Here is a 114133-nt window from a genome sequence, read left to right as displayed (position 1 = left end):
CGTCGACGTCAGCGGTGCCCAGGTGATCGACCTCAAGGCCGGTGACGCGGGCGACGGCAACGGCAACGACCACGCGGACTGGGGGATGCCGACACTGACGTGCGAGTGATCGGGCGTCGCTTCGTCGCCGGTTCCTACGCGGGGCTCGCATCGTCGAGGGAGTGAAGCAACACGGCGGCCTCGGCAGGGAGCCGTGCGGCTCGGTGCGCATGCGGGCGCGGTCAACTGTGCCGCGGCCTCCAGACACTTGACGGCTTCGGCTTGCACGATCTCGACCACACGGTGCTCGCTCAGCTCACGCCGAGCCGTCTCCGTGGCGCCGACACCGAGCGGCGATCGCTCAAGCGCCGAGCCACGAAGCTCGGTTTCCGGCACGGGCACCGCCTCGGCGTTGTCCAGCGCGCCGGGTTGCCCGAAGGGCGCTCACCGCGACCTTGTCACCCGCGCGCATCGCTTCCGGGAGCGCTCGACGCATGCGAATACGTAGAGACATGCCGGCGAGCCTTTCGAAGAACAGGGCAACCGGGACCGTCCCTCACGGGTCTAGCCACCGATGACACACCATCAGGTCTCGTCGTGCGGGGAGGCGGCGACCCAGTGTCCCGAGGGGGGACCTCATGCGCATGTGCCCGACCGTGGCCGTCACTTTCCTGACGGCCGCCCTTTCAGCATCGGTGCTTCCGGCAACCGCCCGGGCGGTGGACACGGCCGCGGCCGGCGACACCACGTTCTCGAACGTCGTGGTCGACGGAGGCAAGGACATCGTGCTCGGCCCGACCACCGGAAAGACCGTCACGATCACGTGGACGGCCCGTGACCCGGAGGGCGTTGCCGCGTCATGGGCCTACCTGTGGCACGGTCCCAACACCGACGACGCAGACGGCAGGCTGCCGTTGTACCCGCCGGCGGGTACATGCGTGGTGTCACCGGCCGACCCGACGACCTCCACCTGCAAGGTGAGCATCGCTGTGAGCGCCGCGCGGGACTTCGAGCACAACGGCCTCGCCGGCGCCTGGAAGGTGCTCGCCGGGGCGCAGGACACCGGCGACAACTGGACGGAGATCGACGTTGCCGGTACGGCGAACGTCAAGCGGTACGCCAGGGTGACGGTCAACGCCTCGCCCGAGCCGGTGAAGAAGGGCAGGACGATCACGGTCACCGGGAAGTTGACCCGCGCGAACTGGGAGAGCGGCACCTACACCGGCTACCAGGGGCGGCCGGTCCAGCTCCAGTTCCGTAAGAAAGGCAGCTCCGTCTACACCGCGCTGAAAACCGTCACCACCGGCGTCGGCGGCACGCTGAAGACCACCACCAAGGCCAGGACCGACGGCTACTACCGCTTCGTCTTCACCGGTACCCCCACCACCGGACCGTCCACGGCGGCAGGCGACTTCGTCGACGTCAGATGACGGACCGCGCGGATTCCCGCCTGTCGGCGCGGTGCCGCAGCCGCTCGGGGAAGGCCGGCGTCCATCCGGGGTGAACGCCGGCCTGCCTGAACGGCCGGTGAGCGTAGCGCGGTCGTCCGAGTGCTCGACCCGGTTGCCTGCCGCCGGGTCCACGAGCAGACGTCGTGAGGCGACCCGGCCGCTGCGCTGCGATCGACCGCCGTGCCGAGTGTCCATCGCGGGGACTTCGCCAGGCAGAGGACGTGTGACGTGGCGGCGGCCGTTTCGGACCCGCTTGGACCAGGCGAGTCCGAGCGTGCCGAAGAGGTGGCATCTCCCCTCGCCACCGTGCCGAGGAGCGGCGGACGCCGGCGCCTCCCGGCGCTGCCGGGCCGGCCGACGGATGCGGAAGTCGCAGACGGAGGCCACCATGAGCCTCATCGAGGCGAGTGGAGATGCCCGTATGACGTGTACCGCCGAACCTCTTCGGTATGCCCTGTGCCGCCTCGCGCCGACCACAGTGCGCGCGGCCCTGCCCGGCGCCGTAGGGAGCCCGTTGGCCCTGCTCGCCGTCACCGTCGCGACGCCTCTGTCCGGCAGGCGCCGGCAGTCCGTGCGGACACCGCCGCCACAGTCCTGGGCAAGGCTTCCGCCCCGGTTCACCCCTTTCGGCCGCCGCGAGCGGTCCGATGGCCTTCGCGAGCGCCGAGGCCGGCCGGACCAGGTCTGGAATCAGGGCCGATCCGGGGGACTGTCTTCGACGCCGCCACGGAGGGTCCTGATCGGGCTTGCCCGAGACGAGCCCCTTCCACGGCCGGACCCGCCGACGGGTTCGGAGCAGGGGACTGCCCACCCGTAAGCGCACTCGGCTCGGAAGGACACCGATGTCCGGAACTGGAACCTCCTCCTCACCCAGACGGCTGACACTGGCCGCGATGATCTTCGCGGTGGCGATGACGTTCATCGACCAGACGATCGTGTCCATCGCCGCACCGAACATCCAGGCGGAGCTGGGGCTGACCAACACCGGCGTGCAGTGGGCCATCAACTCTTACCTGCTGGCGATGGCCGCCCTGTTCGCCTTCGGAGGACGGCTGGCGGACACCGTCGGTCACCGGCGCATGGTCACCCTCGGGGTGATCGTCTTCGCCGTCGCGTCCGCACTGTGCGGACTGACGCCCAAGGGCGGCGCCGCCGAGGGCTGGCTGATCGCGTTCCGGGCGCTCCAGGGAGCGGGCGGAGCGCTCATGTACCCGGCGGCCCTGGCCATCGTGGTCAACTCCTACGCGTTGCAGGAACGCGGCAAGGCACTCGCCCTCTTCTTCGGCATCGCGGGCGGTCTCACCGCCGTAGGTCCGATCCTCGGCGGCTGGCTGACGCAATGGACCTGGCGGGCCATCTTCTGGGTCAACATCCCCGTCGCCGTCGTCGCACTGGTGCTCATCGCGATGGCGCGTCCCCACGCCCCGCACCGGCCGGCGCCGATGGACTACCGCGGACTGGCCCTCATCGTGGCCGGCGTGGCCCTGAGCATCTTCGGCTTCCAGCAGTCCTACCTGTGGGGCTGGCACTCCGCGGCGACCTGGCTGTGCATCGTCGTGGGCCTGCTGCTGCTCGTGGTCTTCGTCCTCGTCGAAAAGCGAACGACCCATCCACTGCTGGACGTCGAACTCTTCCGCGACCGGGCCTTCCTCGTGCAGAACATCGTCCTGGGCGTGGCCATGGCGGCCTTCGTGCCGGTGTTCTTCTTCACGAGCGTGTACGCCGAGGTCGCCCTCGGGAAGGACGCCTCCGCGGCCAGCCTCGACCTGCTCTACTTCTTCCTCGGCTTCGTGGTGGCCGCGCAGATCGGCGGACGGATGCTCGACCGCATCGGCGCCAAGCGGCCCGTGGTGCTGGGCTGCGCACTGTCCTGCGTCGGCTACTTCCTGTGGGCGGGCCGGGTGACCGAGCTGAGCGAAAGCCGCATCGTGTGGTGCATCGTGCTCACGGGCGCAGGAATGGGACTGATGCTGGGACAGGCCAACACCGACGCGGTCAACCGCGTACCCCCGCTCTCCTACGGCGAAGCGACCGGAGTCACGCAGACCGTGCGCAACTACGGCTCCAGCCTGGGCCTGGCCGTCCTCGGCACGATCTTCGCCTCCGTGCTTCAGTCACGGATCACCCGGACCCTGACCGCACAGGGAATGGACCACGATGCGGCGAGCCGGGAGGCCAAGTCGATCTCCCAGCTGAGCTCGGGACAAGGCAGTAGCGGTGGCACCGCGTCCATTCCGCACTTCGTCCGGCTGGACGTGGCCGAGGCGACCCGCTCGGTACTGCTCGGCATGAGCGTCATCATGGCCATCGCCTTCGTCGTCGCCCTGTTCGGCCTGCGACGCGGAGTCCAACAGGAACTGCCCGCCGACAAGCGGGAATCGAGGATGACCCAGGCACCGGAGACGGGAGACTGACGGGTCGCCACGGCAGCCGGAACGAGCGGGAACCGTAGCTGCCGGTCAGGCTCGGCCGCCGACCTGACCGACAGCGTTCGATTCCGCCATGCCTGACGTACGGCGTCGGGCGAAGCCGCCGTCACAGCCGCAGGACGATCAGCGCCGTGTCGTCGGTGTTGCCCTCGGCCGGGAGCAGGTCGGCGAGGAGGGCATCGGCCAAGGGCTCGGGTTCCGCGTGTCGATGCTGGGCGAGAGAGTCGGCGAGGCGGGCCAGACCGCGGTCGATGTCCTCCGTACGACGCTCGATCAGTCCGTCGGTGTACAGCACGAGGGTGGCGCCCTCGGCGAAGGGGATGCTCGTCTGCGGCCGGCCGACGTGCTCGGGTCTGGCGCCCAGGGGCGGGTCCGTGGCCTGGTCGAGGAAGGTCACCGTGCCGTCGGGGTCGAGCAGGGCCGGGGGAGGGTGGCCCGCGCAGCTGTAGGTGATGGTGTGGTCGTCCCAGTCGATGAACGTCGTCACCGCCGTGGCGGACTCGGCGCCCTCGACGAAACGGGCGTAGAGACCGAGCGCCTCCAGGGCCGGGCCCGGCCCGTCGGCGACCCGGCAGGCCGCGCTCAGGGCGCTGCGCAGCTGGCCCATGGCGCAGGCGGCCGCCAGACCGTGTCCGACGACGTCACCGACGGCGACCGCCATTCCGCCGTCGGGCAGGTCGACGAGGTCGTACCAGTCGCCGCAGACGTTGAGGGCGTCCACGGCGGGGCGGTAGCGGACGGCCGCCCGGTGGTGGCCGACCGGTCGTGGCGGGGGCAGCATCGCCGCCTGGAGGGTCAGGGCCACCTCGCGCTCATGGGCGTGTGCCCTGCGCAGCCGCTCGTTGACCTCTTGTAGCTCACGAGCCCGGGTGTACAGCTCGGCTTCCAGTACCCGGGCCCGGCTGTCGTCGGCCCGGCCGCCGATGGCCCGGACGAACTCGGTGACCTCCTCCACCCGGTGGACGATCAGCGTCACTTTGCCGTCCTTGCCCCGGATGGGCGCGTTGACGGGGCTCCAGAAGTGCTCCACCCAGCGGCCGGGCCGCAGCGGGTCCTCGATGTCGTAGCGGAGCAGGGCCATGGTGTCGCGCTCACCGGTGGTCGCCGCGCGCAGCATCGACTCCCGGGTCTCGCGCATGCCGGCCGCCGCCGGGTCCTTGGGGTTCTCGGGGAAGACGTCGAAGATGTAGCGGCCGACCAGCTCCTCGCGTTTGCGTCCCGACAGGCGCTCGAAATCCTGGTTGGCGTCGACGTAGACGAGTTCGGGGGTGAGCAGCGCCACCATGCCGGGCAGGTCGCGGAAGACCGCCTCATAGTCGATCTCCGGATCCTGCATGGCCTGCCCGTTTCGACGCCGAGGGTCACTGTGTCGTTCCACGATAGGAGGGATCTGGCCACGTAGCCCGGAAACGGCTCTTTTCGGTTCGGTGAGCAGTGGCGATGGCGTCGGCCGTCACCCGACCGAGTGGCCTGCTCGGGGAGGGCTCCCTGGGCGGCCGCACGATGGTATGGCCCGGCGCGCGGCCACGCCGTTCACGATCCGGTCCGGGTCGGGCCGCCGATGTCCGTGGAGAGACGGCGGTAGGCGGCTCGGGCGTGGAGGAGCCGGGCCAGGGCCGTGCCCACCAGGGCGGCGGTGAACAGGCAGGCGAGCCAGAACGCGTCGCGGTGTCCGGCCCAGGTGAGGGTGCCGGCGGGCGGGACGGCGAAGCCGTTCAGGAAGAGCCAGCACAGCACCGCGGTGCCGGGGGCCGCCGTGAAGCGGGCGCACAGGCCGAGCAGGACCGAGAGCAGGGACAGCGCGGCCAGCGCCGGAGAGGGCCGATCGGTACCTATCAGCGCATTGAGCAGTGCCACCAGGACCAACGCGCCGCCGGACGCCGCGGCCCAGACCAGTGGCGTGGCCAAGGGCGAGGGGACAGGCCGTGCTCCGGTACGGAGAGGCACCCAGTCGATCATGCTCGTGACTCCTTCGGGTCGTCGCGCTCCTCCTGGCGACGGGGAAGCCAGCCTGCCCGAGCCCGTGCCACCGGTACAACCTCACCCCACGGCTCAAGTCCCGGTCCGCACGGCCCTCTTGGCCGGCTTCGCCGCCCGCCGCTCGTAGAGGACCGGCCACAGGGTGATCAGGACGAGCAGCCAGACCACGGTCACCGTGCGGACATGCGCGCCGAACACCGCCAGCAGCAGGGGCAGTACGCAGCAGGGGAGGGCCACGGACAACAGCCACCGCCGTTCCCGCCCGGCCCGGCCGAGCCAGGCGAGTCCGCTGAGCAGGAAGTACCCGGCCAGCGACGAGCACAGCAGCCAGCGGGTGGCGTCCGGCAGCGTCTCCAGGTGCTCGGCCGCGGCTCCCAGCGCGGCGGCCAGAGCGGCGAGGCAACCGGACACGAAACAGTGCAGGGGCAGCGCCGCACGGGCGGGCAGCACCCCTGCCGCCAGGTGCGGCACCCCCGCATAGCCGTGCCCGAAGGACAACGCCCACAACGTGGCCAGCAGGAAGAACGCCGCGACGGCGAGCGAGTACAGCTTCTTGTCCCACTCCGCGTCCGACGTGGCCTCGACCACTTGGGCGACGCCCTCACCCAGCACGATGATGACGAAGAGGCCGAGCCGCTCGCTCAGGTGCTCCGTCTGCGACCGCGCGAGCGACGTGCCCCGTGCGGAATCGCGCCGGGCGGTTCGGCTGTCGTGGCGTTCCCGGGCTTCCTGGTGCTCGACGATGTCGCGTGCGGAGACCGCGAACGTGACGTACAGATCAAGGGCGATACCCAGGGCCCAGAGCCAGTAGCGCATCGGATCGTGCGCCCACAGCGAGACGATCCACGGGATCACGCCGAGCGACATCTGGGCGGCCGGCCAGTCGACAAGGACCTGACGACGGTGCTGCCAGGCCCGGCTCGCCAGAACCCGGATCAGGACATAGGCGAGGGCGAACACCCGCGCGTGCCGGTCGTCCCCCTCGTGCACCCCCGACACCGCCGCGGCCATGACGGCCATGCCGAACATGGCGGCCAGCACCGTACGGACGTGGGTGTTCTCGTAGGCCACGTTCGCGTACAGGGTGAAGCAGATCCAGGCCGTCCAGAAGGCCAGGAACAGCAGCGCGTACAGGCCCAGGTCGGGCACGTCCGGCACACCGTGCAGCAGATGCGCGATCTGCGCCACTCCCGCCACGGCGACCAGGTCGAAGAACAGTTCCAACCAACTGGCGTGCCGGTTCTCCTCCGAGGTCGGTTGCGGGGCCGGTGGGGTTGTGTCGTCGTCGCTCACTGCATCACCATGCCCTGTCGCCGACGACTTACGAGCCGGAAATCGTCTGCGTGTGTGTCTGCGGCTGCGTCTGAGACCGGTTGCGGGGACGGGCCCTTGCCCGCCTGGAGCCGTGTGCCGCCGGCGAAGAACGGATCGAGCCCGACCGCTCCGAGGCCCGGCTCACGCTGCTCGACACCGTCGGCCGGTTGTCCGGCTGGTGCCAGGACAACCGGCCGCAGATCTCGGCCGACACGTCTCCGTGCCGGAACCCCTGTCACGCGACTCCGAGGAGCGGGAAGCGGGAAGCGGGAACGACGGGGCCGACGGTGTGGTGGGTGCGCGGTGTCCGTTGTAGACCCTGGTGACAGCAGCCCGCGTCCCGGTCAGGCGCGGACGCCCAGCAGACGCCCGTTCTGGAGGCCGAAATACAGTACGCCGTCGGCCACCGCAGGCGTGGAGAAGACCGGGCTGCCGGTGTTCGCCTGCCATCGTTCCTCGCCCGAGGCCGCGTCCAGCGCCCATATACGGCTGTCGTTCGTGCCGACGTACAGCGTGCCGTCCGCCACCACCGGAGCCCACCGCACCCAGACACCGACCTTGCGACTCCACCGTCTCTCGCCGGACACCGCGTCGACAGCCCACAGATGTCCGTCGCCGGTGCCGAAGTAGACGAGGCCGTCGGCCACCGCCGGCGTGGACTTCACCCAGGTGCCGGCCGGGAGCTTCCACCGGACCTGCCCCGATGCCGCGTCCAGTGCCCAGAGGTGCCGGTCGGCGCTGCCGACGTAGAGGATGCCGTCGGCGACCACCGGCGAGGACCACAGTCCGCTCAGCGTCTTCAGCTGCCACCGCACCTGGCCGGAGCCGGTGTGCAGCGCCCACAGAACGCCGTCGTCGCTACCGACGTAGACCGAGTCGCCCACCACGGTCGGCGAGGAACGTACGCCCGTGCCGACACGGACCTGCCACCGGCTCTCCCCCGAGACTGCGTCGACCGCCCGGAAGAAGCCGTCGTTGCTGCCGAAGAGGACCATGCCATCGGCGATGACCGGTGTGGACCGCACCAGGCCGCCCGTCCTGACCCGCCACCGCTCCCGGCCCGAAACGGCGTCCACCGCCCACAGGCATTTGTCCCAACTGCCGATGTAGACCGTGCCGTCGGCGAAGGCGGGCGACGCGGCCACCACACCGCCGACCCTGCACTGCCAGCGTTCTTCGCCGGACAGGGCGTCGACAGCCCACAGGAGGTGGTTCCAACTGCCCACATAAATGGTGCCGTTGACCACGACCGGAGACGATTCCTTCACCGCTCCGCCGGTGTCCAACTGCCAGCGCACAGCACCGCGCTGCTCTCCTTCCTCCTGCTCGCCGTGTCCGTCGGCGCCGCCGGCGGACACGAGGACGTAAGGCTTGATGACGACCGGCAGATAGGCGAAGTAGCCGATCACCTCGATCGCGTTGAAAACCCCCAGGGGCACGAGGACCAGTGCCCACCACGGCGTGAGGTGGCCTATGAGGATGGCGATCAGTGCGGCGACGCAGCCGAGCCCTGAGCAACTGGCCACGAGAAGCTCAAGGGCTCCTTTGGCGCGAAGGCCTCGAAGTAGCATGGCCGACAACATATGATCACTCGGCCGCCGAATCGGTCAAGATTGCGGAAAACGTCAACACCCGGTGATCGGGCGGAACTTCGGTGCGGGGTGCTGCTGGATGGTCGTAGTCGCTGCCCTGATGCCGTCTCGTCCGCGCCAACTCTCCTGCGGTACGGGCCGACTTGACCCGTCCGTACGGTTCCGGTGCGGCCGATGGTCACGGCAGTCGGTTCATGAGCGCCGAGCGCTGAATGCGCGGCGCGGTCGAGCCTGGTTCCCGTCACTCGGAGGCCACGTCCTCGTCCGGTTGTGGCGATCACTCAACTGCTGTCAGAACCATGGCCGTTGGCAGTTCGGTCGCTGTCGGTGAGTACCGCTGCGGGTCTCGGGGCTGCTCGAATACGCGTGGGGCACTCGTCGTCCTTCCCTCCCGAAGTCGGACGACGGCGGACGCGACACCTGTCGTGCGCGCCTGCCGCATTGCCGCCTTTCAGCCCCGGGGTGCGACGCGGATACGGTTCCCGTCAGGATCGGCTGCGAGGAAGGTCAGCCCGAACCCCGCATCATGCGGCTCGCGCAGGATCGTCACCCCCTTGGAATTCCACTGCTCAAAGGTCGTGCTGAGTTCGTCGGGTCCACCGTCGAGGGCCAGGCAGACCTCGCTGGTGCGCGGGACGTCCGGTGACAGGTCCTCGAACTGGCCGGACCACAGACCGAGGTCAGCGCCTGGCCCGAGATCGAAGGTGATGTATCCCGAAGTCTCGAACGAGGGGTTCATGCCGAGGAGATCGCCGTAGAAACGAGCTGCGGCGGGAGCGTCGTTCACGTAGACGATGGACACGACGGATGTGGTCATGGTTGTTCCTTCTCGCAGGTGGTGGGTACGCATCCACCAGCCTGACCGGGATATGCGCCGCATCGTGTCGCAATTCCTGAAAAAATCGGTGGGTGACCCCAGACCGCTTCTTCTCCCTGATGCTGCTCCTGGAATCGAGGGATGCCGTGACCACACAGGAACTCGCCTCGGCGCTCGGGGTGTCCCTTCGAACCACCACCCGGGACCTGAACTGGCTCCGCGACGCCGGTCTGCCGGTGACCGCACACCGGGGCCGCCTCGGAGGCGTGACCATGCTGCCCGGGTCCGGGCTCGACCTCACGCGACTCACACCGGGCGAGCGTGATCATCTGTCGCTCACTGGGCTGGACGAGAAGCAACGTGCGGAGCTCGACGCATCGTTCGAAAGCCGGCGCGCGCTCTCCAAGATCGCCGCCGCACAGCCACGTCGAGTTCATGAGCTCCTGCCGCTCACCGACGTGGTGCACGTGGACAGCCGTCCCTGGCGTCAGGCACGAGCTTCCGGCACGACTCCGGCTTCACTGATCGGCGCGGTGCGGCGAGGCCGCCGGCTACCGGAAGATTTCAAGTCCAGTGAGACGGTCGTGACGCTATGAGGTTTGTGGTGCGGACTCTCTGCGTTTGGCCGGGTCGTTGATCCATGCCTGCTGAGGTATCCGGGGTGGTCGGGGGCGGCGGCCGAAGCGTTCGGGGTGGCAGGCGTAGGCCTCGGCGAGGGTGACGGCACGCTGGTCGCGGACCTCCTCGGCGGTGCCGAAATGCACGCTGGCCGGTGTGTGCCAGCCGATGCCCGAATGCCGGTGCTCGTGGTTGTAGTACGCGATGAACGCCTCGAACCACTCACGGGCATGGGCCAGCGAGTCGAACCGTTCGGGGTAGTCGGACATGTACTTCGTGGTCTTGAAGTGGGCCTCGCTGTAGGGGTTGTCGTTGGAGGTCTTCGGCCGCGAGTGCGACCGGGTGACGCCGAGGTCGATCAGCATCTGGGAGACCTTCTTGCTCGTCATCGAGGTGCCGCGGTCCGCGTGGACGGTCTCGGGCACGATGCCGTTGCGTGTGATGGTCTCGCGGATCAACTCCTCGGCCCGCAGCGCTGATTCGGCCCGCTCGACGGTGTGGCCGACGACGTAGCGGCTGAAGATGTCGATGATGACGTAGGCGTGATACCAGATGCCCTTGGCCGGTCCGGCCGCCTTGGTGATGTCCCAGGTGAACACCTGCGAGGGCCCGGTGGCGACCAGCTCGGGCACCGTCTTCGCCGGGTGGGTGGCCTGGCGGCGGCGCTCGCCGGACTGCCCCTTCTCGCGCAGGATCCGGTACATCGTGGAGACGGAACAGTGGTAACGCCCGGCATCCAGCTCGCGGGCCCAGATCTGCGCGGGCGGCATCTCGGCGTACTCGTCGCTGTTCATCATCTCCAGGACCGCCGCCCGCTCATCGGGTGTGAGGGATGAGGGCTGGACCTGCGGTTTTCTGGGTTTTCGCTCGGTCGGGGGCCGCAGCCGGCGGTAGTGGGTGGCCCGGGAGCGGCCGGTCAGCCGGCACGCGGCCGTGATGCCCAGTTCGCCCTGGACACCGGTGAACGCGTCGTCGAGCACCGGTTCGGCGGCAGCGTTCAGTCCGCGCTCTCGGAGATCATTTCCAAGAGCGCGGAAGCTTTTCCCATGACTTCCAACGCGGCCTTGTTCCGGGCCAGTTCCTTCTCCAGCCGTTCTACCTGGCGGCGCAGTTTCTCGTTCTCCGCCTCGGCGGCAGGCTTCTTCGGCCTCGCCGGACTGGTGCGCTGGTCGACCAGCTTCTCCAGGGCCCCGGCATCCCGCGCGGCCCGCCATTCCTTGACGTGCGAGTGGTACAGGCGCTCGCGGCGCAGGACTGCGCCCTTCTCGTTCTTCGGGGCGGCGTCGTACTCGGCCACGATCCGCAGCTTGTACTCGGGGCTGAAAGTGCGGCGCTTCGGCCGGGGCGCCGGGTCGGATCCGGCGGGCGTGGTGCTGGTCATGAGGGGGTGGTTCTCCTGTCGTGCCCTCTCAGGCTAACCCGACAAAGCGGGATGTCTCACCCAAGGCTGACAGAGAGGGTACGGATCGAGTACGACAGCCCACGCGAGTCATGCTCACGCGACCTGGTCGTGGATCCCTACGGGCTGTTCGCCAAGGCCGGCATCTGGTATCTCGTCGCCGACTGTGCGCAAGTGCCACGGATGTACCGACTCGAACGGATCACGACGTGGAAAGAAGTCGACCGGCCACGACGGATCCGCGAGAGCCAGACCCTGGCCACCGTCGCCGCAGCGCTCATGGATCAGTGGGAGCACGACCACGCGATAGAGGTCTCCGCCACCATCGACCAGACCCAGATCGAGCGAGCGCAACGGATCTTCGGCCTACGACTCGTCCCGGACGACCATGAGGAATCCGCCACCGGCCGCAAGGTGACGATCCGCTTCCTGCATCTGGAGGACGTGCGAGCCCTGCTGCCGTTCGGGAGCGCCATCACCGTGCACGGCCCCACCGAGGCCAGGGCTCACCTCCGCGACCTCGCCACCGATCTTGCCCACCACTATGCGCCGTCACCAACGTCCTGACCCGCAACAGTTAGTTGTCGGATGCCTCTGTCGTCGCCTCGTCCGGTGCTGCGGCTGTCGCGGTTTCGGTGTGAACGGCGTGGCCGCGTTGGGGGGTGAGGTCGAGGGAAGCGAGGACCGAGGAGTGGACGATCGAGGGGAGGGTGTGGCGGAGGAGGGCGGAAACGCTGGTGGGGAGGTTCTGGTAGTTGGTGGTCGCCTGTGACATGGCTTGGACACCGGCGAAGGCGCCGACAAGCACCTCAGCGGTCTCGGCGGGGTTGACGTGGGGGAGGAGTTCGCCTTGTTCCTGGGCCTTGTCGAGGAGTTCGTTGGTGACGGCGTTCCAGTGCTGGAAGGGACCGGTGCGGTCGAGGCCGTCGGCGCGTTGGTCGAGGGTGAGACGGACGCCGGCCCGGACGAGGGGGTCGGTCTGGAGGCGGTAGGCGCGGAGCATGGTGGTGTCGATGAGCTCCTGGATCTTGCAGGGGCGGTCGGGGACGACGAGTGACTGATCCTGTCCGGCGAGGACGCCCAGGGCGAGTTGTTCTTTTGAACGGAAATGGAAGTAGAGGGCGCCTTTGGTCACGTTGGCGGTGGTGAGGATCTCGCTGATGGTGGCTGCTTGGTAGCCGCGTTCCTCGAAGACGGTGGCTGCGGCCATGAGGATGGTGTGGCGGGTGCGAATGGCCCGGTCCTGTTTGGGCTCTGGCATGTTCGGGCCCCTTTCATCACGGGTCGGGTGCCCGTCCGTCCGTTAAAAATACCGTCCAGTTCGTATAGTCTACGGCGCCGTAGTCGTCGTCGATCCGTTCCGCCGTATCGGTTGCCGGGCCGGGTGGGGGAGTGGAGTGGTGGTGGGGATCGGTCGGGTGTGGCGGGTACGTCGGGTGTGGGGTGCTGCTTGCGTCGGGTGGGTCAGGCGTGGCCAATTACGGTGATGTGCCCTCGGGTTCGCGGACATGCCGTGTGAGGCTGCGAGCTTGCCGTCAAGGGCGGCATTGACCAGTTCGTCGGACGCTCGGCGGGCCCGACCCGACCAGAGCCGGCCCGGCCCGGCCGACGGCGAAGGTGAATCTTTCGGAGGAGACCGGGGGCGGTCGCTGCCCACGCCGATCGTCTCGCAGGCACCTCGGCGTGGGTGGGTTATACGTCTGGGGGACTCGGCACCGTGGACGGCGTCATTCCTTCGAGTCGGTGGATGGGTGCAGGGTCCGGCTCGCGGGGGAGGGGTAGGGCACGCAGAACCGCGCTTCACGAACTCGATGCGGCCGAGCCGGGCGGCCTCGCAGCTGACAGTGGGTCACACGCAGTCGGCTACCGGACTCGCAGCCCGAACTTGGTGGCCGGGTAGGTACTCCATCTTGATCAACCTGGGCAGTGTGCCGCGAGATCACTTGGCCCGAGAGCTCCGGTCCGTGGCCGTTGGCGGTCTTTGCCGACTGCCACCACATCACCGCTGGAGCGCGTCAGTATGGCGAGACCGTTCTCCGCCACGCGGGGTATTCCGGGGCGCTCGACTCCCGCGGTTCGGTCCCGTCGTCGTGGTGAGGGCCGTGGCAGGCTCGCGCGCTCCGATTCCTGTGGGGTGAGATTCCGGCGTCGTGGCGGCTTCCGGGATGGCCGGAGTGGCCGAGTCTGTGTGCCTGTTGGTGGCGGAGTGCCCGCCGAGTATTGACAGACCGTCCGTGCTGTTTCGGGGTCGTTTGTTGCTGCTTCTTGTGGGCGGCTCGTCGTATCCGGTGGTGGTGGTTGGGTGGGGGCGATGAGGTGGTGGGGTGAGTTTGTAGAAGGTGACGGTCAGGTCACTGGTAGTTGCACTGGTGTCCGGAACTGCCCGAGGGGTGGTCCGTCCGGTGCCGGACGTGCCGTCATCGACGGTATCCGGGTGGTCGGGGTCGGGGTCGGGGTCGGGGAGACGATGGAGTGGCCGAGGGCTGCGAGGGCGGTGATCCGCCGCTGCCGGTGACGCGCCAGCGGCAGCAGGTGCGGGTTCCGGTGCGGGCGCGGTTCGCGGACGGACCTGTTCCGTCGTCCGTCCGGGTGCGTCGGCGGAGGCGTGCCGCCCGGCGTGATGCTGCAGCGGGCGTGAGTCGGAGCTGTCGGAAGACATCTCAGGACCTCCTGGATGGTTGTGGGTCCCATGAGGCACAGACCGTGAGAGCGCGGGGAAACGGCCCGGTCATTGCACGCCATGCGCTGCTGCAGCCGGCGCAGCACTTCCGGTGAGCTCCCTGATGAACGCCAGTTCGGCGCTCTGGCCTTGATGTTGCGGATGGGGAGGGGGCTACGGGGGGTATGGGGGTGGCGGGGGACTGGGAGTGCCGTGTGGGTACCGGGCACGTCGGACCGTCCGGGATGTCGGCGCCGGCCCGCAGCCCCCGTTCCCCAACCGGTCGGCTGTGCGGGACTGCCGGTGCCGGTGCCGGTGCCGGTGCTGGCGCCGGTGGTGCCGGTCGTGGATGGTGGTTGTTGCCCGGCTGCCGGGCAGGTGTGTTCGTTGGCCGTGGTGTTGATCTGTTGGTATGGCGTGACGGAACTGTGGCGGTGTCTTGTGGGGGTGCCTCGTGCACTGGTGTGGGACGTCGCGTTGCACCGGCTGCGGCTGCGGCTGCGGCCGGTGACGTGGATTGGGTCGGCCTGTAGGTCCTTTGCCGCTGTTCCTGGCCGGCTGCGGCATTTTCTCACCGGTTGCTGTCCAGACCCGGATGGTCCTGGATGAAGGGCACTTCTGGGTGGGGGAGGGCGGTGTCCGTGCTGAGGTCCGACGTGGCGGTGTTGGCGGCGGTCGTCGTCTTCTTCCGGCCGTGCCGCCGGTCCCGGGCCCGGCGGCACGGCCGGAAGAACGAACTGCTGACCGTGCTCATTCAGCGGCCCGCCCGAGGCCCGCCTCAGGTCCTGTGGTGGCGGTGGTCGGTGGCCGGGGGCGACTTTCTCAAGGCTGGCGGCGTCTGTTCCGGCCCGGGAGCTGTTCCTCGCGTCCTTCAACGGTCCGGCCGGGTGGTGCTGTCGGCGGTCTGTCCCACGGTGTGGTCGACGTGCGACGTGCTGCCTGGACGTCGTCGGGGCGATGAACACGCCGGAGGCCAGGACGAGGCGAGCGCAGGGGACTGTGCTGGACCTGGCCTTGAGGGAGTTCCTGTGGGTGTTGCAGTTGGTTCTGTCCTTGTTCGTCGAGTGCTCGAACCTCGCGTGCCTGTAGCCGGTGCGGCTTCCGGTCTGGACGGGACGCTGCCAGGGCTGCCGGCGCGTCGTGGACGGACAGTGCGGCGGTTGTGCGGGCGGCCGGGGGGGCGGAAACGCACGGCGCTGCCACGCTGCGGAGGACACGAACAGCCTGTGTTCTCCGCAGCGTGACGCGTCAGCTCCGGCGGCCGGTCCTTCCGCGCCCCTACCCACCCGCAGAGACGGCAGGTTTCGCCGGGCATCGTCCGCGGTGGCGGCGGCCGGTGTACCGGGGTGTCTCGACGGGCTCTCCCCGTCTACGGCGTGGGCGAGCATGCCGATTCTGGGCGGTCCGGGAGTTGTGGGTGTCCTCACACATCGCGGTGTCAGGGCCTTTTCGTGGCACCGGTCACGTCGGGGAACCGTCGCCTCGTCTACGTTCGCAGGTCTGTGTCGCTCCTGCCCCCGAACTGCCGAGGCCCCATGTCGTACCGCCCGAATTCCCGACCGGCCGTCCCGAGTGCGCGCACGCCCGGCCAACGCGACAGGCGTGCCGGCCTGTGCGCGGCGCTCCTCACCGGTTCCCTGGCCACCCTCGCCGCGATCGCCGCGGCCGGTCCGGCCGCGGCAGCCGTCACCGGGACACCGGTGCCCTCCGGAGCCGACGCCGCGCGGGCAACCGCGCAGGCGAGCGGAGAGAGCGAGGCGCGTGTGACGAGCGCCGTGCTGGACCTGGACCACCCCGCCGGCAAGCCGCGGGTGCGCGGGAAGGACGTCCCCTACGACACGGCCAGCATCATCAAGGTCGACGTCCTCGCGGCGCTGCTCCTCCGGGCGCAGGACGCCGGGCGCGGCCTCACCGGGCAGGAGCGTACGCGGGCCGAGGCGATGATCGAGCGCAGCGACAACGACGCGGCGAGCGCCCTCTGGCGGGAGATCGGCCTGGCGCCCGGCCTGGAGGCGGTCAACAAGCGCCTGGGCCTGTCTGCGACCGTGGGTGGGGCCGGCGGCACGTGGGGTCTGACGCGCACCACGGTGAGCGACCAGATCCGCCTGCTGCGCGCGGTGTTCACCGACGACACGACCTCGTCCGCGACCGGGTCCGTACTGACCACGACGTCCCGGAACTACATCCGTACGCTGATGACCCGCATCGCCGCCGGACAGTCGTGGGGCGTCTCGGCGGCCTCCGACTCCGGCGCCGGATGGGCACTCAAGAACGGCTGGCTACAGCGCAGCACCACCGGCCTGTGGGACATCAACAGCGTCGGACGGGTCACCTCGGGAACACACCACTACCTCGTCGCGGTCCTCTCCGACGGCAACACGTCGATGACGGGCGGCATCGCGGCGGTCGAACACGCGGCCCGCACCGCAGTCACCTCGGCGCGGGCCGCCGACTGATGGCGGAACACGACAGCGCGTCCGGCAGGGCGCGGATCGTCGGACAGGCCATCCACCGGATGTTCACCGAGCCGGCCGCAAGCGCGGCCCCCCGGCCCTCCAGGAACCAGCCGGTTGTCCTGGTGTTTGTAAGCACCTCATTGGGCTCCACGGCACGGGCCAGAAGCGGCTCCACAGCGTAAGAAGTTGATCTGGCCCCACTCGGTGCTCAGAGAGCCGTGAAAGGCTCGGCGGATGGACTACGTGTGCGATGCCCCTCCCGTTGACCAGGAGCTTCTTGACTTCGCTGTTCGGACTGGCACAGCCGTCTCAAGGAGGACGGCACCGAGGTCACCGAGATCGACGTGGCTGTCGAGGAGCTCACCCGGGATGGGTTGAGCCGGAGGGTCCCGGATGACGGGGTTTTCGGAGAGGAGGGAGGTGTGACCAGCGGGTTATCGGGGCGGCGTTGGATCATCGATCCGATCAACGGCACGAAGTACTTCACGCACCGGGTGCCGTTGTTCTCGAACGACCTCGCCTACGAGGACGAGCACGGGCCGGCTATCGGCGTGATCAACATGCCCATGAGTCGGCAGATGATTGCGGCGGGTCGCGGTCTGGGCTGCTGGGTGCTGTCTGGCCTGGAGCCTGACTTGCAGTCGGGCCGTCGTGCCCGGGTCACGGAGCGGGCCGGGCTGGGAGGGGCGAGGACGCTTGATGTACAGTCCGGCCGGGTGGCCGGAGGAACTCCTTGGTGCTCTTCATCGCCGGGTCCTCCTGGTGCCCTCGACAGGCATGGTTGTGGCCCTGGTGACGGGCCGGGCCGATGCCGGTGTCATCGCCGCTCCGCCGATGGGCTACGAGGACGTTGCTCCGATGCCGGTCATCGTCACGGAGGCGGGCGGCCGGGTGACAGACCTGAGTAGGGTGTCCGTGCTGGAAGGCGACATGTCGGTGCTGGTCACCAACGGTCGTCTACGCGAGGGTTTTTGGAGCTGGTGAAGGGATTGCCTCGCAGTCGCGACTTTCGGGCTCTCGACGAGGGTGAGTAGTACGGCGGGCCGCGTACGGCAGTGCAACGCGGCCATCGCGCGCAAGGTCGCCACCGATGCGGCCGAGGTACGGCAGTAGACCCCCGCTGGCGGCGCAGTTGAACCTGGCCGCGTACCGGCTGGCTCCCACGGCCGACATCCGTGCTCAGCTCATGAACACCTTCGCGTCGCCGTACACGAGCCGCCTCACCGGCCACACAGTCGTACAGCTGTTGAGCCTTCCGCATGCTGCTCTTCATCGCGCGCATCGGGTCATGGGGCCGGGCGCGGGAAATACGAGATCCGTATGACCGTGAGCCACGGCCGTAAGAGCCGGGCGAGAAAGACGAGCCACGCCCGGGGCACCGCATACGCCGCTGCCAACGCCGGCACCCTCCACCATCACGACAGCGGCCACTCCGTCACGGATCTCCAACCGTCCGCCCCCAGCCGCTGGGGAGTTGCGGGCGCGCCGGACATGCGGACCGCGTCCGCGCAGATCGGCGCGTGCATCGTTGGGTGCGCGCCGTGCTGGGCGTCCCTGGCGGCCAGGTTCCTCGACGACGAGGACCCGATCGCGCTCGCGGTGACCGCCGGGGCCGTCTGCAACCTCCGAGTGATGCAAGAGCCCAACGCGGACCGTCCCGCCGCCTGCCCCTGCGGACCATCTACCTCCTCGTCCAGCACGCGCGTCTGCACACAGGCGATGCACAGCTGCTGGCAAACGCCGTCGAGAGAATGTCCCGCGAGGACCGCGCAGCGCTCCTGAAGGCCGCACTGGAGCTGTGGACGCACTACGGGCCCAAGCGCCTCGACCTGGTGGTGCGCGGCCAGGAAGGCCTGGCGGATCTCACCGTTGTCCGTGCCCGGCCGCGGCGGACCCAGGCGCTGAAGTCACGCCCACCCAGTCGTACGGACCGCTGCTCCCGGCCAAGGCATCGGCCGGCCCGTCCCGCATACCGGCCGTACACGCCCTCATGCAGTTCACCGACCGCCGTTGACCACATCCCGTACGGAGACCCGGATCCACATGAGCGAGAGCACCAAGACCCTTGAGTGTCGGCGACGGGTGAATCGTGAGGCCTTCTGTGACAGGCTCCCCTACGTGCGCGACTACACCTCCGAGCGGAAGCACAGGGCCGCGCTCGCGGACTTCCTCAACTACTACAACCACGAGCGACCGCACACCGCGCTCGGAGGCTGGCCACCTGTCAGCCGGGCCACCGGCAGCGACTACCGCATCGAGTTCGAGCGGCCTCCGGAGCCGATCAACACCGCCCCGCAACAGCTGACGTTCGATGACGTCGTGGAATCAACCTGCTGAGCTACCACGACTGTTGTGTCTCATCACGTTGGTACCAGGGAGCCGAGATCGGCAAAGTCGCGGCCCGTATCAGGAAGGACAACGAAGACTCCGGACCCGGGAGGGTCCTCCACAGATGCGCTACGCAGGCGAGCCGCCCACTCAGCGGTGGGCCACTGTGTGGCGTTGTCCCAGCTGATCCCTGTGAGGTCGACCGCAGTAAGGCTCACGGTAGGGTGACGCGCTCCCCGAGGACCGGCAGCAGTCGGCGTACTCCCTCGGCCGCTTCGTCGAAGCGAGGCGTCGACCAGGGGCTGTCGGGCTCGGCGAACACGCGCTGCATGTCGATGACGGCCAGCAGCCCGCGCGGCACAGCGTCCGGCCGGGCGTGCGGTGCGGCCTGCGGCCGGGCCTCCCCTGTGCTGTCGCTTGCCCGGCCGGGCCTAGGAGTTGTCTTCAAATGTCACGCCCACATCAGGAGCGATGCGAGGGTGACGGCTGCCTGGTAGGACTCGGCGGTCTTGTCGTAGCGGGTAGCGATGCCGCGCCACTGCTTCAAGCGGTTGAAGCACCGTTCCACGACGTTGCGTCGCTTGTAGAGCTGCTTGTCGAAGACCGGCGGGCGCCCGCCTCGGCTGCCGCGCCGGAGCCGGTTGCGGACCTGGTCGGACCGCTCGGGAATGGTGTGACCGATGCCCCGCCGCCTGAGCCACGTGCGGATGGCCCGGGAGCTGTAGCCCTTGTCGCCCAGCACATGGGCGGGCCGTGTGCGGGGCCGTCCCGGGCCGATGCGGGGCACCCGGATGGTTTCCATCATGGCGGTGAACTGGGTGCAGTCGTTGGTGTTGCCGCCCGTGAGGGTGAAGGCGAGCGGGCGGCCCACGCTGTCGCAGGCCAGGTGGATTTTGCTGGTCAGGCCGCCTCGGGAGCGTCCGAGGCCGGGACTGCGGGCCCCCTTTTTCGGGCCCCGGCGGCGTGCTGGTGGGCGCGGACGACGGTGGAGTCGACCGACACCAGCCAGTCAATGTCCCCGGCCGCGTCGGCGTGCGCCTGGGCGGCCCGGAGCATGCGCTCGAAGGTGCCGTCCAGCGCCCACCGGCGAAAGCGGGTGTGCAGGGTGGCCCACGGGCCGTACCGCTCGGGCACGTCCCGCCAGGCCGTCCCGGTACGGAACTTCCACACGATCCCGTTCAGCACCCTGCGGTCGTCCAGCCGCTTCCGGCCCCGCAGCGACACCGGCAGCAGCGGCCCGACGAACTCCCACTCGGCATCGGACAGTTCATGGCGACGTATCACCCCACCATGATCCACCACTCAAGATCTTTTGAAGACACGGCCTAGCGCCGTCGTTCGGCCTAACCCTCTGTACGTCACCGTTGTTCATCCGCTCACCACCGCCTCCGTAGCCACCGGGCTCGCCGCCCGAAGTTCCTGCGCCCTGACCCGCCCGCGGCCGAGGGCCAGCGTGCTGAGGAAGCCGAGTACGAGGGCCACCAGCACGCCCAGGTTTGCGTACGCCCACGAGCCCGACTTCCCGCCGAGGCCGAGCGGCCCGAGCAGATAGCCCTGCCACTCCAGCCAGCTCGCCGCAGCGTTGGTGACCAGTCCCCAGCCGATCCCGGTCGCGGCCAGGGTGAGCAGCAGGGGCCGCAGCGGAACATCGCCGTACCGCCCGTCGCTACGGAACAGGTCGGCCTCGTCGTAGTCCCGGCGGCGCAGCGCCAGGTCGGCCAGCATGATCCCGCACCAGGCGGCGACTGGGACGCCCAGCGTGGTGAGGAAGCCGATGAACTGGCCGAGGAAGTCGTCGGTGAAGAACACGATGTAGACCGAACCGGCGATCATCAGGACGCCGTCGACGAGCGCGGCCACGTACCGCGGCACGCGCAGCCCCGCGGCGAGCAGCGCCAGGCCGGAGGAGTAGATGTCGAGGACCGCGCCTCCGACCATGCCGAGCACGGCGACCACGGCGAAGGGGACCAGGAACCACTGCGGCAGGATCGTGGTCAGCGCGCCGATGGGGTCGAGGCCGATGGCCTTGCTGAGGTCGCCGGAGGAGGCCGCGAGGAGCAGGCCGAACACCAGCAGGAGCAGGGGCGCCACCGAACCGCCGAAGGTAGTCCAGCCGATGACCCCCCGGCTGGTGGAGTCGCGCGGCAGGTAACGGGAGTAGTCCGCGGCGGCGTTGACCCAGCCGAGGCCGAAGCCGGTCATCATGAAGACCAGGGCGCCGATGAACTCCTGCGCGGAGCCGGCCGGCACGGCGCTGACGGTGTGCCAGTGGATGTGGTCGGCCACCAGCGCGATGTAGACGATCGTGAGGACGCCGGTGACGACCGTGATCACCGTCTGCAGGCGCATGATCAGGTCGAAGCCCATCACCCCGCCGATCACGGTCAGCGCGCTGACCAGGAGCAGGGCAACCACCTTGATCCCACTGCCGCCGCCCCAGCCGAGCCGGTCGAAGACGGTGGCAGTGGCCATGGTGGCGAGGGAGACGAGCACGATCTCCCAGCCGACGGTGAGCACCCACGAGATCGCCGAGGGCAGCCGGTTGCCGCGGATGCCGTACGCGGCGCGGCTGAGCACCATCGTCGGCGCGGACGCACGCTTGCCTCCGACCGCGATGAATCCGCAGAGCAGGAAGGACAGCACGATGCCGAGCGATCCGGCCACCAGCGCCTGCCAGAAGGAGATGCCGAAGCCGAGCGCGAAAGCGCCGTAACTCAGGCCCAGAACACCGACGTTGGCCCCGAACCAGGGCCAGAACAGCGTGCGTGGCGTGCCCTTGCGCTCGGCGTCCCCGATCACGTCGAGGCCGTGCACCTCCACCTGGAGCTGCTGTCTGCCGGGGGTGCCGCCGTCGGTCCCGCTGCCGGGAGATTCCGTCATCGTCGACCTGCCTTTCTTTAGGGCCTGTACGGAGTCGTGGTCGATGGGCTGGTAGAACTCTCGGATGGGCGGACCGGCTCCGGCAGTACACCCTTGGCGGCCAGGAAGCAGCCGTACGGCCGTGTCTCGCCGGTCTTGACGACCGCGAACGCGCCCTTCGTCCGGGAGTAGAAGGCATGGCGTTCGATCGGCTCCACATCGAGAGAGCGATCGGCGGACCGCGAGGCGGCACGGATGAACTCGGCCTGCACATCGGGAATCGTGTCCGGGTCTCCGACGATCTCCATCCGTGCGAGCGGTGACGGCACGAAGGTGTCGAGGGGCAGCAAGCTGAAGATGGCCTCGCCGGTTTCGACGACGCCCGCTGCGGCCAGGTCGATGACGCGATCGCTCAGCGAGTGCGCCGGGAAGTTGCGGTCGACGATCGCGATCGTGTCGCCGTGCCCCATCGCGGCGAGGGCGTGGAGCAGGTCTGGGGTGAGGAGCGGGTTGAGTCCCTTAAGCATGGTGGCTCTCTGAGTCGTCGTTCGTCATGGCGGATTCGGTATCGGCGTCGGCGAGGACCGGCGGTGCGAGCAGGCCGCACGGCTCTGGGCCTGCTCGTAGGCCGGTGCCGGCGTAGTAGTGGTTTGCCGCCGGGGGAGCCACGCGTACGCGCAGTTCGCAGGGCTCGGCGCCGGGCGATGGCAGGCCGGGCAGGATGAACCGGTACGGGGGCCAGCCGGCGGCTGCGACGCTCATGCCGTCGACGAGAACCTCCACCGCGCCGGCGACGGCCGGCAGTTCGAGGTGGCGCGGCATCCCGCTCGCGGGAATCTCGCGTACGTAGTCCGCGATGCCGGCGAAGGTGTCCAGGCCCTGCTGTTCCCAGCCTGCGGTCACGGCGATGGGGCGGCTGGTGCCCGCGCTTGTGTGAGCCTCCTGAGGGAGTTCGAGTTGCCAGCCCGAATCGAGCACGGTGGCGGTCGTCAGCGAGGGCCCTTCGCAACGCGACGGGACGTGCAACGGTCCGCTCACCCCGGTGCTGGGCGCGCCCGCAGCCGCGTGCAGGCGGAGCAGGCGTACCTCCTGGTCGGCGAGGGCGATCGTCAGCGTGGACGAGGCGGTGCCGATCGTCTGCCGCTGTCCGGTGGCCGGCTCCCAGTCCTCGACGATCCAGTCTCCGGGCGGGAGGCCGACCGTCGCCTGGGTACCCGTTCCGGCGGTCGCGAACAGCGCGACGCGCAGCGCCCCGAGGCCGTCCGTGCCCGCGCGGACGCGCAGTGCGGAATCCGTCGGAACCGAATCCGAAGGCGCCCGCACCGACAACTCCTGTGCCGGTGCCGGGAAGAGGCCGGACAGCTCGGCGGCAGCGGGGACCGTGTCGAGGCTCGTGGTCGATGCGCCGAGGCGTGCCCAGTCCCTGCTCGCCGTCTGCGGCCCGTACTCGTAGACCTCCGGCTTCGGCCCGCTTGCCACCACTGGTACGCCTGCGGCGAGCAGGTCGCGCAGTGCGTCCATCGTCCTGCTCGACCGCAGTGTGGTCGTCGCGGGCAGGACGAGGGCGCGGAAACTCCGGTCGCCGATGTGCAGGGCGCCGTCCTTGGCTTCCGCGGCGGCGAGGTCACGCTCGTCGATGAGCAGGAAGGGAACGCCCGCCGAGGACAACCCGGCCGCCCACTGGCCCAGTTCACGGGCCTGCCGTGCGCACTGCCCTTCCGACCACACCGTACGGAGCGGGTAGAGGACCGCGACATCGGTACGCGGACGTACGGGTTCGAGGAACTCGCTCACCCGCGCGCTCTCCTGTGCGAAGCGGGCGTGATGGCCGGTGAACCACGGCTCGAAGTTGATGCCCGGCGGGAAGTCGAACCGGGGGTTGGCGAGGGACTCGTGGTCGTGGCCGTGCCCATGGGTCTGATAGAAGCCGTGGAAGATCATCTGCCGCATGCCGCGCAGATGATGCGTCATCGCGGTGGCCCGCAGCTCCCTCAGACTCAGACCCCAGTGCCCCGACCACGGCGTGCCGCCCGGTGGCGGGGTGAGGAAGTACTGCTCGACCAGTGTTCCGCTGCGCCCGTGGTGGCGGGCCACCGAGTCGCCGAAAACCGGGCTGAGTTGGTCGACGGCGTCCTGCGCGTCCACCGCGGTCAGGTCGCGGTAGCCGTCGACGCCGAAGTGGTCGAGGCCGAAGTTGACCCGCAGGTCCCAGTTCGAGAAGGCGGTGTCGAGGTTCCAGCCACCGACGTGTCCGAGCACTTCGTGCCCGGACACGAGCAGCCCGTGACCGCGGCACCAGTCCCGGACGCGTCCGAGGAACGTCTCCTGTGCGTGCCGGCTGAAGTGGTCGTAGAAACGGGTGCGCAGGCTGCGCGCCTCGGTGTCGGCGCCGCCGAGCAAGGCGGTCAGGGCGCGCGGCAGGTCATCGGCGAGTTCCTTGCGCAATGCGTCGCCGAGGCTGTGGTGGTACGGGATCGCCGATCGCTGCTGACCGGTTTGCTCCGCCCAGTCGTAGAAGACGGCGTGCGGCTGGTCGAAGAACAGATAGGCGACGGTCGAGCCGAAGTGGTCGCCGAGGGCCCGGGCGAACGGTTCGTAGCCGGCCGCGATGAAACGGTCGACGGCGACGGGATCCATCGGATTGACCAGACGCGACGTCGCACAGCGGGCGGACACGAACACCACGACCTCGGCATCGGCCGGCGCCGTGTCCTCCAGCGTGACCCGGCAGCCCTGTGCCCGCCCGTCCACCTGGACGCTCGCGGCGTCGCGCTCGACGCCGCCGGCCACCACGTACTCGCAACGCCAGTCCGTCCAGGCGACGTTGCCGCCCTCGTAGTGCCACTCCATCGCCGCCCGGCCGAGGGACTGCGTCGCCGAGCGGATGCCGCTCACCTCGCCCGCGCGGGAGCCCGGCGCGAGCCGGATCCAGAACAGATGACGTTCACGCAGCTCGTCATGGCCGCTGACCGCTCGGCCGGCCGCGTGGCCGCTCTGCCAGTTGTAGTCGTCGTAGAGCCCGACAACCATGCCGAGCCCACTCGCCGTATCGACCGCGAGCCGGCACGCCGCGAGAAAGTCCTCGTCCAGATATCCCTCGCGCGGGTACGACAGGCGGGCCTGGATCTGGAAGCTGTGGATGCCCGCCTCGTACATCTCGTGCACCTGACGCCGGATCAGTGCCGGGTCGGGCGGCTCGTGCCAGAACCAGTACGCGGCCGGCCGGTGCCAGGCGTCCGGGTCGGCGAACGTGCCCTGCCCGCGTGCCGTCGCGCCGGTCAACGCTCCACCGCCGCGGGCTTCTTGGCACGGTCGTCGGCTGACGCACGTGAATAGTCGGGCCGCGGATCGAGCCCCAGCGCGTATGTGAGCACGGCGTAGAGCGCCGCCGCGATCACCATCGCGATGACGACGCCGAGACTGCTGGCGCCGAACACTCCGTCGCGGCCCGCCTTCGTGAGCAGGAAGCCGGTCACCTTCGCGAAGTTGGGGTCGGCACTGGTGACGAGGCCGAGCCCGACGACGGTCCCGACGCCGAGGCTGACCAGGGCCGTCCAGCGGCCGTTGCGCCCGCCGTATCCGGCCGGCAGTGCCATGTCCGTGTTCCACCCCATCCGGTGCTGGCGTACGAAGTCGACCAGCTGGATGCCGCCCATCGTCCCCATCATCACGGCGATCAGCGACAGGAACGACTGGAACGTGTCCAGGAACGAGTTCGAGATGAACAGCAGGTAGAACGCGCCCAGAGCGATGACCACCGCGTTGAACGAGGTCGTCGCCGAGCGGCGCAGGGGGACACCGACGGCCATCAGTGCGAGCCCGGAGCTGTAGATGCCGGTGATGGCGGCGGAGACGAGGGAGACGACGATGACGACGGAGAAGGGGACGAAGAACCACATGGGCAGCAGATCGGTGAGCGCGCCGATCGGATCGGCCGCGGCGGCAGCTCCGAGCTCGGGGTCGCTGCCGACCAGCAGGGCGCCGACGATCAGCAGCAGCACGACGGGCAGGCTGAGTCCGGCGGCGGTCCAGCCGACGACACCGCGCGCCGGGGTGTCCGGCCGCAGGTAACGGGCGAAATCCCCGCCGTAGTTGAGAAACCCGAGGCCGACCATCGTCATCGCCATGACGACGCCGCCGATGAAGACGAACGGTCCGCCCGCGGGCGAGTCACCGAGATGGGACCAGTGGACCTCGGGGAGTACGAACCCGAGGAACGCGAGGGTCATGACGCCCGTGACCCACGAGACCCACACCTCGATCCGCATGATGAACTCGTGTCCCAGCACGGACACGGTCATCGTGACGGCCAGAACGAGGACGAACCAGATCACGATGGTGAAGGTCGAGCTCGACCCGTGGGAGTCGGCGAAGACGCCCGGCCACAGCTTCCCGAAGAGGTTCGCGCCCGTGGTCGAGGCGAGCGTGATGATGGTGATCTTCCAGCCCATGTTGGAGAGATAGGCGAAGAACGCCGGTATGCGGTTGCCCTGGATACCGAAGGCGAACCTCGTCTGTACCAGGGTCGGAAGGCCGGTGCGCGGACCGCCGACGGCGAGTACGCCGACCATCGTGCAGGAGATCGCGTACCCGAGGGATCCGGCCACGATGGTCTGCCAGACGTTCAGGCCCAGGCCGAAGACGTAGATCCCGTAGCTGACCCCCAGGATCGAGACGTTCCAGGCGAACCAGACCGCGAAGAGCCCGCTCGGTTTGCCCCGGCGCTCGTCGAGCGGAACGGGATTGACACCGTTCGTCTCGATCGCGCTGCCCTTCTTCTCATCGACGCTCATACCGCGGACTCCTTCGTCTGCATATCGCTCTCCTGTGAACGCCAGGCGTGATCGAGCTGGTCAGCCGGCATGGGGGCGTCGATCCCGGTCGCGGTGAGATCGACGCCTGTCGGGCCGCGGTGATCTCCGAATCCGTGCGCGGGTCGCGGTCCTCGGCGAGACAGGCGGCGAGGACGCCGAGGCCAGTACCGCACGTGCGGGACGACCGCGGGCCGGAGGTCTCTGTTGACACTCCCCACGGCCCGCACGGAGTTCATGACGCCGCCTTCGTCGTGCCGCGCTGGACGAGACGGGTGCCGAGCAGGACCGTCCGTACCGTGTGATCGCCGGACATCTGCCGGTCGAGCTCCGCCACGGCGCGCGAACCCAGCTCCCCGATCTCCTGGGCGACGGTCGTCAGGGCGGGACGGACGAGCGCCCCCAGCGCGATGTTGTCGTAGCCGACGACGCTGAGGTCCTCCGGCACCCGCATGCCCCGGGCGAACACGGCGTTCATGGCACCGATGGCGGCGATGTCGTTCGCCGTCGTGACGGCCGTCGGCGGCTCGGGCCCGTCAAGCAGCCGGCCCACGGCGTTGGCTCCGCAGTCCGCGGTGAAACCGCCCTCGACGATGGTCGGTTCGAGGCCGGCCTTGCGCATCTCGCTCTCGTATCCGCAGACACGCAGCGCGGTGACATCGAGCTCGGACGGGCCGCTGATGTGGGCGATCTGGGTGTGCCCGAGCGCCAGCAGGTGGCGCACCGCGATTGCGGCGCCTTCGACATGGTCCGTGACGACCGTCGAGATGTCGGTGATCGACTCCGCCCGGTCGACGACAACCAGCGGTTGCGTCCCGGCCGCCTCCCGCAGCAGCGCGGCGGAGTCGAACGGATTGCCCACGACGATGAAGCCGTCGACCCCGCGCGCACGCAGCAACCGGAGATCCTCCCGCGCCGACTCCGCCTCTGGCGATGCGGCAAGCAGGATGGTCTGCCCGCGTTCCTTCGCCGCGCTCTCCGCACCGGCCATGAGCTCCGGGAAGAACGGGTTCGTGATGTCCGGAACGATCAGCCCGAGGGAGTGGGAACGGCCCGAGGAGAGGCTGCGAGCTATTTCGTTCGGCTGGAACTGCAGCCGATCCGCGATGGTACGCACCCGCTCCACCGTCGCCGCTGAGACCCGGCCCCTGCCGGTGAGCGCACGCGACGCCGTCGCCACGGACACACCGGCCTCAGCCGCGATGTCACGGATGTTCACCACGTGGGATGCACTCCTCCAGAGGTTGCGTAACCGGTTGCGCAGCAAGGTAGGCGCATTCGGGGAATGTGCGCAACCGGTTACGCAGCACCAATTTCCGCAGTGGCCGTTCCGGGTCCGATCGAGACTCTGGAGCGCGCGATGAAGGCGTCGGTGATCCAAGAGCGGCTGGTCCAGGAACACAGGCTTACCGGCAACTACGAGCCCGTGGAGCGTTACCTTCATGAAGCTCGCCCCAGGGCTGCCGAGGAACTCGGCATGACAGCAACGTGCTGTCCACCGAACTCGCCACCTGGATCAGAGGCCACTGGGGCATCGAGAACCTCCTGCACCACGTCCAGGGCTGCACGTTCCGCGAGGACGACTCCAAGGTCCGCAGCGGCACCCTGCCCGCGCCATCACCCTCGCCAGGCACCGCTCACCGACGCCCTACTGTCCAACGTGGCTGACGCCCTGGTGGGACTTGCCGCTCACCATGAACTTCTCTACACCCAAGAGCTGCAGACGCCGCTGCAGGATCTGGCAGAGGCATTGGGCCGGGAATCCCAAACCAGGCGTGACCTCGCGTTGTTGCTGCTCACCCGCGCCGGCGCAGAGCAATTCCTCGCGCTGCACATTGGCCGGGTCAGCCCCGGCTTGCTTCCCCAGGCCGACGCCCTGCATTGGATGGAGCGCTGGGGCCTGCTGTCTGCTGTCCACGAGCAAGTCTCCCGCCTGGCGGTCGCATTCCCACCGCCCGAGGACCCCACCGTCCTGGAACGGGCCCTTGCCGCGCGAGATACTCATCCGACTCTGCGCGCTGCTACGGCATTCTGGGACAGCCCGCCGGAGGAGGCACCGTGGGAGCGAGAGCATCGCGAACTCCAAGAGGCCGAACGCCGAGCGAACACCTACGACGAAACCGCTCTGCGCGCGGCGCTCGACGCTGTCCTCACCAGTGGGCCGGATCAGGTACGAAGCGCGTGGGCGCGAGTTGTCAGCGAGCTTCACCACACGCTGGACGGCTCCCCGACCAAATGGGAAGGCGCATGGCTCGCCGCAGTGACCGAGGCCCCGTCGCGGCCGTCGGCTGGTACTCAACTGGACAGCCTCCTCTCGCGGGCCGCCCTCCATGTGCTGCAGACGGTTCCGCCGTTGAGCGCCGAGAAGCCAAAGGTTGTCCCGTAACTGATCTTTGGCACGAGAGTGGTTGGCCAGGATTGGATTCTGGGTCCCGCCCTTTGGGAGGCACCGACCTCGGTTCGCCCCTTCGACCGTACGACACGGCAGCGGATGGCATGGCCCCTGTTATCGTGCGCCGATGTCCATGATCAAGCAGTTCCAAGTGACCTTCGACTGCGCGGAACCTGCGCGTCTCGCCGGCTTCTGGTGCGAGGTGCTGGGGTACGTCGTACCTCCGATCCCGTCTGGGTTCGCCACTTGGGAGCACTACCATCGGTCACTGCCGCCTGAGGATCAGGTGATCTACTTCGCGTGTAGTGATCCCTCGGGTGTGGGCCCGCGCCTGCTCTTCCAGCGTGTTCCCGAAGGGAAGGTCGTCAAGAACCGGCTGCACCTTGACGTGCGGGCCGGTATCGGGCTCGTGGGTGAGGAGCGCCTGGCCACGCTTGAAGCGGAATGCGCACGGCTGGTCGCGCTTGGCGCGGGACATGTGCGAACGATGCGTGCCGACGGCGAGAACGAGTCCTGCATTGTGATGCAGGACATTGAGGGCAACGAGTTCTGTCTCGACTGAGAATCCTCCGAGTCGGCGAGGTGGGGAGCCGTCTTCCTGGGACCTCGCTGGTCTCGTATGCCGCGGGAGTTATCCCGCGAGAGCGAGGTTGTGCAGTCGGGCGATGCCGAGCACGGCGTGGTGGACGCCATCGCCCTTGAGGCGGCAGTCGCGGAGAATCTTCCAGGGAGTTGGACGGCCGCCCCCACGCTGTCACCGCCAGCTACGACACGTTGGCGCGGGTGTGGGACCTGACGACCGGAGACCAGACCCGCCAGCTCACCGGCCACACCGGCAAGGTCACTTCGGTGGCGGCGGCCGGGCTGGACGGTCGCCCCCACGCCGTCACCGTCAGCGACGACGGGTCGGTGCGGCTGTGGGACCTCACCACTGGGTCCTGTCTCACCACTTATCACCTTCCTGACGTACCGACAGCCGCAACCGTCACCCTCGACGGCACCGTCGTTGTCGGTGTCGGCCACGACGTGGTCGTCCTCAGCCTCGCCCCCCTCCTCCGGCGGCTGCGATGACCACCCCCGCCCAGGCCCCCCTTCGAATCGTCGCCGTACACGGCGTGGGCAACAGCTTCGGCTCCAAGGTGTCCGGCACCCGCGTCGAAGAGTTGCGCACACTCAAGGCCGGCGCCTGGACACGGCAGCTGACCAGCGGTCTCGGTGTCGCCCCGGACCGGCTCGATCTGGACTTCGCGTACTACGCGGACAAGCTCGTCACCGGTCCGGTAGCCCAGGGGACAGGGAACCCCGACCTCCTGGACGACCCACTGGCACAGGAGATGCTCACGGCATGGGCGCGGGAGTTGGGGGTTCCCGAGGAGGTGTCGCAGGGCCACGCCACGGTGGCCCTGCGGGGACTGGCGTCCTGGGTGGCCCGCAGGTTCGACCTCGCCGAAGGCCCCCTGCGCGTCTTCATCCGGCTGCTGTTCCGCGAGGTGGCCGCCTACCTGCGAGCCGAGGACGCCCCGCAACGCATAGCGGCGCGCGACGAAGTGGCCCTGCGGATCGCCCAGCACGGACCGCGCATCGTCATCGCGCACTCACTGGGCTCCGTCGTCGCCTACGAAGCCCTGCACGCCCACCCGGAACTGCAACCCGAACTGTTCCTCATCCTGGGCTCTCCCCTGGCACTGCCCCGCGCCGTCTTCGAACGCCTCATCCCCGCACCGCAGGGCGCCGGCCAGGAACGGCGGGGAACACGCACGCCCGGCAGAACGCGCTGGGTCAACATCGCCGACTCCGGTGACCCCGTAGCCATCCCGCCCCGACTAGGTCGATTCTTCGACGGGATCACCCTGGACCACACCACCGTCATCAACGCCCTGTTCGGCTTCTACCACGCCGAGAATTACCTGCGATCCGCGACCGCCGCCGCCACCATCGCCCCCTACCTCGAACGATGACCCGACGCAGGAGATCTGTTGGCCACGTATCACGTCGAAAGTCCCTGAGCGCTAGCGACCTGGACACAGGGGACAAGGTCGTGAGACAGAATGCCGCGGCCCCTAGATGAGACAGCCGGGAATGCCCAGGTCGTCACACCTGAAGGGGACATTCCTGATGCGCGCCTACGATCAGCCTGTTCGTCGGTCTGTTGGAGTGCGGTGGGCCCTGCGCCGGAGAGCGGGGCCGACGTATTCGACCAGGGCCTGGTCCTCGATGAACTGACAGGCGAGCAAGTCCTGGACTGGCGTACTCGTGCCGCCAGCGACCACCAGGTCGTGTTCGACCACATCGACCGGTACGGCGACACTCGGCTCAGAGGCTGTCGGCTTCGCGGACGTGCAGCGCCCTGTCGCGCCTGGGGCGCCTGAACATCGGCTGCACCACCTGGGCGGTTGTGAGTGGCGGCGTTGGCCTCCCAGACGGTCGACGTACTCACGCAGTCGTACCCAGCGGGGGCAGACTCGGCAGCAGCTCGGCGTGCTGGCCGCCCCGAGGGTCGACCGGCTGGTGGCGGACAGGCTCGCCCCAACAATCGACCCGTTCCGCCCGGAACAGAACGCGGCCCGAACCGGACTGGTCCATCGCCCCGGCGCAAGTCCCGTTCACCCGAACGGATGACCTTTCGGGCTCTGATCGTTTTTGCATCTCCCGCTGCTTCTACGGTGGTTGAGCGTTGCCCGAGCCCCCGGTGACGGTCCCATGACCTACTCCCGAATTCTGGGGATCGCGATGAGGAACCGCCATGGGCATCGACAACGGGCACCCGGATTTCGCCCCGTACGGCACCGACTCGCTGCCGGAACACTTTCCGCCACCGGGCCGGCACGCGCGAAGCCGCCTCGACCGGGGTGTCGTCGTGGTCGAGTTCTGCGGGGTCATCGACCTGAGCAACATCCCTGAGATCCGGGCCTATACCGACGCCGTGACCGCCCGGCACGGTGTCCGTCTGATCGTGGACCTGCGACCGGTGGAATTCCTCGACTGTTCCACCCTCGGTGTGCTCTGCCGGATCCGGCGCAGGCTCCTCGAACGCGATGGGCACCTCGCCCTGGTCTGCGTCCGTTCCTGGCACCTGGGGATCCTCAAGGCCGCAGGGCTCCACACGCTCTTCGAGCCTCTCGCCACGCTGGAAGACGCCTGGAATCACGGAGGGGCAACCCGCCGACAGCCTTCACGGGGCGGATGATTCCGCGCGATGCGGACGAGTCACCTCACGATCGCCGCCCGGCCGCCCCAGCTGGTATCGGCTGGTTCACGTGCTGCCACCAAGACCCGACCCGTATACGCTGCCCGCGCGGGGCCTTCGTCCTTCTTGTCGGCCCGTATCTTTCGGCCCCTGGCCCCCGGGTCGCAGTGACTATCTGACCACTGTGAGCGGCTGGAGCCGCATCGCCGACTACACGGCTCCAGCCCTTTGTCCTCCCCAGCCTTTTTCGAGTCCGGGATGTACTCCCGCGCACCCCGGGGTGGGTGGTGAGGACGGTCAAGTGCGAGGCGGTGATGGAGGGGAGCCCGGCGCCGTCTCGCACTCTCCGGCCGCGGCTCGTGCCCGCCTTCCCACGTCGACGGCCTTCCACCATTCCACCACCAACGGCCCCTGACCGGAGTGTCACAGGGGTTAGGAAATGGTGCGGAGACGTGAGAGGGCTACCACGTTGGCGTTCCGCTGAGCGGACCCTGGCATGACACGGCGGGCTCTTCCCCGCAGGCTCTGCAGAGCAATGCACTGACGGCAGTGACCAGGAGGCATGAAATGAGAAGTACGTTACGGAGACGTGGCGCCATGGTGGCAACAGTCGCGGCCCTGAGCGTCGGTGGACTGGTGGTGGCCACCGGCAGCGCATCCGCCGCGGTCGCGTTGATCCACGTCACTTCGAACACCGGGGTGGGCGTCTACAACACCCCCCACACTGCCAGCGGCAAGGTCGGAGTCCCGGACATGGGACTCGGGGACGCGATCATCGCCAACTGCTGGGACCGAGGAGACAACATCGGCGGCGGAAACGTCTGGTACCACACGCTGTCAGAGCGTTACTCCGCCAGCACCGGTCAGGAACTGTTCGTCACCGGATGGACGTACGGGGCGTACGTGGACGGCAACGCGGCGTTCCACGCCGGGGCCATTCCGGAGTGCTGATCTAACAGGACGTCGCCTGGAGAAGGCGATCACTCCGGGCACCGGCGTCGGGAGTGCGGTGCCCGCCGTTGCCGACGGGCTCAGCTGTCTCAGGCCGTGCTCGTCGGGTCCGCCGCTTCCGCGGTGCGGCGGTATTCGGCGTTGATGCGCTGGGCTTCTTCGAGCTGGTCTTCGAGGATGATGATGCGGCAGGCGGCCTCGACGGACGTGCCGTGGTCGACGAGTTCCCGGGCGCGGGCGGCGATGCGCAGCTGGTAGCGGGAGTAGCGGCGGTGTCCGCCCTTGGAGCGGAGCGGGGTGATGAGGCGGGCTTCGCCGATGGCGCGGAGGAAGCCCTGCGTGGTGCCGAGCAGTTCGGCGGCTCTGCCCATCGTGTAGGCGGGGTAGTCCTCGTCGTCGATACGGCCGAATGGCTTCGTCAGCGACAAGCGGGCGCCGTCGGCGTAGGACCCGGCCCGGTCCCGGCAGATGACCTCTGAACCGGGATGGGCCAGCAGCCAGGCGGCCAGTGTCCTGGCGTCCCGGCCGGGCAGCAGGTCCAGGGGCTGACCGGTCTCGCAGTCGATGATGACGGTGCCGTAGTGCTGCCCGCGGCGTGTAGCGAAGTCGTCCACCCCCAGCACCTTCGGCACAGCCCAGACGGGATCGGGCACGGCCATCACCAGCCGGAGCAACGTCATCCGGCTCACGACACTGTGCAGGGCCTTCGCGAAACGAGCCCCGGAACGGCCGGCGAGAGCCACGGCCACCGCCTCCAGCACCCTGCGCAAGGCCGGAGTCCGCCTGCCGTACCGCACGGTGAGTCCATCGACCTGCTCGGCGAACGTACGGCGCGGACAACCAGCGTTCTCGCAGTACAACCGCCGGACGGACAGATCGATCCGTACCGCCTGCTCACCCACCGGGCCACCGGCAAGGTGCCGTTCGTAGGTGCTGTGTATCCGCTCGGACGGCGTCGCGCAGTCGGGACAACTCACGACGACGTTCCGGGTTCTGGCCACAACGTCGACCGCATCGTCCGCCGGGACGACGGCGTCCACCAGCACGGTGTCGAGGTACGGGAACAGCACGCTGACGAGCTCGTCACACCGCATCACGGTCCCAGACGGCGCTACGTCACTGCCCTTGAATCCCGGTGATCGTCCTCACGGAATGTTTGCCTGATCCCCGCTCCCACCTACCGAATCAAGTGAGTCACCGTGGCGGTCCGGTTTCACCGCAGAGGTCATCAGAATGAGAGCTGGGGCAGGGCATCGCGGCGGCCATCCCGATCCACGCGACCATCGGCACCCTACGCACCCGGCCCGAGCCCGGTGCGGACTTCCACCCGCTTCTTGAGGCCGGTGTTGAACGCGGCGTACCCGTCTTTTTTGGGTGTTCTGAGGAAGGGCCGGATCAGGGTGACCAGGGCGCCGGAGAATTCCTCGTGGTTGGTCAGGCGGGTGGTGCCGTCGTGGTTGGGGGAAAGGACGAAGGAGTGCCGGCCGTGGAACAGCTGCTTGATGCCGAGCGTGCCGACCCACCGCAGTTCCTGGCCGGGTGTCGCGACGGTGACCGTGGGCCTGAAGGTCATGCCCGGCATGCGCATCGTGAGCCGGCTTCCCACTTGAGCGGTTCCCTCGGCTGCGGAGAAGGTGCTCCACTCGCCGTAGGCGGCGAAGTCGGTGAGGACGTCCCACACCGCTTGCGGGGTGGCGTCGATGTCAATAACGGCGGTGAGGACCGGCTTCATGGTGGTTTCCACTTCTGGCTGGTGCGGAAGGGAGGGGCGGGGGTTCGGCGAGCGGGTGGTCCACCGGTGCTCGGTGGGGCCAGGGACTGACGTGGAGCGCAGTGCACGGCGGTCAGAGCGTCACGCCCGGCGCGGTCGTGCGGGAGGGGGCGCTGTGGGTGCTGGTGGCCGTGGTCTCCTGCAGGCCGTGGTCGATGAAGTCGATCATCCAGGTGAAGCTGTCGTCGATGTCGGTGGCGAACTGGAACCCGCCGGCTGCTTCCAGGGATGCGTATCCGTGCAGGACGGTGCGGAGCATCCGCAGTGCGTGGATCTGCTGGTCGGGGTCGATGTGGTAGCCGTGGAGCATGGCGGCCCAGGAGTCGACCACCCGGTTGAGGGCGTCGATGAGGGGGTCGTCGGGCCCGGTCGGGCGGGCGGCGTTGGCTGCGGCGTATCGGCCGTGGTGGTCCTTGACGAAGGTCCGCATCGCCTGTGCGCCGCGGGCCAGGGCTTCGGTGCCGGACCGGCCCTGGATGGCGTCGCGGATGGCGTCGGCACACTGGTTCATGGCCAGGATGGCGATCCGGTGGGCGAGGTCGGTCTGGCCGGTGACGTGCTTGTACAGCGAGGGGGGCTTGATCCCGAGCCGTTCGGCGACCAGGCCCATGCCGAGCTGGTCGAACCCGACCTCGTCGACCAGGGCGGCGGCTTCGGTGACCGCCGTGGCGGTGAGTCCGGCCCTAGGCCGTGTCTTCAAAAGATCTTGAGTGGTGGATCATGGTGGGGTGATACGTCGCCATGAACTGTCCGATGCCGAGTGGGAGTTCGTCGGGCCGCTGCTGCCGGTGTCGCTGCGGGGCCGGAAGCGGCTGGACGACCGCAGGGTGCTGAACGGGATCGTGTGGAAGTTCCGTACCGGGACGGCCTGGCGGGACGTGCCCGAGCGGTACGGCCCGTGGGCCACCCTGCACACCCGCTTTCGCCGGTGGGCGCTGGACGGCACCTTCGAGCGCATGCTCCGGGCCGCCCAGGCGCACGCCGACGCGGCCGGGGACATTGACTGGCTGGTGTCGGTCGACTCCACCGTCGTCCGCGCCCACCAGCACGCCGCCGGGGCCCGAAAAAGGGGGCCCGCAGTCCCGGCCTCGGACGCTCCCGAGGCGGCCTGACCAGCAAAATCCACCTGGCCTGCGACAGCGTGGGCCGCCCGCTCGCCTTCACCCTCACGGGCGGCAACACCAACGACTGCACCCAGTTCACCGCCATGATGGAAACCATCCGGGTGCCCCGCATCGGCCCGGGACGGCCCCGCACACGGCCCGCCCATGTGCTGGGCGACAAGGGCTACAGCTCCCGGGCCATCCGCACGTGGCTCAGGCGGCGGGGCATCGGTCACACCATTCCCGAGCGGTCCGACCAGGTCCGCAACCGGCTCCGGCGCGGCAGCCGAGGCGGGCGCCCGCCGGTCTTCGACAAGCAGCTCTACAAGCGACGCAACGTCGTGGAACGGTGCTTCAACCGCTTGAAGCAGTGGCGCGGCATCGCTACCCGCTACGACAAGACCGCCGAGTCCTACCAGGCAGCCGTCACCCTCGCATCGCTCCTGATGTGGGCGTGACATTTGAAGACAACTCCTAGGCACGGGGGGCCGTCTTGGCCAGGAATGGCAGGGCCAGCGCGAGGACCTGGTCGGGGGTCTGGGCGTGCGGGTAGTGGCCGGCGCCGTCGATCACGGCCAGCTCGCCGAGGCCGGCGGGCAGGTCGGCGATGATCTTCTCCCCTTCGGCGCGGGGGTCGGCCCAGTCGGGGTCCAGGCTCCCTTCGACGACCAGGATCGGGCAGGTGACGTGGGCGAGCTGGGTGCCGGCGTCGGTGGGCTTGGACTTGCACATGTCCTGCAGGGCCTTCATCCGGCGGGGTTCACTCAGCGTGGCCTCTATGCGGCCAGTTCGCTGTTCCAGTCGGCGGGCTTGGCCGGGTAGGCCACGTCGAGGTACTTCCAGTCCGCCAGGCGTCCCCGGACGATGACCAGCGCCATCCGCGTGTACCCCCTCTCTGTCAGCCTTGGGTGAGACATCCCGCTTTGTCGGGTTAGCCTGAGAGGGCACGACAGGAGAACCACCCCCTCATGACCAGCACCACGCCCGCCGGATCCGACCCGGCGCCCCGGCCGAAGCGCCGCACTTTCAGCCCCGAGTACAAGCTGCGGATCGTGGCCGAGTACGACGCCGCCCCGAAGAACGAGAAGGGCGCAGTCCTGCGCCGCGAGCGCCTGTACCACTCGCACGTCAAGGAATGGCGGGCCGCGCGGGATGCCGGGGCCCTGGAGAAGCTGGTCGACCAGCGCACCAGTCCGGCGAGGCCGAAGAAGCCTGCCGCCGAGGCGGAGAACGAGAAACTGCGCCGCCAGGTAGAACGGCTGGAGAAGGAACTGGCCCGGAACAAGGCCGCGTTGGAAGTCATGGGAAAAGCTTCCGCGCTCTTGGAAATGATCTCCGAGAGCGCGGACTGAACGCTGCCGCCGAACCGGTGCTCGACGACGCGTTCACCGGTGTCCAGGGCGAACTGGGCATCACGGCCGCGTGCCGGCTGACCGGCCGCTCCCGGGCCACCCACTACCGCCGGCTGCGGCCCCCGACCGAGCGAAAACCCAGAAAACCGCAGGTCCAGCCCTCATCCCTCACACCCGATGAGCGGGCGGCGGTCCTGGAGATGATGAACAGCGACGAGTACGCCGAGATGCCGCCCGCGCAGATCTGGGCCCGCGAGCTGGATGCCGGGCGTTACCACTGTTCCGTCTCCACGATGTACCGGATCCTGCGCGAGAAGGGGCAGTCCGGCGAGCGCCGCCGCCAGGCCACCCACCCGGCGAAGACGGTGCCCGAGCTGGTCGCCACCGGGCCCTCGCAGGTGTTCACCTGGGACATCACCAAGGCGGCCGGACCGGCCAAGGGCATCTGGTATCACGCCTACGTCATCATCGACATCTTCAGCCGCTACGTCGTCGGCCACACCGTCGAGCGGGCCGAATCAGCGCTGCGGGCCGAGGAGTTGATCCGCGAGACCATCACACGCAACGGCATCGTGCCCGAGACCGTCCACGCGGACCGCGGCACCTCGATGACGAGCAAGAAGGTCTCCCAGATGCTGATCGACCTCGGCGTCACCCGGTCGCACTCGCGGCCGAAGACCTCCAACGACAACCCCTACAGCGAGGCCCACTTCAAGACCACGAAGTACATGTCCGACTACCCCGAACGGTTCGACTCGCTGGCCCATGCCCGTGAGTGGTTCGAGGCGTTCATCGCGTACTACAACCACGAGCACCGGCATTCGGGCATCGGCTGGCACACACCGGCCAGCGTGCATTTCGGCACCGCCGAGGAGGTCCGCGACCAGCGTGCCGTCACCCTCGCCGAGGCCTACGCCTGCCACCCCGAACGCTTCGGCCGCCGCCCCCGACCACCCCGGATACCTCAGCAGGCATGGATCAACGACCCGGCCAAACGCAGAGAGTCCGCACCACAAACCTCATAGCGTCACGACCGTCTCACTGGACTTGAAATCTTCCGACCCGGTCCGGAAACGCTTGACCCGGATCAGCCCGCCCAGGTCGACCGGCTGCGCACGGGTGAACGGAGCCAGCTCGATCACTCCGCTGATCACGTCGGGCGCAGTGGCGGCCGCGATGGTCGCGGCGCCGCCGCTGATCGACTGCCCGATGATCACGGCCGGGCCGCCGAGGTGACGCACGACGGCGACCAGATCTCCGGCGATGTCGGTGCGGCTGTAACCGTCCCAGCCGAGGCTGGACTCACCGCACCCGCGGATGTCGACGTTCGCGACCCGGTAGTGCGGTCCGGGAAGCCCGTGACAAGGCAGGCATCTGGGGTTCGCCTCAACCCGATACCGTGAGAACCTACGAATCCATAACCTGTCATGGAAAAAGAAGTGCAGGATGCACATCCTGGATGACCCAGCCGGTCTCTCCGCCCGTGCCAAGAGTCTGCTTGAACGAACCGGTCGGCGCGAACCTCCGCAGGAACCCCGGCTCTCCACAGAGTTCCTGCGGATCCGGGACCGCTTTGGCCAGTTGACCGCCACGCCGATGATGCTCGTCATCCGCCGGGAGGGATTCGAGCAGAGATACGGCGGACTCCGCTACCAGGTGCGAAGCAGTTACACAGTCCAGGGCGAACGCCACGACGTGCTCCGCGACTGGCACTACGACCTGGGCCAGGGCATGTGGACCGGCTCCGCCCACGGCTGGCACTTCGATTGGTTCGGAGAACGTATCTCCTCTCCGGTCCGCTACCTGGTGCACACGGACGGACGAGTCGGAGTGGACGACGGAGGCGGTACGTTCCTCGAAATCGCTCCGTCTCTCCCGGCACTCATAGAATCCCACGCCCTCACCGACACGGTCTCGACCTGGGACCGCACCACTGCCGAGGTCGACGGCTTCGCACTCGCCGAGCATCTCGACGGCCTCACCGACGTCCCCGAAGCCTCAGGCTGCACCATTCGGTGGCGGATGTCCGACAACGTCGCAGTCGAGGAGTTCCGGAACTGGAGCAGCGAGGCACCGCGTCGTTGGCGCGCATTCATCTGGAGCCGAGGCCACGCTGGCCGACGCAAAGTGGAAGAAGCCGCTGTCCGAGCAGCGGCGATGCAGCAGACGACGGCAGGCACCGGATGAGGATCGCCGCTTGACAAAGCTGATTCCACAGAACGCCCTGGCGGACCTGCTACAACTTCATGGCCCGCTGGGCGGCCGGAGTGGTCGGACAGATCCGCGACCAGCTGCGCAAGCGCATCCGACGCGAGATGGGCCGGGCTCCCGGCGCGGTCGCCACCGTCATCGACTCCCAGTCCGTGAAGGCCGCGGAGACCGTCGGCCGTGACTCGCGCGGCTACGACGGCGCCAAGAAAATCAACGGCCGCAAGCGGCACCTGGTCGTCGACACCAAGGGCCTGCCGCTGTTCGTGATGGTCACCCCGGCCGACGTGACCGACCGCGACGCGGCGAAGGAAGTGCTGTTCCGGCTGCGGCTGATGCACCCCGAGATCACCATCGTCTGGGCCGACTCCGGCTATGCCGGACAGCTCGTGACCTGGGCGAAGAAGCACCTGGACCTGACGCTGAAGACCATCAGCCGCCCGAAGGACGCTGTCGGGTTCGTCATCCTGCCCCGCCGCTGGGTCGTCGAAAGGTCGCTTGCCTGGATCATGCACGCCCGCCGTCACGCCCGCGACTACGAGCGGCTCATCCAGCACTCGGAATCTCTGATCACCTGGGCCGCGATCACGCTGATGACCAGGCGCATCACGCGCCGGTCCTCCCGCCGGAGCGGACAGCCCGCCTCCCGCGAGGCCAACCGGGACTGATCCACTTGGAGACGGTGGTCACCGTCTCCTCCCGGAGGTCCCCGAAACTGGTCCGGGAGCCCATTTTCCCACGAACTTCCTTGATGCTGAAGGCGCCTCGGCCGGCCGGGCGACCGCCGTCTTTACGGGCGGCATTCACCCTCTCAACTCGTCAAAGTGCCCTGGTGGAAGTACATCCGCCAGCCTGTCTCCGTCAGCCGCCACACAGAGCTCCTCCATGCCCGACGGCCCTGATTGTCGGCGCAGTACGTCAGATGAACGACACCCGGAGCAAGGACGACTCCGGACATCTCACTGACCTTGACAGGAGACTCCGCGGACACCGAGCCACCACTCGTCGCCGCGAGGACCGACTCCACATCCCACCGGCGTCCAGAAGCCCCGAACTCGATGAACTCCGGGTCCAACAGCTCCAGGACCCGAGCCGGGACAGCTCGCACCTCAGGATCGAGAAGCCGCATCTCTCCATCGATGGCAGCCTGCACGGCCTGCTCACGCTCATCATCCGCCATGCCGGAACCTTACGAACACGGCACCCAAGCAACAGCGATTTGTTCACGCGCTGCCATGGCAGCTCGGTGGCGGCGTCAAAACTACAGAATGCGGGCGGCGGCCGCTCCCGGCCTCTGTCATGGCGGCTTCAGGAACAGGCACTAAGCTCTGCGTTTAACCTCGCTGCTGTTTCAAGCGGATGTGTTCAGTGAGGGTTTCGGCCCGTTTCACGGTCTTCCCGGGTTCGTGCCGTGGGGCTGGTCTGCGGTTTTGTGAGCCTGGTGGCCGTCCGGGTCCGGGTGCTGACGGTTTGGGCACGCCTGCGGGGCGGGTGGTCTTCGCGCGGAGGTGGCGGAACCCTCGGCGGACTCGGGCTGGGGTGAGCCGGCGGGGTTCGGCGGGTCGTTCCCAGGGGCGGCGGAGGTCTTCGGCGAGGGGGCGGGCGAGGCGGAGTTGGGTGTGGGCGGCGATGATCAGCCAGGTCCACAGGTCGGCGGTGTGCGGGTCGCGGACCTTGGGGACGGTCCAGCCCAGGGTTTGCTTGAAGAGCCGGAAAGTATGTTCAAGATCGAATCTGCGCAGGAACGCTTGCCAGCGCAGATCGACGTCTTCGCCGGTCAGACCAGTGCGGGAGGACCACAGCCAGACCGCTTTCGGGTCGCGGTCGCCGGGCAGGTGATCGACCTTCAGCCGGATCAACGTGCCGTGGATCAGGGGGAGTTCACCGCAGTGGTCGAGCCAGGGCCCGCGGGCGGTCAGGCGCGGGTGCATCCGGTCCCAGGAGAGGGCTTCGGCCTTCCCATAGCGGGTGGTGTCGCAGACGGTGGCGTGCTCGGGCGTGTGCCAGGAGTCCGGTTTGGAGAAGGTGAGGACACCGCCGTGCTTGCGGGGCTGACCGCCGCGCGGGGTGGAACGGCGGGGGCCTGCGTCACGGAGCATGACCCGGTCCGAGCGGAGCCGGCCGACCAGTTCGACGGGCAGGTCCGCCAGGACGTGGGCGAGGCGGGTGACGTCGTAGCCGGCGTCCATGACGATGAGGATGTCCGCGTCGCCGGGTTTCCACTGCCTCGCGTGCACAAGCCTGGTGAAGACTTCACGGAGTTGGGCGGCGGTCACCGCGGTGGCGTCGTCGGCCGGCCCCAGCCGGATCGCGTCCAGGAGCGCGGTCCACGAGGTGCGTCCCGTTTCCAGGGCGGCGACGAAGGAGTAGGGCCAGCCCGGGATGAACTGATCCGCGCTGCGGCCCCGTCCGTAGACGTGGCAGAAGAGCCGGTCCGCACTGGTGGGGGCGTCGGGACGCAGCCAGTTGCTCACGTCCACCGCGAGGACGATCCGCCCGTCGGCCGCCCTCGGCAACGGGGTGGAGGCGAGGAGCCTGCGCAGGCGGCGTGGTTCCAGCCAGCCGTGGTTGACCGCGTCGTACATCGCCCCGTGCCCGCGCCGGTGCTCGGCCGTCAGTGTCAACTCGACCAGCGAGGTGACCGCGCCGTCCGCGCACAGCACCGCGTCGCTCAGCTCGAAGAGCGCATCCGCCCGGCTGTAGAGGCAGTCGTAGAACTCGACACGAAAGTGGGACAGCGCGCTCATCGCGGCGTCAGCTGGACCTGCAGAAGCCAGACTCTTCACAGCGGCCGTTCCTTCACGCGACGTTGCTCGACACATCGAAGCGTGAAGAACGGCCGCCCTGCTGTCCCACGAAGAAGCCATGATCAGCAGGTCGGGTGACCCGGCGAGGTTAAACGCCAAGCTAAGGGCGGCTACACCTCCGACATCCGCCCCTCCACCTCCGTCACCGGCAAGGAGAAGAAGCTCAACGCCGCCTCCTACGGCTTCACCGGCCGCATGAGCGACGCAGAGTACGACCACCTCTTATCCGCGGTCGCGGCGCTGTGAAGGATTGATTGTCCTGGACCGTTCGTCAGCGGTATGCCGCTGACGAACGCCTTCTACCGATGCGGCTCATCAACACCGCCAGCATTGGCCCGAACTGGTTCGTCGACATGGACGGGTCCGTCACTCGGTGCCAACGGTGCAAGGTCGAAGGGACGTACCACCCGGCGCCGCGCTATGCGCCAGGTCCCGCCCTTGCGCCGGTACTCGTCCTCGTAGGTACCTCCACCGGCAATCCAGCGGTGATCGCGGAGTTGGGTCAGGACCACGACGTCAGATCGACCGGTCGCGGCAACGCCGTCGATTTCCACCGTGTGGTTGGCGGTGGCATGCTGCATGATCGGGAATGCCTGCCACTGCTGCTCGACCGCCGCGCAGATGGCCTCGATCCCCGTGAATATCTGGTCCGAGCCGGTCTCCCACACGGTGTCCGCTGTCCAAATCGCTTTCCAGCGGACTGGGTCGCGGTGGTCGGCACCCACGCAGTAGTCGTGGGCCAGCCGGTGCAGTGCGAGTTCGGTCTCGACTCGGTCCAGGCGAGCGGTGAGATCTTGTAGCGTCGTCATTCCTGGGAGGCTACTGACGGTTGAGATGGCCCGCAGGGCGGCCGCCTCACCCCTGCAAGCGCCGTCGCAGGGCGAGCAGTTCGCCGTGTGCCGCAGCGAGAGCGGCCTGCAATTGGGCAACTTCTTCACGGTGTTTGCGGCGGTCGGCGGCCAGCTGTTGAGTGAGGCGGCGGACCAGCGTACTGGCGGCAGCCTCAGCGTCGGGGGCGTGAGCTGCGTCGCCCGGGATGGCATCGCGTCGTGCCCGGCGGAGCGCCTCGACCTGCGGGCGTAGGACGGGATGTCGGTAGATACGTAGCGGGGCAAAGCCCAGTCCGCACCGTGACCCTGACCAGGGCGCGCCTGTCTCCACCGTCTCGACCAGCACCGACGACAGGTGCGGCAGCAGGTCCGTCAGCTCGACATCACACGCCACCACCCTGCCGCAACAGGGCACCCGGCCGGGCTGGAACCGAGCAGCCGATCAACGCCTACGAAATTCTTGGCAGACCCCGGTAAGCGCTGTAACTCCCGAGCTAGAAGCGGCAGTTGACGACTGATGTAACGAGGACGGCCTCGTCGTCAGCTCTCAGCGCGGTAGTGGGCGGCGGTCCCTGTGGCGTGCGGTTTGAGTTCGGGGCGCAGGACCAGGTCCTCGTCGTAGTCGCCGCCGTTCTGGTGGCGGAACGGCAGCGGTGCGGTAGACGGAAGGTCCTCGAGACGCTGGCGCAGGACGTTCGCGTGGAAGGCGTACGCGGCCTCGTCCACACGGTCGGCTCCGTGGACGAGCAGCGGGGGCAGGACCTCGATCCCCGCGTACCACAGCGTGCCGTGCTGGAGAGGGAAGAGCAGGTCGTTGAGCTCACCGTTGACGCCTCGGGGGCCGAGGCTCGCCTTCCGAGCACCGGCACTGACGACGACCATCGCGCGCTTACCCGCGAGCGCCCCCTCGCCATAGCGCACTTGGCGCCCCTGGGCGTCGCGGACGCCGAAGGCGAACCCGCCGACGAAGACGCGGTCGAACCAGCCTTTGAGGATGGCCGGCATCCCGTACCACCACAACGGGAACTGCACGACGAGCGTGTCCGCCCAGGACAACTTGTCGTGTTCGACGGCGATGTCAGGGGACAACGCGCCCCGTTCGAATGCCTGCTGGGCCGCGCTGCCGACGATGAGCCGCTCGCCGTCGGGGTGGGAGAAGTCACTGGCCCTGACGACCGGGTCGAACTTCATCGCGTACAGGTCGCTGGTGCGCACCTTGTGCCCCTGGTCCAGGAGGTGTTGGACACCGTCGCGGTACAAGGAGCCGTTCAGGGAACGGGGTTCGGGGTGGGCGGTGAGCCACAGGACTTTCACGGTGGGTTCCTTTCTGGCAGATTCATGATCGTGCGCACCTACCCGGCCCGTCCTGGGGCAACCCGCCGCCGGGACCGTCCCGGACGCGGTGACGCCGAGTCCCCGCCAGTGGCCTGGCAGGGACTCCAGGGATGCGCGGGTGTCGCGGCGCGGCCTATTTGGCTTCCACCACCTCGTCCGTCAGCAGCGGATAGATTCCGTTCTCGTCGTGGTCCTCACGGCCGGTGAGGGCCGGGGTGAAGATGCACAGGAACGTGCTGTCCTCGATCGGCTTGATCGTGTGGTTGTCGGCGTCGTCCAGGATGTGGAGGGTGCCGGGCGTGATGAGGTGTTCCTCGTTCTCGTCGCGGTCGACCAGAATCATCTTCCCGGAGATGCAGAAGACGGCTTCCACGTGGTTCGCGTAGCAGATGTCGGTCTCGGTTCCGGCGTACACGACGGTCTCGGAAACCGAGTACCCGAATCCATCCGAAGCCAGCAGGATGCGCTTGCTGCGCCATGCGCCGCTCGCCGCCGTGACATCGCGGTCAGTACCTTCGATCTCCGAAATCCTGCGAACCTGCATGATATTCCTCCTGATCGTTCTCGAATTCTTGGCGCTATGACAAATGAGGTGAGGTCGGTAGGGCTAGCGTGTTCTCAGCGACTTCAGGAGCTCGATGTAGAGGCGGTTGAACTGGGCCCCTTTGTCCAGGTAGGCCGCACCGACGATAGTGCTCTCCCGTAGGTACGTGACGAGGACTCCGTCACCGGGGCGTTCGAGGTCGCCGCGGACGATCTCCATGGAGTCCGCGTTCCTGGGGTTTCCCGCGATCTGGATGCGAAGTCCGAATACTTCGGTAGCCATGCTGGGGAAGTACGCGATCCGGGTCATCTTCGATCCGTATCCCATAGACGACGCTAGTGCCTTCCCGGCGATATTGCCGGTGTCGATCGCATTTTTCCAGAATTCCATGCGGGCTAGCTTTTGCGTGCCCCACGGGTCGGGATAGCGGGCGATGTCGCCGGCTGCGAAAACGCCATCGCACCCCAGTACGCGCATATACTCGTCGACCCGTACCCCGTCAGACAGGTCCAGGCCGTTCCCGTCCAGCCATTCCACGTTGGGAACGCTGCCGATGGCCTCGATGAAGAGCGGTCGTTCGGACGCCGCCCCGGGAGGGGACGCCGAGTGTCCGCCTCCGGAGCGCGTTCCCGAGCGGTCGCAGAGGAGCTCCTTCGCCGCCTCGCCTGTCCGCAGAGTGACGCCGTTCGCGGTGACCCAGCGTCCGAGCGCTCGCGCGACGTCCTCGCCCAGGATGTTCTCGAAGGGCCCGTTCCTCATCGCTTCGAGCATGACCACGTCGCAGCCGTACTCCTGGGCCAACGAGGCCAGTTCGCACGCGACGAACCCGGCGCCCGCGATCGTCACCACCTCCCTCCTATGGAGCTCCTGGTGGATGGAGTGCGCGTCGTCCAGGCCGCGCAGCGTCCTGTGCGCGTGCGAGGCGCACTCCTCGTCGTCACGGGCGGCGGTCCGCGGGCGTACTCCCGAGGCGACTACCAGGCCGTCGTAGGCGAACGTTCCGCCGGTGCTCAGGTGCAGGACCCTGCTGTGCAGGTTCGCCGCCTCGACGCGGGTGCCGAGGTGCCAGTCGAGCGCGCTGGTCTCGGCCCCCTTGACCCTCAGGTCCTCGGTGATGGCCGCCCTGAGGTCGGCCGACGGCGGGTACCGCTTCTTCGTGAGTCCCGGCCGGTTGTACGTGCGGTGGGCCTCGTCCCCGAAGACGGTAATCCTGGCGCCGGTTTCGCAAGTGAGGACCGACTGGGCCGCCCGCAGGCCGGCTATGCCGGAGCCGACGATGCCGATGCGCGGCGCTGCGCCAGTCATGGGGCGTCACGGTCCATGATGATCGCCTGCAAGGGGCACGAGTCGATGGCGTCCTCGATCGCGTCGAGGTGTTCCTCGTCGAACGTCTCCTGGTACGCCAGCTTCCCGTCGGCGTCGAGCTCGAAGTGATCCGGCGCCGAGATGGCGCACAGGCCGTGGCTCTGGCACTTGACCTCGTCAACGGTGATCTTCATGGTCTCCTCCGATCGGAAGCGCGGTTTAGGAACGCGAGGTGAACGTGATGGGCAGCACAACCGCCCCCGTGTTGCCGGAGTCGGGCAGCCACTCGGCGTCCTCCCCTACACGCAGGTCGGTCAGTCGCGTGGCCAGCGTCGAGAGGGCCACGCCGATGTCCGCACGGGCGACGAAGTGCCCAAGGCAGTGGTGCAGTCCGCCGCCGAACGCGAAGTGCGGGGAGCGCTCGGCGTCGAGGTCGATGCGGTCGGGGTCGTCGAACGCGGCCGGGTCGGTGGCCGACGTCATGGTGAAGAGATGGAGCGTGGTCCCCTTCTCGATCGTGCGCTCCTTGTACTGGAACGTCTCCGCCGCTTCGCGCGAGATCCAGCGGCCGATCGGGTTGACGCGCAGCGCCTCCTCGACCGCCGCGGCGGAGTAGCGCTCGGGATCCGATGCCAGCTTCTCCCACTGGTCGGGCTGCTTGGAGAACGCCTCGACGCTCAGGGCCAGTTGGTTCCGGGTCGTGTCGATGCCCGCGAAGATCAACAGGATGATGAGGTTGATGAGCTCCTTGTCGGAAAGCTTGCCCGCGTCCTCGTCCCTCGCATCCACGAGAGTGCTCAGGATGTCGCCCTTGGGGGACTCCCTGCGGCTGCGGACCAGGGACTCGGCGTACGCGGTTAGCTCGACGATGGCCTGGTCGATCCGGGCGATGTTCTCCTGGATGGTGATGCCGAGGCCGAGGCCGATCGTAGAGGCGAGTTCGTGGATCTTCTTCCAGTCGTTCTCGTCGATGCCCAGCAACACGCACAGAATCCTGGTCGCGTACGGTGCGGCGAACCGGCTCGCGAACTCGGTGCGCCCGTCCTCGATCCACTCGTCCACCAGGCCGTCCGCCAGATCCTGGAACTTCGCGTGCAAGGGCGCTATCCGGCGAGGCGAGAAGGCGGGGTTCACCAGGCGGCGAATCCTGTTGTGCTCGCCGCCCTCCAGCACCAGCAGGGTCTTCTGCCACCACTCGTCGAAGTGTCCTTCGACGACCCCGTGCTGGGCGGGCCACTTGGCCGATCCTTGCGTCAACAGGGGGCTCTTCAGGAGGGCGCTGCTGTCCTCGTAGCGCAGGACGGCGATGCCCCAATTCGTACGTGCGTACCAGTGGGCGTCTCGTGTCTTCCGCACCTCCTCGGAGTCCATGCGGAAGTAGGCGTTGCTGATGTCGAGGTGCAGTGTCGTGGGTTGCGTGGCCATGGCGGTCGGCTCCCAGTCGTCGGATGCGGTGCTGCTCGAACCAGTGACGGGCGGCCCGGTTCAGCCGGCGGTCAGCGGGCCGATGCGGTACAGGACCTCGTCGTGGTGGCCCTCGATGTCGGCGAAGAGGGAGCTGGGGAAGAGCACGCGGGTCTCGACGGGGGCCGAGTGCTTCTTCGCGTACTGCTTCAGCACCATGATGATCGCCTTGTTCTCGGCGGAGACAGTAGCCTCGACGTACCGGGCGCCGTTGGCAACCTGCTGGTCGGCCGCCTCCTGGAAGAGCTTGACGCCGAGGAACGGGATGCCGTGGCGCGGGTTGACGGCGGTCTGCCACACGAAGTAGGTCTCGGGCTCCTCGGGGCGGCGGTAGCCCGTGAGGAAGCCGACGAGTTCGTCGTCCACCGTCGCGACCAGCGAGCCGTCGGCGAAGTCCCGGAACCATAGCGAGTAGTAGTAGAGGCTGTTGGAGTCCAGGCCGGGAGTGTCCTCGACCATCTTCCACACGGCGGGTCCGTCCTGAGGGACCGGTGCGCGGAAGACGGCCCGCTTCTTCTCGGCAGTGTTCGGCTCCGTGGAGGCTGCAGTGGGCATGGTGATCGTCATGTCGGGTCGGGGCCTTTCTTTCGTGTGTCTCTCATGTCGGTGGCGGGCTCGGTCACGCCGTTTCGTAGACCGCGCGCTGCACGGTGCGCAGTCCCTCGTCGAGGTCATCGGTGGTGATGGTGAGCGGGGGCAGCAGCTTCAAGACCTCGTCGTGGGCCCCGGAGGTCTCCACGAGGAGCCCGAGTTCGAAGGCGCGGCGTGCGGCACGCCCAGCGTGCCGAGGGTCGGCGAGCTCCAGGCCCCAGGCCATCCCACGGCCGCGGTAGGCCGATCCGCTGTGGTGTGCGGCGGTGTCGTGGAGCGTGGCCTCGATGGTCTGGGCGTGCGCCCGGGTCTGCCGCTCCAGCGTGTCGTCGCTCCAGTAGGTGTTGAGGGCGGCGGTCGCGGTGACGAAGGCCGGGTTGTTGCCGCGGAAGGTGCCGTTGTGCTCGCCCGGCTCCCACACGTCGAGCTCCGCTCGGAACAGGCAGAGCGACATGGGCAGTCCGTAGCCGCTGATGGACTTGGAGACGGTGACGATGTCCGGCGTGATGCCCGACTCCTCGAAGGAGAAGAAGGCGCCGGTGCGGCCGCAGCCCATCTGGATGTCGTCGACGATGAGCAGCATGTCGTGCCGGCGGCAGAGCTGGGCGAGGGCGTGCAGCCACTCGGCGCGGGCGACGTTGATGCCGCCCTCGCCCTGGACCGTCTCGACGATGACGGCGGCCGGCTGGTTCAGGCCCGAACCCTGGTCCTCCAGGAGCCGCTCGAACCAGATGAAGTCCGGGGTCCTGCCGTCGAGGTAGTTGTCGAACGGCATGGGGGTGCCGTGTACCAGCGGGATGCCGGCGCCGGCCCGCTTGAAGGCGTTGCCGGTCACGGCGAGCGAGCCGAGCGACATGCCGTGGAAGGCGTTCGTGAACGACACGATCGACTCGCGGCCCTTGACCTTGCGTGCCAGCTTGAGGGCGGCCTCGACGGCGTTGGTGCCGGTCGGGCCCGGGAACATGACCTTGTAGGGCAGGTCCCGCGGGCGCAGCACCGTGTTCTGGAAGTACTCGAGGAACGTGCGCTTGGCCGTGGTGGACATGTCCAGGCCGTGGGTGACGCCGTCGTGCTCCAGGTAGTCGAGCAGGGTGCGCTTGAGCACGGGATTGTTGTGGCCGTAGTTGAGAGAACCGGCCCCGGCGAAGAAGTCGAGGTACTCGTGCCCGTCCTCGTCGTACATCCGGCTACCGTGCGCGCGGTTGAACACCGTGGGCCAACTGCGGCAGTAGCTGCGTACCTCGGACTCCAGGCTCGTGAAGACGCTGAGGTCGGGCTGGGTGAGCGTCATGCCGCGACCTGCTCGCCCTGTGTGGCGAGGACGAAGTCGGTGAAGGTGTCCACGGAGACGAAGTCGTCCGCGTCCAGCTCCTCCGGGTCGACGACCAGGCCGATGGAGTCCTCAAGGAACATGAGCATCTCGAGCATGGTGGTGGAGTCCAGGTGCAGGTCGGCGAAGAGCTTCACGTCGCCGGTGAGACCGGTGACGGGGCGCTCCAGGACGTCGGTGAGGGCGCTCTCGAGGGCGGTGACGACGTGCTGGCGGTCCATGGTCAGTTCCTCACGTGTGTCGGGTGGTTGTCGTTCTCGGGCGTTGCTCTGGTGGGGCGTGCGGGGGTCAGTGGGCCAGGCGCGCTTGGAGGGCCTCTGTGGTGACCGAGGCGGGCGGGTCCTGTTCGATCAGGGCGGCCAGCTTCTTGCGGTCGACCTTGCCGTTGCCGTTGGTGGGCAGGGCGTCGAGGCGGACGCAGCGGCGCGGGATCTTGAAGGGTTCGATGTGGTCCCGCATGCCCTCTCTCACCTGGTCGGCGGTGAGGTCCGCGACGACGGCGAGGAGCGCGGTCCGCTTGCCCTCGGGAGGCAGTACGGCGGCAGAGGTCACTCCGTCGACCCGGGTCGCGGCGGCCTCGACCTCGGTGGTGCTGAGGCGGAACCCGCGCTCCTTGTAGAGGTCGTCCCTGCGGCCGGAGAAGTAGAGGTAGCCGTCCTTGTCCTGCCAGCCATAGTCGCCGGTGTGCAGCTCGGGGAACAGCCTCTCCGTGCGCGGGAAGCGCTCGTCGGTCAGCTCGGGGCGGCGCCAGTACCCGGCCATGACGTTGGGTCCGCGGACGACGATCTGGCCGATCTCTCCCGCGGGCAGCCGGTCTCCGTCGTCGTCGACGATGAAGACCTCGGTGCCTGGCAGCGGCAGCCCGCAGGAGCCCGGGTGGTCCAGGTCCCCATCGGGGGGCATGATCGCCGTGCGCTTGCACTCGGTGAGGCCGTACATCACCTGGATTCGCAGGTGGGGCAGGGCGGCGCGCAGCGCGGTCATGGTGGGCTCGGAGAGCGCCGCACCAGTGTTGGTGAGCAGGCGTAGGCGGCTCGGCCCCCCGCTGCTGCGGCTGAGCAGCCAGGCGAGTCGGTCCGAGACGGAAGGCATGGAGGGCAGGACGGTGGCGCCCGCCTCCTCCAGGCTGCGCAGCAGCGGGGGGCCGACCTCGGCGACCGTGGCCAAGTGGAGTCGGGCGCCACTGAGGGCCGCGAGGTAGACCTGGTAGAGGCCGTAGTCGAAGGAGAGCGGGAGCGGGCAGTAGACGACGTCGTCGCTGCGGTACTCCAGGCACTCCTGGATCGCGATGGCCGCGAATAGCACCTGCTGGTGGGTGCTGACCACGGCCTTGGGCAGGGAGGTGGTGCCCGAGGTGTAGATCAGGCTGACGGGGTCCACGCCTGGGGCGTTCGGGCCGGCGGGGGCAGCAGGCTCGGCAGTGGCCGCGTCGAGTGCCGTGCGCACGAGCTCGTCGAGCACGAGGGAGCGGACGCCGTGCTCGGCAGCGGTCCGTCCGGCGTCGAGGTCGTCGGAGACCAGCAGCGCGGGCTCGCAGTCGCGCAGGACGTGTTCCAGCGGCCCGCCGCGTACTTGCTCGTGGAGCACGCTGAAGACGGCGCCGACGCGCGAGGCGGCGTAGACCAGGATGGCGATGCCGATGCCGTCGGAGGCGGTGACAATGATCCGGTCGCCGCGCCGCAGGCCCTCGCGCCGCAGGCGGGCGGCCATGGCGGTGGTGGCGGTGGCGAGTTCCCGGTAGGTGAGGCCGCGATCGCGTGAGCTCAGTGCGGCCGACTCCGGATCGCGGTCGGCGGCCCGGTCCAGTATCTCGTGCAGGAGCTGCGGAGTGCGGGGCATCAAGCCTCCTCGGCCGTGAGGGTGCGGGCGGTCGCCGTGTGCGCCCGGCGGTGGGGAACAACAGTGGTGGCGGTCGCAGCGCACACGAGTTGAGGCTCGTCGAGGACCTCGCCGGCGCTGTCGGCCTCTTCGGGGCTGGCGCGGATGACCTTGTGCGCCTCCAGCTCGACCACGCGGCGCAGCCGAGTCTGGCGCACCAGCCGTGCGCGCGCCTCGATGTAGTCGCCAGGCCTCACGGGCGCGGTGAAGCGGATGTCGCTGTACTGGGCCAGCAGTCCTTCGTCGCCGTCCGTGCGGACGGTGATCTCGGTGACGAGGTCGCCGAACAGGCGCAAGATGCGCGCACCGTCGACGAGATTGCCGCCGTAGTGAGCCTCTTCCTGGCCGACGCGTACGCGGAGGAAGGCGGTGGTCTGCGCTTCTCGCTCGTCGCGGGTACTGGTCTCGATGGTCGCGGTCACGGGAGTGTTCGGCGGCGGCACGGCGTCAAGCTCCTTCGGTGCAGTGGGTTCGGTTCGTCCGTCTCCGGCGGCTTCGCCGGTGGGGTCGTCGGCGGTCGCACCAAGTGCCTCGGGAAAGCTGATGGCGACGGCGGCCACGACGTTCTGCTTATGAGTTATGGAGACCGAGACGGATGACGGGGTCAGTTGCGCGGCTCGTCCGCGGAGGTGGACGACAGGGGCGCCGTGCGCGGTGTGTTCCACGTAAATCTCCCGTGGCGTCACACCTTGCAGGAAACCGATTCCCAGGACTTTGAGGAGAGCCTCTTTAGCGGCGAACCGACCGGCCAGGAATTCCAAGCGACGATCTTCGCCGAGGGTCTCGGCATGGGCTATTTCCTCCGGGGCGAAACTGAAGCGCAAGAACCAGGGTCGTTCGATGAGGCGGCGGAGTTCGGAGCGGTCGAGTACGTCCAGTCCGATTCGCGCAGCTTGCTTCGCTGCGGTTTTCATTCGGATCAGGTGTCCGTACGGATCACGTGTTCAGGCGGACACGGCGCGGAGATCGACGAGGCGCTGCTTCGCCAGCAGGTCCTCCGTCGTGTCGCGCTCCCGGATGAGGTGGGCGCGCCCGCCGTGGACGAGCACCTCGGCCGGGAAGCCGTGGCTCAGGAAGAGGCCGGGTGAGGCGGTCGGCCCGTAGGCTCCGGACCGCTCCACCGCGAGCAGGTCTCCCGGCTGTACTTCCGGCAGGTGGACCTTCTTGGCCACGACGTCGTTGGGCGTGCACAGGGGTCCGGTCACGCTGTAGGGGCGCGAGGCTCCGGCGGCCCGGTTTTCCAGGTGGCGGACCGGGAAGTTGCGCTTGACGAAGCTGCCGACGCCGACGGCTGCCATGTGGTGGTTCGTGCCGCCGTCGGCCACCACGAAGCTCTCTCCCATGGACTCCTTCACGTAGCGGGCGCGGACGACGTACGTACCGGCCGTGGCGGTGAGGAAGCGGCCCAGTTCCATGATCATCCGGCAGTCTGGGTTGCGCACCGAGAAGGGGGTGATGACCTCCGCGAGGCCGGCGCCCAGCGCATCGAGGTCCAGATCCTCCTCGTTCTCGAAGTAGGCGACGCCGAGTCCGCCGCCGAAGTCGACGGTCTCCAGAGGGAAACCGAGCTGTCCGGCCAGGTCCTCCGCGGTGGCGAGGATGCGCCGGGTGTTCTCGACGACGTCCTCGTAGTTAAGAAACCGCGTCCCCATGTACGCGTGCACGCCCTTCACTCGGACGTTACGGAGGGCCGCGAGGCGGTGCTTGGAACCGCGCAGTTCGGCTTCATCGATGCCGAACTGCCGGGGTTTACCGCCCATGGTCAGCCCGGACCCCTTGCTGCCGAAGGCCGGGTTCACCCGGAGGAGCACCGGGAAGTCGTCACGTCCTGCCGCTGCCAACAGCGAGTCGAGCAGGTCGAGTTCGTCCAGCGACTCGCAGACAATCGCGTGAATGTCGGCTTCGACGCACGCGGTGAGCTCCCTCTCGTCCTTGCCGGGGCCGAGGAAGATAATGTCGCCAGGGTGGACTCCCGCCCGCAGGGCGGTGGCCAGTTCGGCGTAGGAGGAGACCTCGGCTCCCGTACCGAACGAGTTCAGCAGGGCGCAGACGCTGATGTTCGGGTTCGCCTTGAGCGAGTAGAAGATGTCGGCGCCGGCGGGAAGCAGGTCGCGTAACGTGCGGTGCGTGTCCGCGAGGACGTCCGCGTCGTAGACGAATAGCGGGGTGCCGTATTCCTCGGCGAGATCCGCCATCGAATTTCCCTGGACACTGTTCTTCGAGGTCGTCATACGGTCACTGCCACCCGCCGTCGTCTTCGGGTGAGAGGCAAGGAATTCCCCTCTTCACCGGTGAGCTATCGGAGATGAACATTCGCTCTTTCATGACTCGCCTCTCGCTGGTTTGCTGTGCGGCGATAACGAGTCTGCGATGTTCGCAGCGGCGAGGGAAGGGCGGACGGTTGGCCTAAAGAGTCCTGACCTGTTCAGGACTGCGGTCGGATTAGTCATCCGGCCAAAGGGCCACGGCGATCGCGACATTCTCCGGGCTGGACCGTTTGGGACACCCAAGAATGTGCATGCAGGTCCCACGCACCGCCCGGGCGCGGGCGGCGGCGCGTGGCACGGGCGTCGAGAGGAGCAGGGCTCACTCCACGTCGTAGGGGTGGAGGGGCACTTCGGCCCGCCGCAGGGACCAGGCGGCCAGAGGGCTGCAACTGGTGGTCGCGTGCTGCCAGATCCGCTTCGCTGCCGCCTCGGCCTCGTCCAGGGAGGCGGCGCGGAGGAAGAGGCTGACGACAAGGTGGGGCCGCGTCTGCGTATGAACGCTGACGTGTTCGACGACGTCCGGCGCTGCGTCGTGGAGCGCCTGCTTGATCTCAGCGGGTGGGTGGACATCGCCCGAGGGTTCGAGGGTGAGCTGTACGAGGTACATGAGTGGAGTGTCCTGTCCGAATGGTTCTTTCCTTTCAACTGCTCGTCGATCCGTGACGTACGGGCCGTCACGGCCGGATGAGGCCCCTAGCAGCCGCGTGCAGGCCGGCCTGGAACCGGCTTCGCGCGCCGAGGTGGCCCATGAGCTTTGTGGCGATCCGGCGTGCCGTGCGGCCTGACACGCCCAGCCGCGCCGCAACATAGTCGTCGGTGTGCCCGAGGGACAACAGCCTCAGGGCTTCCAGTTGTTGCGGACTGAGGCCCTGTTCGTCACTCGACTGGGCGCTCTCTCCCATGGATTGGGCCGCCTGCCAAATATTCTCGAAAAGGGCGTACAGGGATGAAACTAATCCAGCCGTCCGGAGGACCACCGCCCCGGCCGAGGTGTCGTCTGAGTCGACGGCGACGATGGCGATCTTCTTGTCGCAGATGATCAGGCGGTTCGGCAGCGAAGGGGCGGTGCGTATGCGGCCGCCCCGTTCGGCGAGCCAGTCCGCGTGCGCGACCGTGAGGGGATCGTTGCGGACGCTGTCCAGGTACACGGTGCGCATCTGCACCCCTCGCGCGAGCAGGGCGTCCGCGATCGGGCGCGAGCTGCGCAGGTTGGCCTCCGTCTGCGCTCCGCCCGGGGCGAACGTCAGCAGCTCGTCCTGGACCTCGTTGTGAAGCGCCGCCAGGTAGTCGCGTACGGAGTCGACCCCGGTCAGGCGGTGCACCTCGTCCTTGGGGCTCTCCTGGGTGAACTCCGACTTGAGCTGTAAGGCGGCGGCCTGGACCTCCTGCACGCGCTGCTGCTGGGCCGCGAGCTCGGCTCGTTCCTTGGCGAGCAGGATCTCCGCGGCGAGGTGAGGTTCCACGACGTGGAAGCGCTGGGGGTCTTCGGGGGAGTGCCGCACCAGGGCCAGTTCGCCGAGGGTGTCGAGTGCTGCCCGTACCTCCTGCTCGGTCAGTTCGAGCCGGCGCACCAGCTCGGCCACGCCCTCCTGCGGATACGCCAGCATCTCGCGGTAGACCACTTCCGCGGTGGCGTCGATTTTCAGAACGTCCAGCATGTACTTCCCTCTCTGTACCTGCGTGCGGTAGCGGACGAGGGGGTGCGGGAGCCTGCGGTAACGACGCCCCGCCCTCGTCGTCTACAGCGCCCGACGGTTGTCGAGCGGTGGCATTCCGAACTCGCGAGCAGCACACTGCGGCGCGGGCCGCTTCCAACCCGCGAGGCAAGTCCTGGCGTTGGACGCGGTCGCGATGAGCGACGACGGCTCGACTGCTCGCTTGCGACGGTCGAACACGAGGCGCTCTGGCCACCGTGTGACTGGGTCGGGCACCTCCCTGACGGGGAGGGACGGCCAGGAGGCAGAGGGGCGTCGGCGTAGAACGGCGCCCGGTGCGACTTCAGCCGGCGTGGCTCGGGTCCTGGCGCTTGGTGGCGAGGAAACGCGCCTTCTTCTCGCGGTTCCCGCAGGTGTTCATCTCGCACCATCTGCGCGTGGCGCCCCGACTGGTGTCGAAGAAAGCGGCCCGACACGTCGGGGACGCGCACAACGCCATTCTCCCCTCGCGTGCGCCCGAGACGATGTCGACCGCGTCGGCGGCGATCACGCTGAGGGCGTCCTCGACGGAGGCGGAACCCAGGTACCACTCCTGTTCGCCCCGGCGTGAAAGGACCGCCGAGGCCTGGCCGCCCGTACTGCAGTCATTGATGACCTGGATGGCTGCGGCGGGAGGGGGGACCTGCGTCGCGACGGCGGTAGCGGCTTCGTGGATCGCTTCACGCAGTTGCCGAGCATGCTCCAGCTGGGAATCGCTGCACGAATCGACCCTGAGCCCGTTGACAGCCAACCAGTCGACCAGCCGCTCGGGGATGGGAATGCGTTCGACGGGTTCACCGCAGCGTTCTGTGAGGGTCGCCGTGAAGCTGGTCGCCAGCACCTTGCCAAGACGGAACTCGGGGAATCGCTTGACGGACATGGAACCACCTTAGCCGGTTGCCATGTCGAGGACAAGCAAGCGAACTGCTCCAGGTGGTTCCGCGCTGCTGGAGGGCACGGCACCCCGCGTCCGCGTCTCCGTGGGCGGACGGTGCGCTTCGCGGTCCTGATTAGGCCAAGGACGATTCAGGACACTCGAAGCCCCTTTCTTTAATCTCTGCGAGCTTGCAGTATCGAAAGGGCCGGAGGACGAACCAACGAGCCGCAAGAAAAAAGGCCTTGGAATTCCGGCATCTCGCCCCGCGAGCCGATGAATTGCGCTCCTATACGGGCAGAAAAAGTCGCCGCTCCCCTGAAGAGGAGAACAGCACATGACTGTCGCTCAGCGCCCAGACCTGTATCCGACCCGAGTCCTCGGTGAGGCCGTTCCCAAGCCGCGGACGGACCCGTCGGTGTGGGGAGAGGCTCCGGGCCCGCTCGACGCCGAGCAGCTCAAGCAGTACGAGTCCAACGGCTACCTGGTCCTCGACGACCTGCTCTCCGCGCAGGAGGTGGACCTCTACCTCTCCGAACTCCGGCGCCTCGGTGAGGACCCGGCGCTGCGCGCGAGCGAGCGCGTCATCCTGGAACCGGAGTCCGACGAGGTCCGTTCCGTCTTCGAGGTCGAGAAGGTCAGCGAGATCTTCGCCGAGCTGCTCCGGTCGCCCCGGCTCATGAACATCGCCCGCCAGGTACTCGACTCCGAGGTCTACATCCACCAGAGCCGGGTCAACTACAAGCCGGGGTTCGGCGGCGCCCCGTTCCACTGGCACTCCGACTTCGAGACCTGGCACTCCGAGGACGGCATGCCCCGGCCGCGCGCGTTCAGCGTCTCGATCTCCCTCACCGAGAACCACCCGTTCAACGGCCCGCTCATGGTCATGCCCTGCACCCACAAGACGTTCGTCCCCACGGTCGGGGCCACCCCGCAGGATTACCACAAGGAGTCGCTCCGTGTGGCCGCCCCCAGCGTCGGCTCCCCGGACCGCAAGCATCTGACGCGCATGGCGGAGCAGCACGGGATCGAGCAGATCACGGGTCCCGCCGGCTCCGCGGTGATGTTCGACTCCAACCTGCTGCACGGCTCCAACGGGAACCTCTCGCCGTTCGCGCGCTCGAACATCTTCATCGTCTACAACAGCGTGGAGAACACGCTGGGGGCACCCTACGCTGCGGACACGCCGCGTCCGCAGCACCTCAGCAACCGCGAATTCCCTTCCTCGCGGGGCATGTAGGGCACCCGCGCCCGTCGCCGCACAGGTGAGGCCGTGCTGGCCTCGGCCGTGTCCGCGCCCCCTCTCCGGGCGCCGCACGGGCCGGGGTCCGGCTTGCGTAGTTCCGGCCTCTGATCCGTCGCGGGGTCGACCTTTGACGCGCTACTCGCGCGGCACCCCAGGCAGGAGCGTGGAACCGGCTTGGCCGGTTGCCTTAAGAACCACGGACTGGTAGAACCGTCTTAGGCGGTTCATCATCGACCTGCGCTCGCCGAAGAAAGCCAACTGAGACGAGGTCTGCCATGACCGGAACTGTCCTTGCCCCAGCACGGTCCACCGCCGTGTCGAAGAAGGTCCTCTTCCCGCTGCTGCTGGTCCCCATGTTCCTGGGCGGTGTGGACTCCACGCTGTTCAACTCCATCGCCTACGACCTGCCGGTCCTGACCGACTCATGGCGCCTGTGGTTCATCGACGGCTACACGATCGCCCTCGCCTCCAGCGTCGTCCTCGGCTCGCGTCTGGGCGCACGCCTGGGTCCCGGCGTGACGCTGGCGACCGGCCTCTTCGTCTTCGCCCTCGCGGGAGCGAGTCCCGCACTGCTGGACTCGGCGACGACGTGGACGGCGAGCCGGTTCATCCAAGGCTTCGGCTACGCGCTGATCGTCTCCAGCGTCGCCTCGGTGATCGGCGGACTGCCCGAGACGTCGGAGCGCACCCTCGGCTACTCCCTGTGGATCACCACGTACGCCATCGGAGCCGGTACAGGACCCCTGATCGGCCGGGCATTCGTCGGCATGGACGCCTACACGATGCTCTTCTGGCTGCCCGCCGCCGTCGCCCTGGTGTGCGGGGTGCTCGCCACCGCGCTGCTGCGCGGCATCACCCTGGGACAGGCCTCGTCGACCAGAGTCGACGTCGCCTCCTCCGCCCTCGCCTTCGTGGGCTTCGGACTCTTCGTGGCCGGACTGCAGAGCCATGGCCCCGCGTTCGGGCGCCTCCTCGCGACGGTCGCGGGCTGCCTGGTCCTGGCGGCCTTCTGCACGCGGCAGCTCCGCTCGCGCGACCCGCTTATCGACGTACGGATGCTCAGCTTCTCCCGGCTCGGCGCGCCTTCCCTCGCGCTCGTCGTGAGTTCCGCCAGCTACACGGGATCAGTCTTCCTGTTCAGCGCGGAGGCCGACTCGCTCCTGTCGATCCTGCCGGTTTCGGTCCTGGCCCTGTGGGTCTCCCTCGGCGGGTTCGCGTTCCACAAGCTCCAGGCCCGCTTCACCGCGGTGCGCATGCTCCAGGTCAGCCTGGCCACCTGCGCCGTCGGCCTCATCGTGGCCGCCTTCGTTGGCCTGTGGCCCGCCAGCTTCCTGATCGGCCTAGGCGTCGGCGTCTCCATGGCCTCCGGCGACGCCTACCTGCTGGGCAGCGTCCCGCCGAAAGACATCGCGCGCGCCGCGGCCCTCCAGGAGACGGCCCTCGCGGTGGGTGCGGCGCTGGGCGTGGCCGGCTTCGGTGGCATCTTCGCCGCCACCGACTCGGTCGTAGGGACGGCCGTCATCACGGCGGTCATCATCGCCGTCGTCGTGGCGGCGCTGCGCTGCAACCGGGGCATCTTCAAGGCGTAGCTCGAGCGCCTCGCGGGTCACGCGGGTGGCCACTGGTCCGCCGGTGGCCACCCGCGTTCCGCGATCCGGACCCGCACCGCGTCCACCGAGGCGATCCTGCTGACAGTTTCCCAGCCAGGTTCCGTTGGCCGCTCAGTGAGCTTCTTCAGCGTTGCCGCTCCAGGGTGAGGATGGCTTTGGCGATTGACGTCATGCGGTTTGGGCTGCATCGGGATCTGCGGAAGATCTGCCAGGACTTCAGGCGTGCGACGCCGCGTTCGACCGGTGCGCGTGCCGCGGACAGCGCGCGGTTGAGGGTCTTCTCGGTGGGGGTGAGTTCCTGTAGGGGCTTGCGTTTGATGCCGGTGCTCACCCAGGGGCCGCCGCCCTGGTAGGCGAGGTCGGCCAGGATGGGGACGCCCTGGCGCTCGCAGATGCGGATGATCCGGTGGGTGCGGGCAGCGGTCAGGTCGTGAGATCGGCCCGGCAGTGCGGGTGAGAGCCACAGCAGCCGGCCGTCCGGATCGGTGACCACCTGCACGTTCACCCCGTGCCGGCGGTGCTTGTGGGAGTAGTCGGCCCGTCCGTCGCCGACCCGGTCGCACTCGGCGAGCGTGCCGTCCAGCAGGACGAAGTCCGCATCGGCCTCGCGCAGGACCTTCAGCAGGCCCGGCGCCCGTTCGGCGAGCAGGTGGATGACCGTGCTGGTGTAGGCGTGGGCGGTGGACTCGCTGATCCCGAACCCGGCAGCGATCTTCGCCAGGGTCGTGTGTTCGTGCAGGTACACCAGTGCCACCATCGCGCGCTGGGACGGGCGGAGCTTGCAGCGCCGGTCACCCTCACGGGTGACGATGAGCATGGTGACCCACTCCACGAGCGCATGGGGCAGGTCGAGTGCGGCAGGATAGATGACCAACGAGGCCCCCGAGCAGCGTGGTTGAGACGTCAGACATCTCGATCAACAGCCTGGGGGCCTCGCTCGTTGCGCTGCGTGGACCGTCACCTGATCGGTGGCCAACTCGAAGAAGCTCAGTGATCAGCGTCGTGTAGGTAGAGGGCGGAGAGCTGTGGGAGACGGCGCCGCATCTTTTCGGAGTCGTCGAAGTCTTCGCCCATGTTGTCGGCGTCCTGCTGTGCGTGCTCCTCATGAGGGGTCTTGTATGCGTCCCAGGCCTCGTAGAACGTGTGGTCTCAGCGCATAGCCTCAAAACAAGATCACCGAGTGGCCGTCGATACACCACTCCAGCGGACGTGACCCCCTGCCGGTTCCTTGGCGGCTATCGTGGTCGACCGTCGCTGCGGCCGGCCGTCTCGTACAGGCCTGATCACGACTCAGATTCCGGAAAGGCGCTGAAGGTGAGGAGGGCGGGGCAGCGGCGATCGGGCTCGCGCCCTCGCGGGCGCGCACGGTCACATCCCAACCTGCGCGGCCACGGCCCCCGCGGAGGCCAACACGCTTGTCAACGTATAGGTGTCGGCGAGTGCCTGCCGTAGGCGGTCCCGCTGGCTTGCGGAGGCATGGCCGGTCCTCGTGATCTCGTCTTCGACGCTCGCAAGGACCTCTTCAAGAGCAGCGATTTCGAATCCTCCTCTCAGCCGCCCCAAATCGGCGCGCAGTTCTCTGACGCTGTCCAACAAGTCCTGCGCAGCAGAGTCAGTCGCGCCGCCGACGGCATGGGAATTGAAGACTTCGACGTGGGTGTTATTGATGGCCGCGATGAGGCGGCCAACGACCTTCTGACCAAAGGTGAGGTCATCGCTGCCCTTGCTCATACAGTCCCACCCTCTTCTGCGGCCTCTGGGGCCAGCGATTCCATCGTGTTGGCCGGTTTGCCTGCGGCCGTCTGCTGCGTACGCGGTTGCTCCTTCGCGGGCTGAGTGACTGCCTCACGGATCTGGCGGATCTGGCCCAGCTGTTGAAGCAGGGGGGTGCTGCGGCCCCAACCGTCAAGGCACCGAAGGCTCCTGTGGCTTGCCCGCTGGTCCCGAACGCGGTGGCAGTGGCCCCGCCGAGCACCAGCCGCGTGACAGCGATGGCCACGATGGGGGGCAGGTTGATGAAGCTGAGGAAGCTCGGGGGGTTCTTGCGTCTGTTACCCGTGGGCGTCAGCCGCGCCGCGCGCCATTCGCCCAGTCGGCTGAAGAAAGCGACTGCTTCGATCAGCGCCCCGCCCGCCCCTCCGAGCAGCATGTAATCGATCACCGTCACGTTGTCGCCCCCGGTCCACGCTGAACGAACGCGCCTCCATGCTGCCACCTTCGTCGCCGCCACCGGCCCGCTCGTACGTTCCTGATCACGAATCAGGTCCCGGAAACAGTGAGCTTCTTCGAGTTGGCCACCGATCAGGTGACGGTCCACGCAGCGCAACGAGCGAGGCCCCCAGGCTGTTGATCGAGATGTCTGACGTCTCAACCACGCTGCTCGGGGGCCTCGTTGGTCATCTATCCTGCCGCACTCGACCTGCCCCATGCGCTCGTGGAGTGGGTCACCATGCTCATCGTCACCCGGGAGGGTGACCGGCGCTGCAAGCTCCGCCCGTCCCAGCGCGCGATGGTGGCACTGGTGTACCTGCACGAACACACGACCCTGGCGAAGATCGCTGCCGGGTTCGGGATCAGCGAGTCCACCGCCCACGCCTACACCAGCACGGTCATCCGCCTGCTCGCCGAACGGGCGCCGGGTCTGCTGAAGGTCCTGCGCGAGGCCGATGCGGACTTCGTCCTGCTGGACGGCACGCTCGTCGAGTGCGACCGGGTCGGCGACGGACGGGCCGACTACTCCCACAAGCACCGCCGGCACGGGGTGAACGTGCAGGTGGTCACCGATCCGGACGGCCGGCTGCTGTGGCTCTCACCCGCACTGCCGGGCCGATCTCACGACCTGACCGCTGCCCGCACCCACCGGATCATCCGCATCTGCGAGCGCCAGGGCGTCCCCATCCTGGCCGACCTCGCCTACCAGGGCGGCGGCCCCTGGGCGAGCACCGGCATCAAACGCAAGCCCCTACAGGAACTCACCCCCACCGAGAAGACCCTCAACCGGGCGCTGGCCGCGGCACGCGCACCGGTCGAGCGCGGCGTCGCACGCCTGAAGTCCTGGCAGATCTTCCGCAGATCCCGATGCAGCCCAAACCGCATGACGTCAATCGCCAAAGCCATCCTCACCCTGGAGCGGCAACGCTGAAGAAGCTCACTGATGAACGCGACGACGGCTACGCGGCGCTGCGCGGACTTGCCACCCGGCTCGGATCTCACAGCGGCTTCACGTCTCGCTGGACGCTGCACATCGACGACGGTGCGTAACACGCACATCCATGCAGGAAGAGCACGGATCCGCTCGCTTCCCGTACGGTGCGCCGCCGCCTTGCCCGGCGACGCGCGTACGGCTCACGGCAGCAGCTGGCCCCGACCAGATCGCCGACCAAGAAGGCTCGACCTGGCTGTGTGCGTGAGTAGCGGTTCTGGCGCTTTTTCCGGGCTCTGTCGCTGATTTGGGGGTGGTGACGATCAAGGATCGGTGGGCATCACCTGGGTGTGGGGGATGTGGTTCGCCTCGCCGACCTTCTTCTTCCGGGGGTTGGGGCGTCTGTCGAAGCAGTGGTTCTTGGGGACACCGAGGTCCGGCTTACTGTGCGGTCCACGGTGGGGTCGGCCGCCTGTCCGGGATGTGGATGGAGATCCTCGCGTGTGCACTGCTACTACCAGCGGTGTCTGGCAGACCGTCCCGTCGGCGGCCGTCAGGTGCGACTCGATCTGCGGGTGCGCCGTCTCGTGTGCGGTAACGGCAGCTGCGGGCGTCGGACGTTCGCCGAGCAGATACCGGACCTGACGCGTCGACATGCCCGCCGCACAAACGCGCTCACCACTCAACTCACCGACATCGCCTTGTTTCTGGGCGGACGTGCGGGAGCCAATCTGTGTGGGCGTCTGGCTGTGACCACCGGCAAGGACACCCTGCTCCGCCTGCTGCGCGCACTTGCCCGTCCCGGCGCCGGAATCTGTCCCGTGTCTGGGCGTCGACGAGTTCGCCGTGCGCCGCCGCCGGACCTACGCGACGATCCTCGTCGACATGAACACCCACCGTCCCGTCGATGTCCTCGCGGACCGCACCGCGCAAACGTTCGCGGCCTGGCTTCGCGAGCACCCTGAGGTCCAGATCGTCTGCCGCGACCGTGCCGGCTCCTTCCGCGACGGCGCCCACGCCGGTGCGCCACAGGCCCGGCAAGTGGCCGACGCCTGGCACCTGCTCCACAACCTCGCCGAAGCCGTCGAACGAATCGTTGGACGACACCGCGCCGACCTGCGCGAACCCCTCACTGTCCGCGCCGATCAGGACGACACCCGCCCACCCGCGGACATCCGTCACACCGCCCTGGGTGAACTGGACGTGCACGGACGGCCTCGACCGCTGGTGGCCCGCACCCGCGAACGCCACCAGCAGATCCACGAACGCATCGAACGCGGCGACAGCCTGCGCGCCATCGCCCGTGAACTCCACCTCAGCCGCGGCACCGTCCTGTGCTTCGCCCGAGCCGCTGATGTCCAACAACTTCTCGCTGCGGCAACCGGCCGCCCGAGCATGGTCGACGACTTCCGGCTCTACCTGCATCACCGCTGAATGGAGGGCTGCACCAATGCTGCCGCACTCACCCGGGAGATCCAACAGCTCGGCTATCGCGGAGACGTCAACACCGTCCGCCGCCACCTGCGGCCCTACCGCACCGGAACGATCCCGACGGATGCCCCGCTGCCCCATGTGACCGTCCGCCGGGTCACCGACTGGATCATGCGCCGGCCCGAGCAACTCACCGACATCGAACGCAAATGCCTCGACGAGCTATGCGAACGCAGCCCTGCACTGGCCACGACCACCCAATACGCCCGGCGCCTGGCCTCGATGGTGCGCGAACGCCGCAGCGAGCATCTGGCCCTCGACGTCTGGCTCGCCGACGTCCGCCTCGACGGACAACGAGAACTCCGTACCCTCGCCGCCGGCATACGCCGCGACCGCGCAGCCGTACTCGCCGCCCTGACCACTACCCACACTTCGGGAGCAGTCGAAGGCAACGTCACCAGAATCAAGCTGCTGAAGAGACAGATGTACGGCCGGGCCAACTTCGACCTCCTGCGACGCCGCATCCTCCTGTCACCTTGATCAACCGGCTGACACCCCCAAATCAGCGACAGAGCCCGGAAGTTGCGCCAGAACCCACTCCCACCTACCGAATCACCCGTGGCACAGACCCCGGGACTGAAGGCCGCCAAGGCGGCAGGCAGGCAGCACCTCGGCAAGGCGCAGCGCACAGCGCTCGAGCAGGCGAAGGCGGCCGCGCAGAAGAAGGCCGCCGGAAAGAAGAAGGGGCTGGCGAAGAGAGCAGCCGCACGGAAGACTGCCGCGAAGAAGACGGTGCCGCTGCCCCGTGGCTTGCTGAGGGCCGAGTTCCCGGGTACCTGCCCGTCCTGCCTCAAGGACTACGCCAAGGGCGAGGTCATCACGAAGGTAGCCGACGGCTGGGGACACCGCAGGTGCGCGCCCCGGAAACTGGCGGCAGGCGAGCGGGAGTTCGCCAGGAACAAGGCCAGGATCGAGAGCGGCGAGGCGTTCCGCGCCCGCAAGCCGTCCGACTGGCGGCTCGGAGCATCGCCGTCGAACACCCGCCCCTCGCTGAACTGCGGCCATGCGGTGGTGTTGGCCACGGACGAACCGTCCGGTCAAGGGGGCCAGGGGTGAAGCGGCATCTGCCGCAGTTCCTCTTCGGTGACCGCGACGATCGGGGTCTTGGACAGCTCGTATCCCTTGCCGGTCTTCAAGACCGGGACTTCGCGGTTCTCAACCCCGCCGACCTTCCGCACGCGCCCCCGGCCCGTGCCTGCCCGACGTTCTCGCCCCGTCCGGTCTCCGGCCGGGGCGAACGTGTTCATGCGGCTGGCTCGTCGGCTCTGTTCTGAACTGCTGCGGGGCATGGCCTGCCCCTCGCTGGAAACTGGCCCTCTACCGTGTGGGTGGGGGGAGGGTGCCGAGCGACGGACCCAGGGGCCTTGGTGCAATCGCATGGACGAAGGGTAGGGGTGCCGCGGGTGAGGGGAGCGGGGGAAGGGTCCAGGGCAGGATGGTGGTGAGCAGCGGGCCGTGCACGATGTCGGCGGTGAGGTGTCCGCCGATGCGGTCGCCGACGGCTTCAAGTGTGTCGAGGACGGCCGGCCGGTTGTGGTGGTCGGCGCGGTGGCGTTCGGCCGCGTCCCAGAACGGGTGGACGTCGGCGGCCTGAAGGGAGGATTTCTGTCCTGCTTCGAAGCGCTCGCGTGGTTGTCCGTCCACCCAGTGTTCCAGGGTGTGCAGCGCGTTGGCTCCGTGGTTGAAAGCGACTGTCTGGGTGCCCTGGGAGAGCGCTGCCAGGACTGCGGGCATGATGCCCTGGACGCCAAGAGTCTCGCAGCAGAAGGTCCATTCCCGGAGGGATCCGACTCTGAGGATGGAGCTGTCCGGGCCCGGCTGGAGGAGTTCGTAAGCCTGAGGGAAGGCGATGCTGCTGGCCTGGGAGGGGTCGGCGCCGTAGCGTCGGATAGCTGTCTCGGGGGTCACGCCGTGGGTGAAGGTGAGGCACATGCCCCCGTAGCCGCCACGCAGTATCCAGTCCCAGCTCGGGGACGGCTCGGTCATTCGTACTCCTGTAGTTCACTTCGGACCCGGCTGCTCCCAGGGCCCTGCCCTGGGAGCAGCCGGGTATATGGGAGTCAGACTGTGATGACGACTAGGTACTTCTCAAGATCGATGATGCGCTCGTTCTGGTTGTTGTTGCCCACCTTGCCGCCGGCTGCCGAGTTCTGGGTCAGTGGCACGTGGCCGCGAGCGCACGGTTCGTTGAAGGTGACCGCAGGAGCGTTGAGATCCTGGTAGATATGCCAGATACCGTCGCTCTCCAGCTGAGGAATGACGTCCGCGCACAAGGCGCCGTTCGTGCCTCCCTGGTAGGTCGAGGCGAAGGGGTATTCGTCGCAGCTGTCGCCGGGGACGGTGTCCGGAAGCGTCACGAAGGGCCTCGACGCTCCGCCTTTGCATGTGGCCGTGCGATTCCCTGTCTGGGTGGTCAGGTCGGCGAGCCGCTGGACCGGGTTAGCCTGGGATCCCCAGTGGTCGATCAGGTAGTTCTCGGCGAAGCCGTAGGTGGCGGCGGCGGCGCCGTAAACGGCCTGAGACAGTTCGAGTTTAGGCCGGACGTCGGAGATGACACAGCCGGTGCTGGTGTTGTCGACGAACGTGGTGTCGCAGCGCACCGTATGGGGGTTGCTCCAGGTGGCATCAATGTTGATGGGGGTGGTTCCGGGCTGATTCACCTTCAGGTCGTATTTGGTCGTGATGTTGCTGACCAGACCTGCACCCGGTGTGGAGAGGAAGGTGACATTGCCGGTTGCCGACTGGCCGAGCTTCAGCAGCCGACTGCCGGCCCACGGATTGGGCACAGTCGCGGTGCACGCGGCGGTGCAATTTGACGTTAGTGTCATTCCCAGCCCTGTTTCCAGGACCGTGCCTGTGGCCTCGGAGAGGGTGACTGTCTGAGATTCCTGCCACTGGCCGCTGTATGCCGACAGGGTGGCGGTGGCGCTGACCAACGCGACACCCGTGCCGAGGACTGCGCCTTGCGGGCTCCAGCTGGTGAGAGTGGCCTTATAGCTGTTCAGACAGTAGCTGTGTCGATCGTAGGAATATGAAGCTGGCGTGGTGCTGCACGTCACCGCAGCCGGTTGCGCGCTCGCCAGCTGACTGCTGCGCACCGGGTTGCTGCTGTCGGACGCCCCCGTCGTCTGGATACATGAGATGGCGGCTCCGTCCTTCCGCGCGGCTGAACCTGCGGGCAGCCGTGTGCAGTGGCGGGCTGATGACTTCAGGGGGCTCGTCAGGCGTGAGGCTGACTGCGGGGCGAGGTCTTGCGGGTCGAAGGTGCCAAGCAGTCTTCCGTGGGCGGGAGCTGCGTCTGCGTGGGCCCCTGGTGCGGTCGCGAGAGTTACGGCGGCTGCGGCAGCGAGGGATAAGAAGGCGGAGAGTACGCGACTTGTACGGACCTGCATGAAGATCCCTTCGGGTGGCTTGGTTGGTGTCGCTGTCAACTTCCCGGAATGCGGCGTGATCGTATAAGCGGTCTCGATCAACTTGCCAGGCGCAGCAGCCTCGTTGGCTCGATGTCACTCGGGTGATCAGCTGTTCAAGGAGAGTTGGCCGAGATGAATGCATGGCGCAGCGGCCACTGGTGGCGAGGAATTGGGGAACACCGCGGTTCGGGAAGAACGCGTCAGGGAGTTGCTGGTCGGCATTGCCGCGGGCCTGCTTGCCAGGCTGGAAGACCTGCCGTAACACCACCCCAGATCTGACCCGTCTGCTGAACTACGGCTGGACGGTGTGGTGTTGGCTACGGACGAACCGTCCAGTCCAGGGGTGGTCAAGGGCCGAAACGGACACCGCTGGCCGGGGTGAGCAGGTCGCGGACAAGGCGTGATCCGGCAGGGTGACATCCGTCCCGCACGCGTCGGATGCGTGCGGGACGGACGAACAGCCGCCCGTCCCGGCCCTGGTGCCGGAGAAAGCGTGAGGACACCGTGCCCACTCAGCCTGTGCCCGGACCCACCGCCCCTTCCCGTCGCCGTGGCCGCCAGGGACGCTCGAGTCCCGACCGCCACCAGGACCTCGCCGTCCGGCCCGGCCACGCTCCTCGTCCCCGGGGGTGGGCAAGCCGCCGTGAGCTCCTGCCACCGGCGCTTGCGGTCCCACTGCCGATGCCACTTTCGTGCCCGACACCGGAACACCCGGCATTTCCCCAGCTCACCACGGCTTTCCGGGCCTGTATCGGATCGTCACGACCCCCTTCTCTCCCCTATGACCTGAGTTGGTTGTCGGTGGTAGGGGAGAGCATCGGGTTCGGGGGCCCGGCGCCCTCTGCGGCCGGGCGGGGCCGGCGCCCGGCCGGTTGCCGGACGCGGACGACGGGAGGGCGGCCCTGATGGGCAAGCGCAAGGCGAACGAGGCGGGATCGTCGAACGGCCTGAGAGCTGACGTGCTGTGCGTGCTCGGGGTGCTCAAGGTCGCCACCGCCGACCAGATCCAGCGGCTGGCCTCACCACACCTGACCTACCGCCACACGCTGAAGAAGACGGCGTCCGTACGGAAGGAAGCGCGCACCGCCTCCCACCGCGGCGCGGCGAACGACCTGAGGCGGCACGGCCTGTCCGTCGACGGAGGCCGCACCCGGGGCGGTGAGGAAGTCCGGCTGCTCACCGCGGCCGGGCTGGCCGCCGCCGCGATCGACCTGGACCGTGCACCGCAAGAGATGGGCGGCATGCCCAAGAGCGCGGGCCGCTCCGGAGCCTCGCACCCCATGACCGTGAACGAAACGGTCATCGCCATGATCCGCCCGGCGCCCGACCTCGACCTAGTCGCGGGGGAGCCGGCCGAAGCAGTCGCCGCCGCGCAGGCCGCCGTCGACGCGCCCGACGAGATCGGCACCATCACCTTCTACGCCACCGAGGTCAGCCTGCCGGTGAGAGACACCTGGAAGACCCCCGCGATCGGCAGCGCCCGAGCCGACATCGTCGTGACCGTGCCGGGCGACGGGGTGCCGCTGCTGTTCATCGAGGCCGACAACTGCACCGAGGAAGCCACGCTGATCGCCGCGAAGTTCGACAAGTACATGCGGTTCTTCAGGCGGAAGGAGACGGACACCGACGGCATCGAGAAGCCGATGTGGCGCACCCACTGGTCCGCGCCTGAACCCGACGACTACGAGCGGGTGCATCCGCCGGTCCTGCTCGTCTTCCACCAGCTCGGCAAGCGCACCCTCAAGAGCCAGATGCAGGCGGTCGCCGACCTCACCCGCGACCACTGGCAAGGCCAGTGGCACCCAGGGGGCGGCTACCACTCCTACGACCGCTGTATCCCGATCGTGGCGATGACGCTGGATCTGCTGTGCGAACACGGCCCGGCCGGTGCTGGCGTTTCGGCCGCGACCGGCGCGAGCCGTTACTGGACGCGATCGGTAACCCCCGCCGGGACGCCGCCCTCGCCCGCTGCCAGGCCGACAGGACAGAACAACGGCGCCGCAAGCAACAGATGGCAGCGGAGCGGGAAGCCTGCCGCCCGGTGTGCGCGGACTGCGGGAACAATTTTACCGACGACCGATGGACAGCGGTCGACGTACGGGACTGGGGCCGGCGCCCGTCGCACCCACCCCTGCGTGAGGGCTGCCAGAGCCGGGCCGTCGCAACCGAGCGGCAGGCCGAATGCGACGAACGCGAGCGCCAGGAGCAGGAAGCCGAGCAGGCGGAACGGAAGGGCGGCGGCTGGCTCGGACACTGGCGCAACTGAACCGGCCACCCTCCCGTCAGCGCGAGGCTTGCCCGGGGCTGCAGGGGCAAGCCCTCGTTGTCGGTGGCGGCTGTGAGGCTGGACGACATCGGAAGATTTCAAGTCCAGTGAGACGGTCGTGACGCTATGAGGTTTGTGGTGCGGACTCTCTGCGTTTGGCCGGGTCGTTGATCCATGCCTGCTGAGGTATCCGGGGTGGTCGGGGGCGGCGGCCGAAGCGTTCGGGGTGGCAGGCGTAGGCCTCGGCGAGGGTGACGGCACGCTGGTCGCGGACCTCCTCGGCGGTGCCGAAATGCACGCTGGCCGGTGTGTGCCAGCCGATGCCCGAATGCCGGTGCTCGTGGTTGTAGTACGCGATGAACGCCTCGAACCACTCACGGGCATGGGCCAGCGAGTCGAACCGTTCGGGGTAGTCGGACATGTACTTCGTGGTCTTGAAGTGGGCCTCGCTGTAGGGGTTGTCGTTGGAGGTCTTCGGCCGCGAGTGCGACCGGGTGACGCCGAGGTCGATCAGCATCTGGGAGACCTTCTTGCTCGTCATCGAGGTGCCGCGGTCCGCGTGGACGGTCTCGGGCACGATGCCGTTGCGTGTGATGGTCTCGCGGATCAACTCCTCGGCCCGCAGCGCTGATTCGGCCCGCTCGACGGTGTGGCCGACGACGTAGCGGCTGAAGATGTCGATGATGACGTAGGCGTGATACCAGATGCCCTTGGCCGGTCCGGCCGCCTTGGTGATGTCCCAGGTGAACACCTGCGAGGGCCCGGTGGCGACCAGCTCGGGCACCGTCTTCGCCGGGTGGGTGGCCTGGCGGCGGCGCTCGCCGGACTGCCCCTTCTCGCGCAGGATCCGGTACATCGTGGAGACGGAACAGTGGTAACGCCCGGCATCCAGCTCGCGGGCCCAGATCTGCGCGGGCGGCATCTCGGCGTACTCGTCGCTGTTCATCATCTCCAGGACCGCCGCCCGCTCATCGGGTGTGAGGGATGAGGGCTGGACCTGCGGTTTTCTGGGTTTTCGCTCGGTCGGGGGCCGCAGCCGGCGGTAGTGGGTGGCCCGGGAGCGGCCGGTCAGCCGGCACGCGGCCGTGATGCCCAGTTCGCCCTGGACACCGGTGAACGCGTCGTCGAGCACCGGTTCGGCGGCAGCGTTCAGTCCGCGCTCTCGGAGATCATTTCCAAGAGCGCGGAAGCTTTTCCCATGACTTCCAACGCGGCCTTGTTCCGGGCCAGTTCCTTCTCCAGCCGTTCTACCTGGCGGCGCAGTTTCTCGTTCTCCGCCTCGGCGGCAGGCTTCTTCGGCCTCGCCGGACTGGTGCGCTGGTCGACCAGCTTCTCCAGGGCCCCGGCATCCCGCGCGGCCCGCCATTCCTTGACGTGCGAGTGGTACAGGCGCTCGCGGCGCAGGACTGCGCCCTTCTCGTTCTTCGGGGCGGCGTCGTACTCGGCCACGATCCGCAGCTTGTACTCGGGGCTGAAAGTGCGGCGCTTCGGCCGGGGCGCCGGGTCGGATCCGGCGGGCGTGGTGCTGGTCATGAGGGGGTGGTTCTCCTGTCGTGCCCTCTCAGGCTAACCCGACAAAGCGGGATGTCTCACCCAAGGCTGACAGAGAGGGCTCCGCCACGGTGTTTTCCGGCGGCTCGGTCGACTGGGGCCGCGGGGACAGCCACCCGCACCTGTGCGGGGACTGCAAGTACCGGGCGCTCGAAGCGGAGCAGAAGGCCGCACAGGCCGAACGCGAGCGCCAGGAGCAGGAGCGCCAAGAGGAGGAGGCGCAGGCCTCGAAGGGCGGCGGCTGGCGCGGACGCTGGCGGAGCTGAACCGGCCAATCCTCCCGGCAGCGTGAGGCTTGCCCAGGGCTGCCTGGGCAGGCCCTCGTTGTCGGTGGCGGCTGCGAGGTTGGACGACATGGACAGCGGACGAGCAGCTGCTGCGAGGCCGCGTGTACGGCCACGACGCTGACGACCCGCACCCCGGTCCACGCCCCGGCCGTGCCTACGCCGAACTGGTCGGCGGTCCGCTGGACGGCCTGCTGCTCGACATGACCGGCTGGACGCCAGACGAGATCGACACCGGATTTTCCCGACCGAGCTGGGGCAATTCGGCGCCGGAGGCCGGTCGCTGTACGACCCGCACCCCGGAAACCCGGCTTGCTGGGACTGGGACGGCGACAGCCCCTGACCACGACCCCCACAGACCCGACCATGCGTCCGGCCGTACCGTGTCCGGCCCGGTCACGGCTGGTCAGCGCGGTACGCCGACGGACCGGAGGTGTCGTGGTGACCGTGGTCGGCCCGACCATAGTCCTGCCACGGGTCAGCGCAGGCGGACCACGGTGACCACCGCGTGCCGGGTCGTGCCCGCCACAACCTCCACCATCACGTCGCACCCGGCGGGCGTGTAGGAGTCGCCGTCCTTCGTGAACGCCCGCCCGGCCTGCATGAAGCGCTGGTACACAAGGCGTGGATTCTCTCGCGGCCGCCGCGGCGACTTGCCGCGGCGCGGCTGCTGCCGGCCGGGAGGGGCGGGGTCATCGGATAAGGATGCGCAGGACGGGGACGCTGGTACCAGCGCTGGTCAGTCCGGCGGCGACGGCCCCGGCTACGGGGACACCGGTGAGAGCGGTGAGGACGCCCATAACGATGCCGAAGACGAATGCGGTGAGCAGGACGACGGCAGCGTGCAGGGACAGGAACGGAGGCGGATTCTGAAGTGTGGTCATGACTTGACTGTTCAGCCCGAAAGGCCCCTGCCTGCTGATACTGAACGATGTTTGTGGAACCCGATCAATAGACCGTCGGCGCCGTACAACGAGCGTGTTCGGCAGAACGCTCGACGGCATCCGCGCCTGTTCCTGATTGTTCCGTCAAGTTCGCCGCTGTTCGCTCCACGGGCCCTAACCTGGCTCGATCCAGCGACCTCGGGGGCGGCGATGACGCAGCAGCAGGAACCACAGGAGAACACCGGCACCTACGAGGAGATGCTCCAGGCGCAGACCCGGGCCCTCAACTCTCTGAGGGTCCGGGCGGGGAATCCGGCCTATCGGACGATCGAGAAGCGGGCCGCAGCGCTGTTCGCCGACGAGGGCCAGGAGGCCCTGCTGCCGGGCGCCACGCTGAACAAACTGTTCAACGGCGGCTACGCGGGGCGGGAGAAACTGCTGTCGCTCGTACGCACGCTCATGTCGTGGGACCGCTACGGCCGGGACTGCGAGCCGCCCGGCTACGGCGATCCCGAACTCGAACCGTGGAACGAGCGTTGGACGGCCATTACCGAGGCCAAAAAGTCGAGGCCGCGCCCACCCGCAACGCCGGATCCCATCACCGTGATCGACGGTCTGCTCCGGCAGGCACACGAACAACGTGAGGCAGGTGATCTCGGTCGGGCCGAGGACTGCTACCGGTCGGCCATCGACCTCGCCATAGAACACCGCGCCCGGCAGAAGGAAGGCTGGGCATGGGACGGTCTGGGCTCCTGTCACTGGCGAGACGGTGATCCCGAGATGGCGCTGAAGTTCTTCACCCGGGCCAACCGTATCGCCGATGAGACGGACGACAGGCTCCTGAAGGCCTGGTCCTTGTACAACTTTGGCATGTACTGGCGCAGACGCCCTGAACTGGCGAAAGCCAAGGACTTCTTCGAGCGAGCCCTGACCGTGGCGAACACCCATCAATGCTACGCAGCCGCAGGTTGGACCCACCATGAGCTGGCTGAGCTGGCACGCGATCAGGGAGAAACCCACCTGGACTGGGAGCACTACGGAATAGCTGCGCAAATCGGCCTGGAGTCGGACGACGACGTTCTGGCGGGCTGGAGCATGACGTGCGTCGGCAAGTGTGCTGAACGCTCCGGCGAACTTGAGCAGGCACGCGATTACTACGCACGCGCACTTGGGATAGGCGCCCGGATCCACCATCAGGACATGGTCCATAAGGCGGAGGAGGGGCTCGCGCGGCTTACCGACCCTCACTAGGTATCGGCGTCCCACAATCAGGCGCGTCGAGATAGTGGGAGCGGCATGCACCCCATCGGCCCGGCCACGGCTCCCACCACAGCCCGGACCATGAGGATCTGCGTCTCGACCACCGCCCCGACCATGCTGGTGAGGTGCTGCGTGGCCTGGCCGTTCCGGTGACGGACTGGATGGTGGGTTCCTGGCCGCCATCGACGCGTACTGCCAGGGGCCAGCCGTAGGTCCGACGTCGTCACCGGTCAGCGCAGCCGGACCACGGTGACGACCGCGTGCCGAGTGGTTCCGGCAACGACCTCGACCACGGCCTCGCCGACGACGGGTGTATAGGAGTCGCCGGCCGTCGTGAGCGCCCGTCCGGGCTCGGGCAGCAGATGCGGTCCGACCGTGGTGGCGAGCGCCGTGGTCAGCCGCTGGGAGAGCGCGACGCGTCCGTCGGGCAGCCGTACGGCGAGTGCCTTCGGATGCCGCGCCGTGCCGGTGAAGCCGACCACGGCGACGTCGACCGTGTCCGCGTGGCACTGGCGAAGGGGTGGTATTCGAAAGCTGCGGTATTCGCGAAGCTGAGGTGTCCCAGGTTTGGTGATTCTTGGGTGGTGATGTCACGGAACGTCTAGGGTCGCTATCTCACTGCGTGTGCGTTGTGGTGGTGATCGGGGGCGGGGCGGATGGTGGAACGGCTGCTGGTCGACTTACGGGACGACGGGCTCGTGCAGGTCTCGGCCTGGCCCGCGGGAGAACGGCTGCCGAGGCAGGCTGGCAATCCGGTGCCTTTGGTGTGGCCGCTGTCCGATGACGATCTGACCGATCTGCGCTGGTACCTGGAGCGCTATCTGCGGCTGCCGACCGCCGTGTACGGCGAGCGCGGCGCGCGTGTGGCGGCCGAACTGCCGCGCTGGGGCGAGGCGATCTTCTCCGCGGTGTTCGCCACGCGGCCGGCGCAGGACGCGTACGTGGCGGCGCGTATCCGGGGCGGGCCGGTGGAGATCGCCCTGCTGTCGAGGTCCGCCGAGCAGTTGGGGCGTCCGTGGGAGCTGATGGCCGCCCCAGGGCGGGGCGTGCCGGTCGCGCTGGACGAGGTCGCGGTCACGCGTTCCCTGCAGAGCGACGGCATGGCCGACGTCTTTGACGTTCCCGGCACGCGGCTGCGGGTGCTGATGGTGATCTCCCGCCCCGACGGCACCGCCGACATCGGCTACCAGATGATCGCGCGGCCGCTGCTGCGGCGGCTCGAGGCCGTACGCGGCAATGTGGAGTTGACGGTGCTGCGCCCGCCGACGCTGGACCGGCTCCGTGAGGTGCTGGACGGGGCGCGGGAGGCCGGGGAGCCGTTCCAGGTGGTGCACTTCGACGGCCACGGTGTCTTCGGCACGACGCTCGGTACGGCGCCCGCCGCCAACGGTTCGGGCAGTTGGGGTACGCACATGTACGCGGCGCCCGGCCCGCAGGGCATGCTCGCGTTCGAGAAGCCCGGCGGCGGCAGCGACTTGGTTGAGGCGGGCCGGGTGGCCCGGGTGCTGGCCGGGGCGAGGGTGCCGCTGGTGGTACTCAACGCCTGCCAGTCCGCGCAGGTCGGCACCCAGGTGGAGGCGGCGGTGGCCACTCGGCTGCTGGCCGAGGGGTGCGCGAGTGTGGTGGCGATGGCGTACAGCGTGTATGCGGTCGCGGCGGCTGAGTTTATGACCGCCTTCTACGAGCGGCTGTTCGCGGGGGACCGGGTCACCGACGCGGTGAGCGCGGGGCGCGCGCAGCTGGAGTTGAACGCTCTGCGGCCGTCGCTCAAGGGCATGCTGCCGCTGGCGGACTGGATGGTGCCGGTCCTGTACACCCGCAGCGAGGCGCGCTTCCCCGACCTGCACACCACCCGGAGCCCGGGCGAGGATGTCGCCGAGCTCCTGACCCGATTCCGGGAACAGGCCGAGCCCGAGTCCGACCAGGGCCGGAACCTGGAGCCTGTTGGTGAATTCGTCGGCCGCGACGCCGACTTCTACACCCTCGATGTCGCCGCCCGTCTCCAGCACGTCGTGGTCGTCCACGGGCCCGGCGGCACCGGCAAAACCGAACTCGCCAAAGGCTTCGGCCGCTGGTGGCGCGACACCGGCGGCGTCGGGCACCCGGAGTGGGTGCTGTGGCACTCCTTCGAGCCGGGCGTCGCCTCCTTCGGCCTGGACGGCGTCGTCACCAGCCTCGGCCTCAAGATCTTCGGCACGGACTTCGCCCGACTGGACACCGTGCAGCGGCAGGCGGCGGTCGAGAAGCTGCTCGCCGAACACCGACTCCTGCTCATCTGGGACAACTTCGAGTCCGTCCGGGAAATGCCCGATCCGGGGCAGGCGACACCACCGCTGCCTCAGCCGGAGCAGGACCGGATGCGGGCATTTCTCTCGCGGGTCGCAGCGGGGAGCAAAAGCGCGATCGTCATCACCAGCCGCACCCCGGAGACGTGGCTCGGCGCCACCATCCGCCGTATCCCCCTGGGCGGCCTCACCCGCGACGACGCTACCGCCTACGCCCAACAGCTCCTGGCGCCCTACCCGGACGCCCAGCCAAGCCGCCAGAGCCCGGCCTTCGCGCATCTCATACAGTGGCTGGACGGTCACCCCCTGAGTATGAAGCTCACGCTCCCCCGCCTGACGGCAACGAGCGCCCGGCAACTCCTGGAAGATCTCCAGGGCCTCACCGCCCTCCCGGAGAACGAGGAAAGCCGTGAGCTGGCCGCGAGCATCGCCTACTCCTTCCAGCACCTGAGCCCGGACGACCAGCAGGCCCTCACTGTCCTGAGCCTGTTCCACGGCGTCGCGGACGCCGATGTCCTCGGAATCCTCTCCGTGGACCAGCAGGCACCGGACCGCTTCCGCGGCCGAAGCACCTCCCAATGGGGTGAACTGCTGACCCGGGCAGCGCGCCTGGGGCTTCTCACGTCGATCGGCGCCGGCCTGTTCCGGCTCCACCCCGCCCTGCCCGCCCACCTGACCGCACACTGGCGCACCAGTACACCCGACGCTCACGCCACTGAACACACCGCCGCACTCCGGGCACTGGTATCGGCACACGCGGTCTTCAGCGAGTGGCTGAGCAGGCAGATCAGCGGCGGCGACGCCCAGTTCGCGTTCGCCCTGGTCGCTTATCAGCAGCGAATGCTGGGAGCCATGCTCGGCCAGTCCCTGACCTGCGGCCAGTGGACAGAGGCCGAAATGATCATCCGGCCTTTGAATGAATACTGGGACATGCAGGGCCTAGTTCAGGAAGCGCTGTCGTGGACGGACCGCATCCGCACAGCCACCGAAACACCCGACGGCCTCCCGCCCGAGCTGCAGACACCTGCCGGCAGCCTGTGGATGGTCGTGACCGCATCACAGGCGAACCGACAGCACGAGGCCGGACAACTCGACCTCGCCGAAAGCACGTACCGGATCGCCCTCCGCGCTCTCCGCCGTCTGGAGAGCAGTCGCTTCCAGCGCTCCAATATTGCCGTCTGTTACCACCACCTCGGCATCGTCGCCCAGGGCCGGGGGCGGTTGGAGGAGGCCGAGGACTGGTACCGCAAATCCCTCACCATCAAAGAAGACCTCGGTGACCGCCCCGTCATGGCCCTTACCTACCACCAGCTCGGCACCGTCGCCCAGCGCCGGGGGCGGTTGGAGGAGGCCGAGGACTGGTACCGCAAATCCCTCACCATCAAAGAAGACCTCGGCCTCCTCCAACCGCCCCGGCATGGCCGGCACCTACCACGAGCTCGGCGTCGTCGCCCAGGAACGGGGGCGGCTGGAGGGGGCCGAGGACTGGTACCGCAAATCCCTCACCATCACGGAAGACCTGGGTGACCGCCCCGGCATGGCCGGCACCTACCACGAGCTCGGCATCGTCGCCCAGGAACGGGGGCGGCTGGAGGAGGCCGAGGACTGGTACCGCAAATCCCTCACCATCAAAGAAGACCTCGGCAACCGCCCCGGCATGGCCGGCACCTACCACGAGCTCGGCATCGTCGCCCAGCGCCGGGGGCGGTTGGAGGAGGCCGAGGACTGGTACCGCAAATCCCTCACCATCACGGAAGACCTCGGCAACCGCCCCGTCATGGCCCTTACCTACGCTCAATTGGGTCTGCACGCAGAAGCCGGGGACGACACGGCCCGGGCGCTGGTCTGGGCGGTCAAGTGCGTTGCCCTGTTCGACGAAGTCCCGCATTCCATGACTGGCAGAGGACTCGACCAACTTCGCCGGCTGACCCAGCGCCTGGGCATCGAAGTCCTCGAGCGCGCCTGGCAGCAGGAGACCGGCAGTCCCCTGCCCAGCGTCGTACGCGCCTACGTCCTGGCCGAACCAGATCCCCCCAACGACGGCGCCAACTGACCCTCATGGAGAGCATCCGTATGCACGTTGTCATCGAACAGGCCGCCCGCGCCGCAGCGCAGCGCCTCGCCGGGCCGCAGCAGCCCGCACTGGCCGAGGAGGTAGAGGAGGCGCTGGCCACGGAAGGAGCAGCGAAGGCACCCGGGCAGTACCTGGACCCCACCGCCCTGGGCGGCCTGATCGTTACCATCGCCAACACAGCCTGGATGATCTACAACGACATCCGCAGCCGCAGCTCCGCGGCACCGGATCGGGACGCTATTGCACGTCGCGTACGCCAGCAACTCGACCAGACCGACATTCCCACACCCCCACTCGGCTCCGCCGAACGCGACCGCATCATCACCACCACCGTCGAGGAGACTCTCAACGCCGCCGCCGCCGCCGCCGACGGCCAAGGCCAGGGCCAGCGTTAATGTGTGTCGTTTGGATCTTCATGCTGATCAGATGAAGATTCTGGCGAGGTGGAATCCGGCAAAGCAGATGATCGCGGTCTTCGGCACATCCAGATCAACGATCGGATGTGCCGAACGGCATGCCCGAGTCGATCCGGTCTTGGTTGCCGGGCCTGACGCCGACGTGTCGCTGGACGCTGGTGTCATCCCGTCCGCCTCCTGCTGATCAGGGCCGGCCTCGCACCCGGTGACGTACCCCAGGTTCGGGGCGGGGGATCGTGGCCCCGTTGGTGGGTGCCGGGTACTGCTGGACTTCGCCCGATTAAATTCTGTGGGTCGCAAGGTAGTCCGACCAGCGTCCTCCGGCGAAGGCGGCCCAGCGCTCCGCTGTCTTCGGGTCGATGCCGAAGAGGTCGGAGATCACCATCGGGGGCAGGTCGGCCAGCGCTTCCATCATGGCGGTGTTCCGTGCGGCCCGGGCTGGCAGGCCGTAGCGTTTCAGCCTCTCGGACAAGCTGGCCGGGTTACGGGTTCGGCCCGGGCTGTGTCCCGGCAAAAGGTACCGGGTTCCGTCTACCCCACTGGGACGTGACGCGTTGTGCTGGAGCTGCTCTTCGATGAGGCGGGCGAGCTTGGGCGGGAGCACGACGGGGTGGCGGCTGACGGTCAGGTAGGTGTGGCCTTCGTCGTGGCGGATCTGGTCGGCTGTGAGTTCGACGATCCGCGTCAGTGTGAGGGCGTAGAGGCGGACGAGTGCTCCGGCGACGCGAACGTCCAGCGGGAGGGAGGCGTCGCCCAGGCAGCGGCGCAGTTCGGCCTGGTGGACCTCCTCGACTTGGAAGTGGCCGGGAAACTGGCTGGGTGGGTGCTCGATCGTCAGGCCGGTGGTGGTCAGGCGTCGCGCAGTTGCCCAGCGGATGAAGGGGATGGAGCGGGCGCGGAGCGTGGGATTGCCGGCCGCCCAGGTGTCCAGGTCCGACTGTCCGAGATCGGCCAGGGTGAGGCGCTGGGTATCGAGCCAGGTCAGGAAGTTGATCGCGGCGCGGATATTGGTGCAGTCGCCCTTGTGGGCGGCGTAGCTGTAGCGGCCGCGGGCCGAGCGGCGGCGGGCGTCGCGAATGATGTGCCATTCAGCGAACGGGCTTATCAGCATGGCGTGGTGGGGCGGCAGCCCGGCCAGCGTCCGGGCGGCCCAGTTGGTGAGGAGGGCGAGGTTTTCGTCGCGCGGCGGGAGGATCATGGCGGTGACCAGCAGACCGCGCACATAGGCGGTGGCGTGCCGCTGGGGCAAAGCGTCCAGAGCTTCGTGATCAAGGGGGCCGGCCTCACGGGCCAGGCGGCCCAGTAGCTGCGCGGCGGGACTGCGGCGCAGCCAGGCCAGAACCGGGTAGGGGTTGGCCGCGCCGGTCAGCACCCGGGCGAGGGGTTCGAGAGATCCGGGAATGGTCACCGCATCACCGCTGAGCAGGTCGCTCACCCGGGCGGTCAGGGTGCAGCGCGGGCAGCGGCGGCCGGGCAGGAGGTCGGCGGACTCGCCGCAGCCGGTGCACCGGTGGGGAGGGCCGTCGGGCAGCGCGCACGTCCGGCACTGAAGGTCCCCACTGGCCGTCCGGCCGATCAGGATCCGCTGCCGACCGCAGGACGCACACAGCGCCGGCATCGAGCGGGCCTTGGCATAGCAGGGGCCGCACACCGGGCCCATAGGCCAGAAGATTCCGACGGCCCGGGTGCGCGCACATAAAGTGCACGGGCGGGGCTCCCGCTTGCGGACTTCGCCCGGGGCGCAGGGGTCGCAGGAGAACGCGCCGCGTCCGTAGTCGATCCGCTGACCGCGGCCGACCTTCCCGCACCGGCTGCAGGTTTCCTCATGGCCCTTGGCGCACGTGTAGCAGGTATCTGGGCTGGTCCCGGTGGCGCGAGTGTGGATCGGCGAGACCTTCCCGCAGACACCGCACAACCGCGGAGGGCTGGAATAGCAGCCACCGCACAGCGGCCCGTCGGCCGTCAGGGCGGCGATGCGGCGCTCGCGCCCGCAACGGCAGCACGCCCGCAGCTTGCGCGGGGCACAGGTCTGACACAGGTAGGTGCCGTCGGGCAGGTGCCTGTCCGGGACCATCATCCGGTGGCAGATCCCGCACTCCTTGCGGGCGCCAGGTTCCTTGTCGCGGCAGGGTTTGCAGATGCCGCCCTCCTCCCGGCGGCTGTTGATCCTGGCCATCGTTCCGCAGCGGGCGCAGGGCTTCGTTCCGCGCCGTGCCGCGCAGCGTTCGCACACCCGTCCCTCGGGGCCGCTGCGGCTGGGGACCGGGTCCGTCCTGCCGCAGTCCGCGCAGGCGGCCGGGGCGACCCGGTCACCGAATCCCGCGGCGGCCAGCAACAGCAGGAGGCGAGTCGCAGGCAGCGGGCAGTCGGACCCGGGCGCGCGCAGCGCATCGGGCCGGCCGGACAGGAAGCGCAGGAGACGGAACGCATTCGGCCCGCTCCAGGCCCGAACCTCCTCCACCATCTCCTGCGCCTGCTCGGGGGCGAGGCCCTCGCCGACGGCCGACCGCAGCAGGGCCACGATCTGCTCCCGGGCAGCGGCGAGTTCCTCGCGCAGCCGCACCTGGTCCGGCGAGAGGCGGTCCCTCACGGCTGGCCGGGCCGCCGGATCGTGGTGCGCCGCTCCTTCAGCGGCAGCGCCAGTGGCTCCGCTTCGCCGTCGGCGGTCTTCTTCACCTGCGCGTTCGCCACGACCGGCTTGATGAGGTCGTTCGGCGTGCACGCGAAGATGTCGCACAGCGCGACCAAGGTGTCCATGCTCATCCGCTGCGGAGGCTGCGTGACCAGGCGGTAGACCTGCTCACGCGACAAGGTCACGCCCCGCTCGGCCAGCAGCGGCACCAGGTCCGAGGTCTGGAACATCCCGTGCTGGGCCATCGTGGTGCGCAGCAGCCACTCGTAGCTCATCTTCTTGATCATTCGAGATCCCAGTCGTCGCCCAGCCTGCGTTTCAGCGAAGCCTCCAGCAGCTGGTTGCGGTACTCGTCCGACACGCCCATGTACACGGCCGTCGTCGAGGCGTGGCTATGTCCGACCTGCTCCTGGACGAAGCGGGCCGGATAGCCGAACTCCGTCAGGTGCGTGATGTAGCTGTGCCGCAGGCAGTGCAGATCGAGATCCTCATCCAAGCCGGCGTCCCGGCGGGCCGTCACGAACGCCTCGTTGATCGACCGCGGCGACAGCCGCCCGACCCGCTCGGTCACCCACAACGCCGGATGCCGGTCCGGCAACAGCCGCGGGCGCACCTCGCTCACCCACTCACCCAGGACGTCGACCACCCAGTCCATCTCCGGGACCAGCAGCACCGAACGGCGCTTCGGCGGCGCCCCCTTGGAGGACTTCCCGTACCGCACAGCCACACTGCCGAACTGCCCGAACTGCGGCGCCTTCCGATGACGCCGAAGGTCCACCAGATCCACTTTCGAGGACTCGGTACGCCGCGTCCCGTACGCATAGATCGTCTTCAGCACAGCGGCGTCACGAAGAGCAGTCAGGGTGCCTTTGCGGCCCTGTCCGCGGATCCTGCCCGGACGGGCGTCAGCCGCGTCGAACAGCGCCTGCACCTCGTCGTAGGTCAAAGGTCGCCGCCGCGGATCACCCTCGTACTCCACCGAGTGCAGAACAGAGTTGCCCTCGTGGAAAACCTCCTGCGGAGCCTGGCCGAACCTGTCCAGACAGACCTCCGCCCACCCGTACCGCCGGTCGAGCAGGAACTCCATGAACAGAGCGATGATCACTTCATAAGCCCTGGCGGTAGACAACTGGACCGGCGCAGACCCGCTGCGAAGGTGCACGATGAACGCCTCGCCGTCAGCAGGAGACCACTGCCACGGATACAGACCCGTGAACTCACCCAGCCGCTCGATCAAACGCAGCCGGGGCTGGATCGTCGTCGACTGGAGGAACCGGGCGGACTGCTGCCGGGCCCACCCCTCACGCATCGCAGCGAAAACCGCCGGCTCCGGGTCCAAGTGGACAACGTTCGGCGCCAGCACGAGACGCACCGAACCGGGTGCCTCAGCGACCATGAAGCCTGTTGTACCAAACGCATCATTGTTGCGTCTATGCGCACCCCGGCCGGTCGGCTCCTCTCGGCGCGGCCGACCTCCACCTCGACCGGCCGCCGACCAGCGGAAAGGAGAGAGGGGAAGGCTACGAACTGTTGCATCAACTGCAATTCATCCCGTTTCTGATCTTCGACCACACCCGCCCGGCCTTATAGGCCCCTCGCAGCGGCTTCGCCACGATTCCCTCCACGCCCGTTCCTTCGAGCGCTGTGTACCAGAGCAGGGCCTCGTCCCGGTCGGTGGTCGACCACACCGGCTCGTGTCGATCCGGGGGTGGGTAGTTGGTGTGGTGGGTGGGGTGTGGGCTGCAGGGTTGGTGGTTGGTTGGGAACGGGGTTTGGTGGGGTGGGGTGGGGTTGACCTGGGGTTGTGTGGGTTGTTGTGGGAATGCCCGGGGTGTTGTGGGTAGCTTCTGCGTCTAATGGTCCGGGGTGTGTTTGGGCTGGTCAGGCGTGTTGTGCCTGGTCATAGGCGTGGTCTGGTTTCTGTGGTGGGGGTGTGCTGGACACGGCGGTCGTAGACGGTCGTCCGGGTGGGTGGCGCTGCCTTTTTCGGACGGCCAGGGCCGCGATGTCCGTCGTCGCGAGGCTGTCGGTGCGCTCGGTTTGTTGTACGGCGTTGTGGAAGACCTCGTCGTAGTGCGGTGAGGCTCCTGCCGGGTAGCCGGCTCGGGCGGGGATCAGGACGTCCCGTACCTGGCCGCGGACGGCAGTGGATTCGTTGTCGGTCGGCGTGTTCCTGGTCTTCTTCGTGTCCGTGTCATGCGGGTGCGGACGGTCGGCGGGTGTGGGGGCGTTTGTGTTGTTCGGCGAGGTGGTCGAGCTGGATGGCTTCGAGTGTCTTCTTGGTGATGCGTTCGGTGCCGTCGCTGATGGCGGTGATGGCTGCTTGGCGGATGAGGCGGGTGAGGCTGCCGATGCGGCCGGCGGTGCGCTGGTGGAGGTAGGTGGCGTGGCGGGGGAGTGTGCCTCGGCGGTGGTGGTGGAGGTCGAGGGCGTTTTCGAGGTCGGTGATGACGTCGGTGAAGGGGTGCCGGTTGCCGTGGCGGGCGGGGAGGGCGCCGCAGGTGATGAGGGTGGCGCGGCCGGCGAGTTGGGCGCCGCGTACGCCGCTGAACAGGGGTGTGGCGGTGACGTCGAGGCCGGCGTAGACGAAGGTGGCGCTGATGCGTTCGGTGAGGTCTTTGAGGAGGTCGGCTGCCTGGGCGCCGGTGGTGGTGCGGGGGTTGAGGCGGTGGATCTCGTCGATGAGGACGAGCCGGACGCCGGCGGTGTTGTAGGTGTGGCAGACGGCTTCGGTGATCTGGGCCTGGGTCATGCGGGTGGTGGTGGGGATGCCGAGGTAGCGGGCGAATTCGGCGGTGAGGGTCTTCGCGGTCGCGCCGGGCGGGACGAGGACGTAGGCGACCGGCACCTGGGGGTGGTGGCCGGGCGGGCTGGGGGTGCGGTGGGTGTGGGCGAGGTGGCAGGTGCGTCCGACGTGGAGCAGGGCGGTGGTTTTGCCTGCGGCTGCGGGGCCGGTGACGATCAGTGAGGGACGTGCGGTGGTGGTCTGGTGGCGGCCGAGGATCATCAGGGTGCGCACGCTGGTGGCGAGGGTGTCGATGGCGGGAGTGCGGACGGTGACGAACGCGGAGTGGTAGGCGAGGCGTTCCTCCGGGCTGCGGGGCGCTTCGCCGGGCTGCGGCGGTGCGGGTGGCGCCGTGGTGGCGAAGTGGTGCCAGCCCTGCCAGGTGGTCACCGGCCATGACGCGGTCGTCGTGTCCGTCGTGGACTGCTGCGCTGGGCCGGCGGCGGGTGTGGTGGTGCTGCCGGGATCGCCGGCTGTGGCGGGTGGGCGGGTGTTCACCATTTCAGGGCCTCCGCGTGGGCGTCGTAGAGACCGAGTCCGGTGTAGGGGACGGCGGGCGGGCCGTCGTCGGCGTCGTCTTCTTCCGCGTCCGGGTCCTGTTCCTCGTCGAGGTCGTCGAGGCTGTCGGTGTCCGTCCCGGGCCCCGTCCGGCCGGCGTCTGTCTCGCCCGGGTGGTCGGGTGCGGGGCGCGGTGGGGGCAGGGGGGTTCGGGCGGGCTGGGTGCGGGCCAGGAGGCGTTGTTCCCCTGTGGTGGCCGTGCCGGTGCGGGTGCGGCGCATGAGCTGGTCGAGGGCGTCGGCGAGGTCGGCCTCCAGGCTGTCGGGGTCGGTGTGGCGGGTGACGGTGGTGCGGATGTGCTGCCAGGTCTGTTCGTTGAACGGGCGGTGGACGTGGGCGCGGTGGATCCAGGGGATCTCGGCGAAGGTGCCGTCGGGCAGGCGCAGCCAGATCTGGCGGGCGTCGTGGGGGTTGGTGTGGACTTCCCATTTCCCGCCGCGCGCCGCGATGGGGGAGGGCTGCCCGCGATAGGGGGCCAGGAGGTCGCAGTCGTAGGTGCGGTGGTGCAGGCGGATGCCGCGTTCGGTGATGGCCTGCCAGCGCACCGGCAGCAGTTCGAGGTAGTCGTCCCTGGTGAGGGGGACGGGGACGTACCCGGCGACCGAGATGAGGGCGGCCCACATCTGGTTCGGTGTCAGTGCGGCCCTGGGCAGCACGGGATGACGCAGCCCTTGGTGCGGGCGGTGGTGGTAGTGCACGAGCCATTCGTCGAGGAGGTCCTGCAGCTGCGGGACGGTGAAACACGCCTCGCGTTCGGCGTCGCGTCCGCGGCGGGTGACGTCGGATCCGGTGTAGCCGGGCAGGTGCTGGCAGAACAGGGTGTTGATCGAGCCGAAGGTCCGCTCGACGATGCCCTTGGCGGTGGGCGCGTAGGGCGGGGCGGGCTGCACGCTGACGCCGAGGGTCTCACAAGCAGCCGTAAATGCCCTGGAAAGGAACACTTTTCCCCGGTCTACGACGATCGTCTCGGGGATCACGACCGGGCGGGCGGCCGCGCCCTGAAGCCGTTCGTCCAGCGTCAGCAACCGTGCCCGGGGGAGCAGTGGGGTGTGGGTGAAGCGCAGGGCGTGGGGCCAGGTGGGTTTCGACGGGTGGGGGACGGCCATCTCCGCCAGCAGCAGGGCCGCGTCCACGGCCTGGGTGCCGCCCGGACAGAGCACGGCCGCGAGGATCGCCCTGGTGGCGACGTCGACCGCGATGGTCATCTCGGGCCGGCCGAGGGTGCCGTCGTCGAACAGGGCCAGGACGTCGAGCCGGGTGGTGTCGATCTGCACCTGCTCTCCGGGCCGCAGGGCGACGGTGGGCGTGTGCCCCCGTCCGTCCTCGGTGATGGGCGGGGTGCGCACCGGCTGTGCGGGATGGTCGGCGGGGCCGGCGAGCTGATGGACGAGCCGGTAGAACGTGGCCTGCGCCGGCATCGCGACCGTGCCGCCGTGCCGGTCCTCAAGGATGTGCGCGACCAGCGGCATCAGCCCTTTGACGGTGCCTTTGGAGCGGCCGCGCTGGCGGCGCAGCGCTTCCTTGACCGCGGCGACGACCCGCTCGTCGGCCCGTCCGGTGGGGCTGGGGCCGCGGGTGGTGCGGTGGTCGATGAGCCCCCACAGGCCCTGTTTGCGGTAGGCCAGGCGCATGCGCTGCACCGTCGTACGCGACACCCGGCCGAAGCCGAGCGCGGTCAGCTCTGCTGCTTTGGCCCTTTCCCGTTGGGCCAGTGTGTGCTGGGCGGGGTCGTACTGCTCCCGCACCGGCCCGCCGCTGCCCGGCCCGCCGGGCAACCCGCACTCGACCTCCCGGATGTGGCGCTGCCAGGCCAGTGCTTTCTCCCGTGCCGCGGCCGGGGCGGTTTCGAACAGCCCCCACCGCGGCGCCGCCTGCGGCTGCTGCGCCTCTGCTCCCAGGAGGGCGAAGCCGGGATCGGCGAAGAGGTGTCCGGTGAGCACCGCTTCATCGCTGCCGTCCTCGCCGGCCAGGTGGACACACTGCCCGGCCAGGGCGACGACCTGCCACCGGGATCCGCGGAAGCGGACGTGCGCCCCGACCGCCACCACCGGCCGGCCGCTCTGCCGGCCGGTGCTCACACCGCCTCCCCGCGCCCGGCGCCAGCCTTGCCGCGCCCCGCGTCTGACGCCGGGTACCCGGCCGCGGGGACGCAGCCCTGGCTCTCCTCGCCGCGCCCGGCGCCGGCGCCGTCGTGCGGGTTCTTGGCGGGCTTGGGGCCACTGCCCTGACGGAGGGAGCCCGGACTGACGATGACCCGTTCGTGCAGCGGCGTCTCCAGTCCTGTCGTGAGCGTGTGATGCCACAGGGCGTGGAAGACGGCAGGGAGGACCTCGAGCGGGTCGCCGGCCGCTTCGGCGCCCTCGATCAGCGGCCGTGGCCGCGCGAAGGCATCGAGGACTGCCGCCGTCAGGCCGGGCCTGCCCTGGTTGCGGGGGTGGCGGTAGCCGGCCAGCCATTTCAGGTTCGCCGCCGGCACCTCGTCCAGCGGCGCCAGGCGCCGGTAACTCCAGCCGATGTCCGCGCACGCCGCAGCCACCGCCTGCGCGGCCTTCAGAGCACGTTCACCGCCGGCGTCGGGGTGGCCGGGGCAGTCGGCCAGCAGGGCGGTGCCGTCGGCGTAGCGGGCGAACAGCTGCGGCACCCAGGAACGCACCCGGCTCCGGCGGTCGCGCCACAGCAGCCGTACCGGCCGTCCGGCCATGCCGGTGACCTGTGGGTCGCGGTCCATGGTCATCAGCTGGATGCGCATGGCGTTCGAGCCGGCGGCCACGTGCCGCCCGGTGGTGGCCGACCACCACAGCCCCGGCCCCCACCGCCTTCCCGGCACCACCGGGAAGGCCGACACCGGATCGAGGTCTTCGAACGCGACCGCGAGGGCGGCGTCCGCCCACCGCTGCTGCACCGCCTGCCCGAGAGGGTCGAGGAAGACCGCCTCGAACCCGGCCCCGATGCTCACGTCCACCCGTCCCGGCCTGCTGCCAGGCCCGGCCGCCGTCCCCTTGCCGCTCACTCGCCCAGCCAAATGGGCCCGGCTGCCGGCCGGAGCTGTTTCGGCGTTTCGATCACGTGGCGCCGCGTGATGCGGTAACACCGGGCCGCCACGCCAGCGCCCCAAGGACCGGTCCCGGGCCGCCCGATTCCCGGAGAGCCGGCGCCTACCTGTCGCCCGCGTCCTGGTAGGCCTTGAGCGCGTCCGCCAGCGGGCCGGGAGACAGCTTCGCCCACTGGGCCACATCCCGCGGCGGCACCCCGGCGTTCACGGCCGCCACGACAGTGTGCTGCAGGGCCTTCTCGAGCAGGCCGGCGCTGTAGCTGAGGATGCGCAGCAGATGCTGGGCCACGTCCGCACTCGAACCGGTCTGCGCCCCGCGCAGCTGGATGAGCTGTTCTTCAGCGCTGTTGACGAGGCTGGTGATCTGGGCACGCTGCTCGGCGGGCACCGTCGCGCGCCACATCGTCCCCGAGCCGGGCGCCTTCCTCTCCTTGCCCAGCACCCGCAGCTGTCCGGCCAGGGAGGCAGGCTGGTGTTCCTGGCGCAGCCACCAGGGGTCGTTGTCGTATCCGGACGGCTCGCCGGCGCCGCGACGGATGCGGATGACGGCGCCCATCCAGGAGATCAGCGGGCCGCCGTAGTCGGTCGCCGCCAGCGGCCCCAGCCACTCCCGCCCGACCCGCTCGCCGAGCCGGCGGCAGAACGCCCCGTCGGCGGGCAGCGCCCGCGGCCGCCCGGCCCCGCTGTCAGCCCACACCAGCTCGGCCATGGCCGGGTCCAGCAGCGCGTCGGCCACGGCCACCACCTCGGGGAAGACGACCGCGTCCCGGCCCACGATCCGCCACCAGCCCAGTTCCGTCCCGGCGTTGCCGCCCGCGACCTGGTGCAGCCGCCCCGGCCAGATGGTCTCCCGCTCCCAGTGCAGGGCCTGTTCCCACCACCGGGCCACCACCGCATACGCCAGCGCGAACACTCGCTCCGGCTCTGCTTCGGCCCGTACTGCCCGCCGCGCCACACCGGCCCACCGCCGCTGCGCCGCGGCCACTTCCGGCACACCCCGCACGTCCAGATACTCGTGGGGCTGGTCGGCGTCCGCGTCCATCAGCCACCGCCCGTGGCGGACACACGCCCGCTCCCATCGCGGCGCGTACCGCACCACCCGCATGGCCGTCCCCGTACGCCGGGCCGCGCACAGGCGGCAGCCGAAGGCGACCGGACCGGCGAGGGCGCCGCCGGTCCGCCATGCCGCCGCCGGCACCCCGTCCTTTCCGGCCGACAGCTTGGCGTCCTCCTGTCCCCAGGACGGCAACGCCCGCGCCAGGATGTCTTCCTCGACGCCGCACAGGTCTGCCAGGAGTCGGCGTCCGGGTGTGTTGAGCAGTACCTCGGCGTCGGCCCGCGTGCCGCCGCCGTCGTGCCCGGGCGGGTAGTTGCGCCACTGCCAGCAGGACCGCAGCACTTTCGCTTCCATCCCGTAGCGGCTCGCGATGCGGCAGATCAGCGACGAGGTCGTCTCCCCCTGCAGGGGAGGTGTCCGCAGCAGGCCGGGTGGATGGGTCACTCCACCACGGTCTCGTGTCCGCCGTGCCGGGCGGGCGCTTTCGCAGGGGATGCCCGGCGGATCAAGCAGAGCGGCGGCCGTGGTGCCGGCTCGTTCTCATAGCGTCCCGGCCCCGCCTCCTTCCTGTGGTCCTCTCTCCCTCCCGCTCGGGTCCTTCTCAATTCCACGACCCACTGATTTTCCTGTGCGTCCGATATCGCTGTGACCTGCGAAGACGATGTGACAGGCGGGGAATCGGGGGGAGTTGGGAAAAGATCTTGGTCTCCGGCATCCGGATCCGGGTTCCCGGCGGCGTGTAAGGGGGTGAAGGCCCGTGGGCCTTCACCAACGAGTTCGTCTCTACTGGGAGGCCTGGTCGATGACTTGGTCGTACTGGGTGGGAGCGGGCGGGATTCCCCTGCTGCTCCTGCTGTTCTCCGTGATGCGCCGCACCCGCGGCATCACGGAGATGCTTGTGAAGGCGCATGTCGAGACCCGGGCGGAGCGCGAGCAGCGCGCCACCATGGTCGCGATGGCGCAGGCCCTGCCTGACGGCGGCGCTGCCGCCCGTTTCGAGCAGGGCCGGCCTGCCTGGCTGTTCCGCAAGGACACGGCCGACCCGGCGGGCCACCGGGCCATCACCACGCGGGAGGCCGCGTGAGTGAGGCCGCTCCGGGAGCGGACTTCGAGTCCTTCGTCCTCGAGACCATCGAGGCGTTCTCCCGACTGGCCCGGGCCCAGGCAGGCGACCTGCACAGCGCAGAGGATGCTGTGCAGGACGTCTACCTCAACATGTACCGGCGGTGGGGTCAGCTCATCGCCGGCCACGGTTCCCTGACCGCTTACGGCCGCACCGCGGTGAAGCGGGCGGTCATCGACCAGTTCCGCCGCAACAGGCGGATGGTCACGGTCCCGGTTCATGACCTGCCCGAGACGGAATCAGGCATCGGCATCCCCGAAGCCGCCTACGAAATGGTTAAGGAAGGCATCGACGAACTCGTCGCAAGCCTTCCTGAACGGCAGCGCGAGGTCATCACCCTGTGTGTTCTGCAGGACCTCAGCCCTGCCGTGGTTGCGCAGCGCCTCCAGATAAAGGAGGAGTCGGTGAAGCGCTACATCAAAGCCGCCGCCAACAACCTGAAGAAGTCCATCAACGAACACAGCGAGGAGGCCACCGCATGACATACCTGTCCGCTTGGACGCACCAGCCCGAGGAGCGGGGAGCCGTCCGGCTCCTCGCCCTGTGGCTCCTGCTCGAAGGATCTGAGCAGGTGTTTTCCAAGGGTTCTCGGATCGGCGAGGACTCTGTCCAGGCGGAGGGGGGCCAGCCTTCGGGCTGGCCCCCGGCCCCCGCCCCCTGCCTGGAAATCGTGGAGGGAAATCATCGAATCGGCGTGGTCCGTGAACTACGCACTCTCCTGAAAAAGGAAATCGATGATTCCGCGACACCACAGGAAACACGACGTGTTGCAGAAATCCTTGAGTTCCTGGACAGGGATGATGTGGCGCGAAGCTGGTGGGAAAAGGCAGCATTCAAGGGTGACGAGGACGCGCGAGATTATCTTCGTGTCCTTGATGCCGAGAGGGAAGAAAACCTATCGGCATGCTGCGGGCAATGGAAAGAACACGCTGAGGAGTCTTTCAGATCATTCGTGAGTGGCTTTGTGTGCCGGTCAGCCGGTATTCACGTCGCTGCAGACAGGGTCGACTGGGCATTGGGGAAAGCCGGAGTCGACCTGTCTGAAGCAACACAAGCTCTCGTGCGTGAGATTGAGGACTTCCTGGCGCACCTGGACCACACCACCGGCTGGCCACGGTGCTGACACGACAGCGCGTCACGCGCTCACAGACGGGAGAGTCTTTGTAGACCAGCCTCCATGAGGCCTTCACGTGAGAAGGCCGGACGACTCGTTGAAGTGACGGCCCGTCCCCGCGCCCGCGGGGACGGGCCGTCACTGCATTACCCAAAGCTCCGCAAGTCGACTGACGGTCCTTCCGCCGGCCACGACTGGATCGAGCACTCGTTACTGCATGCGGGACCCACAAACCCAGCCCCGCTGGTGCGACGCCAGCTGGTGCGCTGCTGCCAAGCCAGGAGGTCACTGGACAACCCACCGCCGGGCTCTTGCCGAACCGCGGCTACGCCCACCCTCTGGCCAGCCGGGGACCAACCCTAAGTACGCCATTCGTACGCTAGCCGTACGCAATATGTACGGTTCGCGCTATGCTTGTGGGACAGGAGGTGTTCCATGTCCGAGTTGTTCGAACGGGTCGACGCGCTGGTGGCGTCCCGGTCCCCGCTGCCGCCGCCGGCGGAGCGCAGGCGGCTGCGCGGCGCGCACGGCCTGACCCTGGATGAGGTCGCGGCCGCCCTGGAGGTGCGGCGGGCGACGGTCAGCGGCTGGGAGTCCGGCAAGACCGAGCCGCGGCCGCCGGAGCGCGAGGGGTACGCGCGGCTGCTCGGCAAGCTCGCTGAGCTCTACCCCGCCGACCCGAACGCCACGGTGCCCGTTGAGGGCACGGCCGTCGCGGAGACGTTCCCGAGCGCTCCCGACCCGGCCCCACAGGCGCAGCCTGTGCCCACAGCCGCGGCGCCCGAGGCTGCGGCCATGACGACCGCGCAGAACACTCAGACCCGCCCCGCCGCCAACGCTGTGCCTCCGGCTGCCGTGTCGTCTCCGGTGCCTACCACCAGGACGACGACGTCGTCGGCGTCGCGCCGGCCGACCGCGCGGAAGGCACCCCCGGCCGGAACCCCGGCGAGTGACACCGACCCGCGCTTCGCCAACGGTCCGCTCGCCGTCATTGACGTTGACGCCGACGGCCAGGTGTTCGCGTACTGCATCGGCGGGCTGGTCCTGGACGTGCCCGCCAAGTCCATCCCGGCCCTGGTCGACTGGACGCTGCGCGAGGCGGCGCTGGGGCAGCCGAAGCTGTCCGGCCCGGGCAAGGACGCCGACCCGTTGCTCGTGCTCACCGAGGCGGCGCTGGAGCGCTACGGCCTGCCCGTCGCCCTCACCGACGACGAGCGGCTCGCCGGGCGGATCCCGGAGGGCCAAAAGGTCATCAAGCAACTCGCCCGCGCGGAGTGGAAGTTGACCAAGCGGGGGTTCGGGCCGTGGGCGCGGATCTACCGTCCGGCGACCGGTTCGGAGCGGGCCTGCGTGCAGCTGTGCATCCCGTCGTGGAACGCGCTGGACACCCGGCACTGGGGCGAGGCCGGGCAGCTTCCGCCGGCGGAACTCGCGCGCGTCCTGGGCGTGTACGCGTCGCGGGTGATGACGCCGCGCGGTTCGACCGCCGTGACGGGCCTGGAGCTGATGACCGCGCTGCACCCGCCGACCCGCGCGTCCGAGCCGGACGCCGACGGCAAGCGGCACTCCGAGCACAACCCCGGCAGTCTGGGGAATGCCCCGGTGGACTGCGCGCCGTGCGAGGCCCCCGACGGGCACCCGCTCCTGAAGGACCTGCCGCGCTTCCACGTGCGCGGCCCGGCGGAGAAGTTGTTCGAGGAGGCGTACGACTGGGCGCGGCCGATGACGGATGCCGAGTGCACCCTGCGGCACCTGGTCGGCATCGACGTGAACATGGCCTTCGCAGCGGGCGCCAACGGCCTGGTCGTCGGCCTCGGTGCGCCGACGCATGTCACGGCGCCGGTATTCGATGCGAAGCTGCCCGGCTCGTGGCTGGTGGACCTGTCCCACGTCGACCTGTCCCGCGTGAAGGCCGGCAAGGACACGTGGGCGGAGTTGGACGCGAGTCTGCTGCCCAGCCCGTTCACGCCGAAGGGCGAGCGCCCCGAGGGCCCGGCCTGGTACGCGACGCCGACCGTGGCGTACGCGGTGGAGCTCGGCTACGAGGTGCGTCCGGTCGAGGCGTGGGTCCGGTACGAGAACGGCCGCTATCTGGACGGCTGGTACAACCGGCTGCGCGACGCGTACCTCGCCACCATGGCCGACCTGGGAGTCGGTGCTGACCTGTCGCCGGCCGACTTCCTGGCGGCGATGGACGGCTACCGCGGCCGTGACCCGGAGCTGGCGATCGTCGTCTCCGCGGTCAAGGCGACGGTGAAGGGCGGTCTGGGCAAGCTGCGCGAGCGGCCCCGGGGTGAGGGCTGGCGGCCGGGCGAGCCGTGGCGGGCGCTGTCCCGCCCGACGTGGCGGCCGGACATCCGGGCGGCGGTCATCTCCCGCACCCGGATCAACCTGCACCGCAAGATCGTCAAGCATGCCGCTTTCACCGGGCAGTACCCGGTCGCGGTCCTGTCCGACTGCGTCGTCTATGCGGCCAATGGCGAGTCGCCGCTGGACTTCCTGCCCTACAAGGAGGGCAAGCCGCTGCCGGGCGGCTTCAAGCTCGGCATCAACCCGGGCCTGGTCAAGCACGAGGGCACCCAGGACGTCCTGTGGGGCGAAGAGGTCCGCGAGCGGTTCAACGCTCCCGAGCTCAACCTGGCCCGGTACATCAAGGACGGCACCGTCACCGACGTCGACAACGGAGAGTAGGAGAAGGCGACGATGAGCCTGTTCGGGGACGGCCTGGACGCCGCGGTGTACAAGGCGTTCACCCGCCCGGCGCCCAAGAGCGCGGGCCCGCAGATGCGGTACCTGGTCAAGCAGCTGGGCGGCACCAAGGCGGTCGCCCAGATGCTGCGCATCTCGCAGCGCACCGTCGAGCGGTACGTGAAGGACCAGATCAAGAAGCCGCGCCCCGACCTCGCCGCGCGCCTGGAGCGCGAGGTGAAGGCCCGGTGGCAGCCGCAGATCCGGGCCAAGGCGCGGCAGAAGGCGGCGACGACCGGCGGCATCGTCATCGACACCCGCGCCCGTCTCGGCTACACCGCGCCGATCGGGTCGACGGACCAGGACCGTATCCGGCACCTGACCGTTGCGTTGCCGCCCCGCTACGCCGCGCGCCTGTTCGACGCCCAGGAGCAGGGCGCCACCGAGTAACGCCTCCAGGAACTCGCCGCTGAAGCGCTCAAGGAGGTGTACTTCCAGGACGGCGGCCGCCGAGCCGGCAGCCTGGAGGAGGTCCGCTTCACCGACATCGAGCACCTGGAGTTCGACCTCTGACCCACCGTCGCCTGGAAAGTCCGGGGCAGGCTGCTGTGACTGAGCGCTCCAGTGGCGGGCCGAGTCCTTCAGATGGCGAACCCTTGGAAGGTGTCCTGGGGGTCCTGCTGGGCGGCTTCTTTGAAATCGCCGAAAGACAGGTTGGCGATCATCAGGTTCGCGTGTATCTCGTGGACGCCTGCGGGGACGGTGCGGAACTCGCCGCCGTCCGCCTCGAATTCCTCGTCGCTGTCGCACTCTTCCCTGGCCAGCACGGCCACCGCCAGCAACGTGACGGGACCATCACGCATGGAGTCGCGGTCGGCGAGGAAGACCACGCTCAGTTCGTCATCGGTAAGCGCCGCGGTGAGGATCTGGGCCGAGGTGCATCCCGCCCACTTCGGATCATCGGCGATGTGGACGTACGGCTCGAAGTCTCCATCACCCCAGGACCTCATCAGCTCCGCTTTCACCGCAGCCCATGCCTGTTCGTCGCGGTAATCGGTCCTGATGATCAGAGCCGCGTCCCGATCGCGTTCCGCCAGCCACTCCATTCGGTCACTCATGCCGCTGTCCCCCCCCCATCCGCACAGGTCACAGCCCGCACAATCCGTCTGCACGCTACGCGAGACCACTGACACACCCCTGAGCGGTGCAGTTGACTGCGATGTGCCGGTTTGGTGTCAGTGGGTGGGTGTCGGTGACGGGGTGTCAGGCCGGTGTGTTTTTGCTGGTGGGCGCTGAGGCTGAGCGGGGTCACTGACGTGGGGTGGTGTCTGTTGCCGATGCCACTGTCGTGGGGCGGTACACCCCTTCTCGTGTCGTTGTCACGGGAACGGTGCTTCTGATCCTTTTGCGGGGTGGGCGGGTTGAGGGTGGTCTTCTGTCGGGCGGGTGGCCGGGGAGGATCGGGTGGGGGAGCGGGAGCTCGAGGGCTTGGTCTCGGTGTCGCGGCCGGTGTTGGTGGGGCGGTTGCTTCAGCTGGATGCGGCTGGTGGTGTGACGTCGGCGCATGTGCGGGCGGGGGCGCAGCTGGCGGGGGTGCATCCGCGGACGGTGTGGCGGTGGGTGGAGGCGGCGCGCAGTGAGGGCCGTGTGGAGCGTCGCAGGCGTTCCCGGTTCGAGTTGCCGGAGGAGGCGTGGGAGGTGCTGGCGCAGGCGGGCGGCAATGTGTCTGTGCTGTACCGGTATTTGGAGGAGTGCGGGGACGGGGTTGCGGGGGTGTCGCCGGCTTCGGTGTACCGGGCGGTGCAGCGTGAGCTGGCGGCGGGGCGGGTGTTGCCGGAGCGTGCCGCGGTATCCCGGGCGCGGACTGAGCGGGAGACCCGGCAGGCTCTGGCGGACCTCGCCGTCGCGGGTGTCGGTACCGGCGCGCCGTCTGTTTGTGCCGCGGCTGTTCCGGCCTCGCTGACGCCTGCAGGGCGGGAGGCCGCGCCGGCGGGGGACGTGGCGGGCGGGGTGTTGCCGGTGGGGGCTCGGGCGGTGCGTACGGCGTCGGTGCGTGCGGTGGCTGAGGCGGTGGGGCAGGCGATGGCGGCCGGGGGCGGGGCGTGTGTGTTCGGGGATGCGGGGCGGGGCAAGACGGTGGCGCTGCGGATGGCGCTGTCGGGTCCGCCGGTGGGCTGGGGTGTGTCGTGGGTGCGGGTGCCGGTGCGTGCGTCGGTGTCGGAACTGCGGCGGGCGGTGTTCGAGGCTCTGGTGTTGCCGGGCCGGTTTCCCCACCGTTCGGCGGAGGCTGATGAGCGGATCGCCGGTGCCCTGGAGGGGGCTCGGGTGCTGGTGGTGGATGAGGCGCAGCGGTTGCCGGTGCCGTGTCTGGAGTATCTGCAGTCGTTGTGGGACCACCCGCAGGTCCGGATGGCGCTGGTGCTGTGCGGGGCGGGCAGCGAGCGCGTGGTGGCGCGTGTGCCGCAGTTGGCGTCGCGGGTCTGCGCGTGGCAGGAGGTGGGGCGTCTTGCCGGGGGTGAGGTGGCTGCGGCGGTGTCTGCCTTTCATCCGCTGTGGGCCGGCGTCGCCGGCGGGGAGGTGGCGTGGATCGACGAGTCCTGCACGCACGGTGTCTTCCGCACGTGGGCTGCCTTGACGACGCACCTGCAGAACGCGCTGCTGACCGCGCCGGACGCGGCGGTGGACCGGGCACTGCTGCGTCGTCTGTTCCGGCGTCTGAGCCCCCCGGTCTGAGCGGATGCGCGGACAGGAGGGGGAGAGGGAGGACGGCGGTGCGGCCGGCGCCGCGGGGGGCGGGCTTCCTGCGGCGTCGCGAACCGCGCTGCGCGGTGTGACGGTGCGCCGGCTGCTGGCTCTGCGGGTGCGGGGCGGGCTGACGAGTGGTCATGTCCGGGTGGCGGCGGATGCGCTGGGAGTGTCGGAGCGCACGGTGTGGCGGTGGCTGGCCGAAGCCGGCCGCGACGAACGGGCGGCGGACGAGCCCGGCGCACGGGCCCGGACCGGGACGAGGTTCACGATCACGCCGGAGGTCCGTGCGCTGCTGGCGTTGTGGAAGGGCAATGTCGCCGCGGTGCAGCGTGAGCTCGCTGCCCGCGCGGCCGGGCGCCCCGGAGCCGATGCCGGTGCACAGGCCGGGCCGCCACCGGGTACTGGTCTGCCGCCGGATGTGCCGTCGCTGACGACGCTGCACCGCGCGATCCGCCGTGATCTGACCCCGGGGGAGCGGGCGGGACTTGCGGGAGGAGAGCGGGCGGCGCGCAAGCACGATGTGTTCCTGGCCCGGCCGCGGGGCTGGCGCAATCAGGTGTGGGAGAGCGACCACGTGCAGGCCCCGGTGCTGGTCGATGTCGACGGCACAGCTCGCAGGCCGTGGATCACGTGGTTCACCGACTGCGCGACGAACGCGATCACCGGTGTCGCGGTCACGCCGGTGCATCCCTCGCGGGAGTCGGTGCTGGCCGCGCTGCGCTCCGCGGTCCTGCGCGAGGACCCCTACGGCCCGTTCGGCGGCCTGCCCGAGAAAGTACGTGTCGACCGCGGCAGGGACTTCCTGTCCAGGACGGTGACCGCGGCGTTCGATCTCCTGGACGTGACGGTGGAGGACCTCCCCGCCTACACCCCCCACCTCAAGGGCACCGTGGAGGGGTTGAACCGGGCGGTGGAGAGCATGTTCCTGGCCGCGCTGCCCGGCTACGCCCGCCAGCCGCGCCCCGGCAGACGCGCCTCCCGCCCGAAGGACGAAGTGCTGCTCGGCTTCGAGGACTTCACCGCCCGGCTGCTGGACTGGACGCTCTGGTGGAACACCGAGCACCGCCCGGCGCCGTTGCGGGGAAAGACGCCGCTTGAGGCGTGGCAGGAGGACCTGACCCCGCTGCGGGACGTGCCGGCCGCGGATCTGTGGACGTTCACCCTGGAGGACGCCGGTACCCGCACGCTGACCACCCGCGGTATCCGCTTCAAGAAGCGCGACTATGTGGGGTCGTGGATGACCGGCCAGGCCGGGATCCAGGTCCGCATTCGCTTCATGCCCCACCACGAGCACCGCATCGAGGTCTACCACGCGGCCACCGGACGCTACCTCGGTCCCGCGGACCTGGCCGATCAGGCCTCCGACGCACAGGTCAGCGCCGTACGGCGTACGCGAGCCGCCCGTACCCGCCGGTTGAGGAAGGACCTTCAGGCTTCCCAGCGCGAGCGCTACGCTGCCGTGAACCGGCCCGAGGCGCCCCGGCGGCTCGGCGCGCTGACCACCGCGCAGGCCGGGGCCGAACTCGCCCGGGCCACCGGCACCGGCCTGTCCGATCTGGCGCTGCCGGACCTCATCCCGCCCGCCGCGCCCCCGGACGACTGGCGCACCCCGCCCTCCCTCGCCCTCCGGACCGCGCCCGGCCGGCCTGCTCCCGTCCTGTCCGGACCTGCCCCCGACGGTTCGTCCGCACGAGCCGCAGACCCTGCTGACGACGGAGACGCCTTGTGACCGCGGCCACCTACCAGTACGTCGACCTGCCCGATGCGTCCGTGGTCACCACCCGCGCCCTGCTCACCGCCCGGGACAACATCACCGACACGGTCGCCGCCCGCGCCATGATGTGCATCCACGGCGGCGCCGGCTTCGGCAAGACCCTCGCCGTCAACATCTGCCTGCGCGGACTCGAACCGCACGAGGACGTCCGCAAGATCACCTTCCGGGCCCGGCCCACCGCCCGCGCGGTGCGCTACGAACTGTTCACCGCCCTCGACCTCGCCGGTGAACCACCGCGCCACCCCAGCGAGTTCGACCGCCTGCTGAAGACCGCCCTGGCCGAACGCCCCCGCACCTTCCTGGTGGACGAGGCCCAGTGGCTCAACGGGGAGGCGTTCGAGTACTTCCGCTATCTGTGGGACGAACCCTCCACCCAGCTCGCGATCGTCTTCGTCGGCGGCGAGGGCTGCCACACCGTGCTGCGCCGCGAACCGATGCTGTCCTCCCGGATCTTCATCTGGCAGCACTTCACCCGCCTGACCCCCGGCGAGGTCCTGGAGGCCATCCCGCTGTTCCATCCGGTGTGGGCGGATGCCGATCCCGACGACATCGCTTTCGCCGACCAGCACGCCGCACACGGCAACTTCCGCGCCTGGGCCCAGTTGACCGCACACACCCGCACCGCCCTGGCCCGCACCGGCCGCCCCCGCGTCGACCAGGAACTGCTGCGCTGGGCCTTCAGCCGCCTTGCCTGAACAGCACGCCGCCATGCCGCCCGCCGTGCCGCCGACACCCGTCGCGGTGGTCATCGACCCGGGCGACGACGCGGTCCACACGCACACCGCCCTGGCCGCCCACCACGTGCCGTCCGGCCGGATCACTCTGCATCCCGGCCCGGGCACCACCAGCGAGACCGGTCTTGCCCACGACCTTCTCGCCGCCCTGGGCAAACCGCCCCTGCTCCCGGGCGGCTTTCCCGCCGGCCGTCAGCCCGCTTGGGAAGCCGCCACCGCCTGGATCACCGCTCTGCCCGTCACCCGGCTGACCGTCCTGCGCGCCCACCGCCTCACCGCCCGCCGCGCGACGCGCCTTCTGGAACTGTGCGCCCTCACCGGCATCCATCTGACCCTGGTCTGTCACCGCCCCCGTCTGCCCGCCGCCCTGCACCAGGCTCTGCACAGGGTCGACTACGCCGTCACCGCCGACTTCCAGGCTGCCCGACGCCACTACTACGGCACGACCGCTCCCATACCCCCGTCTGCCGGCGAACCCGCCCGGCCGGCCAACCGGTGGCTCACCCTGCCCGCGCTGGAGCGGCTCGTTTCCTACGACAGCCCCGCACCCTGTACCGCCCGGTGCGCGCCGCCGCCGATCACTTTCCGGCACCGCCCGCCACCCACACCCCTCACCGAGCAGACAGCCCGGGAAGCTGCCCGACGCCTGGCCGCCGTGACCGCCCATCCCCGCCTGGCCGCCGCCCTCGCCGCCGCGCTCTTCACCGGCGTCTCCTTCCAGCAGCTCGCCACTGCCCGCCCCGGCGACTACGACGATGCCGCGGCCACCCTGGCGCTGCACGACCGCGCCCGCTACACCGACGGCTGCGCTACCCACCGGGTGCCGCCGTGGGCGCGTGTCTTCTTGAAGGCCGCCGTGTGCTTCGCCCGGCTCGCGCCCGGCCAGGACCAGCATCTGCTGGCCGGCCCCCACGACCGCACCCACCTGCTGCGTGTGGCGGAGGCAGCGAGGCTGTGTCCGCCGCAGCCGCCTGTCGGCCAGCGCACCGGCCCTGCCGGCCGTATCCAGTGGGACTGGCGCGAACGTAAGGAAGCACAGCGCTACGACGCGATGCTGACGCGGCGCCAGACCCCGCCCACGCGCTGAGTCCGAACCCTGGTGCACGGTCAGTCGATGGAGAAATCGGCGAACTCCACGTCGGTGAAGGCGATCCCGAGACCGTGGGCGCGTCGGCCTGCGTCCCGGAAGTAGGCATGCCCCAGGGCCCGGGCGAGGATCACCATCTGCTGCTGCTCACCTCCGCCGGCGTCCCGGGCGGCGAACAGCTCGCGGGCCACTTCTCCCGACAGGTACTGGGTGATCAGCCGTACCCGCGGATCGTCCGACGAGCCCGCCGGAGCGGCGAATCCGAACCGCGCCCTGGTGTGGAGGACAAAGCCGTCGGCCTCGGCCCGGGCCCGCTGGCGGGAGCGCACCAGGGGCTGCCACCGTGCCCTGACGGCCTCATCGATCAGCCCCGCGTGCACGGCACTGGGACGGCGGCGCATTCCCGGCCGGGTGGTGACCCACCTCTGTACCGTGCGCTGGGAGATCCCCAGGAGGACGGCCACGTTCTTCGTTGAGCCCTTCTGGGTCTTGAGCAGGAAGCGGACGGCGGCGTCCCGCGTGGGCACGGGACGGGTCAGCAGCGCCCGCTCAAGTCCTTTGACGATCTCACCCATGCCCGCCCCCGAGCGTTCTGCCACCGCGATGGCTGCTGGTGCACGGCGGCTGCCTGCTCTCCCAGATCTCTCACACCAGGCGGTTCTCACCGGCCAGTTCAGGTATAGCCAGGACACCGCCGCGGACCCTCGGCTAGAGAGCCTGCAACAGCCCAAGCCCGAGCGCGCCCTCCGGGAGCAACCGTGAACCCTCACCCGCCGTTTACGCCATCCGTACGCGCTTGGTACGCGAAACGTGCGCTTCACGCTAGGGTTGCGGGACAGGAGGTGCTGCATGTCCGAGCTGTTCGACGCGGTCGACGCGCTCATCGCGTCCCGCTCCCCGCTGCCGCCCCCGGCGGAGCGCAAGCGGCTGCGCCAGGCGCACGGCCTGACGCTGGACGAGGTGGCCGCCGCACTGCAGGTGCGGCGCGCGACGGTCAGCGGCTGGGAGGCCGGCAAGACCGAGCCCAGGCCTCCGGAGCGCGATGCATACGCCCGCCTGCTCAAGCAGCTCGCCCAGCTCTACCCCGCCAACGCTCCCGTGCCCCCCGAGGACACGACAGCCCCCGAGACGCCTGCCGTTGAGGCCGCCCCTGCGCCACCGGCAGCCGAACCGGCCCACCCCCGCAGCGCACCCACAGGCCCGACTGCGGAGCCTGCGCACACCGCACACCGCCCCGCCGTCCCGGCCGCTGCACCGCATCCGGCCGCCACGACCGCGCCGACGTCGCGCCGCCAGGGCGAGAGAAAGCCCCTCCCGGCAGGCGGCGCTGACCCGCGATTCGTCAACGGGCCGCTCGCGGTCGTCGACGTCGCCGACGGCCAGGCGCTGGCGTACTGCGTCGGCGGCCTGGTCCTGGACGTACCGGCGAAGTCCATTCCGGCCCTGGTGGAGTGGACGCTGAGCGAGGGGCGGCTCGGCCAGCCGAAGCTGTCCGGTCCGGGCAAGGACGCCGACCCGCTGCTCGTGCTGACCGAGACCGCATGCGAGCACTACGGCCTGCCGGTGACGCTCACAAAGGAGGAGCGCCTGGCAGGACGGATCCCGGAAGGCCACAAGGCCATCAAGCAACTGATCCGTGCGGACTGGAAGTTGACCAAGCGCGGGTTCGGGCCGTGGGCGCGGATCTACCGCCCCGCGCAGGGCTCGGAGCGGGCCTGCGTGCAGTTGTGCATCCCGTCGTGGGACGCGCTCGACACCCGCCACTGGGCCGATGCCGCCCAGCTGCCGTCGGCGGACCTCGCCCGGCTGCTGGGCACGTACGCGTCGAGGGTGATGACGCCGCGCGGATCGACCGCCGTGACCGGTCTGGAGCTGATGACCGCGCTGCACCCGCCGACCCGTGCCTCCGAGCCGGACGCCGACGGGAAGCGGCACTCCGAGCACAACCCCGGCTCGCTGGGCAAGGATCCGGTGGACTGCGCACCGTGCGAGGCTCCCGACGGCCACCCGCTCCTTGCCGACCTGCCGCGTTTCCACCACCGCACCCCGGCGGAGGTCCTGGTGGAGGAGGCGTACGACTGGGCACGCCCGCTCACCGACGCCGAATGCACCCTCCGGCACCTGGTGGGCATCGACGTGAACATGGCCTTCGCCGCCGGCGCCAACGGCCTCACGGTCGGCCTCGGTGCGCCGACACACGTCAAGGCGCCGGTGTTCGACGCGAAGCTGCCCGGCGCGTGGCTGGTCGATCTGTCGCATGTCGACCTGTCGAGGGTGAAGGTCGCCAAGGACACGTGGGTGGACCTGGATGGCTCGTTGCTGCCCAGCCCGTTCACGCCGAAGGGTGAACGGCCCGAGGGCCCGGCGTGGTACGCCACGCCCACCGTCGCGTACGCGGTCGAACTGGGCTACGAGGTGCGCCCGGTCGAGGCGTGGGTGCGCTACGACAACGGGCGTTACCTGGACGGCTGGTACAACCGGCTGCGCGACGCGTACCTCGCTACGATGGCCGACCTCGGAGTGGGCGCCGACCTGACGCCGGAGGAGTTCCTGACGGCGATGGACGGCTACCGCCTGCGTGACCCTCAGCTGGCGATCGTGGTGTCCGCGATCAAGGCGACCGTGAAGGGCGGCATCGGCAAGCTGCGCGAACGCCCGCGCGGCGAGGGCTGGAAACCAGGGCAGCCCTGGCGGGCCCTCGCCCGGCCCACCTGGCGCCCGGACATCCGCGCCGCCGTCATCTCCCGCACCCGGATCAACATGCACCGCAAGATCGTCAAGCACGCCGCCTTCACCGGGCAGTACCCGGTCGCGGTCCTCTCGGACTGCGCCGTCTACGCCTCCGACGGGCCTTCGCCACTGGACTTCCTGCCCTACCGGGACGGCAAGTCGCTGCCGGGCGGCTTCAAGCTCGGGGTCAACCCCGGGCTGGTGAAGTGGGAGGGCACCCAGAGCGTGCTGTGGGGCGAGGGCGTCCGCGAACAGTTCAACGCCCCGGAACTCAACCTCGCCCGGTACATCAAGGACGGCACCGTCACCGACCAGGACACCGGAGAGTAGGTAGAGCGCGATGAGCCTGTTCGGGGACGGCCTGGACGCCGCGGTGCAGAAGGCGTTCACCCGCCCAGCACCCAAGAGCGCCGGCGCCCAGATGCGGTACCTGGTCAAGCAGCTGGGAGGCACCAAGACGGCCGCCCAGATGCTGCGCATCTCCCAGCGCACCGTCGAACGGTATGTCAAAGACCAGATCAAAAAGCCCCGCCCGGACCTCGCCGCCCGCCTGGAGCGCGAGGTGAAGAAGCGGTGGCAGCCGCAGATCCGCGCCCAGGCGCGGCAGAAGGCGGCGAGCACCGGCGGCATCGTCATCGACACCCGCGCCCGCCTCGGCTACACCGCGCCGATCGGGACGACGGACCAGGACCGGCTCCGGCACCTGACGGTCGCCCTGCCGCCGCACTATGCCGCCCGCCTCTTCGACGCCCAGGAGGCTGGCGCCAGCGACCAGGAGCTGCGGGAGATCGCCGCCGACGCGCTCAGGGAGGTGTACTTCCAGGACAACGGCCGCCGCGCCGGCAGTCTGGAGGAGGTCCGCTTCACCGACATCGAGTACCTCGAGTTCGAGCTCTGACCCACGTCGGCCTGAAGCCCGGGGCAGGTTGCGTGACCAGGGCGTACGGGCGTGGGGCGGGGTGGTGCGGTCGACCAGCCTCTCAGCACGCAGCCGGGCCAGCTGGCGACGGGTCTGCTCGATGCGCCGAGGGGGCGATCATCCGGTGCATCTGCTCGGCGGTGGCCATCCGATCCCGCTGCCCGTGTCCACGCTGATCGTCACGGATCTGCTCGCTTCCCGTACGGTGCGGCGACGTCTTGCCCGCCGCCGCGTGTACCGGTCACGGCAGCAGTCGGCGCCGACCGGACCACCGACCATGAAGGCCCGACCACGGTCACGAAGCGACAACACGTCCGTGGACCAGGCCCACATCCCCGCCGACAACCCGGCCGACAACCGTCCGCACGCTCTGCCGCGCCTGTCCGTGAAACCGCAGGTAACCATGCTGGTTGGGCCGTGGTCGGGAGGCCGACATCCCCTCTACGCCTCCGAGTCCACGCCCCACAGCAGGAAGAACAGAGAAGTGGGTGGGTGGGACACGACCCGGGCAGCGGGCGAGGGGATTGGGGTGCGCTCAGTCGGTTGCGCGTCGGCGGGGCGCCGCGCCCGGGCCGCCGTCAATGCGGCGTCGACGTCAGGTGGGGGATGTCGGTGGGGAGAGACCGGGGCGGGGGAGGTGCCGTGCTATTGGGGGTGTGGTGAGCCTTCGGTTTCGGTGTGTGTTGGGTCGCTGGTGCCGGGTTCTTCGGGTGCTTGCGCAGTGGGGTCGTAGGCGCGGAGGGGGATGACGGCTGCCAGGAGAAGCCCGTTGTCGTGCGGTGTGGCCGAAGCCTGTTGTTGCTCGTTGCTGCTTGTTGTGGGTGAGGCGGGGTCGTAGGTGAGCAGGCAGAGGGCGCGGTCTATGGCCTGGACGCACCATGCATCCGGGATTGTCAGGGGGCGGAGGAAGAGGACGGCGCCCATCGGGTCGACGATGGTGAGCAGCCACTGGTCGGGTCCATCTGCAGTGTTCTGTATCGGGGATATGAGTGCGATCCACTGGTTGGAAACGGGGAGCTGCTCGATGCCGTGTGTCAGCGGGTTGAAGCCGAGTCTGTCGAGATAGTGGGCCAGGCCGGTGTCGGTCTCGGTGTGGTGCTCCTCGGTGGCTGCGGCGGGCAGCGCCAGGTTGATGGCGAGGACGGGTAGGCCGTCGGCCCCAGGCGGCAGGGGGGTGATCTGCAGGTTGTCCTCGCCAGCGGCAGGAGTGACGAGCTCGTGGTGGTCGTGCCACAGGTTGCTGAGGATCAGGGCTTGGTCAATTCTGGCCTGCCCTTCCTGGCTGTGGTCTTCGGCTTGGTGGAAGAGTGCAGCCGCGCGGATGAGGGCCTCGAAGGTCTCCTCGAACTCCTGGACTCCGTGATGGGCTCGGGCCAGCACCATCAGGGTCTTCGCTTCACGGTGGGCATCGCCTAGTTGGCGATGTATCGCAGCGGCCTCGGTGAGCGGCTCGATGGCCTCGTCCGGATGCCCGGTGCCGAGGAGCAGGACACCGAGGTTGTTCACTGACTCTGCCAGGTGGTGAAGGTCGCCGCTTTCGCGGAAGCCGGAAATCGCACCGGTCAGGGCTTCGATCGCTTCGGGGTACTGGTCCGCGTAGGGCAGGGAGCTACCGAGTCTGGCGAGGGCCTGTGCTTTCAGATGTGGTGAATGTGTGGTGCGGAGCAGGTCCAGGGCCTGTTGGCAGGCGTCGATGGCTTCTTGGTAGTGCTCGTCAGGCTTCAGGGCCACGGCGAGGTTGATCAGCGCGAGGGCGGCAGCGTGGGGGTCGTTGACCTTGAGGATGGCTACTGCCATCTTGCACAGTTCTACTGCCTCAGCGGAGGGTCCGGTTTCGCACAGAGCACTGCTCAAGTTGATAAGGGTGAAGGCCATGCCGTGTGTATCGCCTGCAGCTTCGTAGAGACCGAGGGCTTTGTGAAGGACTTGCACGGCCTCAGGGGCGCGTCCCCGCATGGCCACCAGTGTGCCGCCGAGGTTGACCAGGGCTCCCGCCTCGCTCGCTGGGTCGCCTACTTCCCGGAAGCCGGTGGCAGCCTTTCGGCACGCCTCCTCGGATTGCGGCATCTGGTGGAGCTCCCTGTACGCGTTCCCGATGGTGGTCCAGGCTCCGGCCTCCTGGCGGCGGTCTCCCAGTTCACGGGCGATGGCCTGCGACTGAAAGCAGGCGTCGATGGCCTCGGTGAACTTCCGCTGGCCGGACAGTGCGGCCCCCAGGGTGGTCAGACCGATCGCTTCACGTTGCCTGTCGCCCGCGGCGACGACCAGGGACAGGGCAACGGTGATGGTCGTGACCCAGTCTTCGTAGTAGTGCTGCTGGGAGAAGAAGTCGTTGAGGGCGTTCGCCAGGAACAGCGTGGCGGTGGGCTGGCCGAGTGAGGGGCCAGCGGTGACGGCGGCGACCAGGTTGGTGCGCTCGCGTTCCAGCCAGTCCAGGGCCTGGGCCCGGTTTTCGGGGGGTACCGAGGTGTCGCTGCGCTTGAGGTGTCCTACAGCCTGCTGGGTCAGTCCTGCGTACAGCGTGATGAGCCGTTTCATCGCCTCGGCTTGCTGGTCTTCGGCGGCGCTGGCTGCGGCGTGCTCGCCGGCGTAGAGGCGCAGCAGGTCGTGCATGGACCAGTGGTGGTCGCCGGTGGCGTCGATCAGGTGGGCGCGGGCGAGGTCGACGAGGAGGCGTCGCGTGATGGTGTGGTGCAGGCCGAGCATGTACGAGACGGCATCGGCACTCAGGTCGGTGCCGGGGGCGTGGGCCAGGAGCCGGAACGCGCGGGCCTGTGGTGCGGTCAGGTGCCGGTAGGAGAGGTCGAAGGCCGCCCGGATGGCCAGGGGGCTGCCGTCCGGGCCGGTGTCGGGGTAGTCGAGTGCGTCCAGGCGCACACGGGCGTCCTCCAGGTCGCTCACCTGGTCTGCGAGGGACCGGTCGGGCTCGTCGCGCAGGAGCGCCGCGGTGATGCGCAGCGCCAGCGGGAGGTATCCGCACAGGTGAGCCAGCCGGTGGGCGGCATCCGGCTGCGCTTGGACCCGGCCGTCGCCGGTCGTGCCGGCGCGCAGGGACTGGTCCAGCAGCTCCACTGCCTCGTCGAGGGGAAGAGGGCCCAGGTCCACGCGGTGCACGGGCAGGGCCGACAGGCTGTGCCGGGAGGTGATCAGGGCCCGGTGGGGGGCCGAGGGCAGTAGCTGGGAGGTCTGGGCGGCCGTACGGACGTTGTCGAACACGACGAGCACGGGCCGTTGCTGCCGCGCCAACTGGTCCAGCAGGTTGCGCCAGGCGTCGAGCTTTCCCTCAGCGGTGTCGGGGATGTCCTTGGCGCTCACTCCGAAGGCGCGGAGGAACCGGTCGGCCACCGCGCCGGGGTCCGCACTGGCGTCGGTGCTGTAGCCGCGCATGTCGGCGAAGAGAGTCCCGCCGGGGAACCACCTGCGCGCACGTGCCTGATGCGCGGCGTGGAGCGCGAGAGCGGTCTTGCCGATTCCTGCCATCCCGGCCACGGCCGACACGACGATCGTCGCCGACTCGTCTCCGCCCTGGCTGCCGGGTTCCAGCTGGTCCAGAACCTCGGTCAGAGCAGCGGAGCGGCCGGTGAATCCCGATGGCGCGGCTGGAAGGGTCATCGGCCCCTGTGCCGGCGTATCGGCGGTGGCGCGCGGCCGCCCCCCTCGGCCGCTGTTGCGCTCGCGCTGCGCCTCCGAGAGCAGTTCTTGCCACCAGGCCGGCGAACGCGGCGCGTAGGACGCGTTCCGGCGCTTGGCTTCGCTCTGCAAGAAGGCGGTGAGGACGAGGAAATAGCGCTGCTGTGCCGGCCCGGGTACAGCGGGGCCGGTCGTCCAGCCGCTGATGGCCGAATCACTGATCCTGATCGGAGGCCGCTGTTCGAGCCCGAGGCGCACCAACCGCTCCAGCGTCGGTCTTCCCGCCGCCTGGTGCGCCGCGTTGAGTTCCGCACGGAACCGATCCGTTTTCGCTCCCACCGGCTCCCTCCGCACTCTCGCTTCCAGGTATCAGCAGCCCTGGAAAAGACTCTGACACGCCACTTGAGCAGGCTAGTTGGCACAGCGTCAGGAGGTAGCCGCTTCGCTGGAAACCTCCTGGAAGGAGCGTCATGGCACCACCGCAGCTGCAACCGCGCAGCCGCTGTCGAAGGAGAAGACCATGAACCTCAGCGCGATCCGTGCCCGCCGCGCTCTACGCAGCCTGGTGATCCACGTGACGCTTGCCGCAACTGCCGGCGCCGCCGAGGCCCTGACCATCTGGATTCTGAACCGCTGAGCTCAGGACCTGGGCTTGACCGGAGCCCGTTCGATGCTGCTCCAGGCCAAGCCCGCCCCTTTGCGATCCAGCAGCATCGGGTCGGGCACAGAGGCGGCAAGCATCGGTTCTGGTGGCAGTCAGCCCCCAGGCTTCCCCGCCTGGGGGCTGACTGCGCGTACGTCGTGCCCTGGGCCGCCGCCGCCCGGCTTCCAGCACCGCGAAGCCACATCGGTCGGCGTACGTCGACGAGTTGGCTGACGATCTGGTGAGGTCGTCGGCGATGAACGTGTCCTTCGGATGGGGTGGCTCAGGCGGGAAGGGGCTGGTCGAGGTCTTCTCCGATTTGGTCGAGGAGGTGGTCGAGGATGCGGTGTGCCTGGGTGAGGCGTTGCGTGGCGCTGTCGAGAGTGTCGAGGGCGTCGTCGAGGAGCACGGCATGGGAGTCGGCGGCAGGGCTTTCCAGCGTCTGCGCCACGGTGGTCCAGGCCGTGTTGACGCAGTCGTGGATGTCGTTGAATGCCGAGGCGTTCTGCGTCCTCGTAAGTGTTCTGCCTTGTGCTTCGGTGATGACTCGGGAGATGACAAGCTGAGCGTGGGTCAGCTTGGATCGTGCGGTTTCCAGGGAGGACGGGCCGTCGTCCGTCATGGTCACAAGGCTGTGGAACTGATCGCTCGTGTGCTGCAGGAGATCGAGGGCCTCTTGCAACTGCTGGTTGTCGTCAATGTGGCTGTGCTCGCCCGGACGCCCGGTGATGTGCAGGCTTGAACGGAACGAGGTATACCCGTTCAGGCCATCGGTCTGTCGCGGTGGACCAGGGTAGGCAGGAAGGGAAGCAAGCTGCTGAAAGCCGCCCGTCAGATCGAGGGCGTCGTCGAGACACTGGGACAATTCTTCGTCGGCATCAGCAAGAAGCTGATCCAGACACGTATCGGCATTCGTGGGACGGCCAACTCCCAGGGCGGTGTCAGCCTCTGGGACAGCTGTCTCCTGGGGCATGGTGTGTTCACTCATCGCAGCCCCCTGTTCCCTCAACGAGAGTTTGCTTCAGTCGAAGCCGGGCACGGCTCCGGTTCTTCCTCACGGCGGCCTCCCGCATATCAAGCGCTTGGGCGATCTCTCGATCGGTGAAGCCGTCCTGGGACCACGCCATGACGTGTCGCTGCAGTGGCGGCAGCTGGGCGAGAGCGTTCAAAACCCGCTGGTTTCCCTCTTTGAGAGTCACGTAGGCAATGGGACAGGTGCCGCCCGGGCGATCGGGCACTGGATCGTAGGGGGTGTCCCGTTGTCCTGTCTGACGCAGATAGCAGCGGTGAGCGACCTTACGCAACCAAGCCCGCGGTTCCCGGATGCTGTCCCATTTCTCGATGGCCACGGTGAATGCTTCGTGTGCGGCATCGGCAGCCTCGAAGGGGGTAGCGCCGACACGGACCAGAAATCGCGTCAGTTGCGGCATCTCTACGCGGTAGAGGTCCTCAAGATTGCTGGTCGTTAATGCGGGCGACGTCCCGGCAGAGCGTGGTGGTGCCTGTACCGTCTTCCTCGCCACCGGCGAGGCCGACTCAGCCACGGCGGAGCTCCGCTGGCTGTGCCCCCGTCACAACCTCAACACTGCCCGACCTTTCCAGCAGACGGCTGCCGGGCGGTAGGTGCCGCACGCGCTCGCTGAGGCCTTGCTGCTGCATCTCGGTTCTGCGTAGTTCGGTGCGGCCGGCCAACCATGTGTGCAGCAGCCGATACAACCAGCCACACAGCATCAGCAGCCCTCCCCCGCGCACTGGATCCATCGTTGTCCGCCCTTCCTCGGAGGTGACCCGTTCACCTGCCGACACTATGTAGTGCACACGGTCCCGCCTTTTGTGACCTCTCAGTCCCAGGAGAGTCCAATCAGGGCATTGTCCTGCCGGACGAAGACGTCGACGCCTACATCACGGGCCCGGCCATCGTCGTGGACGCCATCGCGCTGTACTGACACCTGGGGCTTGGCTGTTACGCCCACTCCAACCTCAACTCGGCGAGAATGGCCCGCTGTTCGGCGGTGAGTTTGTCCCGCCTCGCTTTGGTGTTGGAGACCCATACGCCCAGCTTCACGAGCACCGGCTCCGCCTCGCCGTCGACCGGCGTCGTCCTGGCGGAGGTCCGGGTCACCATCCTGCGTCGGCGGTAGTCGCCGACCGACCCACGCGGGGCTGACATAGCCGGGGACGGCAAAAACACCTGATGAGTGCGCATGGAAGCGTGGGAGTATGTAGCCATGGCTGAGGACAAGGAGCCTGAGGACGCGGGCGAGGCGGAGGATCAGGAGCCTGACGAGTCCGAGGACGCGGGCCAGACGGAGTCGGTTGATCTTTCGCGCTTCTACGCGTCGGCATTCAAGCCGTTCCACGGCTATGTGTGGAACCAAAACGCGTGGATCGGCAAGATGCTCGCTGAGTCCGCTGCGGTGAGGATGCGCCCGGTGCTTCCTCGGATTGTGGTTGATTCTCCGCTGATCCGGATGACCGCCTTCACGGAGAACCTCCGCAGGCAGATGGCGGGCCTGACGGGCTTCAACGACATGGTCCGGAAGGCGTTGGAGCCGCTGACCGCGACCTACCGGCCGCCCCAGTGGCACAGCGTCTTCGCCTCTCTCGGTGACGTCATCAACAGGCTCTACCCGGAGAACCTGCGCGACGTCAGGCCCGATCTGGATGACCTGGAAGAGCTCCTGGTTGAAGAGGGCATCCCTCTTATGTGGGTTCCAGGGCCTCAGACAGTGCGCGCCCTGCTGGATGCGCCGGATGCGGCCGCCCGGCGCCGCATCATCGGCCGACGCTGGAAGGGCATCGTCAACGACTGCGAGGCGGTGCTCGAAGAGGTCACGCACCCGGACGTGCAGAATGCCCGCGGCTTCGCCCGCGATGTCGCACGTGCTCTACGAGCCGGCCACACCAGCGCGGCTCAGGCATTGGCCGCCAACCTGCTCGACTCCCTCCTCCAGCGCCATTTCGACCAGGCCGCCCGCGTCCGGCTCACGAAGAACGACTTCAAGACCACAGGCGTCAAGTTCAAGTTTGAGGACTACAAGTTCAAGGTCGCCTGTACCTTCGCCCCGGTCTGGTACGCGCACGCCAAGTACTTCCCCAAGAACGGTGACCCCATCCCGCGTACCTTCGGTCGCCATCCCAGCGCACACGGCGTCTCTCGCACCCAGTACTCGCGCATCAACGCGGTGTACGCCCTCATGCTGGTCACCTCGGTGATCAAGTTCTTCGACACGGAACTGCCGTGACAGCACGAAGCCCCGGGCATAAAGCCCGGGGCCTCTCAGTGCACTTCGCTTGACCGCCCGGTTCAGCGACCGGCCAGTGTCGGCGTCACGCCCATTCGATGCCCAGCGCGGCGAGGGCGGCGCGTTGTTCGGTGGTGAGTTTGTCGCGGCGGCTCTTCGTGTTGGAGGTCCATACGCCCAGCTTCACGACCACCGGCTCTGCTTCGCCGTCGACCGCGATCTGTTCACTGTGGCCGCGCGGCGTCGGCCGGTCCGTGCCTTCCCGTTCGACCCACTGCGCGAGGGCCGCCAGGCCCCGCTGGAACGCCTGTTCCGCCTTACTCGGCCCCTTCGTCGTGCGCTTCGCTGACGGGGCGGGAGTCGGGGCCTGAAGCGGTTGTACGCCCAACTGGGACAGCCGCTCCTGCTGTTGGGCAGACAGCTGCACCCAGGTGTTCGCCTCGCGTTGCCGGGCGAGCCACTTGCCGATGTCGTCGCCCTCGAACAGGACGCCCGGCTGGATGGTCGGCAGCACGCCGCCGGCCTCGGTGTCGGCGAGGTCGGCGAGGACGCGGTAGTGGCGTTGCCAGTCGAGCGGCCAGGGGCAGTTCCAGTCCTCGTCGATGGCGGTCAGTTGCGCGGCCCGCGCTGCGGCGCGCTCGGGGTCCTTCCCGAGGCCGCCCTTCCTGCGGAGGTTGGCCGTGTGCTGCCCGATCGGCACCATCGCCTCGGCCTCGCCCCAGACCGCGTCCTGACGCGGGGCGAGGTGCCCGGTGGCCCGCCGGTAGGACCGGAGGGCGGCGAGTTTGGTCTCCCAGGCTTCCTCGCCCGGCTCCCACACCATCCCGGCCTCCGGCGCGTCCAACAGCTCCTTGCGCCGATCCTCCAACTCCCCGGCCCGTAGCGCCTTCCGCTGCTGGTGCACCCACCTGCCCAGCGGGAAGTCCTCCGTCACGCCGACCGTCGTCTCGGTGTCGTACGGCACGGCGTACAGGCCGGTGATCTTGTTCTCGGCCCGCCAGCGGATGAGGGCCTGGTAGCCCTCCAGCCACACCAGCGACTCCGGCCGGTACACCCGGGTGCGCAGGAACGCCGCGATGGTTGCCGCGTCGCGTGGGCTGGAGAAGTGGAGCAGGGCCGATTCGGCGGCGGCCTGGGTGTCGTCGTGCTCCTGGTCCTCGCCGTCCCCTTCGCCGTCGGTGCCGACGATCTGGCCGTCCGCGTCGCGACGGACGTGGATCTTGCGTTGCTCCCTGCTGCGGGTGAGGGCGCGGGAGGCGAGCTGCTCGACGAGTCGTTCATCGTGACAGCGCAGGCCTTGCAAAACGGCTACAAGGGGGCGGAACGAGGCGCTGGCGACCATGTCGTTGGGGTCCTCGCCGGGCTCCAGGAAGATGGGCACGATGATTCTGGCGGTCTTGGTCGTGCCGTCGGGGTTGGGGCGCAGGGCGCGGCCGATGTTCTGGACGATCTCGACCTGGGAGCCGCGGGTGTCGGCGAAGCAGATCGCCTCGACACCTCTGGTGCCCACGATGTCGACGCCTTCACCGAGAACGCGAACGCTCGCCAGGAACGCCCGGTGGACCCGTCGGCCGTCCGCGTCGATGCCGTTGGCGAACTGGCGGATCGTCTCGCGGCGTTCGGTGACGAGGTGGTCGCCGCACAGCCATGCCGACCACACGCGGTCCGGGGGTACGTGGCGGCCGGCCTCCAGGTCGTAGAGCTCCGCGTCGATCGACGACCTCGGCAGGCGTTCCGCGTCGGCCAGGGCGTCGTTGGACGCCTCGGTGGCGTACAGCTCCGCGGCCGTCTCCGGGAGTTTCGCCGCGAACGCCTCTGCCTCCTCCACTCGCTGGTGGAACGTCATGACGGTCTTCAGGTTCCACCTGGCGGCGTGCTCCAGCAGGGCGGTCTGCAGCAGCGCCAGGCGCCGGCCCCGCTGCGCCTCCTCCGATCCCCCGAGGATGGGGGAGGGGTCGCGGATCTCCAGTACGTCGATCTCGAAGCCCGCGAGGATCTCGCGCTCGATCGCCTCCGAGAGTCCGAGCTCGAACAGCCAGGGCCCGTAGGTCTGCGAGTCCTGGCCCATCGACGCGATCTCCAGCTCCTGGCCGTCCGCGCCCTTCTGCGGGCGGGGCGGGGCGAGGATGCGCGGGGTGGCGGTGAGGTAGAGCCGGAAGTCCACCGGGATCCGGGCGTTGTCGTGGATCGCCGACCACGGCCGACCGAGATCACCGGCCGTTCCGTGGGCCTCGTCGACGACCGCGAAGTCGAACGGGTCCATGCGCTGCCCGTACAGCCGCTCCCCGCCCGCCAGAGCGGCCTCCAGCGGCCCACGAACCTTCCGCTGGGACGGGTCCTCTGGGTCCTCACGGTCCACGAGGGAGGCGTAGGTGGCGAACACGATGACGGGCCCGTGTCCGGCCCACAGGGCGAGCTGGATGGGGTTGGTGGTGGTGCGCACCCCGAGCTCGTTCAGCACGGGGTCGTTCTCCAGGGAGCACACGGCGACCATCAAGGAGCGGTGCCCGATGCGGCGCCACATCTGGATGGTCTGCACGAGCAGGTCCAGGGTGGGCACCATGACGAGGATCCGGCCGTCCCGGAAGCTCTCCAGCGCCGCCCACGCGGCGGTGATCGTCTTCCCGGAGCCGGTCGCTGACACGCCCGTGCCACGGACCCCCTCAGGGGGCACAGATGATCTCGCAGGGAATCCCACCCACTTGCGGATACCGGAAGTCGCGTGAACCTGGTGTTTCCGGAGTTGGATATCAGGCATTTCCCCGGCTTTCTTTTCCATTTAGAGTTCTCGCTCCGCCCAAAGTGGTTGGGGGTGTCTCGTGTTTCCGCCAACGGTACATGCTGCATCAACACGATGCACCCACTACACTCAAACCCAACACGAACGAGTGCCCCACCCTCACAGCTGGCCCGGCCCACGCCAGTGGGCCCCAAGGTCCTGGAGGCGCAGCCGGAAGGACTCTCAGGCGGGGGAGCGCAGCGGACCCGCCCCAGAGTCCGCAGGACTCCCCAACTCCCCACCCGCACAACCAACTAGCCGCACCTGACACCCCCTCACCCGACCGGCGCGCAGCGCGCGCCACGCTGGCCGCGCAGCAGCCGGCCCCACAGGATCCC

At 68.8% G+C, this 114133-nt stretch carries 103 protein-coding genes and 12 pseudogenes (1 of these 115 cut by a window edge); 50 read left to right on the top strand and 65 right to left on the bottom strand.

Going from position 1 to position 114133, the window contains the following annotated elements:
- Positions 1 to 109: the end of a beta-galactosidase gene (locus OG194_RS00570; protein WP_327398776.1), read on the top strand. The gene continues 3959 nt to the left of window position 1, outside the view; only the last 109 of its 4068 coding nucleotides appear in the window; the start codon falls outside the window, past its left edge; its stop codon occupies positions 107 to 109.
- Positions 110 to 134: 25 nt separating this feature from the next.
- Here OG194_RS00570 and OG194_RS00565 read toward each other — a convergent pair.
- Positions 135 to 451 (bottom strand): annotated as a pseudogene (locus OG194_RS00565) (hypothetical protein).
- A 184-nt stretch (positions 452 to 635) separates the two neighbouring features.
- On the opposite strand from OG194_RS00565, the gene OG194_RS00560 reads away from it, so the two are divergent.
- On the top strand, positions 636 to 1409 hold the full coding sequence (locus OG194_RS00560; RefSeq protein ID WP_327398775.1) for a hypothetical protein: 774 nt from the start codon (positions 636 to 638) through the stop codon (positions 1407 to 1409).
- Between the two features lie 863 nt (positions 1410 to 2272).
- Positions 2273 to 3844, top strand: a complete 1572-nt coding sequence (locus OG194_RS00555) for an MFS transporter (protein ID WP_327398774.1) — start codon at positions 2273 to 2275, stop codon at positions 3842 to 3844.
- 121 nt (positions 3845 to 3965) lie between these two features.
- On the opposite strand, the gene OG194_RS00550 is transcribed toward OG194_RS00555, so the two are convergent.
- From OG194_RS00550 to OG194_RS00530, 5 genes are all read right to left on the bottom strand, one after another.
- Positions 3966 to 5195: a PP2C family protein-serine/threonine phosphatase gene (locus tag OG194_RS00550; RefSeq protein WP_327398773.1), complete on the bottom strand. Its 1230-nt coding sequence runs from the start codon at positions 5193 to 5195 to the stop codon at positions 3966 to 3968.
- Between the two features lie 197 nt (positions 5196 to 5392).
- The gene (locus OG194_RS00545) at positions 5393 to 5818 is read right to left on the bottom strand and encodes a hypothetical protein (protein ID WP_327398772.1); all 426 of its coding nucleotides are present in this window, start codon (positions 5816 to 5818) and stop codon (positions 5393 to 5395) included.
- Positions 5819 to 5911: 93 nt separating this feature from the next.
- Complete coding sequence (locus OG194_RS00540; protein WP_327398771.1) at positions 5912 to 7132, bottom strand: low temperature requirement protein A; 1221 nt, start codon at positions 7130 to 7132, stop codon at positions 5912 to 5914.
- Between the two features lie 365 nt (positions 7133 to 7497).
- Positions 7498 to 8679 carry an outer membrane protein assembly factor BamB family protein gene (locus OG194_RS00535; protein WP_327398770.1) on the bottom strand — a complete coding sequence of 394 codons (1182 nt, stop codon included), beginning with the start codon at positions 8677 to 8679 and terminating at the stop codon, positions 7498 to 7500.
- Positions 8680 to 9196: 517 nt separating this feature from the next.
- On the bottom strand, positions 9197 to 9562 hold the full coding sequence (locus OG194_RS00530; protein ID WP_327398769.1) for a VOC family protein: 366 nt from the start codon (positions 9560 to 9562) through the stop codon (positions 9197 to 9199).
- Positions 9563 to 9654: 92 nt separating this feature from the next.
- Here OG194_RS00530 and OG194_RS00525 point away from each other — a divergent pair, with 92 nt between their 5' ends.
- A complete protein-coding gene (locus tag OG194_RS00525; protein WP_327398768.1) occupies positions 9655 to 10158 on the top strand; it encodes a helix-turn-helix transcriptional regulator in 504 nt (167 codons plus the stop codon).
- On the opposite strand, the gene OG194_RS00520 is transcribed toward OG194_RS00525, so the two are convergent.
- Positions 10153 to 11160: an IS3 family transposase gene (locus OG194_RS00520; RefSeq protein ID WP_327398716.1), complete on the bottom strand. Its 1008-nt coding sequence runs from the start codon at positions 11158 to 11160 to the stop codon at positions 10153 to 10155. The two genes, OG194_RS00525 and OG194_RS00520, sit on opposite strands and share 6 nt — an antisense overlap.
- Before the next feature lie 17 nt (positions 11161 to 11177).
- Positions 11178 to 11561 carry a hypothetical protein gene (locus OG194_RS00515; protein ID WP_327398715.1) on the bottom strand — a complete coding sequence of 128 codons (384 nt, stop codon included), beginning with the start codon at positions 11559 to 11561 and terminating at the stop codon, positions 11178 to 11180.
- Between the two features lie 129 nt (positions 11562 to 11690).
- On the opposite strand from OG194_RS00515, the gene OG194_RS00510 reads away from it, so the two are divergent.
- Entirely contained in the window at positions 11691 to 12146 is a 456-nt protein-coding gene (locus OG194_RS00510; protein ID WP_327398767.1) for a helix-turn-helix transcriptional regulator, read from the top strand.
- Positions 12147 to 12156: 10 nt separating this feature from the next.
- Here the strand turns inward: OG194_RS00510 and OG194_RS00505 are convergent, their stop codons facing one another.
- Both OG194_RS00505 and OG194_RS00500 read right to left on the bottom strand, forming a co-directional pair.
- Positions 12157 to 12840, bottom strand: a complete 684-nt coding sequence (locus OG194_RS00505) for a ScbR family autoregulator-binding transcription factor (RefSeq protein ID WP_327398766.1) — start codon at positions 12838 to 12840, stop codon at positions 12157 to 12159.
- 1969 nt (positions 12841 to 14809) lie between these two features.
- Positions 14810 to 14992, bottom strand: a complete 183-nt coding sequence (locus OG194_RS00500) for a hypothetical protein (RefSeq protein ID WP_327398765.1) — start codon at positions 14990 to 14992, stop codon at positions 14810 to 14812.
- Between the two features lie 781 nt (positions 14993 to 15773).
- Between OG194_RS00500 and OG194_RS00495 the strand changes: the two genes are divergently transcribed.
- The 3 genes and pseudogenes from OG194_RS00495 to OG194_RS00485 all read left to right on the top strand — a co-directional run bounded on the left by OG194_RS00495 (position 15774) and on the right by OG194_RS00485 (position 17678).
- Positions 15774 to 16694, top strand: a complete 921-nt coding sequence (locus OG194_RS00495; RefSeq protein WP_327398764.1) for a serine hydrolase — start codon at positions 15774 to 15776, stop codon at positions 16692 to 16694.
- 344 nt (positions 16695 to 17038) lie between these two features.
- Positions 17039 to 17254: pseudogene (locus OG194_RS00490) on the top strand (inositol monophosphatase family protein); the annotation flags it as partial.
- Between the two features lie 217 nt (positions 17255 to 17471).
- Positions 17472 to 17678 carry a hypothetical protein gene (locus OG194_RS00485; protein ID WP_327407428.1) on the top strand — a complete coding sequence of 69 codons (207 nt, stop codon included), beginning with the start codon at positions 17472 to 17474 and terminating at the stop codon, positions 17676 to 17678.
- A gap of 431 nt (positions 17679 to 18109) precedes the next feature.
- Here the strand turns inward: OG194_RS00485 and OG194_RS00480 are convergent, their stop codons facing one another.
- Positions 18110 to 18316, bottom strand: a complete 207-nt coding sequence (locus OG194_RS00480) for a hypothetical protein (protein WP_327398763.1) — start codon at positions 18314 to 18316, stop codon at positions 18110 to 18112.
- Positions 18317 to 18737: 421 nt separating this feature from the next.
- Between OG194_RS00480 and OG194_RS47570 the strand changes: the two genes are divergently transcribed.
- Positions 18738 to 19031 carry an integrase core domain-containing protein gene (locus OG194_RS47570; RefSeq protein ID WP_442811472.1) on the top strand — a complete coding sequence of 98 codons (294 nt, stop codon included), beginning with the start codon at positions 18738 to 18740 and terminating at the stop codon, positions 19029 to 19031.
- A gap of 214 nt (positions 19032 to 19245) precedes the next feature.
- Here OG194_RS47570 and OG194_RS00470 read toward each other — a convergent pair.
- The 7 genes and pseudogenes from OG194_RS00470 to OG194_RS00440 all read right to left on the bottom strand — a co-directional run.
- Positions 19246 to 19383 (bottom strand): annotated as a pseudogene (locus OG194_RS00470) (cysteine hydrolase); the annotation flags it as partial.
- 90 nt (positions 19384 to 19473) lie between these two features.
- A pseudogene (locus OG194_RS00465) lies at positions 19474 to 20303 on the bottom strand (IS5 family transposase).
- 87 nt (positions 20304 to 20390) lie between these two features.
- Complete coding sequence (locus OG194_RS00460; RefSeq protein WP_327398762.1) at positions 20391 to 21902, bottom strand: purine-cytosine permease family protein; 1512 nt, start codon at positions 21900 to 21902, stop codon at positions 20391 to 20393.
- A gap of 17 nt (positions 21903 to 21919) precedes the next feature.
- Positions 21920 to 22408 (bottom strand): RbsD/FucU family protein, encoded by a 489-nt coding sequence (locus tag OG194_RS00455; protein ID WP_327398761.1) that lies wholly within the window; start codon positions 22406 to 22408, stop codon positions 21920 to 21922.
- A complete protein-coding gene (locus tag OG194_RS00450; protein ID WP_327398760.1) occupies positions 22401 to 25163 on the bottom strand; it encodes a hypothetical protein in 2763 nt (920 codons plus the stop codon). The genes OG194_RS00455 and OG194_RS00450 overlap by 8 nt, the downstream gene beginning before the upstream one ends.
- Complete coding sequence (locus OG194_RS00445; protein ID WP_327398759.1) at positions 25160 to 26674, bottom strand: purine-cytosine permease family protein; 1515 nt, start codon at positions 26672 to 26674, stop codon at positions 25160 to 25162. Before OG194_RS00445 ends, OG194_RS00450 begins: the two co-directional genes overlap by 4 nt.
- Positions 26675 to 26927: 253 nt before the next feature.
- Positions 26928 to 27914, bottom strand: a complete 987-nt coding sequence (locus OG194_RS00440; RefSeq protein ID WP_327398758.1) for a LacI family DNA-binding transcriptional regulator — start codon at positions 27912 to 27914, stop codon at positions 26928 to 26930.
- A 266-nt stretch (positions 27915 to 28180) separates the two neighbouring features.
- Here OG194_RS00440 and OG194_RS00435 point away from each other — a divergent pair, with 266 nt between their 5' ends.
- From OG194_RS00435 to OG194_RS00425, 3 genes are all read left to right on the top strand, one after another.
- Entirely contained in the window at positions 28181 to 28360 is a 180-nt protein-coding gene (locus OG194_RS00435; protein ID WP_327398757.1) for a hypothetical protein, read from the top strand.
- Positions 28353 to 29078, top strand: coding sequence for a hypothetical protein (locus OG194_RS00430; protein WP_327398756.1), 726 nt, complete (start codon positions 28353 to 28355; stop codon positions 29076 to 29078). Before OG194_RS00435 ends, OG194_RS00430 begins: the two co-directional genes overlap by 8 nt.
- A 133-nt stretch (positions 29079 to 29211) precedes the next feature.
- The gene (locus OG194_RS00425) at positions 29212 to 29646 is read left to right on the top strand and encodes a VOC family protein (protein ID WP_327398755.1); all 435 of its coding nucleotides are present in this window, start codon (positions 29212 to 29214) and stop codon (positions 29644 to 29646) included.
- A 69-nt stretch (positions 29647 to 29715) separates the two neighbouring features.
- Here the strand turns inward: OG194_RS00425 and OG194_RS00420 are convergent.
- Positions 29716 to 29823: pseudogene (locus OG194_RS00420) on the bottom strand (IS5/IS1182 family transposase); the annotation flags it as partial.
- Between the two features lie 44 nt (positions 29824 to 29867).
- Here OG194_RS00420 and OG194_RS00415 point away from each other — a divergent pair.
- The 4 genes from OG194_RS00415 to OG194_RS00400 all read left to right on the top strand — a co-directional run bounded on the left by OG194_RS00415 (position 29868) and on the right by OG194_RS00400 (position 33222).
- Positions 29868 to 30155 (top strand): hypothetical protein, encoded by a 288-nt coding sequence (locus OG194_RS00415; protein ID WP_442811772.1) that lies wholly within the window; start codon positions 29868 to 29870, stop codon positions 30153 to 30155.
- Complete coding sequence (locus tag OG194_RS00410; protein ID WP_327398753.1) at positions 30152 to 31042, top strand: serine peptidase; 891 nt, start codon at positions 30152 to 30154, stop codon at positions 31040 to 31042. The genes OG194_RS00415 and OG194_RS00410 overlap by 4 nt, the downstream gene beginning before the upstream one ends.
- A 785-nt stretch (positions 31043 to 31827) precedes the next feature.
- On the top strand, positions 31828 to 32271 hold the full coding sequence (locus OG194_RS00405) for an STAS domain-containing protein (protein ID WP_327398752.1): 444 nt from the start codon (positions 31828 to 31830) through the stop codon (positions 32269 to 32271).
- Between the two features lie 597 nt (positions 32272 to 32868).
- Positions 32869 to 33222, top strand: a complete 354-nt coding sequence (locus tag OG194_RS00400; RefSeq protein ID WP_327398751.1) for a hypothetical protein — start codon at positions 32869 to 32871, stop codon at positions 33220 to 33222.
- Positions 33223 to 33311: 89 nt separating this feature from the next.
- Here the strand turns inward: OG194_RS00400 and OG194_RS00395 are convergent, their stop codons facing one another.
- The 4 genes and pseudogenes from OG194_RS00395 to OG194_RS00380 all read right to left on the bottom strand — a co-directional run bounded on the left by OG194_RS00395 (position 33312) and on the right by OG194_RS00380 (position 35693).
- Positions 33312 to 33593: a MerR family transcriptional regulator gene (locus OG194_RS00395; protein ID WP_327406947.1), complete on the bottom strand. Its 282-nt coding sequence runs from the start codon at positions 33591 to 33593 to the stop codon at positions 33312 to 33314.
- Between the two features lie 66 nt (positions 33594 to 33659).
- A pseudogene (locus OG194_RS00390) lies at positions 33660 to 34316 on the bottom strand (transposase family protein); the annotation flags it as partial.
- 197 nt (positions 34317 to 34513) lie between these two features.
- Positions 34514 to 34954, bottom strand: a complete 441-nt coding sequence (locus tag OG194_RS00385; protein ID WP_327398750.1) for an SRPBCC domain-containing protein — start codon at positions 34952 to 34954, stop codon at positions 34514 to 34516.
- 112 nt (positions 34955 to 35066) lie between these two features.
- Complete coding sequence (locus OG194_RS00380) at positions 35067 to 35693, bottom strand: TetR-like C-terminal domain-containing protein (RefSeq protein ID WP_327398749.1); 627 nt, start codon at positions 35691 to 35693, stop codon at positions 35067 to 35069.
- Positions 35694 to 35724: 31 nt separating this feature from the next.
- Between OG194_RS00380 and OG194_RS00375 the strand changes: the two are divergent.
- Positions 35725 to 36554, top strand: a pseudogene (locus tag OG194_RS00375) (IS5 family transposase).
- Between the two features lie 16 nt (positions 36555 to 36570).
- On the opposite strand, the gene OG194_RS00370 reads toward OG194_RS00375, so the two are convergent.
- On the bottom strand, positions 36571 to 36846 hold the full coding sequence (locus OG194_RS00370) for an alpha/beta fold hydrolase (RefSeq protein WP_327398748.1): 276 nt from the start codon (positions 36844 to 36846) through the stop codon (positions 36571 to 36573).
- A gap of 218 nt (positions 36847 to 37064) precedes the next feature.
- Between OG194_RS00370 and OG194_RS00365 the strand changes: the two genes are divergently transcribed.
- Both OG194_RS00365 and OG194_RS00360 read left to right on the top strand, forming a co-directional pair.
- Positions 37065 to 37448, top strand: a complete 384-nt coding sequence (locus OG194_RS00365; protein ID WP_327398715.1) for a hypothetical protein — start codon at positions 37065 to 37067, stop codon at positions 37446 to 37448.
- 17 nt (positions 37449 to 37465) lie between these two features.
- Complete coding sequence (locus OG194_RS00360) at positions 37466 to 38473, top strand: IS3 family transposase (protein WP_327398716.1); 1008 nt, start codon at positions 37466 to 37468, stop codon at positions 38471 to 38473.
- On the opposite strand, the gene OG194_RS00355 is transcribed toward OG194_RS00360, so the two are convergent.
- A complete protein-coding gene (locus tag OG194_RS00355; protein ID WP_327398747.1) occupies positions 38468 to 38902 on the bottom strand; it encodes an alpha/beta fold hydrolase in 435 nt (144 codons plus the stop codon). The two genes, OG194_RS00360 and OG194_RS00355, sit on opposite strands and share 6 nt — an antisense overlap.
- Between OG194_RS00355 and OG194_RS00350 the strand changes: the two genes are divergently transcribed.
- Positions 38895 to 39635, top strand: coding sequence for a hypothetical protein (locus OG194_RS00350; protein ID WP_327398746.1), 741 nt, complete (start codon positions 38895 to 38897; stop codon positions 39633 to 39635). The genes OG194_RS00355 and OG194_RS00350 overlap by 8 nt on opposite strands.
- Before the next feature lie 35 nt (positions 39636 to 39670).
- Positions 39671 to 40270: pseudogene (locus tag OG194_RS00345) on the top strand (IS5 family transposase); the annotation flags it as partial.
- A 197-nt stretch (positions 40271 to 40467) separates the two neighbouring features.
- Here OG194_RS00345 and OG194_RS00340 read toward each other — a convergent pair.
- The 3 genes from OG194_RS00340 to OG194_RS00330 all read right to left on the bottom strand — a co-directional run bounded on the left by OG194_RS00340 (position 40468) and on the right by OG194_RS00330 (position 43272).
- Positions 40468 to 40836, bottom strand: a complete 369-nt coding sequence (locus tag OG194_RS00340; RefSeq protein WP_327398745.1) for a nuclear transport factor 2 family protein — start codon at positions 40834 to 40836, stop codon at positions 40468 to 40470.
- A 154-nt stretch (positions 40837 to 40990) separates the two neighbouring features.
- Positions 40991 to 42403 carry an NF041680 family putative transposase gene (locus OG194_RS00335; RefSeq protein ID WP_327398744.1) on the bottom strand — a complete coding sequence of 471 codons (1413 nt, stop codon included), beginning with the start codon at positions 42401 to 42403 and terminating at the stop codon, positions 40991 to 40993.
- Between the two features lie 359 nt (positions 42404 to 42762).
- Positions 42763 to 43272 carry a nuclear transport factor 2 family protein gene (locus OG194_RS00330; protein ID WP_327398743.1) on the bottom strand — a complete coding sequence of 170 codons (510 nt, stop codon included), beginning with the start codon at positions 43270 to 43272 and terminating at the stop codon, positions 42763 to 42765.
- Between the two features lie 25 nt (positions 43273 to 43297).
- Here OG194_RS00330 and OG194_RS00325 point away from each other — a divergent pair, with 25 nt between their 5' ends.
- The gene (locus OG194_RS00325; RefSeq protein WP_327398742.1) at positions 43298 to 43546 is read left to right on the top strand and encodes a hypothetical protein; all 249 of its coding nucleotides are present in this window, start codon (positions 43298 to 43300) and stop codon (positions 43544 to 43546) included.
- 287 nt (positions 43547 to 43833) lie between these two features.
- Here the strand turns inward: OG194_RS00325 and OG194_RS00320 are convergent, their stop codons facing one another.
- From OG194_RS00320 to OG194_RS00255, 14 genes are all read right to left on the bottom strand, one after another.
- Positions 43834 to 44607, bottom strand: a complete 774-nt coding sequence (locus tag OG194_RS00320) for an NAD(P)H-dependent oxidoreductase (protein ID WP_327398741.1) — start codon at positions 44605 to 44607, stop codon at positions 43834 to 43836.
- A gap of 154 nt (positions 44608 to 44761) precedes the next feature.
- Positions 44762 to 45172, bottom strand: coding sequence for an ectoine synthase (locus tag OG194_RS00315; RefSeq protein ID WP_327398740.1), 411 nt, complete (start codon positions 45170 to 45172; stop codon positions 44762 to 44764).
- Positions 45173 to 45235: 63 nt separating this feature from the next.
- Positions 45236 to 46477: an NAD(P)/FAD-dependent oxidoreductase gene (locus OG194_RS00310; protein ID WP_327398739.1), complete on the bottom strand. Its 1242-nt coding sequence runs from the start codon at positions 46475 to 46477 to the stop codon at positions 45236 to 45238.
- Complete coding sequence (locus tag OG194_RS00305; RefSeq protein ID WP_327398738.1) at positions 46474 to 46671, bottom strand: ferredoxin; 198 nt, start codon at positions 46669 to 46671, stop codon at positions 46474 to 46476. Before OG194_RS00305 ends, OG194_RS00310 begins: the two co-directional genes overlap by 4 nt.
- Before the next feature lie 25 nt (positions 46672 to 46696).
- Positions 46697 to 47902 (bottom strand): cytochrome P450, encoded by a 1206-nt coding sequence (locus OG194_RS00300; RefSeq protein WP_327398737.1) that lies wholly within the window; start codon positions 47900 to 47902, stop codon positions 46697 to 46699.
- A gap of 60 nt (positions 47903 to 47962) precedes the next feature.
- A complete protein-coding gene (gene ectA / locus OG194_RS00295) occupies positions 47963 to 48496 on the bottom strand; it encodes a diaminobutyrate acetyltransferase (protein ID WP_327398736.1) in 534 nt (177 codons plus the stop codon).
- Positions 48497 to 48560: 64 nt separating this feature from the next.
- On the bottom strand, positions 48561 to 49823 hold the full coding sequence (gene ectB, locus OG194_RS00290) for a diaminobutyrate--2-oxoglutarate transaminase (protein ID WP_327398735.1): 1263 nt from the start codon (positions 49821 to 49823) through the stop codon (positions 48561 to 48563).
- Positions 49820 to 50083: an acyl carrier protein gene (locus OG194_RS00285; RefSeq protein WP_327398734.1), complete on the bottom strand. Its 264-nt coding sequence runs from the start codon at positions 50081 to 50083 to the stop codon at positions 49820 to 49822. The genes ectB and OG194_RS00285 overlap by 4 nt, the downstream gene beginning before the upstream one ends.
- 67 nt (positions 50084 to 50150) lie before the next feature.
- Positions 50151 to 51701 (bottom strand): class I adenylate-forming enzyme family protein, encoded by a 1551-nt coding sequence (locus tag OG194_RS00280; RefSeq protein ID WP_327398733.1) that lies wholly within the window; start codon positions 51699 to 51701, stop codon positions 50151 to 50153.
- Entirely contained in the window at positions 51701 to 52654 is a 954-nt protein-coding gene (locus OG194_RS00275) for a 4'-phosphopantetheinyl transferase superfamily protein (protein ID WP_327398732.1), read from the bottom strand. Before OG194_RS00275 ends, OG194_RS00280 begins: the two co-directional genes overlap by 1 nt.
- A gap of 30 nt (positions 52655 to 52684) precedes the next feature.
- On the bottom strand, positions 52685 to 53971 hold the full coding sequence (locus OG194_RS00270; RefSeq protein WP_327398731.1) for a diaminopimelate decarboxylase: 1287 nt from the start codon (positions 53969 to 53971) through the stop codon (positions 52685 to 52687).
- A 355-nt stretch (positions 53972 to 54326) separates the two neighbouring features.
- On the bottom strand, positions 54327 to 54614 hold the full coding sequence (locus tag OG194_RS00265; RefSeq protein WP_327398730.1) for a hypothetical protein: 288 nt from the start codon (positions 54612 to 54614) through the stop codon (positions 54327 to 54329).
- A gap of 67 nt (positions 54615 to 54681) precedes the next feature.
- Entirely contained in the window at positions 54682 to 55665 is a 984-nt protein-coding gene (locus tag OG194_RS00260; RefSeq protein WP_327398729.1) for a helix-turn-helix transcriptional regulator, read from the bottom strand.
- A 340-nt stretch (positions 55666 to 56005) separates the two neighbouring features.
- Positions 56006 to 56581 (bottom strand): CGNR zinc finger domain-containing protein, encoded by a 576-nt coding sequence (locus tag OG194_RS00255; RefSeq protein ID WP_327398728.1) that lies wholly within the window; start codon positions 56579 to 56581, stop codon positions 56006 to 56008.
- A 331-nt stretch (positions 56582 to 56912) separates the two neighbouring features.
- On the opposite strand from OG194_RS00255, the gene thpD reads away from it, so the two are divergent.
- Positions 56913 to 57815 (top strand): ectoine hydroxylase, encoded by a 903-nt coding sequence (gene thpD / locus OG194_RS00250; RefSeq protein WP_327398727.1) that lies wholly within the window; start codon positions 56913 to 56915, stop codon positions 57813 to 57815.
- A 281-nt stretch (positions 57816 to 58096) separates the two neighbouring features.
- A complete protein-coding gene (locus OG194_RS00245) occupies positions 58097 to 59410 on the top strand; it encodes an MFS transporter (RefSeq protein WP_327398726.1) in 1314 nt (437 codons plus the stop codon).
- Between the two features lie 145 nt (positions 59411 to 59555).
- Here the strand turns inward: OG194_RS00245 and OG194_RS00240 are convergent, their stop codons facing one another.
- Positions 59556 to 60305, bottom strand: coding sequence for a transposase family protein (locus OG194_RS00240; protein ID WP_327398725.1), 750 nt, complete (start codon positions 60303 to 60305; stop codon positions 59556 to 59558).
- A 494-nt stretch (positions 60306 to 60799) separates the two neighbouring features.
- Entirely contained in the window at positions 60800 to 61162 is a 363-nt protein-coding gene (locus OG194_RS00235) for a hypothetical protein (RefSeq protein WP_327398724.1), read from the bottom strand.
- A 661-nt stretch (positions 61163 to 61823) separates the two neighbouring features.
- Between OG194_RS00235 and OG194_RS00230 the strand changes: the two genes are divergently transcribed.
- The 5 genes and pseudogenes from OG194_RS00230 (at position 61824) to OG194_RS00215 (ending at position 65120) form a co-directional block, all read left to right on the top strand.
- Entirely contained in the window at positions 61824 to 62573 is a 750-nt protein-coding gene (locus tag OG194_RS00230) for a transposase family protein (RefSeq protein ID WP_327398723.1), read from the top strand.
- A gap of 350 nt (positions 62574 to 62923) precedes the next feature.
- A pseudogene (locus OG194_RS47565) lies at positions 62924 to 63157 on the top strand (transposase family protein); the annotation flags it as partial.
- A gap of 208 nt (positions 63158 to 63365) precedes the next feature.
- Positions 63366 to 64007: a transposase gene (locus OG194_RS00225; RefSeq protein WP_327398722.1), complete on the top strand. Its 642-nt coding sequence runs from the start codon at positions 63366 to 63368 to the stop codon at positions 64005 to 64007.
- Entirely contained in the window at positions 64008 to 64544 is a 537-nt protein-coding gene (locus OG194_RS00220; RefSeq protein ID WP_327398721.1) for a transposase, read from the top strand.
- Positions 64545 to 64622: 78 nt separating this feature from the next.
- Positions 64623 to 65120, top strand: coding sequence for a hypothetical protein (locus tag OG194_RS00215; protein ID WP_327398720.1), 498 nt, complete (start codon positions 64623 to 64625; stop codon positions 65118 to 65120).
- 261 nt (positions 65121 to 65381) lie between these two features.
- On the opposite strand, the gene OG194_RS00210 is transcribed toward OG194_RS00215, so the two are convergent.
- Together OG194_RS00210 and OG194_RS00205 are read right to left on the bottom strand one after the other, a co-directional pair.
- Positions 65382 to 66050: a DUF6461 domain-containing protein gene (locus OG194_RS00210; RefSeq protein ID WP_327398719.1), complete on the bottom strand. Its 669-nt coding sequence runs from the start codon at positions 66048 to 66050 to the stop codon at positions 65382 to 65384.
- A gap of 74 nt (positions 66051 to 66124) precedes the next feature.
- Positions 66125 to 67162 (bottom strand): NucA/NucB deoxyribonuclease domain-containing protein, encoded by a 1038-nt coding sequence (locus OG194_RS00205; RefSeq protein WP_327398718.1) that lies wholly within the window; start codon positions 67160 to 67162, stop codon positions 66125 to 66127.
- 1220 nt (positions 67163 to 68382) lie between these two features.
- Here OG194_RS00205 and OG194_RS00200 point away from each other — a divergent pair.
- A complete protein-coding gene (locus tag OG194_RS00200) occupies positions 68383 to 69819 on the top strand; it encodes a replication-relaxation family protein (RefSeq protein WP_327398717.1) in 1437 nt (478 codons plus the stop codon).
- Between the two features lie 48 nt (positions 69820 to 69867).
- Here the strand turns inward: OG194_RS00200 and OG194_RS00195 are convergent, their stop codons facing one another.
- Positions 69868 to 70875: an IS3 family transposase gene (locus OG194_RS00195; protein WP_327398716.1), complete on the bottom strand. Its 1008-nt coding sequence runs from the start codon at positions 70873 to 70875 to the stop codon at positions 69868 to 69870.
- A 17-nt stretch (positions 70876 to 70892) separates the two neighbouring features.
- Positions 70893 to 71276: a hypothetical protein gene (locus tag OG194_RS00190; RefSeq protein ID WP_327398715.1), complete on the bottom strand. Its 384-nt coding sequence runs from the start codon at positions 71274 to 71276 to the stop codon at positions 70893 to 70895.
- 89 nt (positions 71277 to 71365) lie between these two features.
- Here OG194_RS00190 and OG194_RS00185 point away from each other — a divergent pair, with 89 nt between their 5' ends.
- Both OG194_RS00185 and OG194_RS00180 read left to right on the top strand, forming a co-directional pair.
- A complete protein-coding gene (locus OG194_RS00185; RefSeq protein ID WP_327398714.1) occupies positions 71366 to 71560 on the top strand; it encodes a hypothetical protein in 195 nt (64 codons plus the stop codon).
- 71 nt (positions 71561 to 71631) lie between these two features.
- A pseudogene (locus OG194_RS00180) lies at positions 71632 to 71921 on the top strand (hypothetical protein).
- A 135-nt stretch (positions 71922 to 72056) separates the two neighbouring features.
- On the opposite strand, the gene OG194_RS00175 reads toward OG194_RS00180, so the two are convergent.
- Both OG194_RS00175 and OG194_RS00170 read right to left on the bottom strand, forming a co-directional pair.
- Complete coding sequence (locus tag OG194_RS00175) at positions 72057 to 72197, bottom strand: hypothetical protein (RefSeq protein ID WP_327398713.1); 141 nt, start codon at positions 72195 to 72197, stop codon at positions 72057 to 72059.
- Between the two features lie 73 nt (positions 72198 to 72270).
- Entirely contained in the window at positions 72271 to 72462 is a 192-nt protein-coding gene (locus OG194_RS00170) for a hypothetical protein (protein ID WP_327398712.1), read from the bottom strand.
- Between the two features lie 210 nt (positions 72463 to 72672).
- Here OG194_RS00170 and OG194_RS00165 point away from each other — a divergent pair, with 210 nt between their 5' ends.
- Positions 72673 to 73713 (top strand): tetratricopeptide repeat protein, encoded by a 1041-nt coding sequence (locus OG194_RS00165; RefSeq protein WP_327398711.1) that lies wholly within the window; start codon positions 72673 to 72675, stop codon positions 73711 to 73713.
- 239 nt (positions 73714 to 73952) lie between these two features.
- On the opposite strand, the gene OG194_RS00160 is transcribed toward OG194_RS00165, so the two are convergent.
- Complete coding sequence (locus OG194_RS00160; protein WP_327398710.1) at positions 73953 to 74204, bottom strand: hypothetical protein; 252 nt, start codon at positions 74202 to 74204, stop codon at positions 73953 to 73955.
- 174 nt (positions 74205 to 74378) lie between these two features.
- On the opposite strand from OG194_RS00160, the gene OG194_RS00155 reads away from it, so the two are divergent.
- From OG194_RS00155 to OG194_RS00140, 4 genes are read left to right on the top strand one after another with little or no spacing between them, the layout of a single operon-like run.
- Entirely contained in the window at positions 74379 to 77534 is a 3156-nt protein-coding gene (locus OG194_RS00155; RefSeq protein ID WP_327398709.1) for a tetratricopeptide repeat protein, read from the top strand.
- The gene (locus OG194_RS00150; protein WP_327398708.1) at positions 77425 to 78060 is read left to right on the top strand and encodes a tetratricopeptide repeat protein; all 636 of its coding nucleotides are present in this window, start codon (positions 77425 to 77427) and stop codon (positions 78058 to 78060) included. Before OG194_RS00155 ends, OG194_RS00150 begins: the two co-directional genes overlap by 110 nt.
- Before the next feature lie 20 nt (positions 78061 to 78080).
- Positions 78081 to 78476, top strand: a complete 396-nt coding sequence (locus OG194_RS00145; protein WP_327398707.1) for a hypothetical protein — start codon at positions 78081 to 78083, stop codon at positions 78474 to 78476.
- A 31-nt stretch (positions 78477 to 78507) separates the two neighbouring features.
- A complete protein-coding gene (locus tag OG194_RS00140) occupies positions 78508 to 78681 on the top strand; it encodes a hypothetical protein (RefSeq protein ID WP_327398706.1) in 174 nt (57 codons plus the stop codon).
- 96 nt (positions 78682 to 78777) lie between these two features.
- On the opposite strand, the gene OG194_RS00135 is transcribed toward OG194_RS00140, so the two are convergent.
- The 7 genes from OG194_RS00135 to OG194_RS00105 all read right to left on the bottom strand — a co-directional run bounded on the left by OG194_RS00135 (position 78778) and on the right by OG194_RS00105 (position 89025).
- Complete coding sequence (locus OG194_RS00135) at positions 78778 to 81087, bottom strand: XRE family transcriptional regulator (RefSeq protein WP_327398705.1); 2310 nt, start codon at positions 81085 to 81087, stop codon at positions 78778 to 78780.
- The gene (locus OG194_RS00130) at positions 81084 to 81416 is read right to left on the bottom strand and encodes a helix-turn-helix domain-containing protein (RefSeq protein ID WP_327398704.1); all 333 of its coding nucleotides are present in this window, start codon (positions 81414 to 81416) and stop codon (positions 81084 to 81086) included. The genes OG194_RS00135 and OG194_RS00130 overlap by 4 nt, the downstream gene beginning before the upstream one ends.
- Positions 81413 to 82525, bottom strand: a complete 1113-nt coding sequence (locus OG194_RS00125; protein WP_327398703.1) for a tyrosine-type recombinase/integrase — start codon at positions 82523 to 82525, stop codon at positions 81413 to 81415. The genes OG194_RS00130 and OG194_RS00125 overlap by 4 nt, the downstream gene beginning before the upstream one ends.
- A gap of 798 nt (positions 82526 to 83323) precedes the next feature.
- On the bottom strand, positions 83324 to 84304 hold the full coding sequence (locus OG194_RS00120) for a TniB family NTP-binding protein (RefSeq protein ID WP_327406946.1): 981 nt from the start codon (positions 84302 to 84304) through the stop codon (positions 83324 to 83326).
- Between the two features lie 104 nt (positions 84305 to 84408).
- Positions 84409 to 86550, bottom strand: coding sequence for a Mu transposase C-terminal domain-containing protein (locus tag OG194_RS00115; protein ID WP_327398702.1), 2142 nt, complete (start codon positions 86548 to 86550; stop codon positions 84409 to 84411).
- Entirely contained in the window at positions 86547 to 87428 is an 882-nt protein-coding gene (locus OG194_RS00110; protein WP_442811471.1) for a TnsA-like heteromeric transposase endonuclease subunit, read from the bottom strand. The genes OG194_RS00115 and OG194_RS00110 overlap by 4 nt, the downstream gene beginning before the upstream one ends.
- 199 nt (positions 87429 to 87627) lie before the next feature.
- Entirely contained in the window at positions 87628 to 89025 is a 1398-nt protein-coding gene (locus tag OG194_RS00105; protein WP_327398701.1) for a DNA-binding protein, read from the bottom strand.
- 313 nt (positions 89026 to 89338) lie between these two features.
- On the opposite strand from OG194_RS00105, the gene OG194_RS00100 reads away from it, so the two are divergent.
- The 5 genes and pseudogenes from OG194_RS00100 to tpg (OG194_RS00080) all read left to right on the top strand — a co-directional run bounded on the left by OG194_RS00100 (position 89339) and on the right by tpg (OG194_RS00080) (position 94079).
- The gene (locus OG194_RS00100) at positions 89339 to 89665 is read left to right on the top strand and encodes a hypothetical protein (RefSeq protein WP_327398700.1); all 327 of its coding nucleotides are present in this window, start codon (positions 89339 to 89341) and stop codon (positions 89663 to 89665) included.
- On the top strand, positions 89662 to 90186 hold the full coding sequence (locus OG194_RS00095; RefSeq protein WP_327398699.1) for an RNA polymerase sigma factor: 525 nt from the start codon (positions 89662 to 89664) through the stop codon (positions 90184 to 90186). Before OG194_RS00100 ends, OG194_RS00095 begins: the two co-directional genes overlap by 4 nt.
- Complete coding sequence (locus OG194_RS00090; RefSeq protein ID WP_327398698.1) at positions 90183 to 90827, top strand: hypothetical protein; 645 nt, start codon at positions 90183 to 90185, stop codon at positions 90825 to 90827. The genes OG194_RS00095 and OG194_RS00090 overlap by 4 nt, the downstream gene beginning before the upstream one ends.
- Before the next feature lie 426 nt (positions 90828 to 91253).
- The gene (tap, locus tag OG194_RS00085) at positions 91254 to 93509 is read left to right on the top strand and encodes a telomere-associated protein Tap (protein WP_327398697.1); all 2256 of its coding nucleotides are present in this window, start codon (positions 91254 to 91256) and stop codon (positions 93507 to 93509) included.
- Between the two features lie 12 nt (positions 93510 to 93521).
- Positions 93522 to 94079, top strand: a pseudogene (gene tpg, locus OG194_RS00080) (telomere-protecting terminal protein Tpg).
- A gap of 68 nt (positions 94080 to 94147) precedes the next feature.
- Here the strand turns inward: tpg (OG194_RS00080) and OG194_RS00075 are convergent.
- Positions 94148 to 94612: a DUF6924 domain-containing protein gene (locus tag OG194_RS00075; RefSeq protein ID WP_327398696.1), complete on the bottom strand. Its 465-nt coding sequence runs from the start codon at positions 94610 to 94612 to the stop codon at positions 94148 to 94150.
- A gap of 358 nt (positions 94613 to 94970) precedes the next feature.
- On the opposite strand from OG194_RS00075, the gene OG194_RS00070 reads away from it, so the two are divergent.
- From OG194_RS00070 to OG194_RS00055, 4 genes and pseudogenes are all read left to right on the top strand, one after another.
- Positions 94971 to 96239: an ATP-binding protein gene (locus OG194_RS00070; protein ID WP_327398695.1), complete on the top strand. Its 1269-nt coding sequence runs from the start codon at positions 94971 to 94973 to the stop codon at positions 96237 to 96239.
- Positions 96240 to 96342: 103 nt separating this feature from the next.
- Positions 96343 to 97894: pseudogene (locus OG194_RS00065) on the top strand (transposase); the annotation flags it as partial.
- Between the two features lie 85 nt (positions 97895 to 97979).
- Positions 97980 to 98723: an ATP-binding protein gene (locus OG194_RS00060; RefSeq protein WP_327398693.1), complete on the top strand. Its 744-nt coding sequence runs from the start codon at positions 97980 to 97982 to the stop codon at positions 98721 to 98723.
- 13 nt (positions 98724 to 98736) lie between these two features.
- Entirely contained in the window at positions 98737 to 99849 is a 1113-nt protein-coding gene (locus OG194_RS00055) for a hypothetical protein (protein ID WP_327398692.1), read from the top strand.
- 20 nt (positions 99850 to 99869) lie between these two features.
- Here the strand turns inward: OG194_RS00055 and tpg (OG194_RS00050) are convergent, their stop codons facing one another.
- The gene (gene tpg, locus OG194_RS00050; protein WP_327398691.1) at positions 99870 to 100424 is read right to left on the bottom strand and encodes a telomere-protecting terminal protein Tpg; all 555 of its coding nucleotides are present in this window, start codon (positions 100422 to 100424) and stop codon (positions 99870 to 99872) included.
- Between the two features lie 274 nt (positions 100425 to 100698).
- Here tpg (OG194_RS00050) and tap (OG194_RS00045) point away from each other — a divergent pair, with 274 nt between their 5' ends.
- Together tap (OG194_RS00045) and tpg (OG194_RS00040) are read left to right on the top strand one after the other, a co-directional pair.
- Positions 100699 to 102909, top strand: a complete 2211-nt coding sequence (tap, locus tag OG194_RS00045; RefSeq protein ID WP_327398690.1) for a telomere-associated protein Tap — start codon at positions 100699 to 100701, stop codon at positions 102907 to 102909.
- 10 nt (positions 102910 to 102919) lie between these two features.
- Positions 102920 to 103477 (top strand): telomere-protecting terminal protein Tpg, encoded by a 558-nt coding sequence (gene tpg / locus OG194_RS00040; protein WP_327398689.1) that lies wholly within the window; start codon positions 102920 to 102922, stop codon positions 103475 to 103477.
- A gap of 666 nt (positions 103478 to 104143) precedes the next feature.
- Here the strand turns inward: tpg (OG194_RS00040) and OG194_RS00035 are convergent.
- Positions 104144 to 107467, bottom strand: a complete 3324-nt coding sequence (locus OG194_RS00035; RefSeq protein ID WP_327398688.1) for an ATP-binding protein — start codon at positions 107465 to 107467, stop codon at positions 104144 to 104146.
- Between the two features lie 76 nt (positions 107468 to 107543).
- Here OG194_RS00035 and OG194_RS00030 point away from each other — a divergent pair, with 76 nt between their 5' ends.
- A complete protein-coding gene (locus tag OG194_RS00030) occupies positions 107544 to 107765 on the top strand; it encodes a hypothetical protein (RefSeq protein WP_327398687.1) in 222 nt (73 codons plus the stop codon).
- A gap of 289 nt (positions 107766 to 108054) precedes the next feature.
- On the opposite strand, the gene OG194_RS00025 is transcribed toward OG194_RS00030, so the two are convergent.
- The 3 genes from OG194_RS00025 to OG194_RS00015 form a co-directional block, all read right to left on the bottom strand.
- Positions 108055 to 108759: a hypothetical protein gene (locus OG194_RS00025; protein ID WP_327398686.1), complete on the bottom strand. Its 705-nt coding sequence runs from the start codon at positions 108757 to 108759 to the stop codon at positions 108055 to 108057.
- A complete protein-coding gene (locus tag OG194_RS00020; RefSeq protein WP_327398685.1) occupies positions 108752 to 109315 on the bottom strand; it encodes an RNA polymerase sigma factor in 564 nt (187 codons plus the stop codon). Before OG194_RS00020 ends, OG194_RS00025 begins: the two co-directional genes overlap by 8 nt.
- A gap of 419 nt (positions 109316 to 109734) precedes the next feature.
- Positions 109735 to 109941, bottom strand: a complete 207-nt coding sequence (locus OG194_RS00015) for a helicase associated domain-containing protein (RefSeq protein ID WP_327398684.1) — start codon at positions 109939 to 109941, stop codon at positions 109735 to 109737.
- A 58-nt stretch (positions 109942 to 109999) separates the two neighbouring features.
- On the opposite strand from OG194_RS00015, the gene OG194_RS00010 reads away from it, so the two are divergent.
- Positions 110000 to 111016, top strand: coding sequence for a hypothetical protein (locus OG194_RS00010; protein ID WP_327398682.1), 1017 nt, complete (start codon positions 110000 to 110002; stop codon positions 111014 to 111016).
- An 85-nt stretch (positions 111017 to 111101) separates the two neighbouring features.
- Here OG194_RS00010 and OG194_RS00005 read toward each other — a convergent pair whose 3' ends face one another.
- Complete coding sequence (locus OG194_RS00005) at positions 111102 to 113774, bottom strand: DEAD/DEAH box helicase (RefSeq protein ID WP_327398681.1); 2673 nt, start codon at positions 113772 to 113774, stop codon at positions 111102 to 111104.
- Positions 113775 to 114133: the final 359 nt, after the last annotated feature.

The organism is Streptomyces sp. NBC_01288 (genome assembly GCF_035982055.1).
GTDB lineage: Bacteria > Actinomycetota > Actinomycetes > Streptomycetales > Streptomycetaceae > Streptomyces.
This window is presented reverse-complemented; position numbering and strand designations above follow the sequence as displayed.

Bases quoted from the DNA above. Each gene is read 5' to 3' on its own strand.
- OG194_RS00555 (WP_327398774.1), top strand. From the start codon at position 2,273: ATGTCCGGAACTGGAACCTCCTCCTCACCCAGACGGCTGACACTGGCC.
- OG194_RS00550 (WP_327398773.1), bottom strand. From the start codon at position 5,195: ATGCAGGATCCGGAGATCGACTATGAGGCGGTCTTCCGCGACCTGCCC.
- OG194_RS00545 (WP_327398772.1), bottom strand. From the start codon at position 5,818: ATGATCGACTGGGTGCCTCTCCGTACCGGAGCACGGCCTGTCCCCTCG.
- OG194_RS00530 (WP_327398769.1), bottom strand. From the start codon at position 9,562: ATGACCACATCCGTCGTGTCCATCGTCTACGTGAACGACGCTCCCGCC.
- OG194_RS00515 (WP_327398715.1), bottom strand. From the start codon at position 11,561: ATGACCAGCACCACGCCCGCCGGATCCGACCCGGCGCCCCGGCCGAAG.
- OG194_RS00505 (WP_327398766.1), bottom strand. From the start codon at position 12,840: ATGCCAGAGCCCAAACAGGACCGGGCCATTCGCACCCGCCACACCATC.
- OG194_RS00500 (WP_327398765.1), bottom strand. From the start codon at position 14,992: ATGAGCACGGTCAGCAGTTCGTTCTTCCGGCCGTGCCGCCGGGCCCGG.
- OG194_RS00495 (WP_327398764.1), top strand. From the start codon at position 15,774: ATGTCGTACCGCCCGAATTCCCGACCGGCCGTCCCGAGTGCGCGCACG.
- OG194_RS00485 (WP_327407428.1), top strand. From the start codon at position 17,472: ATGGTTGTGGCCCTGGTGACGGGCCGGGCCGATGCCGGTGTCATCGCC.
- OG194_RS47570 (WP_442811472.1), top strand. From the start codon at position 18,738: ATGAGCGAGAGCACCAAGACCCTTGAGTGTCGGCGACGGGTGAATCGT.
- OG194_RS00460 (WP_327398762.1), bottom strand. From the start codon at position 21,902: ATGACGGAATCTCCCGGCAGCGGGACCGACGGCGGCACCCCCGGCAGA.
- OG194_RS00455 (WP_327398761.1), bottom strand. From the start codon at position 22,408: ATGCTTAAGGGACTCAACCCGCTCCTCACCCCAGACCTGCTCCACGCC.
- OG194_RS00445 (WP_327398759.1), bottom strand. From the start codon at position 26,674: ATGAGCGTCGATGAGAAGAAGGGCAGCGCGATCGAGACGAACGGTGTC.
- OG194_RS00425 (WP_327398755.1), top strand. From the start codon at position 29,212: ATGTCCATGATCAAGCAGTTCCAAGTGACCTTCGACTGCGCGGAACCT.
- OG194_RS00410 (WP_327398753.1), top strand. From the start codon at position 30,152: ATGACCACCCCCGCCCAGGCCCCCCTTCGAATCGTCGCCGTACACGGC.
- OG194_RS00405 (WP_327398752.1), top strand. From the start codon at position 31,828: ATGGGCATCGACAACGGGCACCCGGATTTCGCCCCGTACGGCACCGAC.
- OG194_RS00400 (WP_327398751.1), top strand. From the start codon at position 32,869: ATGGTGGCAACAGTCGCGGCCCTGAGCGTCGGTGGACTGGTGGTGGCC.
- OG194_RS00395 (WP_327406947.1), bottom strand. From the start codon at position 33,593: ATGGGCAGAGCCGCCGAACTGCTCGGCACCACGCAGGGCTTCCTCCGC.
- OG194_RS00385 (WP_327398750.1), bottom strand. From the start codon at position 34,954: ATGAAGCCGGTCCTCACCGCCGTTATTGACATCGACGCCACCCCGCAA.
- OG194_RS00370 (WP_327398748.1), bottom strand. From the start codon at position 36,846: ATGAAGGCCCTGCAGGACATGTGCAAGTCCAAGCCCACCGACGCCGGC.
- OG194_RS00365 (WP_327398715.1), top strand. From the start codon at position 37,065: ATGACCAGCACCACGCCCGCCGGATCCGACCCGGCGCCCCGGCCGAAG.
- OG194_RS00350 (WP_327398746.1), top strand. From the start codon at position 38,895: ATGCACATCCTGGATGACCCAGCCGGTCTCTCCGCCCGTGCCAAGAGT.
- OG194_RS00355 (WP_327398747.1), bottom strand. From the start codon at position 38,902: ATGTGCATCCTGCACTTCTTTTTCCATGACAGGTTATGGATTCGTAGG.
- OG194_RS00340 (WP_327398745.1), bottom strand. From the start codon at position 40,836: ATGGCGGATGATGAGCGTGAGCAGGCCGTGCAGGCTGCCATCGATGGA.
- OG194_RS00335 (WP_327398744.1), bottom strand. From the start codon at position 42,403: ATGAGCGCGCTGTCCCACTTTCGTGTCGAGTTCTACGACTGCCTCTAC.
- OG194_RS00330 (WP_327398743.1), bottom strand. From the start codon at position 43,272: ATGACGACGCTACAAGATCTCACCGCTCGCCTGGACCGAGTCGAGACC.
- OG194_RS00325 (WP_327398742.1), top strand. From the start codon at position 43,298: ATGGCCCGCAGGGCGGCCGCCTCACCCCTGCAAGCGCCGTCGCAGGGC.
- OG194_RS00315 (WP_327398740.1), bottom strand. From the start codon at position 45,172: ATGCAGGTTCGCAGGATTTCGGAGATCGAAGGTACTGACCGCGATGTC.
- OG194_RS00310 (WP_327398739.1), bottom strand. From the start codon at position 46,477: ATGACTGGCGCAGCGCCGCGCATCGGCATCGTCGGCTCCGGCATAGCC.
- OG194_RS00305 (WP_327398738.1), bottom strand. From the start codon at position 46,671: ATGAAGATCACCGTTGACGAGGTCAAGTGCCAGAGCCACGGCCTGTGC.
- OG194_RS00300 (WP_327398737.1), bottom strand. From the start codon at position 47,902: ATGGCCACGCAACCCACGACACTGCACCTCGACATCAGCAACGCCTAC.
- ectA (WP_327398736.1), bottom strand. From the start codon at position 48,496: ATGCCCACTGCAGCCTCCACGGAGCCGAACACTGCCGAGAAGAAGCGG.
- ectB (WP_327398735.1), bottom strand. From the start codon at position 49,823: ATGACGCTCACCCAGCCCGACCTCAGCGTCTTCACGAGCCTGGAGTCC.
- OG194_RS00285 (WP_327398734.1), bottom strand. From the start codon at position 50,083: ATGGACCGCCAGCACGTCGTCACCGCCCTCGAGAGCGCCCTCACCGAC.
- OG194_RS00280 (WP_327398733.1), bottom strand. From the start codon at position 51,701: ATGCCCCGCACTCCGCAGCTCCTGCACGAGATACTGGACCGGGCCGCC.
- OG194_RS00275 (WP_327398732.1), bottom strand. From the start codon at position 52,654: ATGAAAACCGCAGCGAAGCAAGCTGCGCGAATCGGACTGGACGTACTC.
- OG194_RS00270 (WP_327398731.1), bottom strand. From the start codon at position 53,971: ATGACGACCTCGAAGAACAGTGTCCAGGGAAATTCGATGGCGGATCTC.
- OG194_RS00265 (WP_327398730.1), bottom strand. From the start codon at position 54,614: ATGTACCTCGTACAGCTCACCCTCGAACCCTCGGGCGATGTCCACCCA.
- OG194_RS00260 (WP_327398729.1), bottom strand. From the start codon at position 55,665: ATGCTGGACGTTCTGAAAATCGACGCCACCGCGGAAGTGGTCTACCGC.
- OG194_RS00255 (WP_327398728.1), bottom strand. From the start codon at position 56,581: ATGTCCGTCAAGCGATTCCCCGAGTTCCGTCTTGGCAAGGTGCTGGCG.
- thpD (WP_327398727.1), top strand. From the start codon at position 56,913: ATGACTGTCGCTCAGCGCCCAGACCTGTATCCGACCCGAGTCCTCGGT.
- OG194_RS00245 (WP_327398726.1), top strand. From the start codon at position 58,097: ATGACCGGAACTGTCCTTGCCCCAGCACGGTCCACCGCCGTGTCGAAG.
- OG194_RS00235 (WP_327398724.1), bottom strand. From the start codon at position 61,162: ATGAGCAAGGGCAGCGATGACCTCACCTTTGGTCAGAAGGTCGTTGGC.
- OG194_RS00220 (WP_327398721.1), top strand. From the start codon at position 64,008: ATGGAGGGCTGCACCAATGCTGCCGCACTCACCCGGGAGATCCAACAG.
- OG194_RS00210 (WP_327398719.1), bottom strand. From the start codon at position 66,050: ATGACCGAGCCGTCCCCGAGCTGGGACTGGATACTGCGTGGCGGCTAC.
- OG194_RS00200 (WP_327398717.1), top strand. From the start codon at position 68,383: ATGGGCAAGCGCAAGGCGAACGAGGCGGGATCGTCGAACGGCCTGAGA.
- OG194_RS00190 (WP_327398715.1), bottom strand. From the start codon at position 71,276: ATGACCAGCACCACGCCCGCCGGATCCGACCCGGCGCCCCGGCCGAAG.
- OG194_RS00170 (WP_327398712.1), bottom strand. From the start codon at position 72,462: ATGACCACACTTCAGAATCCGCCTCCGTTCCTGTCCCTGCACGCTGCC.
- OG194_RS00165 (WP_327398711.1), top strand. From the start codon at position 72,673: ATGACGCAGCAGCAGGAACCACAGGAGAACACCGGCACCTACGAGGAG.
- OG194_RS00155 (WP_327398709.1), top strand. From the start codon at position 74,379: ATGGTGGAACGGCTGCTGGTCGACTTACGGGACGACGGGCTCGTGCAG.
- OG194_RS00150 (WP_327398708.1), top strand. From the start codon at position 77,425: ATGGCCGGCACCTACCACGAGCTCGGCGTCGTCGCCCAGGAACGGGGG.
- OG194_RS00145 (WP_327398707.1), top strand. From the start codon at position 78,081: ATGCACGTTGTCATCGAACAGGCCGCCCGCGCCGCAGCGCAGCGCCTC.
- OG194_RS00140 (WP_327398706.1), top strand. From the start codon at position 78,508: ATGAAGATTCTGGCGAGGTGGAATCCGGCAAAGCAGATGATCGCGGTC.
- OG194_RS00130 (WP_327398704.1), bottom strand. From the start codon at position 81,416: ATGATCAAGAAGATGAGCTACGAGTGGCTGCTGCGCACCACGATGGCC.
- OG194_RS00125 (WP_327398703.1), bottom strand. From the start codon at position 82,525: ATGGTCGCTGAGGCACCCGGTTCGGTGCGTCTCGTGCTGGCGCCGAAC.
- OG194_RS00090 (WP_327398698.1), top strand. From the start codon at position 90,183: ATGACATACCTGTCCGCTTGGACGCACCAGCCCGAGGAGCGGGGAGCC.
- tap (WP_327398697.1), top strand. From the start codon at position 91,254: ATGTCCGAGTTGTTCGAACGGGTCGACGCGCTGGTGGCGTCCCGGTCC.
- OG194_RS00075 (WP_327398696.1), bottom strand. From the start codon at position 94,612: ATGGAGTGGCTGGCGGAACGCGATCGGGACGCGGCTCTGATCATCAGG.
- OG194_RS00055 (WP_327398692.1), top strand. From the start codon at position 98,737: ATGCCGCCCGCCGTGCCGCCGACACCCGTCGCGGTGGTCATCGACCCG.
- tpg (WP_327398691.1), bottom strand. From the start codon at position 100,424: ATGGGTGAGATCGTCAAAGGACTTGAGCGGGCGCTGCTGACCCGTCCC.
- tap (WP_327398690.1), top strand. From the start codon at position 100,699: ATGTCCGAGCTGTTCGACGCGGTCGACGCGCTCATCGCGTCCCGCTCC.
- tpg (WP_327398689.1), top strand. From the start codon at position 102,920: ATGAGCCTGTTCGGGGACGGCCTGGACGCCGCGGTGCAGAAGGCGTTC.
- OG194_RS00025 (WP_327398686.1), bottom strand. From the start codon at position 108,759: ATGAGTGAACACACCATGCCCCAGGAGACAGCTGTCCCAGAGGCTGAC.
- OG194_RS00015 (WP_327398684.1), bottom strand. From the start codon at position 109,941: ATGTCAGCCCCGCGTGGGTCGGTCGGCGACTACCGCCGACGCAGGATG.
- OG194_RS00010 (WP_327398682.1), top strand. From the start codon at position 110,000: ATGGCTGAGGACAAGGAGCCTGAGGACGCGGGCGAGGCGGAGGATCAG.
- OG194_RS00005 (WP_327398681.1), bottom strand. From the start codon at position 113,774: ATGCCTGATATCCAACTCCGGAAACACCAGGTTCACGCGACTTCCGGT.